This window comes from Erythrobacter sp. GH1-10 (assembly GCF_045363165.1).
GTDB lineage: Bacteria > Pseudomonadota > Alphaproteobacteria > Sphingomonadales > Sphingomonadaceae > Erythrobacter.
The window spans coordinates 1-115,040 of sequence record NZ_JBJFLP010000002.1; the positions used below are offsets into that span (position 1 = coordinate 1).

The 115,040-nt window shown below is 61.9% G+C and carries 97 protein-coding genes and 3 tRNA genes (1 of these 100 running past the window's edge); 64 read left to right on the top strand and 36 right to left on the bottom strand.

The window, feature by feature from the left end; translation table 11 throughout:
• The 4 genes from ACI5KX_RS14060 to ACI5KX_RS14075 all read left to right on the top strand — a co-directional run.
• Window positions 1–731: TrbI/VirB10 family protein (locus tag ACI5KX_RS14060; protein ID WP_406811381.1), on the top strand; the 731-nt coding region annotated here is incomplete at its 5' end.
• Window positions 732–733: 2 nt separating this feature from the next.
• Window positions 734–1,705 (top strand): P-type DNA transfer ATPase VirB11, encoded by a 972-nt coding sequence (gene virB11, locus ACI5KX_RS14065; RefSeq protein ID WP_406811382.1) that lies wholly within the window; start codon window positions 734–736, stop codon window positions 1,703–1,705.
• Between the two features lie 8 nt (window positions 1,706–1,713).
• Window positions 1,714–2,082: a TrbC/VirB2 family protein gene (locus ACI5KX_RS14070; RefSeq protein WP_406811383.1), complete on the top strand. Its 369-nt coding sequence runs from the start codon at window positions 1,714–1,716 to the stop codon at window positions 2,080–2,082.
• Window positions 2,083–2,711: 629 nt separating this feature from the next.
• On the top strand, window positions 2,712–3,077 hold the full coding sequence (locus tag ACI5KX_RS14075) for a TrbC/VirB2 family protein (protein WP_406811384.1): 366 nt from the start codon (window positions 2,712–2,714) through the stop codon (window positions 3,075–3,077).
• Between the two features lie 324 nt (window positions 3,078–3,401).
• On the opposite strand, the gene ACI5KX_RS14080 is transcribed toward ACI5KX_RS14075, so the two are convergent.
• From ACI5KX_RS14080 to ACI5KX_RS14090, 3 genes are all read right to left on the bottom strand, one after another.
• Window positions 3,402–7,535: an RHS repeat-associated core domain-containing protein gene (locus ACI5KX_RS14080; RefSeq protein ID WP_406811385.1), complete on the bottom strand. Its 4,134-nt coding sequence runs from the start codon at window positions 7,533–7,535 to the stop codon at window positions 3,402–3,404.
• A gap of 197 nt (window positions 7,536–7,732) precedes the next feature.
• Window positions 7,733–8,119: a hypothetical protein gene (locus ACI5KX_RS14085; protein ID WP_406811386.1), complete on the bottom strand. Its 387-nt coding sequence runs from the start codon at window positions 8,117–8,119 to the stop codon at window positions 7,733–7,735.
• A gap of 108 nt (window positions 8,120–8,227) precedes the next feature.
• A complete protein-coding gene (locus ACI5KX_RS14090; protein ID WP_406811387.1) occupies window positions 8,228–8,851 on the bottom strand; it encodes an Ig-like domain-containing protein in 624 nt (207 codons plus the stop codon).
• Window positions 8,852–9,176: 325 nt separating this feature from the next.
• Between ACI5KX_RS14090 and ACI5KX_RS14095 the strand changes: the two genes are divergently transcribed.
• Complete coding sequence (locus ACI5KX_RS14095; protein ID WP_406811388.1) at window positions 9,177–9,602, top strand: DUF2924 domain-containing protein; 426 nt, start codon at window positions 9,177–9,179, stop codon at window positions 9,600–9,602.
• Window positions 9,595–11,283: a recombinase family protein gene (locus ACI5KX_RS14100; RefSeq protein WP_406811389.1), complete on the top strand. Its 1,689-nt coding sequence runs from the start codon at window positions 9,595–9,597 to the stop codon at window positions 11,281–11,283. Before ACI5KX_RS14095 ends, ACI5KX_RS14100 begins: the two co-directional genes overlap by 8 nt.
• Before the next feature lie 44 nt (window positions 11,284–11,327).
• On the opposite strand, the gene ACI5KX_RS14105 is transcribed toward ACI5KX_RS14100, so the two are convergent.
• Together ACI5KX_RS14105 and ACI5KX_RS14110 are read right to left on the bottom strand one after the other, a co-directional pair.
• The gene (locus ACI5KX_RS14105) at window positions 11,328–12,020 is read right to left on the bottom strand and encodes a hypothetical protein (RefSeq protein WP_406811390.1); all 693 of its coding nucleotides are present in this window, start codon (window positions 12,018–12,020) and stop codon (window positions 11,328–11,330) included.
• A gap of 348 nt (window positions 12,021–12,368) precedes the next feature.
• Entirely contained in the window at window positions 12,369–12,590 is a 222-nt protein-coding gene (locus ACI5KX_RS14110; RefSeq protein ID WP_406811391.1) for a DUF6961 family protein, read from the bottom strand.
• Window positions 12,591–12,747: 157 nt separating this feature from the next.
• Between ACI5KX_RS14110 and ACI5KX_RS14115 the strand changes: the two genes are divergently transcribed.
• The 8 genes from ACI5KX_RS14115 (at window position 12,748) to ACI5KX_RS14150 (ending at window position 20,533) form a co-directional block, all read left to right on the top strand.
• Complete coding sequence (locus tag ACI5KX_RS14115) at window positions 12,748–13,176, top strand: thermonuclease family protein (RefSeq protein WP_406811392.1); 429 nt, start codon at window positions 12,748–12,750, stop codon at window positions 13,174–13,176.
• Window positions 13,177–13,423: 247 nt separating this feature from the next.
• Window positions 13,424–13,720 (top strand): excalibur calcium-binding domain-containing protein, encoded by a 297-nt coding sequence (locus tag ACI5KX_RS14120; RefSeq protein ID WP_406811393.1) that lies wholly within the window; start codon window positions 13,424–13,426, stop codon window positions 13,718–13,720.
• Between the two features lie 165 nt (window positions 13,721–13,885).
• A complete protein-coding gene (locus ACI5KX_RS14125) occupies window positions 13,886–14,410 on the top strand; it encodes a PEGA domain-containing protein (protein ID WP_406811394.1) in 525 nt (174 codons plus the stop codon).
• Between the two features lie 364 nt (window positions 14,411–14,774).
• Window positions 14,775–15,716: a Gfo/Idh/MocA family protein gene (locus ACI5KX_RS14130; RefSeq protein WP_406811395.1), complete on the top strand. Its 942-nt coding sequence runs from the start codon at window positions 14,775–14,777 to the stop codon at window positions 15,714–15,716.
• A 7-nt stretch (window positions 15,717–15,723) separates the two neighbouring features.
• Window positions 15,724–16,887 (top strand): DegT/DnrJ/EryC1/StrS family aminotransferase, encoded by a 1,164-nt coding sequence (locus ACI5KX_RS14135; protein ID WP_406811396.1) that lies wholly within the window; start codon window positions 15,724–15,726, stop codon window positions 16,885–16,887.
• Entirely contained in the window at window positions 16,877–17,623 is a 747-nt protein-coding gene (locus tag ACI5KX_RS14140) for a phosphoribosyltransferase (protein ID WP_406811397.1), read from the top strand. The genes ACI5KX_RS14135 and ACI5KX_RS14140 overlap by 11 nt, the downstream gene beginning before the upstream one ends.
• Window positions 17,624–18,259: 636 nt before the next feature.
• Complete coding sequence (locus ACI5KX_RS14145) at window positions 18,260–19,054, top strand: hypothetical protein (protein WP_406811398.1); 795 nt, start codon at window positions 18,260–18,262, stop codon at window positions 19,052–19,054.
• A 51-nt stretch (window positions 19,055–19,105) separates the two neighbouring features.
• Window positions 19,106–20,533: a ComEC/Rec2 family competence protein gene (locus ACI5KX_RS14150; protein WP_406811399.1), complete on the top strand. Its 1,428-nt coding sequence runs from the start codon at window positions 19,106–19,108 to the stop codon at window positions 20,531–20,533.
• A 571-nt stretch (window positions 20,534–21,104) separates the two neighbouring features.
• On the opposite strand, the gene ACI5KX_RS14155 is transcribed toward ACI5KX_RS14150, so the two are convergent.
• The 3 genes from ACI5KX_RS14155 to ACI5KX_RS14165 all read right to left on the bottom strand — a co-directional run bounded on the left by ACI5KX_RS14155 (window position 21,105) and on the right by ACI5KX_RS14165 (window position 25,936).
• The gene (locus ACI5KX_RS14155; protein WP_406811400.1) at window positions 21,105–22,061 is read right to left on the bottom strand and encodes a hypothetical protein; all 957 of its coding nucleotides are present in this window, start codon (window positions 22,059–22,061) and stop codon (window positions 21,105–21,107) included.
• A 255-nt stretch (window positions 22,062–22,316) separates the two neighbouring features.
• Window positions 22,317–24,941, bottom strand: coding sequence for a DEAD/DEAH box helicase (locus ACI5KX_RS14160; protein WP_406811401.1), 2,625 nt, complete (start codon window positions 24,939–24,941; stop codon window positions 22,317–22,319).
• Complete coding sequence (locus tag ACI5KX_RS14165; RefSeq protein ID WP_406811402.1) at window positions 24,938–25,936, bottom strand: DUF1837 domain-containing protein; 999 nt, start codon at window positions 25,934–25,936, stop codon at window positions 24,938–24,940. Before ACI5KX_RS14165 ends, ACI5KX_RS14160 begins: the two co-directional genes overlap by 4 nt.
• A gap of 138 nt (window positions 25,937–26,074) precedes the next feature.
• On the opposite strand from ACI5KX_RS14165, the gene ACI5KX_RS14170 reads away from it, so the two are divergent.
• The gene (locus ACI5KX_RS14170; RefSeq protein ID WP_406811403.1) at window positions 26,075–26,731 is read left to right on the top strand and encodes a hypothetical protein; all 657 of its coding nucleotides are present in this window, start codon (window positions 26,075–26,077) and stop codon (window positions 26,729–26,731) included.
• Between the two features lie 300 nt (window positions 26,732–27,031).
• On the opposite strand, the gene ACI5KX_RS14175 is transcribed toward ACI5KX_RS14170, so the two are convergent.
• Window positions 27,032–27,118: transfer RNA gene (locus ACI5KX_RS14175), tRNA-Leu, on the bottom strand.
• 111 nt (window positions 27,119–27,229) lie between these two features.
• Window positions 27,230–28,234 (bottom strand): zinc-ribbon domain-containing protein, encoded by a 1,005-nt coding sequence (locus ACI5KX_RS14180; RefSeq protein ID WP_406811404.1) that lies wholly within the window; start codon window positions 28,232–28,234, stop codon window positions 27,230–27,232.
• 154 nt (window positions 28,235–28,388) lie between these two features.
• Here ACI5KX_RS14180 and ftsE point away from each other — a divergent pair, with 154 nt between their 5' ends.
• The 4 genes from ftsE to ACI5KX_RS14200 are packed head-to-tail and all read left to right on the top strand — an operon-like array spanning window position 28,389 to window position 31,315.
• The gene (gene ftsE / locus ACI5KX_RS14185) at window positions 28,389–29,126 is read left to right on the top strand and encodes a cell division ATP-binding protein FtsE (RefSeq protein WP_406811405.1); all 738 of its coding nucleotides are present in this window, start codon (window positions 28,389–28,391) and stop codon (window positions 29,124–29,126) included.
• Window positions 29,123–30,082 carry a cell division protein FtsX gene (locus ACI5KX_RS14190; RefSeq protein WP_406811406.1) on the top strand — a complete coding sequence of 320 codons (960 nt, stop codon included), beginning with the start codon at window positions 29,123–29,125 and terminating at the stop codon, window positions 30,080–30,082. The genes ftsE and ACI5KX_RS14190 overlap by 4 nt, the downstream gene beginning before the upstream one ends.
• The gene (locus ACI5KX_RS14195; protein WP_406811407.1) at window positions 30,079–30,627 is read left to right on the top strand and encodes a YdcF family protein; all 549 of its coding nucleotides are present in this window, start codon (window positions 30,079–30,081) and stop codon (window positions 30,625–30,627) included. Before ACI5KX_RS14190 ends, ACI5KX_RS14195 begins: the two co-directional genes overlap by 4 nt.
• Window positions 30,628–30,637: 10 nt before the next feature.
• Complete coding sequence (locus tag ACI5KX_RS14200; RefSeq protein WP_406811408.1) at window positions 30,638–31,315, top strand: lysophospholipid acyltransferase family protein; 678 nt, start codon at window positions 30,638–30,640, stop codon at window positions 31,313–31,315.
• Here ACI5KX_RS14200 and ACI5KX_RS14205 read toward each other — a convergent pair.
• The gene (locus ACI5KX_RS14205; protein WP_406811409.1) at window positions 31,312–32,211 is read right to left on the bottom strand and encodes a prephenate/arogenate dehydrogenase family protein; all 900 of its coding nucleotides are present in this window, start codon (window positions 32,209–32,211) and stop codon (window positions 31,312–31,314) included. The two genes, ACI5KX_RS14200 and ACI5KX_RS14205, sit on opposite strands and share 4 nt — an antisense overlap.
• Window positions 32,208–33,323 carry a histidinol-phosphate transaminase gene (hisC, locus tag ACI5KX_RS14210; RefSeq protein WP_406811410.1) on the bottom strand — a complete coding sequence of 372 codons (1,116 nt, stop codon included), beginning with the start codon at window positions 33,321–33,323 and terminating at the stop codon, window positions 32,208–32,210. Before hisC ends, ACI5KX_RS14205 begins: the two co-directional genes overlap by 4 nt.
• Before the next feature lie 82 nt (window positions 33,324–33,405).
• On the opposite strand from hisC, the gene ACI5KX_RS14215 reads away from it, so the two are divergent.
• Together ACI5KX_RS14215 and metW are read left to right on the top strand one after the other, a co-directional pair.
• The gene (locus ACI5KX_RS14215; RefSeq protein ID WP_406811411.1) at window positions 33,406–34,503 is read left to right on the top strand and encodes a homoserine O-acetyltransferase; all 1,098 of its coding nucleotides are present in this window, start codon (window positions 33,406–33,408) and stop codon (window positions 34,501–34,503) included.
• Window positions 34,500–35,102 (top strand): methionine biosynthesis protein MetW, encoded by a 603-nt coding sequence (gene metW, locus ACI5KX_RS14220; protein ID WP_406811412.1) that lies wholly within the window; start codon window positions 34,500–34,502, stop codon window positions 35,100–35,102. The genes ACI5KX_RS14215 and metW overlap by 4 nt, the downstream gene beginning before the upstream one ends.
• On the opposite strand, the gene ACI5KX_RS14225 is transcribed toward metW, so the two are convergent.
• On the bottom strand, window positions 35,103–35,495 hold the full coding sequence (locus ACI5KX_RS14225) for a VOC family protein (protein ID WP_406811413.1): 393 nt from the start codon (window positions 35,493–35,495) through the stop codon (window positions 35,103–35,105). It abuts the gene before it with no gap.
• A gap of 110 nt (window positions 35,496–35,605) precedes the next feature.
• On the opposite strand from ACI5KX_RS14225, the gene ACI5KX_RS14230 reads away from it, so the two are divergent.
• From ACI5KX_RS14230 to ACI5KX_RS14245, 4 genes are all read left to right on the top strand, one after another.
• Window positions 35,606–35,953, top strand: a complete 348-nt coding sequence (locus ACI5KX_RS14230; protein ID WP_406811414.1) for a hypothetical protein — start codon at window positions 35,606–35,608, stop codon at window positions 35,951–35,953.
• Between the two features lie 68 nt (window positions 35,954–36,021).
• The gene (locus ACI5KX_RS14235) at window positions 36,022–36,693 is read left to right on the top strand and encodes a glutathione S-transferase family protein (RefSeq protein WP_406811415.1); all 672 of its coding nucleotides are present in this window, start codon (window positions 36,022–36,024) and stop codon (window positions 36,691–36,693) included.
• A 123-nt stretch (window positions 36,694–36,816) separates the two neighbouring features.
• Complete coding sequence (gene msrB / locus ACI5KX_RS14240; protein WP_406811416.1) at window positions 36,817–37,221, top strand: peptide-methionine (R)-S-oxide reductase MsrB; 405 nt, start codon at window positions 36,817–36,819, stop codon at window positions 37,219–37,221.
• A 146-nt stretch (window positions 37,222–37,367) separates the two neighbouring features.
• Window positions 37,368–39,647 carry a transglycosylase domain-containing protein gene (locus ACI5KX_RS14245; protein ID WP_406811417.1) on the top strand — a complete coding sequence of 760 codons (2,280 nt, stop codon included), beginning with the start codon at window positions 37,368–37,370 and terminating at the stop codon, window positions 39,645–39,647.
• A gap of 90 nt (window positions 39,648–39,737) precedes the next feature.
• Here the strand turns inward: ACI5KX_RS14245 and ACI5KX_RS14250 are convergent, their stop codons facing one another.
• The 3 genes from ACI5KX_RS14250 to hflK form a co-directional block, all read right to left on the bottom strand.
• Complete coding sequence (locus tag ACI5KX_RS14250; RefSeq protein ID WP_406811418.1) at window positions 39,738–41,270, bottom strand: Do family serine endopeptidase; 1,533 nt, start codon at window positions 41,268–41,270, stop codon at window positions 39,738–39,740.
• Window positions 41,271–41,450: 180 nt separating this feature from the next.
• On the bottom strand, window positions 41,451–42,287 hold the full coding sequence (gene hflC, locus ACI5KX_RS14255; protein WP_406811419.1) for a protease modulator HflC: 837 nt from the start codon (window positions 42,285–42,287) through the stop codon (window positions 41,451–41,453).
• A 2-nt stretch (window positions 42,288–42,289) separates the two neighbouring features.
• Window positions 42,290–43,417 (bottom strand): protease modulator HflK, encoded by a 1,128-nt coding sequence (gene hflK / locus ACI5KX_RS14260; protein ID WP_406811420.1) that lies wholly within the window; start codon window positions 43,415–43,417, stop codon window positions 42,290–42,292.
• Window positions 43,418–43,564: 147 nt separating this feature from the next.
• Here hflK and ACI5KX_RS14265 point away from each other — a divergent pair, with 147 nt between their 5' ends.
• From ACI5KX_RS14265 to ACI5KX_RS14280, 4 genes are all read left to right on the top strand, one after another.
• Window positions 43,565–44,554, top strand: coding sequence for an Mrp/NBP35 family ATP-binding protein (locus ACI5KX_RS14265; RefSeq protein ID WP_406811421.1), 990 nt, complete (start codon window positions 43,565–43,567; stop codon window positions 44,552–44,554).
• Between the two features lie 3 nt (window positions 44,555–44,557).
• Complete coding sequence (locus ACI5KX_RS14270; protein ID WP_406811422.1) at window positions 44,558–46,831, top strand: molybdopterin cofactor-binding domain-containing protein; 2,274 nt, start codon at window positions 44,558–44,560, stop codon at window positions 46,829–46,831.
• A gap of 76 nt (window positions 46,832–46,907) precedes the next feature.
• Window positions 46,908–47,942 carry a ferrochelatase gene (gene hemH, locus ACI5KX_RS14275; RefSeq protein WP_406811423.1) on the top strand — a complete coding sequence of 345 codons (1,035 nt, stop codon included), beginning with the start codon at window positions 46,908–46,910 and terminating at the stop codon, window positions 47,940–47,942.
• Window positions 47,943–48,001: 59 nt separating this feature from the next.
• Window positions 48,002–49,396 (top strand): cytochrome P450, encoded by a 1,395-nt coding sequence (locus ACI5KX_RS14280; protein ID WP_406811424.1) that lies wholly within the window; start codon window positions 48,002–48,004, stop codon window positions 49,394–49,396.
• Here ACI5KX_RS14280 and ACI5KX_RS14285 read toward each other — a convergent pair.
• Window positions 49,393–49,563, bottom strand: a complete 171-nt coding sequence (locus ACI5KX_RS14285; RefSeq protein ID WP_406811425.1) for a DUF1674 domain-containing protein — start codon at window positions 49,561–49,563, stop codon at window positions 49,393–49,395. The two genes, ACI5KX_RS14280 and ACI5KX_RS14285, sit on opposite strands and share 4 nt — an antisense overlap.
• 59 nt (window positions 49,564–49,622) lie before the next feature.
• On the opposite strand from ACI5KX_RS14285, the gene ACI5KX_RS14290 reads away from it, so the two are divergent.
• A complete protein-coding gene (locus ACI5KX_RS14290; protein WP_406811426.1) occupies window positions 49,623–50,870 on the top strand; it encodes an RsmB/NOP family class I SAM-dependent RNA methyltransferase in 1,248 nt (415 codons plus the stop codon).
• Window positions 50,871–50,872: 2 nt separating this feature from the next.
• Here the strand turns inward: ACI5KX_RS14290 and ACI5KX_RS14295 are convergent, their stop codons facing one another.
• Window positions 50,873–51,697 carry a hypothetical protein gene (locus ACI5KX_RS14295; protein ID WP_406811427.1) on the bottom strand — a complete coding sequence of 275 codons (825 nt, stop codon included), beginning with the start codon at window positions 51,695–51,697 and terminating at the stop codon, window positions 50,873–50,875.
• Between the two features lie 33 nt (window positions 51,698–51,730).
• Complete coding sequence (gene msrA / locus ACI5KX_RS14300) at window positions 51,731–52,276, bottom strand: peptide-methionine (S)-S-oxide reductase MsrA (RefSeq protein ID WP_406811428.1); 546 nt, start codon at window positions 52,274–52,276, stop codon at window positions 51,731–51,733.
• 143 nt (window positions 52,277–52,419) lie between these two features.
• Here msrA and ACI5KX_RS14305 point away from each other — a divergent pair, with 143 nt between their 5' ends.
• From ACI5KX_RS14305 to ACI5KX_RS14330, 6 genes are all read left to right on the top strand, one after another.
• The gene (locus ACI5KX_RS14305; protein ID WP_406811429.1) at window positions 52,420–53,268 is read left to right on the top strand and encodes a class I SAM-dependent methyltransferase; all 849 of its coding nucleotides are present in this window, start codon (window positions 52,420–52,422) and stop codon (window positions 53,266–53,268) included.
• A 16-nt stretch (window positions 53,269–53,284) separates the two neighbouring features.
• Window positions 53,285–54,145: an N-carbamoylputrescine amidase gene (gene aguB / locus ACI5KX_RS14310; protein ID WP_406811430.1), complete on the top strand. Its 861-nt coding sequence runs from the start codon at window positions 53,285–53,287 to the stop codon at window positions 54,143–54,145.
• Between the two features lie 23 nt (window positions 54,146–54,168).
• Window positions 54,169–54,606 carry a hypothetical protein gene (locus ACI5KX_RS14315; RefSeq protein ID WP_406811431.1) on the top strand — a complete coding sequence of 146 codons (438 nt, stop codon included), beginning with the start codon at window positions 54,169–54,171 and terminating at the stop codon, window positions 54,604–54,606.
• Complete coding sequence (folK, locus tag ACI5KX_RS14320) at window positions 54,603–55,091, top strand: 2-amino-4-hydroxy-6-hydroxymethyldihydropteridine diphosphokinase (RefSeq protein WP_406811542.1); 489 nt, start codon at window positions 54,603–54,605, stop codon at window positions 55,089–55,091. Before ACI5KX_RS14315 ends, folK begins: the two co-directional genes overlap by 4 nt.
• Before the next feature lie 53 nt (window positions 55,092–55,144).
• A tRNA-Lys gene (locus ACI5KX_RS14325) sits at window positions 55,145–55,220 on the top strand.
• A gap of 128 nt (window positions 55,221–55,348) precedes the next feature.
• Entirely contained in the window at window positions 55,349–55,792 is a 444-nt protein-coding gene (locus ACI5KX_RS14330; RefSeq protein WP_406811432.1) for a potassium channel family protein, read from the top strand.
• Window positions 55,793–55,813: 21 nt separating this feature from the next.
• On the opposite strand, the gene ACI5KX_RS14335 is transcribed toward ACI5KX_RS14330, so the two are convergent.
• Window positions 55,814–56,518 carry a queuosine precursor transporter gene (locus ACI5KX_RS14335; RefSeq protein WP_406811433.1) on the bottom strand — a complete coding sequence of 235 codons (705 nt, stop codon included), beginning with the start codon at window positions 56,516–56,518 and terminating at the stop codon, window positions 55,814–55,816.
• Between the two features lie 189 nt (window positions 56,519–56,707).
• On the opposite strand from ACI5KX_RS14335, the gene ACI5KX_RS14340 reads away from it, so the two are divergent.
• The 3 genes from ACI5KX_RS14340 to ACI5KX_RS14350 all read left to right on the top strand — a co-directional run bounded on the left by ACI5KX_RS14340 (window position 56,708) and on the right by ACI5KX_RS14350 (window position 63,023).
• Window positions 56,708–58,183: a NupC/NupG family nucleoside CNT transporter gene (locus ACI5KX_RS14340; protein WP_406811434.1), complete on the top strand. Its 1,476-nt coding sequence runs from the start codon at window positions 56,708–56,710 to the stop codon at window positions 58,181–58,183.
• Window positions 58,184–58,240: 57 nt separating this feature from the next.
• Entirely contained in the window at window positions 58,241–59,206 is a 966-nt protein-coding gene (locus tag ACI5KX_RS14345) for an isopenicillin N synthase family dioxygenase (RefSeq protein WP_406811435.1), read from the top strand.
• 310 nt (window positions 59,207–59,516) lie between these two features.
• Window positions 59,517–63,023 carry a carboxypeptidase regulatory-like domain-containing protein gene (locus ACI5KX_RS14350; RefSeq protein WP_406811436.1) on the top strand — a complete coding sequence of 1,169 codons (3,507 nt, stop codon included), beginning with the start codon at window positions 59,517–59,519 and terminating at the stop codon, window positions 63,021–63,023.
• 97 nt (window positions 63,024–63,120) lie between these two features.
• On the opposite strand, the gene ACI5KX_RS14355 is transcribed toward ACI5KX_RS14350, so the two are convergent.
• A complete protein-coding gene (locus ACI5KX_RS14355) occupies window positions 63,121–65,997 on the bottom strand; it encodes an ATP-binding protein (RefSeq protein ID WP_406811437.1) in 2,877 nt (958 codons plus the stop codon).
• A gap of 75 nt (window positions 65,998–66,072) precedes the next feature.
• On the opposite strand from ACI5KX_RS14355, the gene ACI5KX_RS14360 reads away from it, so the two are divergent.
• From ACI5KX_RS14360 to ACI5KX_RS14370, 3 genes are all read left to right on the top strand, one after another.
• Window positions 66,073–66,798, top strand: a complete 726-nt coding sequence (locus ACI5KX_RS14360; protein ID WP_406811438.1) for an energy transducer TonB — start codon at window positions 66,073–66,075, stop codon at window positions 66,796–66,798.
• A gap of 105 nt (window positions 66,799–66,903) precedes the next feature.
• Window positions 66,904–67,947, top strand: coding sequence for a mannose-1-phosphate guanylyltransferase (locus ACI5KX_RS14365; RefSeq protein WP_406811439.1), 1,044 nt, complete (start codon window positions 66,904–66,906; stop codon window positions 67,945–67,947).
• Window positions 67,944–68,759 (top strand): class I mannose-6-phosphate isomerase, encoded by an 816-nt coding sequence (locus ACI5KX_RS14370; protein WP_406811440.1) that lies wholly within the window; start codon window positions 67,944–67,946, stop codon window positions 68,757–68,759. Before ACI5KX_RS14365 ends, ACI5KX_RS14370 begins: the two co-directional genes overlap by 4 nt.
• Here ACI5KX_RS14370 and ACI5KX_RS14375 read toward each other — a convergent pair.
• The 5 genes from ACI5KX_RS14375 to ACI5KX_RS14395 all read right to left on the bottom strand — a co-directional run bounded on the left by ACI5KX_RS14375 (window position 68,753) and on the right by ACI5KX_RS14395 (window position 74,405).
• Window positions 68,753–71,308 carry an HWE histidine kinase domain-containing protein gene (locus tag ACI5KX_RS14375; protein ID WP_406811441.1) on the bottom strand — a complete coding sequence of 852 codons (2,556 nt, stop codon included), beginning with the start codon at window positions 71,306–71,308 and terminating at the stop codon, window positions 68,753–68,755. The two genes, ACI5KX_RS14370 and ACI5KX_RS14375, sit on opposite strands and share 7 nt — an antisense overlap.
• Complete coding sequence (locus ACI5KX_RS14380) at window positions 71,305–71,868, bottom strand: biliverdin-producing heme oxygenase (RefSeq protein ID WP_406811442.1); 564 nt, start codon at window positions 71,866–71,868, stop codon at window positions 71,305–71,307. Before ACI5KX_RS14380 ends, ACI5KX_RS14375 begins: the two co-directional genes overlap by 4 nt.
• A gap of 188 nt (window positions 71,869–72,056) precedes the next feature.
• Window positions 72,057–72,353: a polyhydroxyalkanoic acid system family protein gene (locus tag ACI5KX_RS14385; protein ID WP_406811443.1), complete on the bottom strand. Its 297-nt coding sequence runs from the start codon at window positions 72,351–72,353 to the stop codon at window positions 72,057–72,059.
• 1 nt (window position 72,354) lies between these two features.
• Window positions 72,355–73,173: a hypothetical protein gene (locus ACI5KX_RS14390; RefSeq protein WP_406811444.1), complete on the bottom strand. Its 819-nt coding sequence runs from the start codon at window positions 73,171–73,173 to the stop codon at window positions 72,355–72,357.
• Window positions 73,173–74,405, bottom strand: coding sequence for a toxic anion resistance protein (locus tag ACI5KX_RS14395; RefSeq protein WP_406811445.1), 1,233 nt, complete (start codon window positions 74,403–74,405; stop codon window positions 73,173–73,175). Before ACI5KX_RS14395 ends, ACI5KX_RS14390 begins: the two co-directional genes overlap by 1 nt.
• Window positions 74,406–74,554: 149 nt before the next feature.
• On the opposite strand from ACI5KX_RS14395, the gene ACI5KX_RS14400 reads away from it, so the two are divergent.
• Complete coding sequence (locus ACI5KX_RS14400; RefSeq protein WP_406811446.1) at window positions 74,555–76,171, top strand: DUF389 domain-containing protein; 1,617 nt, start codon at window positions 74,555–74,557, stop codon at window positions 76,169–76,171.
• A gap of 6 nt (window positions 76,172–76,177) precedes the next feature.
• On the opposite strand, the gene ACI5KX_RS14405 is transcribed toward ACI5KX_RS14400, so the two are convergent.
• The gene (locus ACI5KX_RS14405; RefSeq protein WP_406811447.1) at window positions 76,178–77,911 is read right to left on the bottom strand and encodes a fatty acyl-AMP ligase; all 1,734 of its coding nucleotides are present in this window, start codon (window positions 77,909–77,911) and stop codon (window positions 76,178–76,180) included.
• A 139-nt stretch (window positions 77,912–78,050) separates the two neighbouring features.
• On the opposite strand from ACI5KX_RS14405, the gene ACI5KX_RS14410 reads away from it, so the two are divergent.
• From ACI5KX_RS14410 to ACI5KX_RS14425, 4 genes are read left to right on the top strand one after another with little or no spacing between them, the layout of a single operon-like run.
• On the top strand, window positions 78,051–78,716 hold the full coding sequence (locus ACI5KX_RS14410) for a regulatory protein RecX (RefSeq protein ID WP_406811448.1): 666 nt from the start codon (window positions 78,051–78,053) through the stop codon (window positions 78,714–78,716).
• On the top strand, window positions 78,706–79,251 hold the full coding sequence (locus ACI5KX_RS14415; protein ID WP_406811449.1) for a DUF192 domain-containing protein: 546 nt from the start codon (window positions 78,706–78,708) through the stop codon (window positions 79,249–79,251). Before ACI5KX_RS14410 ends, ACI5KX_RS14415 begins: the two co-directional genes overlap by 11 nt.
• Window positions 79,252–79,289: 38 nt before the next feature.
• On the top strand, window positions 79,290–79,709 hold the full coding sequence (locus ACI5KX_RS14420; RefSeq protein WP_406811543.1) for an NADH:ubiquinone oxidoreductase subunit NDUFA12: 420 nt from the start codon (window positions 79,290–79,292) through the stop codon (window positions 79,707–79,709).
• 2 nt (window positions 79,710–79,711) lie between these two features.
• Entirely contained in the window at window positions 79,712–80,206 is a 495-nt protein-coding gene (locus tag ACI5KX_RS14425; RefSeq protein WP_406811450.1) for a DUF2155 domain-containing protein, read from the top strand.
• Here the strand turns inward: ACI5KX_RS14425 and aat are convergent.
• Window positions 80,155–80,868, bottom strand: coding sequence for a leucyl/phenylalanyl-tRNA--protein transferase (gene aat, locus ACI5KX_RS14430; RefSeq protein ID WP_406811451.1), 714 nt, complete (start codon window positions 80,866–80,868; stop codon window positions 80,155–80,157). The genes ACI5KX_RS14425 and aat overlap by 52 nt on opposite strands.
• A 126-nt stretch (window positions 80,869–80,994) precedes the next feature.
• Between aat and ACI5KX_RS14435 the strand changes: the two genes are divergently transcribed.
• The 3 genes from ACI5KX_RS14435 to ACI5KX_RS14445 all read left to right on the top strand — a co-directional run bounded on the left by ACI5KX_RS14435 (window position 80,995) and on the right by ACI5KX_RS14445 (window position 82,109).
• Window positions 80,995–81,070, top strand: a tRNA-Trp gene (locus ACI5KX_RS14435).
• A 61-nt stretch (window positions 81,071–81,131) separates the two neighbouring features.
• Window positions 81,132–81,830, top strand: coding sequence for a class I SAM-dependent methyltransferase (locus tag ACI5KX_RS14440; protein WP_406811452.1), 699 nt, complete (start codon window positions 81,132–81,134; stop codon window positions 81,828–81,830).
• Between the two features lie 129 nt (window positions 81,831–81,959).
• Window positions 81,960–82,109 carry a hypothetical protein gene (locus ACI5KX_RS14445; protein WP_406811453.1) on the top strand — a complete coding sequence of 50 codons (150 nt, stop codon included), beginning with the start codon at window positions 81,960–81,962 and terminating at the stop codon, window positions 82,107–82,109.
• Between the two features lie 42 nt (window positions 82,110–82,151).
• Here ACI5KX_RS14445 and ACI5KX_RS14450 read toward each other — a convergent pair whose 3' ends face one another.
• On the bottom strand, window positions 82,152–83,669 hold the full coding sequence (locus tag ACI5KX_RS14450; RefSeq protein WP_406811454.1) for an alanine/glycine:cation symporter family protein: 1,518 nt from the start codon (window positions 83,667–83,669) through the stop codon (window positions 82,152–82,154).
• 273 nt (window positions 83,670–83,942) lie between these two features.
• Between ACI5KX_RS14450 and secE the strand changes: the two genes are divergently transcribed.
• From secE to ACI5KX_RS14465, 3 genes are read left to right on the top strand one after another with little or no spacing between them, the layout of a single operon-like run.
• Window positions 83,943–84,152, top strand: coding sequence for a preprotein translocase subunit SecE (secE, locus tag ACI5KX_RS14455; RefSeq protein WP_406811544.1), 210 nt, complete (start codon window positions 83,943–83,945; stop codon window positions 84,150–84,152).
• Window positions 84,153–84,187: 35 nt separating this feature from the next.
• Window positions 84,188–84,724 carry a transcription termination/antitermination protein NusG gene (gene nusG / locus ACI5KX_RS14460; RefSeq protein WP_406811455.1) on the top strand — a complete coding sequence of 179 codons (537 nt, stop codon included), beginning with the start codon at window positions 84,188–84,190 and terminating at the stop codon, window positions 84,722–84,724.
• Window positions 84,725–84,751: 27 nt separating this feature from the next.
• A complete protein-coding gene (locus ACI5KX_RS14465) occupies window positions 84,752–85,876 on the top strand; it encodes a 50S ribosomal protein L11 methyltransferase (RefSeq protein WP_406811456.1) in 1,125 nt (374 codons plus the stop codon).
• A 20-nt stretch (window positions 85,877–85,896) separates the two neighbouring features.
• On the opposite strand, the gene ACI5KX_RS14470 is transcribed toward ACI5KX_RS14465, so the two are convergent.
• Complete coding sequence (locus ACI5KX_RS14470; RefSeq protein WP_406811457.1) at window positions 85,897–86,559, bottom strand: PspA/IM30 family protein; 663 nt, start codon at window positions 86,557–86,559, stop codon at window positions 85,897–85,899.
• Window positions 86,560–86,929: 370 nt separating this feature from the next.
• Between ACI5KX_RS14470 and rplK the strand changes: the two genes are divergently transcribed.
• Both rplK and rplA read left to right on the top strand, forming a co-directional pair.
• Entirely contained in the window at window positions 86,930–87,361 is a 432-nt protein-coding gene (gene rplK, locus ACI5KX_RS14475; protein WP_406811458.1) for a 50S ribosomal protein L11, read from the top strand.
• Between the two features lie 4 nt (window positions 87,362–87,365).
• Window positions 87,366–88,058 (top strand): 50S ribosomal protein L1, encoded by a 693-nt coding sequence (gene rplA / locus ACI5KX_RS14480; protein ID WP_406811459.1) that lies wholly within the window; start codon window positions 87,366–87,368, stop codon window positions 88,056–88,058.
• A 112-nt stretch (window positions 88,059–88,170) separates the two neighbouring features.
• Here rplA and ACI5KX_RS14485 read toward each other — a convergent pair whose 3' ends face one another.
• From ACI5KX_RS14485 to ACI5KX_RS14500, 4 genes are read right to left on the bottom strand one after another with little or no spacing between them, the layout of a single operon-like run.
• Window positions 88,171–89,076 carry a GNAT family N-acetyltransferase gene (locus ACI5KX_RS14485; protein ID WP_406811460.1) on the bottom strand — a complete coding sequence of 302 codons (906 nt, stop codon included), beginning with the start codon at window positions 89,074–89,076 and terminating at the stop codon, window positions 88,171–88,173.
• Window positions 89,073–90,050, bottom strand: coding sequence for a hypothetical protein (locus ACI5KX_RS14490; RefSeq protein ID WP_406811461.1), 978 nt, complete (start codon window positions 90,048–90,050; stop codon window positions 89,073–89,075). The genes ACI5KX_RS14485 and ACI5KX_RS14490 overlap by 4 nt, the downstream gene beginning before the upstream one ends.
• Window positions 90,051–90,095: 45 nt before the next feature.
• Window positions 90,096–90,857, bottom strand: coding sequence for a competence/damage-inducible protein A (locus ACI5KX_RS14495; protein WP_406811462.1), 762 nt, complete (start codon window positions 90,855–90,857; stop codon window positions 90,096–90,098).
• A gap of 49 nt (window positions 90,858–90,906) precedes the next feature.
• Window positions 90,907–92,415, bottom strand: a complete 1,509-nt coding sequence (locus tag ACI5KX_RS14500) for a flavin-containing monooxygenase (RefSeq protein ID WP_406811463.1) — start codon at window positions 92,413–92,415, stop codon at window positions 90,907–90,909.
• Between the two features lie 119 nt (window positions 92,416–92,534).
• Here ACI5KX_RS14500 and ACI5KX_RS14505 point away from each other — a divergent pair, with 119 nt between their 5' ends.
• Together ACI5KX_RS14505 and ACI5KX_RS14510 are read left to right on the top strand one after the other, a co-directional pair.
• On the top strand, window positions 92,535–94,559 hold the full coding sequence (locus ACI5KX_RS14505) for a TonB-dependent receptor (RefSeq protein ID WP_406811464.1): 2,025 nt from the start codon (window positions 92,535–92,537) through the stop codon (window positions 94,557–94,559).
• A 212-nt stretch (window positions 94,560–94,771) separates the two neighbouring features.
• Window positions 94,772–97,333 (top strand): TonB-dependent receptor, encoded by a 2,562-nt coding sequence (locus ACI5KX_RS14510; RefSeq protein WP_406811465.1) that lies wholly within the window; start codon window positions 94,772–94,774, stop codon window positions 97,331–97,333.
• Window positions 97,334–97,627: 294 nt separating this feature from the next.
• Here ACI5KX_RS14510 and ACI5KX_RS14515 read toward each other — a convergent pair whose 3' ends face one another.
• Window positions 97,628–98,791 carry an acyl-CoA dehydrogenase family protein gene (locus ACI5KX_RS14515; RefSeq protein WP_406811466.1) on the bottom strand — a complete coding sequence of 388 codons (1,164 nt, stop codon included), beginning with the start codon at window positions 98,789–98,791 and terminating at the stop codon, window positions 97,628–97,630.
• A gap of 152 nt (window positions 98,792–98,943) precedes the next feature.
• On the bottom strand, window positions 98,944–99,711 hold the full coding sequence (locus ACI5KX_RS14520; RefSeq protein ID WP_406811467.1) for a crotonase/enoyl-CoA hydratase family protein: 768 nt from the start codon (window positions 99,709–99,711) through the stop codon (window positions 98,944–98,946).
• Between the two features lie 115 nt (window positions 99,712–99,826).
• Between ACI5KX_RS14520 and ACI5KX_RS14525 the strand changes: the two genes are divergently transcribed.
• From ACI5KX_RS14525 to ACI5KX_RS14555, 7 genes are all read left to right on the top strand, one after another.
• The gene (locus tag ACI5KX_RS14525; RefSeq protein ID WP_406811468.1) at window positions 99,827–101,095 is read left to right on the top strand and encodes an acetyl-CoA C-acetyltransferase; all 1,269 of its coding nucleotides are present in this window, start codon (window positions 99,827–99,829) and stop codon (window positions 101,093–101,095) included.
• Entirely contained in the window at window positions 101,085–102,632 is a 1,548-nt protein-coding gene (locus ACI5KX_RS14530) for an acetyl-CoA acetyltransferase (protein ID WP_406811469.1), read from the top strand. The genes ACI5KX_RS14525 and ACI5KX_RS14530 overlap by 11 nt, the downstream gene beginning before the upstream one ends.
• A 296-nt stretch (window positions 102,633–102,928) precedes the next feature.
• Entirely contained in the window at window positions 102,929–104,044 is a 1,116-nt protein-coding gene (hppD, locus tag ACI5KX_RS14535) for a 4-hydroxyphenylpyruvate dioxygenase (RefSeq protein ID WP_406811470.1), read from the top strand.
• Complete coding sequence (locus ACI5KX_RS14540) at window positions 104,041–104,610, top strand: VOC family protein (protein WP_406811471.1); 570 nt, start codon at window positions 104,041–104,043, stop codon at window positions 104,608–104,610. Before hppD ends, ACI5KX_RS14540 begins: the two co-directional genes overlap by 4 nt.
• Before the next feature lie 127 nt (window positions 104,611–104,737).
• Window positions 104,738–106,477 (top strand): ShlB/FhaC/HecB family hemolysin secretion/activation protein, encoded by a 1,740-nt coding sequence (locus ACI5KX_RS14545; RefSeq protein ID WP_406811472.1) that lies wholly within the window; start codon window positions 104,738–104,740, stop codon window positions 106,475–106,477.
• A 26-nt stretch (window positions 106,478–106,503) separates the two neighbouring features.
• On the top strand, window positions 106,504–114,921 hold the full coding sequence (locus ACI5KX_RS14550; RefSeq protein ID WP_406811473.1) for a beta strand repeat-containing protein: 8,418 nt from the start codon (window positions 106,504–106,506) through the stop codon (window positions 114,919–114,921).
• A 14-nt stretch (window positions 114,922–114,935) separates the two neighbouring features.
• Window positions 114,936–115,040 carry the 5' portion of a CHAT domain-containing protein gene (locus ACI5KX_RS14555; protein WP_406811474.1) on the top strand. It continues 3,039 nt past the right edge of the window, so the window shows 105 of its 3,144 coding nt (coding positions 1–105); the start codon lies at window positions 114,936–114,938; its stop codon lies off the right edge, out of view.

Below are 115,040 nucleotides of genomic sequence, written 5' to 3' on the forward strand. Positions count from 1 at the left end.
CCCCGATCGCGCAGCCGATCGCTCTTCCCCCTACGCCAGCGCCTCCAATCGCATTGCCCATTCCTATTCGACCAACACCAGTTCCGGCGCAGCCGCAGGTAGTCTTCGAAAGCCGTATTCCGCCAGTTACCCAGCCATCGCTCGCTGAGGGCGGCACAGATCGCGAACGGGTGCAAGCTGGCCGCTTCCTCAATCCCTCACGCACGATCCCACAGGGCACCGTCATCCCTGCAGTTCTGGAGACGGCGCTCGACTCTACGCGAGCGGGAGGCGTGCGCGCGCTGGTGCAGCGTGACGTTTCAAGCTTCGACGGAACCAGGGTGCTGATCCCTCGGGGTAGTCGGCTCTACGGAGAGTACGAAGCCAATCTCCAACGGGGACAAAACAGGGCGATGGTGCAGTGGACCCGCGTCATACGGCCTGACGGCGTTACAGTTGCGCTGGACTCGCCGTCTTCTGACCCTCTAGGCAGGGCTGGAATCAAGGGCAAGGTCGACGGCAAGTTCTGGCAGCGCTTTGGGGGTGCGCTGCTTAACTCGGTTCTCGACATTGGCACCGGGATCGCGGTCAATGAGGCTTCGGACGGAGTGATCGTCGCGCTTCCCGGCAGCACGCAGAATGTCGGGGTCGACAACCAACGCGAAATCCTGCCCACGCTCAAGGTGAGACAGGGCACCAGCGTCTCGGTTTTCGTCGCGCGCGATCTCGATTTTTCGAGTGTAGAGCGCTGAGCGTGGCCGCGACAGGCTACTATCTCGACAGCTTTCTCGCCCCGCTCGCGTCCTATTTCGAGCGCGGCGACCTGACCGATATCTGGATCAACCGTCCGGGCGAAGTCTGGATCGAAACGCTCGGGGGCGGCATCGAGTGCATCGAGGAACCCGGTCTCGACCAAGCCCTGCTTGCGCGGTTGGCGCGCCAGATCGCAGCGCATTCCTCGCAGGGGATCAGCCGATCCCAACCGCTGCTCGCCGCGACGCTGCCCGATGGCTCGCGCGTCCAGATCGCGGCCCCGCCGGCGACCCGGGAAGGCCATTGCTTTGCGTTTCGCCGACATGTCTCGGCCAAGCTTACGCTCAGCGACTGGGAGGATTCGGAGGCTTTCGATGCGGCGGTTACGGGTGCGCCCATCCCACTGGTAGAACGCGAGCTGGTACCGCTCGGAGGGAGGGAAGCCGCAAGCCATTTGCGTTCTGCTGTGCGCGGGCGAAAGAACATCCTGGTGTCGGGCAGTACCTCCTCCGGAAAGACCACATTCCTCAATTCGCTGCTCGGCGAAGTTCCGCGCGAAGAACGGCTGATCCTGATCGAAGACACCCCCGAGCTGTACCTCGAGCACGCAAACTCGGTCGGGCTGATCGCCGCACGCGGAGAGGAGAGCGAAGCGCAAGTGTCCGCCGAAGACCTGCTTATCGCCGCGCTGCGGATGCGCCCGGACCGCATCATCCTGGGTGAATTGCGCGGGAGCGAAGCCTTCACTTTCCTGCGCGCCGTGAACACCGGCCACCCCGGATCGATGACCACCGTCCATGCCGACACGCCCGCGCGTGCGATCGAGCAGCTGGCGTTGCTCATCCTCCAATCGGGTTCGCGCCTCGCTCGCGAGGACGTGCGCCACTATGTCCGCGAGAGCATCGACGTTTTCGTCCAGCTGGAGCGTCGCCAGGGCAGGCGGACCGTCAGCCAGGTCCTCGCCGCGAGGTAGGAACCTGTATGGCAGCTCCCGTGCAATCCAGCCTGCTCGAACCTGCCGGCCCGTCGGAATTAGGCGGCTCACTCGATTGGATCAACGGTCTGTTGCTGGGTGAGCTGGCGCTCACGCTATGTGTCTTGGCCGTGGCGTTCGTGGGCTTTCTGATGTTGTCCGGCCGACTTGCGGTTCGCGAAGGTCTGCGCGTGGCTCTTGGGTGTTTCGTGCTGCTAGGGGCGCCGACTATTGCGGTCGCCATCAGTGGAGCCTTTGAGCGATCCGAAAGCGTAGACCCAACAATCGTTGAAGCGCCGAGTCCATCTCCTCGTGGAGATCTTGAATCGGCGGAGTACAATCCTTACGCGCAGGCATCGGTTCGGGATGATCGGTGATATGAGGTCACGACCTTTTCGGGCTTTAGAGACCTCGGGTTCACATTCTCGGACTGGGTATCGCCGATCAGCAGCTGAGGGACGCGTTCAAGAGCTTGAACAGAAGGGTGTTTTGACTCTTGGCTCATGGGGCGAGGTCAGTTGCCAATGCTCTTGCCTACCATGTTCGCAAGACAGGTTCGTCTCTGGCTTCCAGGCGTGTCAGTGGTCAATCCAGCACTTCGCCCGCAATTCATCCGACCCCGTTCGGGCGCACCTTTACCCTCTTGGGATTTCGCCGGCCTTTTCCAGGCGTGCGATGTGCTGAGGCGAATACAGAACCAGCTCCTTGACCTGACGCTTCGACAAAATCCTCATCACAATGTCTCCTTGAATAGAGAGCATCATGATGCTCGGGCTTACGACAGTCCCCGAGGCATAGATACGCTAGCATTCACTTGTTCCCGCGCAAGTCAAAGCGACGAACTCGATTGCCCGAAGTAAAGCATTTCGCGAACAATACTCTGTCTTGTAATCGGAGCGGCACGTGCAGGAGCACGATGGCTGAAGGACCAAGATTGCTTGGATTCGTATTTCTTTGCTGGCACGATGGGGACGCCGCAGATGGCCTGCTAACGAAGGGCGCTTGAATGTCCGATTATCGGCAAGACCTGTTTGAGCCCGCTTCCGGGTCGGGGATCGGATCCTCGGTGGATTGGCTTGGCGGAGCGCTGTTCGGCGAGGTCGCGGTGGTGCTGTGCGTGCTGGCGGTGGCGTTTGTGGGGTTTTTGCTGCTGACCGGGAGGCTGGCGGTGCGCGAAGGCGCTCGCGTAATGATGGGATGCATCCTGCCGCTCGGCGCGCCGCTGATCGCGATGGCGCTGATCGAGAATTCGGGGCGGGGTGACGTTTACGAGCCTAGAATTACGCAAATTCCGCCGCCCGCTTCGAGGCAAGATATCGAAGCTGTGGAATACAATCCTTACGCACAGGCTTCGGTTCGGGACGATCGATGAGGCTGGCTACACTTAATTTGAATTCCGAATCCGAAGTTCAAGATCTCTTTGTTTATCGCAGAGTGAACCTTTTAATGTAGAATTGAAAACATTATTAAGAGCCATCTTCGTCATCTTGATCAATACCAGTCATCAATAGATTAACAGTCTGGAACTGGAAATATCCTAAAATAAAGAAAGAGCCAAATAACAAGATCTCCCACTTCTCATTACTTTCTATGACGGCAAATATCCTATTAGTTAATATAAGTAAAGATAAAGTTGAAACTAATATTGAGGCCTTTAGATATACCGATTGCTTCCCATAATATTTCATTACTTTTCCTAACTTAGTGCGTTCACGCAAGCATCTGCGAGTTGGCCGTAGAAACTATCGATTTCATCACTGAACGCTAGCTGTAGAGTAAGCACGGTTCCACCTCCGATCACGCCTCCACGACGTGCATTGGCGATCCTGCGTGCGGATGGTGGGATGTACTTATTGTTGACTACCGGTCGAAACTTCTTGTCAACGTGATTTAGAGAGCCGGTCACCCCGTTTCCAAGTACCTCGCCGATTTTGTAGCCAGCGTATGATCCGATTAGTAGCGATGCAAGCTGTGTCAGATCATCTCCCTCAGCAAGGGCTCGGCAGATCTCGGAAGTTATTTGTATCGAGACGAACGAAGTCCCAAGAGGCGCCCGTTTCTTGGATCTTGGCTGGCGACCACTCCCCCCACCCCTCGCAATAATCTCATTCAGATGCCCGTTAGGCCCGTATATCAACGAAAGGAGCGGATCTAACGTCGGATCATACGAGGTGCTAGGAATCCCGGAGTCACTATCCGACCCTCCCGATCCTCTCTTCTTTCTGTCTCGGTCCACGCAAATATGGCCAGGTGGGCAAGAGGTTCCGTTGAGCCCAAGCGGGTCGATGAAGTTCGTCGGATTATTCCCAACATACCCATACATATTCAGCCCATCGCCATACCCAATCGGATCGGTCTGCATGAACCTGCCCAGACCCGGCGAATACGCCCTCGCCTTGTAGTGGTATTGCCCGAGTTCCGGTATCCAGATTTGTCCCGTGTACCGGAAGCGTCCGCTGTTGGCGTTGGTAGAAGGAGCGCCCGGCATCCCGTATTCGTCATAGGCGTTGATGGACTTCAAGGTCCGGTCATGCCCGAAGATCGCGATGATCGAACCGAGCCGATCTATGTAGAGATGCTCCGATGCAGTCGTGGCGGCATTCGATCCGGGGTACCGGATCAGCGGATCGTCGCCGGCCGACAGACCATGAATATAGCGATCGAGCATCGCGCCGCTCGCGTTGTATTCCGCAATCAGGTCGTTTCCTGAATACAGCATACGAGTCACGTTGCTGCTGCCGTCTGTGATTTCGTAGAGCCGTCCCAGCGGATCGTAGCGAAGGGTCGCGTTGTTGCCGCCGGATGCGCTCACCAACCGGTTCTCGGTATCGTAGACGAAGCTGGTGCCGCCATCGGATATCAGGTTGCCGTTGTCGTCGTACGAGAACACGGTCGCATCGACGCTGTCATACTGGTTCAATCCGTCCGGGACATAGGCTGTGTCGAGACTGCCGGAAGGATGAGCGTCCCACACATAGGCCTGGTTTGTCACGTCTTCGCTGATGACTTCGCCAGCGGGGTTGTAGCTGAAGTAGAAGTTCGTGTGATAGGTGCTGCTGTACTGGTTGTAGAACCAGATACGATCGAGGCGTCCGGCATCGTCGTAATAATAGTATTCGCCCATCGGCCCATTGATTCGCGACCTTAGGCCTTTGCGGCCGGCATTGTCATAGTATTGGCCGACAAGGCCTACATTGTTCTCGTCCCTTATCGTTCTGAAGCGGCCGAGATTGTCGTAAGTGTATGTCCAATATTCTCCATCAGGGTGGGTGATGCGAGATTGCCTGCTTGCCACGTCGTATTGATAGCCGATCTGCCGCATGGTGCCGTCCATCGCCTGTGCCTCGGACGTCAATCGGCCCAATGCGTCATAGGCAAATGTGATACCTTCGCCGCTCAGACTGTCGAAGCGCGCATCGGTCGGGTTTCCGAATAGGTCGTACTTGTAGAACACATCGCGCGTATGCGTGCTCGATAGTCCTGGGCGGTCAGGAACAATTTTCCGATAAAGCTCGCCATTTGGGGCGTAGTAGTAGCCGAAAACCTCCCCGCGGCGGGTCCGGCGTGTCGAGACGTTGCCCGCCGCATCGTAATTGAGCTGCTCATAGTCGCTGTTGTTGCTGGTCGAGGATACAGTCTCGGAGGGGTAGTTCGTGCGGCTTAGGCGATCATGGCCGTCATACGTGTAGCTCGTGCGATTGTCGGCAGCGTCTTCGACCCAGGCAAGTGTCCCGTTCGCGTTGTAGGACATAGCGGCGGACTGTTGCTGATAGCTGGTGTCTACCCCGGCCCAGACTTCGGTTACACGGTCGGCCGTGTCGAAGTATCGCTTGGCGATGCGATCCTCTCCGAAGGTTCCTGGGGTCATCTTGACGCAAGCATCTGCTGGCAGCGCGGTGGAAGAGGAAGTGAGGTTCATACGCACCGCGGTGCATTCTAGCCGCCCGGCATTGTCGTAACCGTATTGCGTGATCGAATACCGCGTCGTGCCGTCGGTGGAGATCTGTGATGAAGCGATTGCGCGACCAAAATCATCATACGTGGTCTCGGCGACGGTATCGACTGTAAAATTGTTCCAGTCGGTGTTGCTCGTGCCGGTGACATATCCACTTTCGGAGAGCGTCACCTGGCCATCCGGATTATAGGTGAGGCGAGTCGCCGGGCGCTGGAGGCTCCCGGCGCCGTCCGGGTCGGGCGAAATGACTCCCAGGACCTGCCCGGCATTGTCCCGCCGATATGTGGTGACATCGCCGTTACCCGCAAGAGGACCATTGATCGTCTCGACATCGCCGAGCTCGGTGTAGGAGAAGCTTGTGGTCGAAACGAGCGTGTTGTTGCCTGCTCGGCGCGTCACCGATACGGGGTTCAGGTTCGGGGCGATGTTCGCATCATAGGCGATATCGGTGTTGGCCTCGTCCGCGCTATTGGGGCAGAGTTCCTGCGTCCGACAAGCGCGAACGTTCGATGGCAATGTCAGAGATGTGGTCTGATTGACGAGCGCACCTGAAGAATTCCTGGTCTTGGCCGTGCGGCTCACATAGGAGATGTGAGTAATGGTTCGGTCACCATCGTTGTTCGGCGGGCTCTCGATACGAGTGATTCCGCCATGGGTCGCATCATAAAAATAGTTTGATGTCGCTGAACCTGCGCTCGTCGTGGAAATGGGTTTGTTGCAGGTAACTGGGTTCGCACAGGAGACTGGGAAAGCAGCGGTTGAAACGATGTCCGCCAATCCGGAGCCGGGCTCTGCGATCTGGCGAACCTCGGTGACGTTTCCGCGGGCATCGTATGTGTATTCGGTGCGCTGGCCTTCAGGTTGAACGCTTGCCTCCAATCGGCCATCAGCGTCGTACTCATACGTTCTGGCGTTGTTCTGAGCGTCGAGGATGTAGGTGACAACACTTTGTGTTGAGTCTGTGGCGGTAGCTCGAAACCGTCCGAGAGAATCGTTTGAGTTCGAAGTGAGGCTGGAGCCGAGTACATCCCAGGTGTAGGTGCGAGTGTAGCTGCCTTGGTACTGGATCGAGGAGACCCGGTCGTTTCCATCGTAGCTGATGACAACACCATCGGTCGTTTCACTCGGCCGCTTCACACCGGTAAGGCGATCCGAAGAGTCGCTCCGAAAGCGCGAGGTGCGACCGAGGACGTCGGTCACGGTTTCGAGCGTATCGGAGCCCGAGTATGAGACATCGTAGCTGAGCGATGGCCAGCCATTCGACGGCGTGCAGGCCCCGGTCGGATCGCAATATTCTTCGGCGTTATTAATAGCCGTTACCTTTGTAATCCGATACCAAAGGTTAGTGTTGGATGCGGAGTCTGCTGCGTATTTGAAACGCAATTGATATGATGCGTTGTTTGTGACTGATTGGAGCCTCACTACATAGACATCCACAAAAGTCCCCGGTGAAACTTCAAAAGCGTAAAGATCGTTTACATAGTGCAGTGTAGTTTGCTTGCCGTCCGGGCTTGTGATGGTTTCCGCCAATGCGTCTGCGGTGCCGTAGTAACTCTCACCGTTATTAACGTACGATTCCTTGAAGACGATCTGCGTGCCGTCGCGACTGGTGTATGTGTGGGTGCCGGTCGACCAATTGTGGGCTATCGTCTCGCCAGTACCCTGATCGGCAGCATAAACCGTCCCATTCCATGTGAATGTCTTCCTCGTGCCTCCCCAGTTGATCGCCGCGTTCGGATTTCCTGACTCCATTTCCAGGGAAATCATATAATTGTGCCGCCAGCCATTCCCCACCCGGGTACGGGTATGGGTCAGTCCATTCGCGCCACCAATAGAAACGCTCGAAGAAGGTGTAACAATCTCGCCTGTCGCCAAGTTTACTCCATGCTCGTCCAACGGAAGGCGAATTTCGGGGGGGTCCACAGTTACGGTTTGAGCCAAGGCGGGGGCTGTCACAAGAGTGGTGGGTGCCAGGATGGCAGCGGTCGAAAGAAGAGCGTGTTTAGCCTGCATATTGATCCTCGGATCGAAGGGAATTCTGGGAAGGTGGAAACGAATTCAGCCGACGAGATTCACTCGGTGGAAGACTGCCCGCGCTGCCAGCGCCCGGCGATTACCTGCGCGTTGGCGCATAGCGTGGCAGGTCTTTCGCCAAGTGCCCGCTCAAGTTGGTTCTGGACAGCTTCGTTGCCTTTCGACGCAAGCTCACAAATCGTGTCGCGATAGCGCTTCACCTGCCCTTGCTGCCCGAGCTTGGCCTTGGCGCAGTCGACGATCGAGAAGCCCTTCGCCTCAAGTCCCGCAACCGATCCTTGGACGGCGAGGATATGGAAGGGCTTCCCGCGCTGTTCCGGTCTCACTTGCGCAACGGCATCATGCGGCCGGGCCATGCAGATCGGTGAATTCTGGTCAGAGCCGGGTGCGTCGTTGCCGTCTAGCCCTTGCGCCCGGGCGGGCATCGCGAGCGATACGAGTAGCGCGAATAAGGGAAAGACAATTTCAGAATTATTGCGAGTGGCCATTGGCGGCTCTCCAGTCAGTGGCAGGATTGGAAGCTGTGGCTAGGGTTACTCTGGTGGCAGCCCGCCACCCAAGCACGAAGTCGTCAAAACGGAGAGGTTCGCCGTATCGGTTGCACCCAATGAATCTTGGACTGTGTAGGAAAATGTTGAGGCATCGTGCATCGGGCCAAAACGAAATGAGATCGTCCCTTCGGAAAAGGAGAGTAAAGTCGCGCTGCCGGAGGTTTTCACGACCGATGTAAGTGAAAGCGGATAGTCTCCATCCGGGTCGCTATCATTGACAGTCACGTCGATCAGCCGGAGCGAATTGCATTCGCCGCTAGCCGAATCGTTTACCGCATTGGGAGGATTGTTCGACGGGGGCGGCGTCGGGGTTGGCGTTGGAGTGGGCGTCGGAGTTGGCGTTGGAGTGGGCGTCGGGGTTGGCGCAGCACATGCCGGAACCGAACCATCATTGCGCGTTTTGAACTCGGTGCGATTGCCCATCTCGTCGTAGCAGAGCGTGCGGGTATCATCGTTGTTCGTTCCGCCTGACACTTCAGTCGTAGTAAGGCGCCCAAGAGCGTCGTAGCCGAAATCTTTGGTTTCTTGTTGAGCCTGAACGCTCGTTGCTAAGATCGTTGCCAGCGCGCCAATACTCGCCGAGCAAATCAATTGGAATTTCGCCATCCTGTCCTCATGTGTTCTGACCGAATGCTAAAGGAATGACATTCAGACACCACACAATGGTCGATTGAATTATCTGGACTGGTCAATGACTTATTGTCGACATATTTTGAAATATGGGTGATAATTCGCGGAATTCTGCGACTTTCGAATTCTCAGACTATAGAATTTATTAAGGGGCCTTGGACTGCTCGGTGGGTGGAATAGCGCGGTTCTACTCAAGGAGATTGCCATATTTGGCTGCACCTTTCCGGAATCCTCGCCCTTTCTGAATACTATCTGCAGCAATTACTCGACTTCATCGCAGGACAGAGCAATCCCCTGCATCGTGAGAAGCAGACCTGACCGCATTGCAGACCTGATGGAACTGTCCCAGTCGGACCTTCTCGATCTTTGGTCCGATCTCTTCAGACAGCCTGTGCCCTCGCTTCCGCTGAACATTCTGCGCTTGCTGGCTGCTCACCGCCTGCAGGCGAGCCGCGCTGGCAAGCTCAAGGTCAGTGTGAGACGAGAACTCGAGCGCTTGGCCAAAGACCGAGAAGGCGCGTCAGCGGGCAAGCCCGCCTCGCCGCGGGTTTCGCCGGGCACCCGCCTGGTGCGCGAGTGGAACGGGCAGACGATCCTGGTCGAAGTCCTCGAGCATGGGCTGCGCTATGATGGCAAGGACTGGAACTCGCTTACCGAGATCGCGAGAGCCGTCACCGGAACCCATTGGTCGGGGCCGCGCTTCTTCGGGCTGCACAAGCGTGGCTGAGCCGATCAAGCGCTGCGCGATCTACACCCGCAAATCGACAGAGGACGGTCTCGAGCAGGAGTTCAACAGCCTCGATGCGCAATATGAGGCCTGTGCAGCCTATGCGCTGAGCCAGCGGCATGAGGGCTGGGAGGTGATCGAGGCTCGCTATGATGATGGCGGCTACTCGGGCGGCACTATGGAAAGGCCCGGCCTGAAGCGCCTCCTGGAGGACATTGAGGCGGGCCTCATTGATATCGTGCTGCTCTACAAGATCGACCGGCTTACCCGCAGCCTGTCGGACTTCTCGCGGATCGTCGATGTGCTCGACAAGGCCGAAGCGAGTTTCGTCAGCATTACCCAGGCGTTCAACACCACGACCAGCATGGGCAGGCTGACGCTGAACATGCTGCTCTCTTTTGCGCAGTTCGAACGCGAAGTCACCGGCGAACGGATCCGCGACAAGATCGCGGCTTCGAAGAAGAAGGGACTATGGATGGGCGGGCCGGTGCCATTGGGGTACCGGGTCAAGGACCGCAAGCTCGTCGTGGTGCCCAAGGAGGCCGGAGAGGTGCGCCATATCATGCAGCGCTACCTTGCGCTCGGGACCGTTCCCGCGCTGGCCCAGGAGCTCGAGCGCGAAGGCTATCGCACCAAGGCGCAGAAGCGCGCGAGCGGACCGCACAAGGGCGGGTGCCTTTATCGCCGCGGCACGCTCTATCACTTGCTCGCCAACCCGATCTACCGCGGGAAGCTCAAGCACAAGGGCGAGGTGTTCGAGGGCGAACACGAAGCGATCGTCGATGAGGAGCTGTGGGATAGCGTCCAGTTCAATCTCAAGGAAAACGCCTCGGGCTCATCGCGCCGCAAAGGCACCAAGCAGCCCAGCCTCCTGATAGGGCTGGTCCAAGACGAGCATGGAAGAGCGATGACCCCGAGCCATTCGGGCAAGAGCCGAAAGACGCAGCGCTATCGCTACTATGTCACACGTGCCGACCAGCTAGTCGACCATCCTGCCTGCCGCGTGCCTGCCAGCGATCTGGAGCAGCTGGTCTGCGAGCATCTTGCGGCGCAACTGCGCGATGATGGCTGGCTTATGGATATCGCCGGGCCGCTTGCCGCGGACGCAGCGGCGCTTCGGGCCGTGCGTGAAAAGGCCGGACGAGCCGCGACGGATCTGGAGAGCGGCGATGCCGCGACCCGAGCTGACGTTATATCCACGCTGGTCGCCACGGTGGCGTGTGCGCAAGACGGCGTGACGGTCGAACTCGATGCCCAAGCGATCGCGCAACGCTTCGATCTGGGCGAGAATGCGCCTCGCACCCGTTTCCTGAGACTGCCAATTCCTGCGGTGAAGATGCGCTCGGGGCATCAGTTGCGGCTGGTGGTTCCCGGCCGCGAGGAGGATGAGCCCGCTCCGCCGAGGCACGACAAGAAGCTGATCGCGCTTGTGCACGAGGCGCTGGAAATGCGCGACGTAGTTCTAAGCCAGCCTGAGCGCTCAATGTCGGCGATCGCCAAGGACCTTGGCAAATGCCGTACGCGGTTGACCAAACTCGTAGGCATATCCTGCCTCGCGCCCGATATCATTGAAATCATCGTCGAGGGGCGACAGCCGATTGGCCTGACTAGCAAGACGCTTCTTGCGAGGCCATTACCGTGGTGTTGGGATGAGCAGCGAAAGCAGTTCGCAGCGCCATGAGTTTAAGCGTCCTAGGCAACCTAGTTTGAGACTGGGTTTAAGACTCAATCGCTCCAAACGCTCAGTGAATTTCCCGCGCTCGTCCAATGGCTCTTCTGATTGCGATTGAGTATCTGCGGAATAAACTCTTCGGAATCAAAATCAGCATCGATCCACTCTGCAGAGTACTCGTATTCACATTCCGTGAAGATTGTTTTTTCGCTCATTGACCCGGGGATGGACGAGCCTCCGAGCTCCTCGCACATGAACATGACAACCAGCTCTTTGTTCTTAAACAAATCCGGCGGTTGAATGGTGCACAGCTTCTTCTCATTCAGGAAGTAATCCCAACCGTCGCGTCCTTGCTCGATCCTGTATTTGTAGGCCTTGCCCGGCAATAGTGTTCTCTTGAGGGTTGTGCCTTCTTTCGCCCCTTCAACATAGAGATAGTGTCCGGTTCGGGGCTTGGCCCTATCATCAGGCTGCGCCTGAAGGTATGTATCACTTCCAGGTCGGGATCGATCAAATTTGCGCTGGAGGTCGGCTACCTCCATCTTTCTGTAAACATGGCCGAACTGCAACCACCATGTTGGGGTCCCGGCTACTTCATTGGCGGTGCTTAGCCCTACCCAAGCGACTGACGCCGCTTCAGGTTCTTCGGACAATTCCCCTTTTCGAACAGTAATGGAGGCTGAAACACCAGTGATTAAGCTACTCGGTGAACGCAGTCGCATTCCTTGGTAGGTGCGTGTCGTCATCTTGCCCCCAAAACTTGCCACCAATTTCCCCTGACTACAGTTAATCAGGATCCATTACAATCGATCTCCATTTCCTGCTGCGGAACTATAAATATTGAAGCGTCTATCAATCCCAGCATCAAAGCCGGAAATACACCTCGGGAAACACCCTGTACTTGTCGAAACCATTCTGTTCACCGTTAGCGAGTTCAATATTCATGGTTTGCGCCTAATCGCCCAAACCAGAGTTGAAATCGCACCGATCAGCGCAGCAAGCGCGACGAGTGCGGCAGGATCCAGGACTAGCATTGTGGCCTCCGATTCGAATGGAGGTCCCTATGTTCACACATTGTTCCATGTAGGACAGGGCTAGTTTGGGAGTGTGCCCGGCTGCCCATGGATGGGAATGGGCCCTAACTGTATTTGGGAATAGCGCTCGGCAACCGCGCGCCACAATTTGGCGCCGCCCGGTTCTTCGTCAGCCTCGTAATGCTCGATCCGTTCTTGGATAAACCGATGCCCATCGGCTCCGTGGTGCTTCTCGACCCACAAGGCCATGGCCCACAGCTCCTTATCGCGCGTAAGTGACATGGTGTGATTGTCTCAGCGCAGATCCAATATGGCTAGCTGAATTCTGTCCGCGCAAAGCGGTCACGGCCTTAGCTGGAATACGCGAAGCCCCCTCAAAGACGATTGGAGTTTTGTTTAAACAATTGTGATATAGGCGTTTCTCAATCGAGGGGTCATAATGCTCGCAGGTTTGATATTGCTCATTTCTACCGTGCCGGCCGGCGAAGAATTTGCCTGCACGCCTACCGCTGTATGGGACGGTGATGGTCCGATCTGGTGCGAGGAAGGGCCGCGGGTGAGGCTATCAGGTATCGCGGCCCGCGAAATGGATGGCAGCTGCAGTGTGGGCCACCCATGCCCCGATGCCGGCGCAACCGAGGCACGTGATGCTCTCGTGCGTCTTGTGGGCGTGGCCAGGGGCTACGGAGAATACGGTCATGTCATTGTGAGTGGACCGACGATGCGCTGCGTATCCGATGGATCGGCAGGCGGCAGTCGCACGGCTGCCTGGTGTGTATCGCCTCGCGGAGGAGATCTTTCCTGTGCAATGGTGTCAGGAGGTTGGGCCGCTCGGTGGGATCGCTATTGGAAAGGGCATCGCTGCTGATGAAAGAGTGGGGCAATCAGCATAAGCGAAGAAGCTGGATGATCCAGCTGGAGTTCGCCCTGCTTCTTGGTTGCCTGATTGTGCCATTCGCTGTCGGCTTGCTGGCTTTGGCCGAGAGATCCTCTGCCTCTCACGACTATTCGGGCAAGCCGGTCTTCGGTCCTGATCCAGTCTCAGATGCATCTCCCGCACCATCAGGCGCTGGCGAACATGGAAATGCGCGGACACAGCCACGGAACATCCCAAAATGAAATCTCGAAGCAGCGACAAGCCGTTCGGGTGGGGCGCTCTTGCGGCTGCCGCGCTTGGCGGGTTCCTCTTTGGCAAGATGGGAGATGATCGCGCCTCGGCCGATCAATCATCGATCCAACCCCTCTACCAGGCCGCCCCTCAGTTCGAGAACGCGCAGCCTGACTATTCGCTGCCGGTCTACTTCGCCAATTGCTCGGCAGCTCGCGCTGCAGGTGCCGCACCGGTCAGGCGAGGTGATCCCGGCTACGCACCCCATCTTGATCGCGATCGAGATGGGGTAGGATGCGAATGAGAGCTATCGTGCCTTGCGCTAGAAGGATGCCGGTCGCGAGTGCAGGCTGACCCAAACACCACACCTTCCGAAAAAGCGCTCGATGTCGCTCGCGTACAATTCCGCGGCCACCACGGATTGGTACCGCTAACGTTCGGCAATTCTGCCGAATAACAGGGACGTATCATGAAAAAATTGGGAAGCGTAGCGCTGGCTGCGCTGCTTGCGAGCGCCAGCGGTGGCTGCGCGACTGTGCTCAATGGGACGAATGTCGATTACTCGACCGAGACCCGGCCAGAGGGGGCAACTGCAACTTTTACATCCGGTCAGGAATGCATCACACCTTGCGAACTGGAAATGAAGCGGAAGAATGACCAGCGGGTCGATCTTTACGCGGAAGGCTACAAGCCGACCTATGTACTCATTCAGTCGAAACTGGGAGGCTCTACCTTCGGCAACATTCTGGCCGGCGGCGGGATTGGTGCTGTTGTCGATGGCAGCAACGGGGCAAGCAATCGCCTCTATCCGCGCCCGCTTATCGTCCAGCTAGCCGAGGAAGGAACCGATGAAGAAGCGGTCCTGCTCGACAAGGACGGGAACGTGACCATGACCGTCAAAGAGCACAACGATTCTGTGCGCGTCGATGTCGCAAAGACGATCGGTGCCGAGCTTGCCGGGCTGGAGGCAGCTCCGAACCCCGGCAGCGAATAGGCGGCTCACCCAACGCTCAAATCTGGAAGGGCCCCAGCAGTTTGCGGGGCCCTTCCATAATTCAAAGTCTGCCAATCGGTGACCGTTGCGGAACTGCGTGCAGTGGCGGATTGACATAAACCGTGAGATAAATCTCAAGTCGGATGCGAGGCGGAAGTTGGATAACCTCGAGAATCATTTCCGTTGTCACGCGTTCAACGATGTTTTGCTTGGCCGCATTAACCACAAGAGACGTCCTGACTGCTCAACCAGCTTTCTTTTAAGGCATTGGCGCGTAAGCGTGACCAAGACGGCCCAGCAAAAAACTTGATAGGGCACATGTTTCTCACGTGACAAGTCGGAAGAATTTCTGCCAAGTCGACTGATGGGGCAAAAATCACACCTTGGAATCATCGGAGCCGGGGTTGCGGTCAAAAAGGCTCAGTCGGGCATTGGTCTCTTCGATACTGTCTCGATTACGCACCTTCCTGACTGGCACCTCGAATATCCGGGGTCGTATAACGTCTTTGATGATATCTCCGACTTAATTGCCGACTCCGGGTGCGATGGCTTGTACATTGCGACACCGGTCGCCGCCCACCAGCACCACATCCATGCCGCCCTGACGAGCAAGCTGCCGACATTGGTTGAAAAACCGATGCTGCTAAGCTCATCGCAAGAGGAACTGTTCCGCGATTATGACAAATCGAAAGTAAGGGTAGCGTTCAAGAAAAGGTATTCGCTTCCTGCCAGGCTTATCAAGTCAACAATTTCCGCCAAACCGAGGGGAGGTGCTTCATTGGCGATGCGCTGGTTCGCTCCTTACCCCGGCGACAAACACTGGAAGCTTGACAAGGCAATGGCTGGCGGCGGCATCCTGATGGATGTCGGTACGCATATGCTCGATATGGCGCGCTTTTGTTGCGGGTCTATCAATGTATCCGCGGTGCGAGAAATCAGATTTGACGCAAAGTGCGAGACTGAATCGTACTTTTCGATCACCTGCACTTCGCAATCGGGTGTCTCAATCCTGCTTGAAGGCGGCTGGGAAAGTGAAAATTCATTCCAGGAAATCAGGTTTTGGGACGGTGACTCGGCAATCGACTGGCGAAAGGATGACCAATCTACTGTGCAGAGACTAAGTGTCAGGTCTTCGGCCGGAAGGTCGATGCAGGAAGTGCGTCCCGACGAAGAGTATCGATTGATGTTCCAACAGTTTCTCGGGCTTTGCTGGGGTCAACAAGATGATTTGCCGACTTGGATGGATGGTATCGAGAACTTAAGAGCAATCGAAGAAATTTTCGAACTGGTACGCGTTCAGGGTTAGCTGGAAAATGAAGAATCTGGTGAGCATCCAATGGCCGGCGGAACAGTCCGTTACCGCTTTGGAAATTGAGTACCTGCGCCGCGCTGTGGATAGCTGCACTTGGACCCATGGCCATTTCGCCAGAGAGTTCGAGGCACGGTTCGCTGAGTGGTTGGGCGTAAAGTACGCCTTGTTGGTGCCTAACGGCACTGCTGCGGTTTCCATGTCGATACTTGCCTTAGGGTTGAGGCCGGGGGAGGAGGTGATTGTTCCCGCAATAACTTGGCCTTCGGTGATCTCGGCAATCACGTACGCGGGAGGCGTTCCAGTTTGTGTGGACATTGACCCCAACACCCTGTGCATGGACCCAAAGTACGTCGAATCCGCCATCACGGAAAAAACCCGGCTCGTCGTGGCAACTCACCTCTATGGCAGCCAATGCGCTGTCGAGGAGATTTTGCGGATTGCAGGCGAAAACGGTGTGTCGGTGATCGAGGACGTCGCACAATCTATTGGCTCGATATCTTCAGGTCGAACTTGTGGCTCATTCGGTGAAGCTGGTGCGTTCAGCCTAAACCAGAAGAAGGTCCTTGCTTGTGGCGAGGGTGGAGTAGTCACCACCAACAATGAATTCGTTTGGAGCGAGTTGCAAAGGCAGCATTTGATAGATCCTGAACGAGACTCAAATGGAAAAAGAATGCCCGGGACATACAAGGTCAGTGAGTTTCAGGCAGCCGTAGCGTTGGCCCAACTTGCCGGTCTTGACAAAAAGCTGGACGCGATAGGGCGCGGTGCTCAAGTGCTACGCGCTAAGCTCGACGAACACGGAATTGTTACACCGCAAGCCTTGCCGCCCGAGGTCGGTAGGCAAAGTTACTACAATTTTGCGTTTCATTGCCCGAAAAGAGTTGACCGAGCCGAAATAGAAAGAAAATTTCTCGAGGGCGCGAACCTAAAAATCCGTCCACCCTACAGGCCCCTTCCGCGAGTGGCCGACTTGTTTGCTAACAAGGCCCAAGGATCGCATCATGTCCGGAAGCTCAAGGAGGCAAGAGTGCTCGCAGCAAACGCCGCATATGATTGGCGTTCCTACCGCATCCCTTTCGCTTGCCTTCTGGCTGACGACGAAACGATAGTTCAGCTCGCAGAGTTCATATCGAGGGTATTTGAGGAACAGACACGTGCCGCATAGTGTGCGATTCGTTTATCTCATTTTTGCTTTTGCGTTTGTGCTTGCAGCAATCGCCGGCGTCCTCGTTTTTTTTGAAAGAGGCGGGGAGGCCGAGTTCGATATTCTCGGTCAGGAGTTCTCATCCACGAACGTGGGTCTCGCGTTTTTGGTTCTTGCCAGCCTCGTCTTTGTCTATAATGTTTTCTTTATCAGAAAGATCTTGTCGAGCGAGGCCTCGCCAATTCTTCCTAGTGCGAATGACGAGCTCATCGGTTGGGACGAGATGGTTCGCGGAGTTGACGATCTGGTTAGGCAGTTGACATCCTCAGGTGGCTTCCGACCGGACCTCGTAATTGGCATTTGCGGCGGCGGATTGGTTGTTGCCGATATTCTTGCGAAGCGCTTGGGGCACGTCCCATGCGTATCGCTCTGGGCAAGTCGACATACAAGTAGCCTCGCTTCTGCATTTTCGGGCGAGGCAGAGGCAGTCAATCGGATAGATTGGAAAGCTATCGTTACGTCGAACAAGGTCAGAAGAATTCTTGTCGTCGACGATGTTGTTTATAGCGGCAAGACGCTCCGAGACGGGCAAGAACTCATTGCCAGATCCTTGCGTTTCGTTGATGGTGAAGCGCCTGACATCAGGACAGCATGCTTTTTCCAACTTCGTAGTGCCGGATTCAACGCAGACTTCCATGTCTCGTCTGATGCAAGCAAGCGTAAAATGCTGCCTGTTTCCGATCGCGTAAGGTCATGAGCATTCTCGCGCTACGGCTGAACGATTTATGAGCAGATCGGAATAGATTGATCTTCCAAATGTGCCGACTCTATCCGCTAGACCCAACTGTTTGCTGAAACCTCATATTAGCAAATTTTTGGGCCGAAAGCAGTCACTGCCCAGAACTAGCGGCAACGCCTGGAATTGAGCCGAAAGCGGACTTCCCGTTTCTTCTTTGCGTGACTTAAAATCGAGGTTTGGCACTCGACCAAGTTGCGGATGCTGGTTCACCAGCACGGCAAGCGCCAAGCATCGCTTGGTCTGCAAGAGTGCGGCGAGGTGAAGTTTCAAGTCGCATCAGGGGACTTTGGCAGAATGCTAGCCTCGCTAGCGCGCTTAACATAGCATTGCCAGGATCCGACGACCAATAAGCAACCGAGGGATCTTTTGGCAGTCACAGCGATCATTGCTGATGACTGCACCTTCATGCACAAGGCCATAGCGGACATGTTGGATGACATGCGCGATTTCCATGTGGTAGCTATCGCCAAAGACGGGCCGGACGCCGTTGCGTAAGATCAAGAAATAAAACCCCCGCCCAAAAATCGCCAAGATTTGCCCATAGCAGGCAAGGAATACTGCTTACACTAGGTTCGTTGCCAGCGAGGACTAGCAATGAAATTGGCTTTAGGATGTACAGCGTTACTATTTCTCGGTGGTTGTGCGACCAGCCCCGGCCTGATCTCGGAACCAGTGCCGTACCGGGAACTCATCCGCCACATAAAGCACGACGTCGGGACCTACGTGTTCAAGCACCAGTCCGACCCCGTCGTGATCGTTCCAGAAGACATGCGTGGAATTGGCCCCAATGGACCTATGCCGCTGACCGCGGCAGAGCGAGATAGCGCCCGGCAGGCGGCGCTCGAGATGGCGAGCGGACTGCCAAACGCCAGGGTCGCGAAGAGCGATGAGATTTGCGGCGAGCAGGTGTCCTTCGAAATCGAGTCCGTCCAGATCACGGTGGCCAACCAGGTCGACCGCTCCGGAACCTTCGGCGGAGGGTTCGCGCTCGAGGTAGCCCCGGTGAAAGTCAGCGGCTCGGGCAAGGTAACCAATTCATTGAAGGACACCGTCGCCACCTCGCTCACGGTCTACCCGGCAGAACAAATCATCGACTCACAGCCGCCGCCATCGAAATACTTCGTTGGCACCCCCATCAACGACACGCTCGAGGCGCTTGCAAGCGACCTCGCGGCCACGGCTAACACGAGGCCCTGCTTCGAGTTTCGCCCGGATACCAAAGGCTCGGTGAATACACTCACATGGACCTTCATCGTCTCCAGTAAGGCCGAGACCGGCGGCAAGCTTAGCCTAATCCTCTTCTCGACCGAGGCATCGCGTAGCGAGGCCACGTCGAACAGCAACACGATCAAGATCACGCTACGGCCGAACGGGGCCTTCGGCTCCTGAATGCCAAGCACCCCGGCAATCAATTTCCGAGATCCTCAGGGGCGAACATAAATGAATTGGAAGACGATTTCTCTCACGTGCGGGCTACACCTGGTGTTGACGGGAGGCGCGGTGGCGCAGGAACCGGGCGAAAGCGACCGTGCGCCAACCGAGGGAGAAGAGGTCTACGGCGGCGACTACGTCCCCACGCCCCCTCCGGACCCGGGCATGCCCCTTTTCGCCGGGAAACCAAGAGCGGGAATCTCGATGTCGCCGCTCCTGTCGCAGCTGGACCAAGAGGAATTGCTCAAGATCGTGGAGGCGTCGTCGGCCGAGCCGAGTGTCAAGGCGCTAGAGACCGGCGATGACGTCGCGCGCGGGCTCTCCGCCGTGAGCGCGAGTATCCCCTTACGGAAGGGACTAGAGAGCCAACTCCCGGCGCGCCCAATGGCTCCGGCCGAATTCCAGCCTGAACCTTTGGACGACGAACAAGCGGCTGGAGAGATGACTGTGCATTTCGTCTACACCGGCCAAGGGGACGGTGCGATCCTCGAGTTCTCGTGCGGCGTCGCGGTGATCGACGTGGGCGGCGAATTCGGTAGGCAAGAGGGGGCGACAGACGGGGGGCGGTTGTTTGCCGAGTACTTGGACGGCTTCTTCAATGACCGACCACAATTCGACCGCACGATCGATGTCCTTTTCTTCACCCATCCACATGCCGACCACATTATCGGCGAGCAGGACATCCGCGAATGGGAAGGAGAACCGTTCAAAGTGCGCAACTTCGTCGACAATGGACATACTGCGGAAAGTGGTAGTGCAGGCCGCCAGACGCGTTTCCGTGACTGGGTGGCTGGTCAAGGCGGCGACTATACTGCGGTGAGCCTCGACCGGCAGGTCACTGCAACCGGTGTCACGAACTCGGTCATCGATCCCCTCGAATGCGAGAACGTCGATCCCGTCATCACGGCTTTCTGGGGCAGCCAGGACAGTTTCTCGGGTGACTATCGGAACCCAAATAACCACAGCCTAGTCATCCGCGTGGACTTCGGGGAAGCCTCTTTTCTCTTCACCGGTGACCTCGAGGATGCCGGGGAAGCCGACTTGCGCGAGGAGTTCTCGGGGAACTTGGAAGTGTTCGACGTCGACGTGTACCAAGTTAGCCATCACGGCGCTGACCGAGACACTTCGCAAGAGCTCCTGGAAATCATGACACCACGGATCGCGGTAATCTCGATGGGGCGGCACGAAGCACGGGTTAGAGGAACCGCCTGGGACCACGGGCACCCAAGGAGCCAGGTCGTGGAGTTGCTCGCAGCTAGCGTCACGGATAGCCGGGACCAAAGCGGTCAATTCCATGTTTTCGAAAATCAGGAAACCGAGCCAGTGACGGTAGAAGTCGAGAAGGCCATTTACGCGACGGGTTGGGAAGGAACCCTTAAGATCGCTGCGACCTCGAGTGGCACGTACTCCATCGAGCGTGACGGCTTCGAAGACTAGGCCCTTCTGGGATCCAGTGAACCCCTCCGGCCCACTCGTATGCGATGTCGATGAAGCCGGGTCTGAAAGGGATTCTTAGTGTTCGCGGGCCAAGGTTCGAATGCGTGGGTTGGGCCCAATTTCTGCAACAAGAGCACCCCGAAATGCGACCGGAACGGAGTGATCGCGAGTTCAGCAAGATCAAGAAGCGCGGCATTCGCAACAAGTTTGTCGCGATTTTCGCGGTGATGAGCGCAGCCTTCGTTGCGACCTAGCCAGCTAACGACCGAGACTGGGGCGCTTTGCAGACCAGAAATCTTGGGCCGGAAGCGGTCGGTCCGCTTTCGGCCGGGGTCTCTCAAGAGCCGCCTGATGACGCGCCTTCCAACTTGCCTCCAGCTAGGATTAGAGCTGGCCGGTCAACTTGTACACCTGAGTGATCGAGCATTGGCCCTAAGCCAAGCATTCGCCTTCGTTCTAGCCCCTCAACCAATTGGTGGACCACTGGGGGCGCGGCATACAATCTTGCGAGCAAGTTTTTCGCAAGCCTGACCCATCAGCGTACTCCTCCCATGGATAGGGTTTCCTATAGTCAACTTTCATTTTGCCTAAAATCGAAGGCCTGCCTGCAGTCTCGGAGGAGGCCTAGTCTTTTGAGGCGAGGCTCGATAGCCCGCCAGTCGTTCCCCATGACGCGGTTGACTTGCGCCAGATGTGAGGCGACCGATTTGGTTGCGGTTGTATGCTGTTCTTCCGCCTGACCCGACTGCCATTTCGCGTTCAAGTATCGGACTGCCCGATAGGTGAGCCCGTCAATTCCCATCCGGTCGACTGCCTGCTTATCGGTGTCTTGGGCCAACCGTCGTAAAACAGAATAGCAAAGAATGTTGTCAAAATAGTCCAGCGAAATAGCTTCGTCTTGCTCGAAGGTCTTTAGTTTGAGCGCTCCATGCTCTCCTGTAATCTCAACCCAGGCCTCCAACGTTGCTTCGAGATCTTTTGACCGAGCCTTCCTGCAAAGTGCTTTGCTTGCCAGGCCGTCGCGATGGACGATGCAGTTACGTACTGACTGATAGTAGTCGAAAACTGGTAGACTAAAGGCAATGGCCGAAGTGTCGAACCCTTGCCTTTCGTAGATCATCTCTACTGAAGCCCGGGGGCTATCTAGATCATCATCTATGTTCTCAAGTGGCGGTAGCCGCACATCCGATCGAGAATCAATCAGGCTAGCTGCGCTAAGCAATTCAGCATCGACGTCTACCAAGTACTTATCGAATGAGGAGAAGCTCTTGGCAATCCCCAGACTCGCAATCTCTGCATAGGCATTGTGGGCTATATCCTCTGTAAATTGTGGCTCGGTGCCCCATTTTTCCGATATCGATGCGACCCTATTCCAAAGCACACTCGCTGGCGTCCCGTTCCCGATCTCATCTTTGAGGATCGCGAGACCTACACTTGCAACCTTCGATAGATTTCCAAACGCCTCATGTGATCTGATGAAATGCCGCAATGAGTTCGTATTTGCGAGCGAAAGGTTCAAGTCTGCCACTGAGAGAAACTCCGGAAAATTTTGGGATCCAGCCACGGTGCATGTGCAGCTTCATTTAGGCAGCATTGCTTCTGGTCACAAAACAAAGCCGCAGACCGTCCAAGGTCTAACTAGGAATTGCGTGACAATGCGAGAGTTCTAGTCGATGCCGGTCGCTCTTCGTCGCACCAAATGAGCTGCACGCCGTCCGGCTCTCTGTAGAGCAGCGAATTTTGAGTTAGGCGCCTTCGATAGTGTCGTTAGGAACGCTTCGGCTTATGCGCTCAGCAATCGAGCTCGTCCACGCCGGTCGACTACTTCGCGAATCTCTCTCTTCACAAGCTTGGGCAGGTCGAATGCTTCCCATTCCTCACTCGCTAGGAATTCAAGAGCTTGTTTTTCGTCGAGGTCTTCTCTTGATAAAAACTCATTCACCTCGATTGCGCTTGTTCGGGACAGGCCAAGGCCGAGGAACGATAGCAAGGTGGAGGTGTTGACACCAAACTCGAGGTATAGGTCAAAGGGCAGATCCGACGGGAAGTCGGACACACGCCCGAGCTGATCATAGTGAAACCGCAGAAGGTCCAGGTAGGCCGACAGATATTTGGGAGCCTTAAAGCGCGCAAACTCTTCGACAAAACGCATCGTATTACGAATGATCTTGGCGTAGTTGACGTCTTCGGTCTTTTCTCTTTCCCGCTGGATTGCACCGCTTATCATCATACCGAGCTTCTTGCCCCTGATCCAATCACGCGTTGTATATGCGGCCGCCCATTGTAGCGCCTCGCCTTGGAAGACAGGAGCCAAGGTGCTGTCGATTATGGCAAACACCGATTTGAGACCTTCCACGATGTCCTCATCGCCTGGATAGGGGGGCAGCAGATAATCAAGTGGGCCTTCGTGGCGTTCGAAGGTGTTGAGAAGCGCTTGCATAGAAAGCGCGGTGATCCCGGGATGGGCATTTACTATCGCCTCAGGCACGACAATTTCGCTCAACGATGCGCTGAGAGCTGAATCCAACGCTTCGATTTGGTCATTTGCTGCGCGCAAGACCGAGGGTGCATTGGAAATGGTCTTGTTGCGGGTAAACCACGCCATCAGATAGGCTGAAACAGGTTCGAGGCGCTCGTCGAACTGGGCTCCTTTCGATCTGGAGCGATCAGTTATGTAGGCAGCAAGGTCTTCTGGTTCGCTTAGCACAACGTCTGTTTCTCTGGCGATCGGGTATGCAGTCTTCTCCGGCACACCGTGTGGCCAAGCTTGCTCTACGTGCGGGTCGACGCACACGATGTTGCCATGGAAATCGGCTCCCCAGCGGCCAGCGCGCCCGGCAAGATTCCAAAAATCCTGCGGCGTCATGTGTTTGCCTTTGCCCTTGGTGGGGCCCCGCATAACGATTGTCCGACAAGCGAGATTAACACCCTCGACCAACGTGGAGGTGCAAACCAGAAAACGAATTTTGCCAATCCTGAACAGTCGTTCAATCTCATTGCGCAGGATCGTCGGCATGTTCCCATAGTGGAAGGCGACACCGCCCTTGACCAGTTTCACCAGCAAATATCGGCTATGAATTGCGCTCTGGCAGAAGTCTGAAAGGTCCTGAAGGTCCTCGTCGATCGGATCGTCAGGCAACTCATCCATCGCAAGAAGACCGTCATAGATTTGTTGGGCAACCTTCTCTGCATCGGCAGCACCGTTCGCATAGACCAAGGTGCCATTTTCATGTCGTCCCAATGCTAGTGCCACATATGACAGACGCTTCGCATTGTTAGCCGGTCGCTCATGTAGCCTGATCGTGCCTACCAACTCGTCACTATCGCGATCTTCAAAGAGTGATAGCGTCCATTCTTGGGGTTTTCGATAGACCTGCCTAGCCAGAACAAGGTTCTGGGTGACGGTCGGGGTAGTTCCGGGCACTACTGATTTGGATGCAAATTCTGGCGCGTCATCGAGGAGAATTTCTGGATTCTTGGCATGCGGTGTCAGAAAGACAAATCGGCAGCTCTCATTTGCCCTAACTGTTCGCTCGATCGCATCTTGCAGAATAACCCCTCGACTTCCATCATTCAGCTTCTGTGCTTCATCGACAATTTCGATGTCGATCGCCGGGGGCTCATCGAAAGCATTCAAGAACAGGTGCAGCCGCTCTTGCGTGAAGACCAAAATCGTGGGGACAGTGCGGTCGCCGAGCTGTTTGATGGGCAAGGAGGCTATCCTTAGGTCAGTAAGTGCAAACCCTTGGGCCAACTCCAGAAGTTGCTTTTCGATTTCGCCGACCAGTGACCGGGTCGGTGCGAGGAAGACACCCAAGCGACATCTCTCCTCCTCAACTTCACGAAGAAACCAATTGAGGACAAGATAAGTCTTGCCAGCCGCTGTGGGCGCGGTGGCCGATGTCCATTCTGCATCGTTGAGGTTCGACCAAAAATCGAACTGAAACTCACTGCCATTGATCGCGGTCTTATGATTGACCGCTATGGTCGTCTCCAACTCTCGCCTCGTCTTCAGAAGGAGTTCGGCTACCCCCAGACGAGATTGCAGGCCCTGGTGGATCAGACTTCGATCAACGGCCAAATCGACCGTGCGTCGGTTTGACAACTGCGATAGCACCACCGCACCTGCATCGCGGATCAGAGCTGTTGGCCCGTATACTAAGGCTGCCTGCGCAATCATAAGCGCAATCTCTTGTTCCGACCGCGCATCGCTTTCAGCCAGGATGCTCGAGGCCAGTAGCAGTCTTGCCCAAGCTGGCGAGTACGAGCCTGGCCCGTCTGAGTCCAAAGGCGGGGCGATGACATCGGGACCAAAACAACGTCGGGCGCTCCAGCGCCTAAGTGCAGCGATCTCGTGAACGATACCCTCGTTTGACAAGAGCCATGTGCTTAGCTCGGACGTTTTCATTTTTCGCCCCGCAGCATTTTCAGGAATGTCTCGCGGAACTCTTCAACCGACCGGAGCGGCACACAGATGAAATGGACATCAAAGTTCGACAGACCTTCCTTTTCGATCCGTTTACCGACGTGATTCTGCCACTTTGGGACTTCCTTCAAAAGCGCGGTTTCGATCTCTTCCCATACCCCTGACTTTCCCTCCGCCGGAAATTTGTCGAAATCGAAACCGACCAATGCGAAGCCGCAAAGTCGCAACTTTTTGGCGTCCGAATGGTCCGGATTGAAGAAACGTTTCAGCGCTCTGACCGCGGTTGGATCGGTAAGATCAGCGTATTCGTTGATTAGAAAGATATCGCGTGCGTTGCTGGCATCGTCGCCGAATTCTTCCCTTAAGAATGGGCCGAGCGAACTCAGACAATCGGTAATGGCAGAGGTAGGATTGTCATATAATTTAGACTCTCCCCAATAGACATTCAGAAACCCCTCATCATCCGCGGAAGCATAGACCCCGTCCGCGCCGTGATAGTGCATTGAAGTCGACGTCTTCAGGCTCATCTTGCAGAGTATCTGAGAGAGTCCGAAAACGGCTTCAGCGAGAGCAAAGAGAAGGAACTCACCTCCTTCGCCAGTTTTTTCGAGCTCGGTAAAGGCGTTGCGTGCCTCCGTTTGCAGCTTGACGACAGCAGCAGTTGAGCCGGTCTCGTTCATTTCCTTCTGTGCGGCTTCAATCCGCTTTCTGGGGATTGCATAGTCAATGACACGGTCCATCAGAAACCGAGCCAATGGTTTTGGCTTCATTCGTCCATGCGCATCGAGTGACGGAGCATAGCAGTGGACCTTTGTTTTGGTCCCGTTGATTAGAAGATCCGCATCGAAGACCTGCAGGTGAGCGTCTGTGATTTTTGCCCCGCCGCGAACAGCCTTAAGCAGTCGCTCTTGAAAACCCGGATCAAAGTCCGTGCTTTCACTATCCGCTGGCGGTCTTGTAGATGCGGCAGAATCCATAGTGAAGTTCAATCAAGACTCTCAAAATTTCGCAACGGGTTATTTCGACTTGTTCCCGAAAGAGCCATCCCCGACAGCTCAATTGTTTCAAGTCGATAAACCTTAAGAAGCTCAGCACTAGAAAGATTAGAGGAAGGTATGACCGAAGATGCAGCAGGCCGAGACGAGTATTATGTCATCCCTGAAGAAGCGCTCTCCTATCTTCCTCGCGAGTGGCGCGAGCAGCTTCAGACAATGGCTGACGATGGTCGCGCCATTCTAAAGTCGGTCGATAGTGAGTTATCACAACTTTCACGGCTAACGATCGCATCCGTAAATCTCGTCACGCTGAAGCATATCAAGGAACGGCTGACCGAGTACCGATTTGCACCGACGATGGAGGCGATCTTCGAAAATGAGATGCTGGTTACCGCCTTTGTCGTAACCTACGCCAGATTGCAGCAAGGCGGCGTAGGTAGCGGTTTTGCAAGAGGCGCACTGCCTGAACACCTTCGCAGTTTTCACGACGAGATTTTGGAACTGAGGAACAAACGGTTCGCCCACAACGCAGGACATCACACCATCAAAGAAGCGATGGAGATCAACTTCCGAGATGGACGGTTCGAGGTTCAACTCGGATCTGAAGTCCGGATACAGATAGGCGGCGCTCCCGAATGGCAAGAGCTTGTAGACTTTCTCGACGGTCTAGTTGCCGACCGTATGGACAGAGTCATTGCTAAGCTCACCGAGAAGACCGGCTCTGATTGGTCGCTGCCGAAAGGGCCGGCACCTGAAGAGATTGAACGATCCGAATAGTGTCACATGACAGTATTGAGCGGGCGCCTCACTGCAGCATAGATTAGCGGCAGCTATTGGACGCGTGCTAGTCGATCTCTCGAGCCCGACTTTGGGGCGCAAAGCGGTCATACGGACCAGTTGCAGTCTGGCTTACAGAACACTGAGAATTTGAGGGCGAAATTGTGAGACTCAGTCCACTTGGACGCAGAGTCTCTGACTGCAACTGAAATATCTGGGCCAGCAATAAGGCGCAGAACCGCGCCATTCCGCCGATCGCATCCCGCGAGACTGCATTGCAGTCTGAAGATCGGGACTGTGTGGTGCGGTCGAGAAGACTCGAACTTCCACGGGCGTTAGCCCACAACGACCTCAACGTTGCGCGTCTACCAGTTCCGCCACGACCGCACTCGGGAGATTCGGGCCGCAAACCATGTGCCGCCCTCGGTAGGAGCGCGCCACTAGCAAGGGGCGTGGCGCGGTGCAAGAGCTTTGACGAACCGAGTGCACCCTCGGCGCTTAACTGGGCGACCACCCGATCTCGACCACTCTTGCCGCAGGCGGTATGTCGGCGATGGCTTCGGTGACATTGAGCGCTTCGCCGGGATCCAGTTCGCGCTTTGCCGGGACGATCACCCAATTGGCGACCTGGCGTTCGCGTTCGTCGCGGAAGACGACCAGCAGACTCGGGACCGACACGGTTTCGCGGCCCGAATTCGTGATCGTACCGCGCACCCGGAAAATCTCCTCGCCGGTGTCGAGCGTTTCCGGGCGCTGCTGCCCGGGAGGAAAATCGAGCGTGAGGTCGGGCTTGCCGATGCCGAAGGTCGGACGCTGGAATGGCGCCCAGTCGGGCATGCCGTAATAGTTGACCGCGAATACGGTCCCGGTGGCCAGCAGGGCGAAAGCCGCTGCGGCGAGGGTCCACATCTTGAGCGGATTGCGGCGTGCGCGAAACGGCGGGACGTAATCGAACTGCGAAGGCTCGTCGTCGTAATCCTCGTATTCGCGCTCCTGGATAGCGCCTTCGTCTTCGAAGGGATCGGCTTCGGGATCGAACGACCCCGGTTCGGACTCCGCCTGTTCGGCGGCGACGGGTTCTTCGGCAACGGGTGGCGGTGCAGGAGGAGGCGCAGGAGCGGGTTCTTCGCTTTCCGTCTCCGCTGGGGGCTTGTTCATGCCCTGGCGCAGGGCCCGCGCGGCCAGTCCGCTTGCAGCCGGTGCCTCTTCGCCGACCGCCTCCTGCCTGTCTCCGGTCTGCCAGTGGCTGACCGAGGGCCCGGCAGCGGGATCGGCAGGCTCATCGGTTCGCGGTGCGGGTGCCGGAGCGGGCGCAGGCGGTGCCGCCGGTGTGGAGGCTGGCTGTACCGCGGAATCATCCGCCGTCTGCGTCAGGTCGAGCGGTGGTGGATCCTGAAACCAGCTGTGCTTGCACTTGGCGCAGCGCACCGTACGACCATCGGTGCCGATCGCGGCATCCGGCACGACATAGCGGGTCGAGCAAGCGGGGCAGGATATGATCATCGCTTCTGTGGCATTATAGCAGGTGGTTGGCGGCACAAGGGGAACGGCTTCCGATAGGCGCAAATCGCCGCTTTTTTCCACATTGCATCGCCTCTGTGGGGCTTACTCCCATGATACGCTTCCCCCATTGGAAGGTCGCTGATAAGTCCGCGCGATGAGCGAACGCCCGAGTGAAATCGTCAAATTCGACAATGTCGGGCTGCGCTATGGCACCGATCCGGAGGTGCTGAGCGATCTCAGTTTCACGCTCTACCCCGGCAGCTTCTATTTTCTCACCGGAGCGAGCGGTGCGGGAAAGACCAGCCTGCTGAAGCTGCTCTACCTCGCCCAGCGCCCTTCGCGCGGGGCAATCCGCATGTTCGGCAAGGACATGATCACCCTGCCGCGCGATCGCCTGCCCGGTTTTCGCCGCAGGCTCGGTGTGGTGTTCCAGAATTTCCGGCTGGTCCAGCACCTTTCCGCTTTCGACAATGTCGCGCTGCCGCTGCGGCTTGCGGGCACCGATGAGGCCAAAGTGATCAAGGCGGTTTCGGATATGCTCGACTGGGTGGGCCTGTCGCATCGCGCGCAGGCGATACCGGCGACGATGTCGGGGGGCGAGCAGCAACGCGTTGCGATCGCCCGCGCGGTGATTGCCCGCCCGCAGATGCTGATCGCCGACGAGCCGACCGGTAACGTCGATCCCGATATGGCGCTGAAGCTGCTGCGGCTGTTCGAGGCGCTCAACAATCGCGTCGGCACCACAGTCGTGGTTGCGACCCACGACGTTCACCTGCTCAAGAAAGTCCCGGATTCTCTGATCATGCGGCTCCACAAGGGAAGGCTGTCCGATCCCACCGGAGCGCTCCGCTTCCCTCCGCGCCCGGAACCGGGCCGGAAAGGGTTGCCATGAGCAGCGCGCCTCCGCTTCCCGAACAATCGGCTGACGAAAGTGTCAGGACGCCCGGGCCACCCAAAGAACGCCCCATGCGCGGCGGGCTTGCCGCGCGGTTGCTGCCGCAGACCCGCTTCGGCGGGCCGATCCCGTGGGTGATCGCGATCCTGATCGCCCTCGTCGTGGTCGCTGCAGCGGGCGGTCTCGCGCTCGGCAACCTTGCCGAGAACGCTCGCTCGGACCTCTCCGACGCAGTGACGGTGCAGATCGTCGAAGCCAATGCCGAGCGCCGCGCCGAAATTGCGACCACCGTTGCGAACACGCTGATGACGCAGCCGTCGGTTACCTCGGTCAGGGTGGTGCCCGAAGACGAACTGGTCGCCCTGCTCGAACCTTGGCTGGGCACCGGCGCGACGAGCGACGAGATCCCGATCCCGGCGCTCGTCGATGTCGAACTGGCCCGCAGCGTCTCGTCGGAAGACGTGGCGCAATTGCAGGCCGTGCTCGACGAGACGGTGCCCAATGCAAGAGTGGATGCGCAATCGGACTGGCTGCAGCCGGTCTACGATGCGCTGGCCGCGTTGCAGTATCTTGCGCTCGGCCTGATCGCGCTGGTCGCTTTCGCAACGGCAGCGGCGGTCTGGCTCGCGGCGCGCAATGCCTTCACCAACCATCGTGAGACGGTCGAGGTGATCCACCTGCTCGGCGGCACGGATGCGCAGGTGACGCGGATATTCCAGCGCTCGGTCCTGCGCGAAGCGACCTTCGGCAGCATCATCGGCTTGCTTCTCGGCGTGGCGGCGGTGTGGCTGCTCGGCCAGCAGTTTGCCGCGCTGGGCAGCGGCATGATCGGCGGTGGCGGGCTAGGCTGGAGCGATTGGGCGATCATCGGTCTCATTCCCGCCGCAGGCGTGCTGCTCGCGCTCGTCACCGGGCGGATCACCATCCGTCTCGCGCTGAGGTCGATGCTATGAGCGGCGCCAAGACCTTTCGCCGGGCGATTTCCGCCGTCGTGCTTGTCTGGGCGCTCGGTTTCCTGTGGTTCGCAGTCGCGCTGCCGCAGCCTGCGGACGAGGGCCTACTGACCGAAGCGGTCGTCGTCCCGACCGGAGGCGAGGGGCGTATCTCGCAGGGCCTTGCGGTTCTCGACGAGGGTCTCGCCGAGCGCATGATGGTCAGCGGCGTCGATCGCGAAGTGAAGCCCGCCGAATTCGCGGCGCAGTTCGATGTCGACGAAGCGACGCTCGAGTGCTGCATCACGCTGGGTTTCGCTGCCGTCGATACCCGCAGCAATGCCGCCGAAATCGCCCAGTGGGTCGAAGACAACGGGGTGAAGTCGCTGCGGCTGGTGACGACCGATTGGCACATGCGCCGCGCCGCAAGCGAGTTATCGCGCACTCTTCCGGACGATGTGTCGGTGATCCGCGATGCGGTCCCGTCTTCTCCCAGCTTCCCCGCTCTGTTCCTCGAATACCACAAGCTGCTGGCAAGCTGGACGGCCGGGCTGGTCGGCTTCTAAAGAGCAAGCCGTGGCGATCCTGCGCAGTCTCTTGTTCTATCCCGTCTTTTACGGGTTCTCCGCTTTGCTTGTGGTGGCATCGGTGCTGGCGGTGCCGTTCGGGCGCAAGTGGCTCCGCCACGTGGTGGCGACATGGGGTGTGTGGCACTTGTGGTGCGTCACCCACCTGCTCGGGATTACGGTCGAGCAAGAAGGCGAGATACCCGACGAGCCGGTGCTGATCGCGATCAAGCATGAAAGCTTCTTCGAAGCGATCGACATGTCGCGGCTGTTCTCCTTCCCGACCGTGTTCGCCAAGAAAGAGCTGTTCGCGATCCCGGGCTGGGGCTTTTCGGCGCGGGTCTACGGGCTCATTCCGGTGGCGCGCGATGGCGGCGCGCGGGCGCTGCGGGAGATGCTCCGGATCGCCCGGGAACGGATCTCGGAAGAGCGTCCGCTGATCATTTTCCCCGAAGGAACCCGCGTGCCTCATGGCGAAGAGCCACGGCTGCAATCGGGCTTCGCCGGGATCTACAAGCTGCTCGGCCTGCCGGTTGTGCCGGTCGCGGTCAATTCCGGGCCGCTGTATCACCGGACATGGAAGCGCGCGGGCACGATTACCTACAAGGTCGGCGAGACGATCCCGGCGGGTCTGCCGCGCGAAGAGATCGAGAGCCGCGTGCATGCGGCTATCAACGCGCTGAACTAATGATCCCGCCCGAAGTCGGGTCGCTCGTCGTCCTGACCTTCTTCGATCACCTGGCGGCGGATCGCACGGGTGCGGGTGAAGAGGTCGTGCAGCGTGTCCCCATCGCCCGAGCGGATCGCGCGTTGCAGCGCGGTCAGATCCTCGGTGAAGCGCCCGAGCATTTCGAGCACCGCGGATTTGTTGTTGAGGAACACGTCGCGCCACATCACCGGATCGGAAGCGGCGATGCGGGTGAAATCGCGAAAGCCGCCCGCGGAATACTTGATGACTTCGCTGCGCGTTACGTCTTCGAGATCGCTTGCCGTGCCGACGATGGTGTAGGCGATGAGGTGGGGGATATGGCTCGTCACCGCGAGCACGAGATCGTGGTGCTCGGCATCCATGATCTCGACCCGCGCTCCGAGCGCAGCCCAGAATCCGGAAACGGCTTCAATCGCGTCCTGGTCCGCATCCTTCGGGGGTGTGAGGATGCACCAGCGATTGGTGAAGAGTGATGCGAAGCCGGCTTCCGGCCCGCTCTGTTCGGTCCCGGCGACGGGGTGTGCCGGGATGATCGCACGGCCGGGCAGAGCTTCGGCGAGCATTTCGGACACGCTCTGCTTCGACGAACCGACATCGCTGACGATGGCGCCTTCGGGCAGCGCCTCGGCGATCGCAGCCGCAGCCTCCCCCATCGCTCCGACCGGGACGCACAGGATCACGAGATCGGCCTCGCGCACCGCATCGGCGGGAGTGTCGCACACGGTGCCGACAAGCCCGCGCTCACCGGCGACGTCGCGCACATTGGGATTGGCGTCGAAGCCGGTGGTGGCAATGCCCGGTGCTCGCTCGCGCAGGGCTAGGCCGATCGATCCGCCGAGCAGGCCGAGCCCGATGATGGCAACGTTCCGGATCATGCCGTTTCCCCGCATAGTGTGCGCAGCGTCGCGATCACGCGGTCCATGTCCTCGCTGTGGCCGATGGTGATGCGCAGGCAATGTTCGAGGCCCGGCTCCGGTAAGTGACGCACCGCGTAACCCGCCTCGGCCAGCGCGGAGAGCGCAGCCTCGGCGGTCACTTCACCGTTGAATTCGACCAGCAGGAAATTGGCTTCGCTCGGCACGGCGGAAAGGCCGTGGTTTCCCAGCGCGGTCACCGCCTCGGTCAGGCGAGCGCGCTCGGCGGCGTTGTGCGAGCGGCTGCGCGCGACGAATTCCTGGTCGCTCAACGCACCCAGAGCCGCCATCTGGCCGCTCACGGTGACGTTGAAAGGCCCCCTGATGCGGTTGAGCACGTCGATCAGGCCCGGCGCGCCGGTGGCCCAGCCGACCCGCTCGGCAGCTAAGCCGTAAATCTTCGAGAAGGTGCGGGTGACCAGCACGTTGTCATGCGCGGCGGCAAGTTCGAACCCGATGTCGCTCCCGCCCTTTGGAAGGTATTCGGCATAGGCTTCGTCGATCACCAGCAGGACGTCTGCGGGCAGGCCTGCATGCAGCCGACGCAATTCGGCATCATCGATCCACGTGCCGGTGGGGTTGTTGGGATTTGCGAGATAGACCACCCGCGTCGCGTCGGTCACCGCGCCGAGCAGCGCATCTACGTCGGCGGTGAAATCGGTGTCGGGCGCCTCGACCGGTGTCGCCCCGCATCGCCGGGCGGCGATATCGTAGACCGCGAAGGAATGGCGCGAGAACAGCACTTCGTCCCCGGGCCCGGCAAAGCCCTGCGCGGCGAGGTTGAGCAATTCGTCCGACCCGGTGCCGCAAACGATCCGCTCCGCATCGAGCTCGTGGACCGCCGCGATCTTCGCGCGCAAGGCATGCGCACCCGGATCGGGATAGATCGCGGCCTGCCCGCGGGCCTTTTCGAGCACGCCGAGCGCGGCGGGGCTGGTCCCGAGCGGATTCTCGTTCGCCGACAGCTTGACCAGTGCACGGCCATCGCTCGCGGTCGACTTGCCGGGGGTGTAGGCGTGGATGCCGAGGATCCAGGGCTTTGGCCGGGGAGAGGAATTCGGGGGCGTGGTCATAGCGGCGCGGCGATAACCGCTTCGCGCGCGCAAGAACAGTGCAATTGACACTTGTCGGGCAGTCGCCCAATTCGCTTCGCCAATGAACGCCGCCTCGCCTTCGAAGGTCCACGCCATCCCCGAAGACCTCCCGCTCGACAGCGGGCAGGCGCTTGCAGGTGCGCAGATCGCTTACGAAACCTATGGCGATCTGGCCGCGGACAAGTCGAACGCGATCCTGATCTGTCACGCGCTGACGGGCGACCAGTATGTCGCGAGCGAGCATCCGATCACCGGTAAGCCCGGCTGGTGGGAGAGGATGGTCGGCCCCGGCAAGCCGATCGATACCGATCGCTACCACGTCATCTGCGCCAACGTGATCGGCAGCTGTATGGGCTCGACCGGCCCGGCGAGCGAGGCGGCGGACGGAAAGCCCTATGCCATGCGCTTTCCGGTCATCACCATCCGCGACATGGTGCGCGGGCTTGTGGCACTGCTCGACGGTCTCGGTATCGGCCGGCTGCATGCCGTGGTTGGCGGGAGCATGGGCGGGATGCAGGCGCTGAGCCTTGCCGCCAACTGGCCCGAGCGTGCGGCGCGGGTGCTGGTGATCGCCTCGACCGCCCGGCATTCGGCGCAGAACATCGCATTCCACGAGGTTGGTCGGCAGGCGATCATGGCCGATCCCGCGTGGGCCGATGGCGACTATTACGCCAACGACGCGCGACCCGATAACGGCCTCGCCGTGGCGCGGATGGCGGCGCACATCACCTATCTTTCCGAAGAAGGGCTGACCGAGAAGTTCGGGCGGCGGTTGCAGGATCGCGACGCCAAGAGCTTCGGCTTCGATGCCGATTTCCAGGTCGAAAGCTACCTGCGCTACCAGGGAAGCGGCTTCACCCAGCGGTTCGACGCCAACAGCTACCTCTACATCACCCGCGCGATGGATTATTTCGACCTTGCCGAAGAGCATGGGGGCAAGCTCGCCGATGCCTTCGAAGGTTCCGCCGCACGCTTCTGTCTCGTCAGCTTCGACACCGACTGGCTTTACCCGACGGCTGAGAGCCGCCACATCGTTCATGCGCTCAATGCAGCCGGAGCCAAGGTCAGCTTCGTCGAGCTTTCCGCCCCGGCGGGACACGACAGCTTCCTGCTGCCGCACGAGCAGCTTGACCGGGTGGTGAAGGGATTCATCGAATGAGCCCGACCTCATCGTCCCTTCGCCCGGACCTCGCCGCCATCGCCGCGCATGTCGAACCGGAAACACGGGTCCTCGATATCGGCTGCGGAGACGGCGCTTTGCTGGCCGAGCTTGAAGCCTCGAGCGGGGTCGATGCGCGGGGGATGGAACTCGATGCCGCGCTGGTCGAGAAATGCGTCGCGCGCGGCCTTTCGGTGGTGCAGGGCGATGCCAACGCCGATCTCGCCGACTATCCGGACAAGGCGTTCGACTACGCGATCCTGAGCCAGACGCTCCAGACCGCGACGCGGCCGGACCTGATGCTCGACGAGCTGCTGCGGGTCGGACGCAAGGCGTTCGTGTCATTCCCGAACTTCGCCCACTGGCGCACGCGCGCCGCGCTGATGTTCGGCGGGCGGATGCCGGTGACGCGCGCGCTGCCGGTGACGTGGTACGAGACCGAAAACATCCACCACGTCACGATCGACGATTTCCGCGAACTCGCCGGTGCCAAAGGCGCGACAATCGAGCGCGAGTGGTTCTTCTCGGGCGAAAAGCAAATCGGCGCACCAGGGGCAAACTGGCGCGCCGAATTCGCGGTGTTCGAACTGAGCCGGTGATCAGCCGGGGCGGTGAATGCCGCAGATCTTGTGGCCGTCCGGATCGGTGAAATAGCACAGGTGCATCACGCCCATCGGGCTCTCGCGCGGTCCGGGCGGGTCTTCGATGCTGGTTGCGCCATTGGCGATCGCGACGTCGTGCAGTTCCTTTACCTGCTCGGGCGAATCGCATTTGAAGCCGATGGTCGATCCGTTCGCGGCGGTGGCCGGCTCGTCATTGATCGGCTCGCTCACCGAAAAGGTGTCGCCATTGTGGTTATAGAACAGCCGGGTGTGGCCGCTTGCGCTGACATTGACGAAAGGCTCGCCTGCGCCGAGCACGCCCAGCACCGCATTGTAGAACGCCTTGGACCGCTCGATGTCGTTGCTGCCGATCATTACGTGATTGAGCATGGAATGAAGGTCTCCTCTCTTGAACGCCCGCAGGCCTAAGCCAGTGCCAAGCGCCCCGCAAGCGAATCCGGTAGTGCGTGGTTCACCTCGCGCGTGCTAGGCGGCGCGGCATGATTACGACCCTGTTATCCGCCGCGCTGCTCGCGGTTTCCGCCGAGGCTCCTGCTCCCGCGCTTTCGCAGGAGAGCAAGGCGCTGCTGCGCTGCTCGGCAGCCTTTGCCATCGTTTCGCATGGGCAGTCCGTCGGCAATGAGGCGGCGCTCAAATGGCCCAGGCTGGACACGCGCGGACGCGAGTTCTTCGTGCGCTCGCTGGCGCAGCTCATGGACGAGACAGGGCTCGACCGCGACGGGATTAGCGCGCTTGTCAGCACCGAGGCGCAGGGTCTTTGGGACCGCCAGGAGGTCGACAAGGTCATGCCCTCATGCCTGGTCATGCTCGAAGCATCGGGGGTCTGATAATTCTGCCGGATATGCTGCCAAGGGCATGGATTCACGGCGCGACTTCGGGCAATGGTTAATGCGCAATGTGGCAGCTCTATCAATTCCCTCTTTGTCCCTTCAGCCGGAAAATTCGCCTGCTCATGGGCGAAAAGGGCGTCGCCTATGAGCTCGTGCGCGAGGATCCGTGGGCCGCGTCGGATCATTTCTTCAACCTCAATCCCGCTGGCCGAACGCCGGTGCTGGTCAACGAGGAGAAGAAGGTCGTGCTCGCCGACAGCCGGGCAATCGCGGAATATTTCGAGGAGACGGTCGACAAGGCGCCGATGATCAACGGCACGGCGACGGGCCGCGCCGAGATCCGCCGGCTGGTCGCGCTGTTCGACGAGAATTTCTACAACGATGTCACCGCGCCGCTTCTATCGGAACGCATGAAGAAACGCATCGTGCTGCGCCAGCCGCCCGACAGCCGCGCGTTGCGCGAGGCGATGAAGATGGCGCACGGGCATCTCGATTACATGGACTGGCTGATCGACAACCGTCCGTGGCTCGCAGGCTCGACGATGAGCATGGCCGACCTCGCCGCCGCCGCGCAGATCAGTGTTGCCGATTACCTCGGCGGGATCGACTGGACCGGGCACGAACAGACGCGCGGCTGGTATGCGGTGTTCAAGAGCCGCCCGAGCTTCCGCCCGCTGCTGACCGAGCGGATGGACGTGATCAAGCCGCCCGCGCATTATGCGCTGGTGGATGGGTGAGTCTTTTTCCGCACGCCATCCGGCGTGCGATGTCCTCGCTCCCTTCAGTCGCTGCGGGCGGCCGGTCGGCCTTGCGGATCGCCCCTGGCGATCCGATATCAGCGGCAACCGAGAGGATTCGCGATGACCGATGACCCCAAAGCCCTCACCGATGCCGAATGGCGCGCAAAGCTTTCGCCCGAGCAATATCATGTCTTGCGCGAAGCGGGGACCGAGCGCGCCTTCACCGGCGCGTACGACAAGCATTTCGACGAAGGCGAATATGTCTGCGCCGGGTGCGGCACGGTTCTGTTCGAGAGCGATGCGAAGTACAATAGCGGCTGCGGCTGGCCGGCCTTCACCAAGCCCGCGCAGGACGAAACGGTCGAGGAACGCCGCGATGTTTCGCACGGCATGATCCGCACCGAAGTGCTGTGCGCCAAGTGCGGCGGGCATCTGGGTCACGTCTTCCCCGACGGTCCGCCCGAGGCAGGCGGGATGCGTTATTGCATCAACTCCGCCGCGCTCGATTTCGCCAAGGACGACTGACAGTGCTTGCGGTCGATCGTCCCGCCGTTCGACCGCTTCAGGGAAATCCCGCCGGACAAACCGTCCCTCCGGTGTTCACGCAGGGTTACAACTTGCCTATGCAGGGCAAATACATGGCCAACAATTGCGCGGACGCATAGCCAAACATGTCTAGACGGGGTGACCGATTGCAGAACAAGGGCAAGCGCGGGTCGCGGCGGGCTGCGGCCGAGCGCGCTGCGTCGCGATCGGGTTCGGGCAAGCGCAAGAGCAAGAGCAAGAAAACGTCCAGTGCGACGAGCACCGGAGGAGGTTCGCTGGTCTGGCGCTGGACCAAGCGGCTGGCCCTGTGGGGCGGAGCCGCGGCGCTGCTCGGCGCGATCTTCCTGACATTTGCGGTCGGTTTCGCTGCACGTTCGATACCCAGCTTTTACCAGCTGAAAGCGACGCAGAACGCGCAGACCATCCTCGTGCGCGCGCGCGACGGGACCGAGATCGTCGAACTCGGTCCGAGTTTCGGCGTGTGGCTCGATTACGACGAGATCCCCGAGAACATGAAGAACGCGATGATCGCGGTCGAAGACAAGCGGTTCCGTTCGCATTACGGCGTCGATCCGATCCGCACGACCGGAGCGATCGTCGAAGGGTTCACCGGATCGCGCGAGCGCGTGGGCGGCACCTCCACGATCTCGCAGCAGCTGGCGCGCAACATCTTTCTCAACACCAACCGCACGTTCGACCGCAAGGCGCGCGAGGCGGTGTTGGCGATGGCGCTCGAATGGAAATTCTCCAAGGAGCAGATCCTCGAGCTTTACCTGAACAAGGTCTATTTCGGCGGCGGTGCCTATGGAATCGACAGCGCAAGCCGGAAATTCTTCAGCCATCCGGCCAAGGAACTGAGCGTGGCCGAGGCAGCGATCATCGCCGGTCTGGTGAAGGCGCCGAGCCGCTATTCCCCCACAGCCGACGTCCAGGCCGCGGTCGACCGCGCGCAGGTGGTGCTGCGGCTGATGAAGGAGCAGGGATACATCAGCGCCCAGCAGGCATCGGTCGATGTCGATGCAGTCCAGCTGAAGGAGCAGGCCGGGCAGAATTCGGTGCGCTATTTCACCGACTGGGCGCTGCCGCAGCTCGACCTGCTTCTGCCCGAAACCTTCGCCCCGATCGAAGTCTGGACGACGATCGATGTCGGGATGCAGCGGGCAGCGACGGCGGCGATCGATTCCAACACGCCCGACGGTTCGCAGGGAGCGCTGGTCAGTCTCGATCGTGACGGAGCGATCCTCGCGCTCGTCGGGGGGACCGACTATGTCGAAACCAATTTCAACCGCGCGACCAATGCGATGCGTCAGCCGGGCTCTTCGTGGAAGCTGTTCGTATATCTCGCCGCGCTCGAGGCCGGGTACACGCCCGATGACCGTGTGGTCGATACGCCGGTGACGATCGACGGCTGGAGCCCGCGCAATTCGAACGGACGCAATCTCGGCGAGACCGACCTTCGCACCGCCTTCGCCTATTCGGTCAACACCGTCGCTGCACAGCTCGGCAACGAGGTCGGCTTCGGCACGGTTGCCTCGATGGCGCGGCGGTTTGGAATCACCACGCCGGTGTCGACCTTCCCTTCGATGGTGCTCGGCTCCTCCGAAGTGCGGCTGATAGACATGACGCGAGCCTTCGCCGCGATTTCGGCCAAGGGGGTTGCGGTCGAACCCTATGGCATCACCAAGGTCACCACCGCCGGCGGCGAGCTGCTCTACGAACGGGAAAGGCCGCGCGAGACCTCGCTGGTTCCGGACTATGTCGTCGCCGGGATGACCGACATGCTGCAGACGGCGGTCCAGACCGGCACAGGGCGCGCCGCGCAGATCGGGCGTCCGGTCGCGGGCAAGACCGGCACGACGAGTTCGAACAAGGATGGCTGGTTCGTCGGCTTCTCTTCGGGGATCACCACCGGCGTGTGGATGGGGCGCGACGATGCCAAGGCGGTGCCGGGACTTCAGGGCGGACGCGCGCCGGCACGGGCTTTTGCCGCCTATATGCGCTACGCGGTCAAGGACCGCGCGGTCGAGCAATTCGATACCGAATTGAACCTGCCCGAATGGCAGCTCGAGCCCGACGAGGAATATCTCTACGGCGATCCCGACGATTACTACTTCATCGACGAAGACGGGAACCTGATCGAGCCCGGACGCCGCGATCCGTCCGAAAACCCCTTCGACATCGAGGGCGAACGGCCGCAGGATGGCCGGACTGCTCCACCCGCAGACGAGCCTCCCCCCGCGGCGAGCGAGGACTTCCTCGAACGTGCGACCGGCGGAGAGCTGCCGGGCAATTCGGGCGGCTCGGCACAGGCGCCGCCGCGCACGCCGCAGCCACCATCACCGGTGCGGGTTATCCGACCGGAAAACACACGGTCGCCGAACCAGACGGCACCACCGGGCCAATAGGGAAAGATCACGCTACGAAAAAGGGCGCTGCGATCCGTGTCGCAGCGCCCCTTTTATTGCAGTCAGGCGGCAGCTTGGCCGCTGAATGGTTCAGCGCAGACGCACCGGCAGGAAGCGCGGCGGCTGGCCGTTGCGTAGGACGCGAAGCAGCATCGCTTCGCGATTTTCCTGTTCGGCCTCTGTGATTGCCGCTCTCAATTCTTCGATCGAAGCAATCGGCTCGTAATTCGCCGACAGGATAATGTCGCGGCGGCGAAGACCTTTGCGTCCGGCATCCGAATTCGGATCAACCGCAGTGACGGCCAGGCCGACAGTGCCCTCGTCCGCGCCCAGCTGGCGCGCGATCACCGGAGTGACTTCCACAACTGACAAGCCAAGCTTCTCCTCGATGAAGCCGTCGGTCTCCGGCGGCGTCATCGTGTCTTCTTCGTCATCATCGCCGAAGACCTGCTGTTCGCGCAGCTCTTCTTCGGTGGGCCGCTTGCCCAGCGTTGCCGTGACCGTCAGGCGCTCACCGTCGCGCAGCACTTCGATGGGGACGCGCGCGCCCGGCTCGAGATTGGCCACGAGGTACGAAACCGTCTGCTCCGACGTCACTTCGCGGCCGTTCACGCGGGTCACGATGTCGCCGGCGCGCAGACCGGCGCTGTCGGCGGCGCTGCCGTCCTGCACGTTCTGGATGATTTCGCCGCGATTGCGCGGCAGACCGAGCGAGTCGGCAAAATCGTCGGTCATCGGATTGAGGCCGACGCCGAGGAAGCCGCGCTCGATTTCGAGGCCGTCCTTGAGCTGATCGACGATCGGCGCGGCAATCTCGCTCGGGATTGCAAAGCCGATGCCGACGCTGCCGCCCGAAGGCGAGAAAATCGCATTATTGATGCCGATCACATTGCCCTGCATGTCGAACAGCGGACCACCCGAGTTGCCGCGGTTGATGCTGGCATCGGTCTGGATATAGCGGTCGTAAGCGCCGCCCTGGCCGGTGTTGCGGTAGACCGCCGAAACGATTCCGCTGGTTACCGTGCCGCCGAGGCCGAAGGGGTTGCCGATCGCGACCACCCATTCGCCGACGCGGGTCTTGCTCGAATCGCCGAACTTCACGAACGGGAAGCTGCGGTTGGCATTGATCTTCAGCACCGCGAGGTCGGACTGTGCATCCGCTCCGACCAGTTCGGCTTCGTATTCGGTCCCGTCGGGCATGGTGACGGTGATTTCCTCAAGCGTCGCGCGGTTGTTCGGCGACACGACGTGGTTGTTGGTCACAACGAACCCGTCGGCGGAAATGATGAATCCGCTACCGAGCGACTGCGCTTCGCGGGTTTGCGGCTGCGCGGGCTGGCCGCGGCGGCGGTTGAACAGGTCTGCAAACGGTGTGCCGGCAAACGGATTGCGGTTCACTTCGACCCGCTGGCGGGTGGCGATATTGACCACCGCGGGCTGCAATTGTTCGGTCAGGTCGGCAAAGCTCGCCGGAGCGCCGGCGCGCGGCACGACATTGCTCATCACGCTGTCGTCGTTCTGCGCGACCTGGGCGCCCGCGGGGTGGCCGGTCATCAGCGATACGGCTGCGCCTCCCACCAGAAGCGCGCTCGTCAGTCCATAAACATAACGCACGTTGTTCACGTCCTCTTATTCCTCTTCCAGTGACGGAAACGGGCAAGACAGTCTGCCCGTTCCTCGATCAGGCTTTCATACAAACTACGCCGCCACATTGAGCGCAGACGCACTTAACCGCGATTGAACACGGTTGTAGTCGGTAGCGCCGCATCGACGGTTCGTCGGACAACCCGACGGCGAGCGGCGTCAACGCCGTCCGCGGAACTGGCGCAGATACTCGTTATCGGGCGACAGGATGATCGAGCTCTCGCCGCGTCCCTCGCCGCGGGCAAAGCTTTGTTCGTAGCTCTGCATGGCGCGGTAGAAATCGTAGAAACTCTCGTCCTTGCCGAAAGCTTCTGCAAAAATCCGTGCGGCTTCCGCATCTGCTTCGGCGCGGATGATGCGTGCATCACGTGTACCCTGTGCACGTATCGTACGCGCTTCGCGTTCGCGGTCTGATTCCATCCGCTGGAAAGCGGATTCAAGCGGGCGGCCTTCGGGAAGGTCGGTGCGCTTGATCTGCACGTCGATCACTTCGGCGCCATACTGCCGTGCTTCGCGGTCGAGATTGGCGCGGACATTGGCGAGCGCATTGCCGCGCTCTGCGGTCAGCATCGCTGCGAAAGTCCTGCGACCAAGCTCCTGGCGCAGCGCCGAGTTGAGGATCGGCTCGAGCGCGACGCGCACGCCGTCGGTTGTGCCCGCACGCTCGACCATGCGGATCGGATCGACGATGCGGAAACGCGCGTACGCGTTCACGAGCAGGCGCTGCTGATCGTTCGAAAGCACTTCCTCATCGGTCATTTCGAGATCGAGCACGCGCTTTTCGATCGTTCGCACCGATTCGAAGAGGGGAACGCGAAAATATAGCCCAGCCTCGGTCGAACCATTGGGTGTATTCACGACGCGCACCGGTTCACCGGTGCGGATCACCACGGCCTGCTCTTCCTCGTTCACTACATAGGCGCTCATGAAGAAGGCGATCACTGCGATCGCGACGGCGATGATCGCCCAGCGATAATTGTTCCAGACGTTTTCCATGATTACTGGCCTTGCGTATTCTGTGTCGGCTGCGCGGTGATTGGCGCGGGCTGGGTCGCGCGGCGGCGCAATTCAGGGAGCGGCAGGTAGGGCGTCACATTGTCCGCTTCGACCACGGTCTTGTCGGTCTGCGCAAGCACGCGCTCCATCGTTTCGTAGTAAAGGCGTTGCCGCGTGACTTCGGGCGCGAGGCGGTACTGCTCGTAGACCTTGTCGAAGGCCTCGGCCTCACCTTCGGCTCCGGCGATGGTCTGTTGGGCATAGCCGCGCGACTGGTTGCGCGCCCGGTCGGCGTCCTGTTCGGCCACCGATACGTCGCGGAAGGCATCGACCACACTGCTCGGCGGGTCGGCCTTTTCGATTTCGACACCGACAACCTGGATACCCGAGCGATAGGCGTCGAGCGTTTCCTGCATGCGTTCGCGCACGCGCTGCTGGATTTCGGCACGGCCCGCACCGGTGAAGGTTTCATCGAGCGTCTTTTCGGCGACCGAAGCGCGCATCGCCGCTTCGGCTACCTCGTTGACCGTTTCGATCGGTTCGGCGAGCTGGAAATTGAAATCGGCAAGATCCTTGATCCGCCAGCGGACGATATAGCTGAGATCGACGAGGTTCTGGTCCCCGGTCAGGATCAGCTTGTCTCGCTCGCCGCTGGTGGGAATGTTGACGGCGCGCACACCCTCCACGTCCTCGATATCGACCGTTTCGATCGGATACGGGAAAGTGATGTGCAGGCCCGAATCGAGCGTCCGGTGATAATTGCCGAGCCGCTTTACAACGGCCTGTTCTTTCGGCTGGACCAGGTGCGTGCTCGAAAGGAACACCGCCAGCACCGCAATGCTGACGATAATGACCGGGAGCCAGCTCTTGCCGCCGGGACGTTCCGGCAAGCGGAAACCCGAACCTCCGCCACCACCGCGGCGCGGACCTTCGGGGCCACGGCTCTTGAAAATATCCTCGATGCTGGCCGAGCGGCGCTTGCCGCTGCCCGAGCCACCGCCGGGGAGCCAAGGATTGCGCGGGCCATCCGACTTGTCGTCGCCGTCCCCGGACTTGTCGCCCGAAGGCGAATCGTCGCCGTCATCGCCGCCACTTCCCGGATTGCCCCAGGGGTTTTTCTTTCCAGCCATGGCGAGGCCTTCTCCACCGCGGGAGCTTCCGGCCATTCCCAGGCTCTGTCTGAACCGATCAAAAATCTGCATAACTCCCTTATAGGAACGCATTCCGGCGAAAAACAGGGGTTCCGGATGCGAATTTGATGTTAGAGGCTCCGGGCAATGACCAAGGGTGAAACCCCAGACGCGATCGAAGCCCGTTTGCGCGCCGCCATGCCCGACAGGATCGAGCGGCGTGTACAGTCCGTCAGGCTGGTCGATGGCCGCGCAATCATTGTCGCCAATGCCGGCGATTTGCGTCCCGAAGAGCGGGAAGTGCTTGAAGCCGCATACAAACAGGCGCTCTCGGCTGTTGAGGGCGTCGACGATGTGCGGATCGCGCTCACCGCCGATCGCAAGCGTCGCCAAATCGTCGCGATCGGGTCGGGCAAGGGCGGGGTCGGCAAATCGACCCTGACCACGAATGTCGCGGTCGCGCTGGCGAAGCTGGGCCACAAGGTCGGAGTTATCGACGGCGACATCTACGGGCCTTCCCAGCCCAAGCTGCTGGGGACCGAACAGGGCAAGCCCGAAGCGAAAGGCGAAACGCTGATCCCGCTCGAAAGCCGCTTTGGAGTCAAGGTGCTCTCGATGGGCCATCTCGCGCCCGCCGGGCGTGCGCTTGCGTGGCGCGGCCCCATGGCGGGCAAGGCTCTCACCCAGCTGGTCGAGGCCGATTGGGCCGACACCGACCTGCTGCTGATCGACCTGCCGCCGGGAACGGGTGACGTGCAGCTTTCGATGATGCAACAGCACAAGCCCGATGGCGCGGTGCTGGTTTCCACACCGCAGGACCTCGCGCTGATCGATGCGGCGCGCGCGGGCCAGTTGTTCGAACAGGGCGAAGTGCCGATCATCGGACTGGTCGAGAACATGGCTGGTTATGCCTGTCCGCACTGCGGCGAAATCAGCGACCCGTTCGGGACCGGCGGGGTGGAGAAGTTCGCGGCCGCGCTCGAGATTCCGTTCCTCGGACGCGTGCCGCTGCGTCTCGACATCCGCGAGGCTGGCGATGCAGGCAACCCGCCTGCCGCTTCGGACGGCGAGAGCGCGGCGCCCTTTACCGCTATTGCCGAGCGCATCGCGGAATGGCTCGCGGGCGAGGGCCGCTAGAGCATGCAAGTTACGCGGCGCGGAGTGATTGCGGGAGCAGCGGCCGGGGGCGGCCTGTTGGTCGCGTGGTACCTGATGCCGCGGCGATACCCCAACCCCCTGACCCCGGCGCGCGGCGAGCATGTGTTCGATGCATGGCTCAAGATCGGCGAAGATGGGGTCGTAACCGTCGCGGTCCCGCAGCTGGAGATGGGGCAGGGCGTGACGACCCTGCTCCCGCAGATCGTCGCGGTCGAGCTGGGGGCGGACTGGAGACAGGTGGGGATCGAGCCCGCGCCCGTATCGGGCGCCTATCCCAACATCCCGCTGGCCGAGCGCTGGATGGCATTGTGGGATCCGTTCGCCGCGGGCCTGAGCGATGCGACTGACGAATTGCAGACCGAAAGGTTTGCGCGGGGCGCGCGCTTCATGGCGACCGCCGACGGGACGTCGCTCGCTGCCTACGAGGATTCCTGCCGTGCCGCCGGTGCGGCTGCCCGGGCGATGCTGGCGCAGGAAGCCGCCTCGCGCTGGGATGTGGCGTGGGAAGAATGCGAGGTCTTCGGCGGAATCGTGGCGCACGGCGAAAAGCGTGCGACTTTCGGTGAACTCGCTGCGGGAGCCGCGCAGTGGACACCGCCCGATCCACCCCCGCTGCGCCCCGAGCCGCCATCCGAAGAAGCGCTGGCCAGTATCGCGGGCGCATTGCCCGCTTTCCCCCGCATCGACCTGCCTTCGAAAGTGGACGGTTCGTTCCAGTTCGCTGGCGATGTCCGCCTGCCGGGAATGGTCTATGCCGCGATCCGGCACGGCCCCAATGACGGCGCGGAGCTGACCGGGTTCGACGCCGATGCAGCGCGAGGGATTCGCGGTATCGTCGGCGCGATGAAATCAAAGCGCTGGCTGGCGGTTGCGGCCAATACATGGTGGAGCGCGCACAAGGCGATCGAGGCAATGAAACCGCAGTTTCGCGTCGCCTTCCCGGTGTCCAGCGACGAGATCAACGCCCGGCTCGACACCACCGTCAACGGCGGCGCTTCGTTCCGTATTGCCGAGACGGGCTTTGGCGAGGATGCGATGACACGGGTCGATATGGCTCGGCGCTACGAAATCGAGCCAGCCCCTGCCGCGCCGCTGGAAACCGCAAGCGCAACGGCGCGATACCAGGACGGGCGGCTCGAACTGTGGATCGCGAGCCAGGCGCCCGAGCAGGCGCGCGCCGCTGCGGCGAAGGCGATCGGCCTCGCGGTCGAGGATGTGGTGCTGTACCCGATGCCGGCGGGTGGCAGCTTCGACGCGCGGCTCGAGCACGACCATGCGATCGAACTGGCAGTGATCGCCAAAGAGCTGGGCCGACCGGTGCAGCTGACCTGGCCGCGGCGCGACGAGATCGTGCTCGGGCGACCGCGAACCCCCGCCTATATCCTGATCGGCGCGCAGCTCGACGATAGCGGCAGCGCGGCAGTCGATGCGCTGACGATGCGCATTGCCTGTCCGCCCGCGACGCACGAATTCGGGGAGCGGCTGTTTGCGAACAAGACCAGCTCGGCCGCGATCCGCGAAAGCGCCGGGAAGAAGGACGAACTGGCCTGCGAGGGCGCGGTCCCGCCCTACCGCCTGCCGAGCGTCGTGGTCGAGCACGTCCCGGTGGAAATCGGACTGCCTGTCGGGCGGGTGCGGGGCAATGCCCACAGCTACACCGCCTTTGCGATCGAGAGCTTTATCGACGAGGTCGTGCGCGCGAACAATCGCGAACCTTTATCCTATCGCATGGCGATGCTGGGGGACGACGTCCGGCTCGCGGGGTGTCTTCAGCGTGCCGCTCAAATGGCGGAATGGGGCGGTGGGGGCGATCAGAGCGGCCAGGGGCTGGCCTGCCACCGGATCGGTGATGCTGCGAGCGGCGGGCGGATCGCGTGCGTGGCGACGGCGCGCGCCGGAGAAGGAGGCGTGCGGGTCGTGCGGCTTTCCGCCGCCGTCGATATCGGACGTATCGTCAATCCCGATATCGCCCGGCAGCAGATCGAAGGCGGGCTGGTGTTCGGGATCGGCATCGCTCTGGGCAATGCCCTGCGCTTCCGTTCGGGCCTGCCCGAAAGCTTCGATTACGAGAGCCTCGGCCTGCCTTCGCTCGCCGATTGCCCCGAGATCGAAGTCGAGTTCATTTCCAGCGCTGCCGCCCCCGCCGATCCCGGCGAACTGGGCGTGGCTGTGGCTCCACCGGCAATCGCCAACGCGCTGTTTTCGGCGACGGGCTTGCGCCTGCGCAGACTGCCCCTACTTTCAGGCGGGATCTGATACGCTGCCGCCGGGCATTCCGGGCGGTTTCTGAACGGCAAAGGATACCGATCGCCTTCCGGGCGTTACTCTCACCATGACCTGGCAATCCCAGCGCCTTCCCAACGACCACCCGCCTGTCAGTAGCGGGTCGATCGGCGTCTTGCTGGTCAATCTCGGCACGCCCGATGCGCCCGATCCGGCATCGGTGAAGCGCTATCTCAAGCAATTCCTCTCCGATCCGCGCGTGATCGAAATTCCCAAGATCGCATGGCAGCCGATCCTGCGCGGGATCATCCTCAACACCCGCCCGCAAAAGAGCGCCGAGGCCTATTCGAAAATCTGGACCGAACGCGGCTCGCCGCTCGCTGACATCACCGCGCGCCAGGCCGAGGCGATTGCGGACGATCTCGGCGAGAATATCGTCGTCGATTACGCCATGCGCTACGGTTCGCCTTCGATCGAGCAGCGCCTGACCGAACTGACGGAGAAGGGCTGCGACCGCATCCTGATCGCGCCGATGTATCCGCAATACTGCGCTGCGACGACCGCGACCGTGTTCGACGAAGTCGCGCGGGTGCTGGGCGCGATGCGGTGGCAACCGGCCCTGCGCTTCTTGCCTCCCTATCACGACGATGCGCTCTATCTCGATGCACTCAGCGACGACCTTGCCCGGCAGGTCGCGACGCTTTCGTTCAAGCCCGAAGTGATGCTGCTGTCGTTCCACGGAATGCCGCAGCGTACGCTCGAACAGGGCGATCCCTATCACTGTCATTGTCACAAGACTGCGCGGCTGCTGCGCGAGCGGCTGGCCGAGCGCCCCGAATTCGAAGGGGTGCGTTTCGAAACCACCTTCCAGTCGCGCTTCGGCCCGGCACAATGGCTCGAACCGGCCACCGACGACACGCTGATCGCGGAAGGCGAGAAGGGGACCAAGCGGCTCGTCGTCGCCGCGCCGGGCTTCGCTGCCGATTGCGTCGAGACGCTGGAGGAACTCGCACTCGAAGGCCGCGACGAGTTTCTCGAGGCGGGCGGCGAACAATACGCCGTGCTCGACTGCCTCAATGTCAGCGCCGCAGGTGTGAAGATGCTCGATGCAATCATCCGGCGCGAGCTTTCCGGCTGGATTTGAAGCGGTTCCTTATTTACACTGCGGTTAGTTGTTAATCCGAACCTGATACGGACACCCGCATGGCTACCCTGGCAGAGCAAAGCCCCTCCATTCCAAAGCACTGGTCGGAAGGCGTCCCCGACGTCGCCGACCTGTCGCACATTCCGGGCGAGGGCGGCTGGCCCGTGGTCGGCAACACCTTCAAGATGCTCGCCGATCCGCACGCCTTCACGCGGCGGATGGTCGAGACCTATGGCAAGGTCTACCGCACCAAGGCCTTCGGCGGGTGGAACGTCGCGCTGATCGGCGCCGAGGCGAACGAGCTCGTCCTGTTCAACCGGGACAAGATCTTTTCGAGCGAGCAGGGCTGGGGTCCTATCCTCGACCAGCTGTTTCCGCGCGGGCTCATGCTGATGGATTTCGACCATCACCGGATCGACCGGCGCGCGCTGTCGATCGCGTTCAAGCCCGAGCCGATGCGGCATTATTCGGGCGCTCTCAACCGGGGCATTGCCGATGAGGTCTCGCACTGGGCGGGATCGATGCGGTTCTATCCGGCGATCAAGAAACTCACGCTCGATCTGGCCGCCGACAGCTTCCTCGGAATCCCGTGGGGGCCCGAGGCGGACCGTATCAACGAGGCCTTCGTCGACATGGTGCAGGCTTCGGTCGCGCCGGTGCGCCGTCCGCTGCCCTTCACCAAGATGAAGAAGGGTGTCGACGGACGCGCCTTCATGGTGGAATTTCTCACGCGCGAGACCGAACGCCGGCGGGCAGAGGGCGGCGGGCAGGACATGTTCAGCCAGTTCGCCACCGCGACCCGCGAAGACGGATCGCTGCTGCCGGTCGACGAGGTTGTCGATCACATGAGCTTCCTGATGATGGCCGCGCATGACACCATCACTTCGAGCGCGACCTCGCTGATCTACTACCTCGCGGTCAATCCCGAGTGGCAGGAGAAACTGCGCGAGGAAGTGGTCGCGGTTACCGGAGGACCGGACGGATCGGGCAAGCCGCGCGCACTCGATTACGACGATCTCGGCAAGCTCGAACTCACCGAAATGGCGTTCAAGGAAGCACTGCGGATGGTGCCGCCGGTGCCCTCGATGCCGCGCCGCGCGCTGAAGAGCTTCGAATTCGGCGGATACCATATCCCGGCGGGCACGCATGTCGGGATCAATATCTTCTGGACCCACCATTCGGACGAATATTGGGACGATCCCTTCACTTTCGATCCGATGCGCTTCACGCCCGACAAGGTGAAGGCGCGGCACAAATATGCCTGGGTCCCATTCGGCGGCGGCGCGCATATGTGCCTGGGGCTGCACTTTGCCTACATGCAGGTGAAGATCCTGATGGCGCAGCTGCTCCAGCGTTACCGGATCGAGGCCGAGGAAGGCTACGATCCCGATTGGCAGGACTGGCCGATCCCGCAGCCCAAGGATGGGCTGAAGGTGGAGTTCGTCAAGCTCTAGAAATCCCAGGCGATTCCGTCTTTTTCCCAGTCGCCGTAGCGTGTGGGGGAAAGCTCGCGCGGCTCGTTCTTCAGCGGATCGACTTTCTTTGGCTCCGGAACCGGATCGTTGGTCCAGTGCGCAGGCTTCTTGAAGGCTTTGGCGGCAGGGGATTTTTTCTTGGTCATTGCCTCTATCCAACGCGCATGCTGGCGCTTGGTTTCAATGCGTCTATAGGCGGTCGCCTATGGCTGACACTCCCGGACTTCCTGCGCGCCGCGCCGCGCTCAAACTGCTCGATGCGGTGCTGCGCCGGGGCGAGACGCTCGAGCAGGCGGAAAATGCCGCGATGCAGGGTGTCGGCGGCAATGCCGATCGCGGACTGGCGCGGGCGATCGCAGGCGAAACCATGCGCTGGCTTACCGATCTCGACGCTCTGATCGACAGCGCCACCAAGAAACGCCTGCCCGATGATGCCAAGCCGAGGATGGTGCTGCGATTGATGCTCGCGCAGGCGCTGCGGCTCGGCACGCCGCCGCATGCGGTGATCGGCACATGCCTGCCGCTCTTGAGTGGAGGTCCGCGGCGGTTGGCGCACGGCGTGTTCTCTACACTGATGAAACGCGAGGCCGAACTGCCCGAAGCGCCGACCCTCCCCGATGCGGTCCTGGCACGGTGGGGCGAGCGGGCGGCGGAAATCGCGCCGGGGCTGATCGATCCGCCCGAGGTCGATCTTGCGCTGAAGGACGCGAGCGAAACCGAAACGCGCGCGCTCGATATGGGGGGCGTCAGCCTGGCGAGCGGACATATCCGCCTTCCGCGCGGGACGCCGATCGACCGGTTTCCGAGCTATTCCGAAGGTGCATGGTGGGTGCAGGATCTCGCCGCGCAAATACCTGCTCGCTTGCTTGGAGCCGGGGAAGGCAAGCGCGCGCTCGACCTGTGTGCCGCGCCGGGCGGCAAGACGCTGGCGCTGGCGGCGGCGGGATGGAACGTGACCGCGCTCGATATCAGCGGCAAACGGCTGGCGATGTTGCGCGACAATTTGAAGCGCACCGGACTCGAAGCCGAGATCGTCAAAGCCGATGCGCGGACCTACCAGCCGGGCAAGCCGTTCGACGCGATCCTGCTCGACGCGCCGTGCACCGCAACCGGGACCTGCCGCCGTCACCCGGACGTGCTCCACCGCATCGGACCGCGCCAGATCGGCGAGATGGTCGAGATCCAGCAATCGCTGATCCACCGCGCGATCGAATGGCTGCCGGAAGGCGGGATGCTCGTCTACGCCGTCTGTTCGCTCGAACACGAGGAGGGCGAGGATCAGGCGCGCTGGATCGACGCGAGCTTCGAACTCGAGCCGATGCCCGTTGGCGAGCACGAGTTGCCCTCAGGCATCGAGCCGACGCCCGAAGGCTGGGTCCGCACCCATCCGGGTATGCTCGGCGATGAGGGCGGGCTCGACGGGTTTTTCGTAGCGCGGTGGAAGAGACCCTAGGCTTAGCCAAGGCGCATGACGATGTTGGCGCAGGGCCTGTCCATCTGGTCGAGGCGCAAACGATAGTCGCCCGGCCCATCTGTTTCGAGATACAAACGAAACGGCGTGCCGAGCTCGACATAGCGATTCAGCTCCATCTCGCCTCCGGCAATCGTCATGGCTGGATTGCCTCGAAACAGGCAAAGCGCCTGTCTTGCAGCCTCGATGATATGCACGGAATTGACGTGATCGCCCGAGCCGCTGAGCACTCTGTTGGCAGGTGGCAGGCCGTTTTCCGGCGTGATCAGCGCGTCGACAAAGGGCGTATCGCTCGCCTGAATTGCGCCGATCACGGGATGCTCGCCCGGGCCGATTCCGAGAACCTCCCGCCCGACATATTCGAAGGCCGGGTCGGGGGCATTCGCTCGCGCCGCGCGCTTGGCCTTGCTGCGCCATTTCTCGAAATCCCGATTGCGGAACACGACGCCTCGACCGCGCATGCGAACGATCTCGCGCGATGCCTCATCGAAAAGAGTGATCACGTATCGCTCGGTCTCGCCCGATTCTTCGCGCTTGTAATGTCCCCGCACCCCGTCTCCCACGCCGGGAGCACCGCATATCCAATCGGTCCAGGTGAGCGCGGACCACTGGCCCTCCTCCATTCCGCCAAGCGCGAGGATTGCGCCGACGCTGGTCCAGAAATTCTGCGCCTGCACGGTGATCGGATGATGCGGCCCCAGCGCAAGCCAGGGCCACTCCTTGCGGTCGGTCGAGCATTGGAAATCGACCGTCCCATCGGCATTCACCACGTGATCGTGCGTGTAGGAACGTGTGAATTGCCGCGCCATAGCCCCTCCCTCGGACAGCGAAGGGGCTGTGTATCAGGCCTTCACCTTGTTCTGGAAGCTCTTCCTGAGCTTCATGAGTTTTGGCGGAATTGTCGCAAGGCAATAGGGGTTCCGCTGGCCTTCGCCTTCCCAGTATTCCTGGTGGTAGTCTTCCGCCGGGTACCATTCCTTGACCTGCGCGCCGCCGTCGAGCCCTTCGATGGTGGTGACCGCCATCTTGCCGTTTTCGGCGTTCCAGCGGCCGATTGCCTTCTCCGCCTCTTCGCCCTGTTCGTCCGACAGCGGAAAGATCGCCGAGCGGTACTGCGTGCCCACGTCGTTGCCCTGGCGGTTGAGCTGGGTCGGATCGTGGGTGCCGAGGAACACGTCGTAGATCTCGGGCAGCGAAATCTCGTCGGGGTTAAAGGTCACGCGGATCGCTTCGGCATGGCCGGTATTGCCGGTGCACACTTCCTTGTAGGTCGGATCGGGTTTGTCGCCGCCGATATAGCCGCTTTCGACTTCGCTCACCCCAACCACGTCGCGGAACACCGCCTCGGTGCACCAGAAGCAGCCGCCTGCAATGATTGCCTGTTCCATGCTCGATAATCTCCTTTGGTCAGGCAAGGACATAGGAAGGCAGGCCTGTAATGAAAGGGTGCGGGCGGCTGCTCTTGTCAGGAACGCTTCGCGGGTTCAGGACGTTGGCCGATCAGATCGACAAGAGAGGAAACCGCTGTCTCATGAAACCGCTTTATCTTGCCCCACTCGCTGCGCTCGCAGGCGTAGCGACTTTTGCCGTGTCTGCGCCCGTGACCGCAGACGACCACGCCGCAGCGCCGACGCTTGAAGTGGTGCTGGCGCACGAACGCCGCGATGACGACCGCGCACGCGACCAGTATCGCAATCCCGCCGAAACGCTCGCGTTCTTCCAGGTCGAGCCGACCATGACGGTCGCCGAATATGGCCCCGGCGGCGCCTGGTATACCCGCGTTCTCGCCCCGTGGATCATGCCGCAGGGCACATACATCGCCTTCAACGGCGACAGCAGCGCGCGCACCTATGGCAGCCGCGCGCAGGAAGCGCGCGCCAAGGCGTGGACCGAAACTTTCAAGAGTTCGCTCGCCGAAGGCATGGGCGTTGATGCCGAAGATGTCGTTGCTTTCGAGACCGACGAAATGCCCGAAGAGGTGGCCGGCACGGTCGACCGGGTGCTGATCTTCCGTTCGATGCACGGCCTCGCCAACGGCAACACCGCAGACGATGTGCTCGATGCTGCCTACAAGATGCTGAAAGATGATGGCATGGTCGGCGTGGTCCAGCACCGTGCGCCCGAAGGCGCGAGCTTCGCCGATTATTCGCCGGCCCCCGGCTATATGAAGACCGAGCAGGTCGTCGCGATCTTCGAGGCCAACGGGTTCGAGCTGGTCGATTCGAGCGAGATCAACGCCAACCCGAAGGACCCGGCCAATTGGGAAGGCGGCGTCTGGACGCTCCCTCCGGTGCTTCGCTATGGCGATCAGGATCGCGAGAAGTATCTCGCCATCGGCGAAAGCGACCGGATGACCCTGCTGTTCAAGAAAGCAGACTGAGACTAAAGGGCGGCGCATGAGCACGCTTACTGTCGCCGCCCTCCAGCTTGCCCTCGCGCACGAGGACGAGGCTGAAAATATCGCCGCCGTGTCCGCGCTGGTCGAACGGGCCGCCGAGCGCGGGGCGCAGGTGATCCTGCCGCCCGAACTGTTTTCCGGCCCGTATTTCTGCCGCGTCGAAGACGAGGTTTTGTTCGCGCTCGCCAGGCCCACGCAAGAGCATCCCAGCGTCATCGCGATGCAGGGGCTTGCGGCGAAGCTGCAGGTCGCGATCCCGACCAGCTTTTTCGAACGCGACGGACACCACTATTACAACACGCTTGCGATGATAGGCCCCGATGGCGGCATCATGGGCACCTATCGCAAGAGCCATATTCCCGACGGGCCGGGCTATGAGGAAAAGTTCTACTTCCGCCCGGGCAATGACGGATTCAAGGTGTGGGACGTGTTCGGAACGCGCATCGGCGTCGGGATCTGCTGGGACCAGTGGTATCCCGAATGCGCGCGCGTGATGGCGCTCAAGGGCGCCGAAGTGCTGTTCTATCCCACCGCGATCGGCTCCGAGCCCTATGATGCCGATCTCGACACGAGCCGCATGTGGCGCCGCGCGATGATCGGCCATGCGGTGTCGAACTGCATGCCCGTGGTCGCCTCCAACCGCATTGGCTCCGAAGGCCCCGAAGGCGAGCAGCGCTTCTACGGCCACTCTTTCATCTGCGACGAGTGGGGCGACATGCTCGAGCAATTCGGCGCGGGCGAAGACGGCGTACTCGTGACGACGCTCGACCTCGCGCGCGCAGCCAAGCACCGCGCGGGCATGGGCTTCTTCCGCGACCGCCGTCCGCAGCTATACGGCCGCATCGCCGAGGATATTTGAGAGTCATCGAGAGAGGTGTTGAAATGATCGACCGCGACAAGCTCGACGAGCTTTACGACAGCGTCGTACAAATGGCTTCTTCGCTGCTCGAAAAGAATGGCGAATTCTTTCCGATTGGTGCGACTGTCGGAGTTGACGGCACCGTCACGCACGTAGGCTTCCATAATGGCGACGAGCATCCAGAATCGCAGGCCGTGATCGACGGGCTGACTGCGATTCACAAACAGCAGGCGGCTTCTGGAGAAATTCTCGCTAGCGCTATTGCCTTTGATGTGCGGGTCCGCTCGCCAGAAACAGGAGACGCCGTTGACGCCGTTATGACCCGCATTCGGGCGGCGGATTACGCGCGCGACGTTGTCTTGCCATACACGCTGAGGACCAGCGGATTGTTCAAGAAGTCTCGCTCCCTCGAAGTTGGACAACCTTCCGCGAGCGAAGGCGAGCAGGATGTGTTTTCCTGACCAGCACCTATCTCGTCGCGCTCGGTTCGAACCGGCGGCACCACCTCTATGGTCGGCCGCGCGAGGTTGTTCGCGCGGCGATGGAGGAACTCGCGGCACTCGGGGCGGTGATCGCGCGATCGCCAGTCATCGCGACGGCTCCGATGGGGGCGGCCCAGCGGCGTTTCGCCAACGCTGCGGTTGTGATCGAGAGCGAATACGATCCGCTCGCGCTGCTTGCAGGACTCAAGCGAATGGAGCGCGAATTCGGACGGCGTCCGGGGCGCCGGTGGGGCGACCGGGTGCTCGATTGCGACATCGTGCTGTGGAGCGGCGGCATATGGCGCGGCGGCGAGCTCGCGATTCCGCATCCCGAGTTCCGCCGACGCGATTTCGTGCTGCGCCCTGCCACGGCCATTGCCCCGCATTGGAAAGACCCGATCTCGGGATTGAGTGTGGCCCAGCTCAATGCACGCTTGACCCGTGCGCGGACCCTGCCTAGGTGAGCGCTCCGAAGCGGTGGATGCCAGACTACTCTGGCGCTCGCCGAGACCCTTGGGGGCCCTTAGCTCAGTCGGTAGAGCAACTGACTTTTAATCAGTAGGTCGCAGGTTCGACCCCTGCAGGGCTCACCACCTTCCTCTTTTTCACCCTTCCACCCTCACAACCACCCGGCGCGTCTGCGTAGGCGGTGATGCAGGATTTCCGGTGTTGCGAAACCGGCGTTCCGGAGGCACTGTCTTCTCGGTTTCGGGGGGAATGGATGAACCAGGTTTTTGCAGGCACAGTGATCTCGATCCTGCTCGTGGCAGCCAGCCTTTCCATCCATTCGCGAGTGCTGCGTGCGACGAGCGGTTATGTCGAAAGTCCGCATCCCTTGCTCCCGCGTCCGATGATCACGGTGATGACCGTCATCTTCCTGATCCACATGCTCGAAATCGCGCTGTTTGCGATGGCTTTCTATGCGATGGGCGCGACCGGCCTCGGGGAACTCACGGGCGCTTACAGCTCCACACCGACCGACTATTTCTATTTTTCGATCGCGACCTATTCGACGCTGGGGATCGGCGACATCACTCCGTCGGGCGCGATCCGGATGGTTGCAGGGGTGGAAGCGCTGGCCGGGCTGCTGTTGATCGCGTGGAGCGCGTCCTTCACCTACCTGATGATGGAGCGGCTGTGGGCGAACGACCACGACAAGGGATAGCCCTTTCGCCGGTCTGGCCAATCAGGGCTTCCGGCTATCCAGCCACTGCGCTCCCTTCACTCCGAAAGTGATCAGGAACGGCACCAGCACGATGCTGAGCGTGACTTTGGCGAGCACCTGGCCGATCAGCAGGTTGGTGATGTCGAATTCGCCATAGAAGGCGAGAGTCACGAAGATGATCGAATCGACCGCCTGGCTGAGCGCCGAGGCGATCGCGCCCCGCATCATCAGCCCGATCGTGGTGGCTTCGCCGCTGCCGCGCAGCCGCGAAAAGATCCACACGTTGAGCAGCAGCGAGGTGATGTAGGCCGCCGGGCCGGCCATCAGGATGCGCGGGGTCTGGCCGAGCACGGTCTCGAACGCGGTGAGGTCGGTCTGCCGGAATTCGAGCATTTCGGGCGACGCCGGGAGCGAGAGGACAAGATAGATCAGCGCTGCCGAGAGCGCGAGCGGGATGAACCCGATCCAGATCAATCGGTTGGCGAGTTTCTGGCCGTAGAGCTGCGCGATCGTGCTGGTGATCACGACCAGCAAAAGGAAGGGAAAGATGCCCGCCTCGACCGCGAGGTTGCTGGGCCAAAGCTGCACCTGCTTGAACGCCACCACGCCCGCCAGCACCGTCATCCCGCCATAGAGGATGATGTAGACGAACAGGCCCATCGGCGCGGCAAGCGCGCGCTCCGCGTTGGGGCCGGCAGGTTCGGGAAGGCTCTCGGTCTCGCTCATGCCGATGGCGTAAGGCGGAGATGCGGAAAAGAAAAGCCGCGTCGCGCGCTCTGTCAACGGCGCTGTCAACCGCGCCGTTGCCCGCGCTCTTGCCTTCGCGAAAGCAAAATGCCACGCCAGCGTTCAGAGCGCCGGTTCCGGTGCGACACGGGATTACACGCACAACAATTCGGGGGCACCGCTGCAGCCGTGAACGACAGTCTCACGTCCACCCTTTTCAGCCTGCTTGGCATCGTAGCCATCCTGGCCATCGCGTTCCTGCTGTCTTCGGGCAAGCGCCGGATCAAGCTGCGCGTCGTCGGTGCCGCCTTCGCATTGCAGGCGGCGATGGCGCTGCTGGTGCTGCGCACCGATTTCGGCGTCGCGGCGATCCGGTTCCTGTCCGACGGGGTGATCGCGCTGCTCGACTATTCGAAGGTCGGGATTGCAGCGGTGTTCGGCCCGATGGACGCGAACCCCTTCACCAACACCTTCGTCATCGCGGCGTTGCCGGTGATCGTGTTCTTCGCCGCGATCGTTTCGATCCTGTACCACCTCGGCATCATGCAGCGGCTCGTGCGCTGGGTGGGCGGGGCGATCGGCTGGATCACCGGGATCAGCAAGGTCGAGGCTCTCGGCAGTGCCGCCAACATTTTCGTCGGCCAGTCGGAAAGTCCGCTGGTGGTGCGCCCCTATCTCGCCGCGCTTCCGCCCGCCAAGCTGTTCACTCTGATGAGCGTCGGCATGGCCGGCGTCGCGGGCACGATCCTGGCCGCCTATGCCAGCTTCATCGGTTCGGAAGCCGTGCCGTTCCTGCTCGCCGCAGCGTTCATGTCGGCCCCGGGCGGCATACTCATGGCCAAGATCATCATGCCCGACGAGCCCGAGCCGGAACACGAAACGCTCTCGGTCGCGCAGATGGCGGCGGCGCAGGCGCGGGGCGGATCGACCATGCCCGCCGAAGCGACGCGGGTGACGATGTACGACGAGAACGGCGACGAGATCGAGCTGCCGCAATCGCGCATTTCGGGCGAGGGCCCGGCCGCTATCGTCGAAGGTGGCAAGGCAGCCGAAGTCGAGATGGCCGAAACCTTCGAGGAAGGGCAGCGCCCCGCCAACATTATCGAGGCCGCCGCGCAAGGCACGCAGACCGGCGTGAAGCTTGCCGTGGCGGTCGGAGCGATGGTGATGGTGTTCGTGGCGCTTGTAGCGCTGGCCAACGGAATGCTTGGCGGGCTGGGATCCGGGTTGGTTGCGCTCGCGGCCAATATGGGCACGCCGTTCGACGAGGCGACCGCGACCTGGCTCAGCACGATCAGCTTCCAGAAGCTGCTGGGTTACGTGTTCGCGCCGGTGATGTTCCTGATCGGCATTTCGGATTGGGACCAGGCGCAGATTGCGGGTGGCCTGTTCGGCACCAAGATCGTGCTCAACGAATTCGTCGCCTTCATCGACCTTGGCGCGATGACGGGCGGCGAGCTGACCGAGCGCAGCCGTGCGATCGTGACCTTTGCGCTGTGCGGGTTTGCCAATTTCTCCTCGATCGCGATCCAGATGGCGGTGACCGGCGGGCTTGCGCCCAACCAGCGACCGGTGATCGCGCGGTTGGGGCTGAAGGCGCTCGCCGCCGGGAGTCTCGCCAATCTGATGAGTGCGGCGCTCGCCAGCATCTTCCTGCCGCTGTAGCGCGGACTACGCGCGCCCTCTTGGCAGGATCGCGCAGGCGGGTGTAAGGCCGCGCGCATGACTCATACCCCCACTGATACCGCAGCCCGTACCACCGCGGGCATCGCCAGCGTCTCGCTCGCGAAACCGCTCGAAGATATCGCCGATCAACTGGGCAACAGCTTTGCCGAGTTCGGCTTCGCTATCGTCCGCGATCACGGCATCCCGCAGGAGCTGATCGCCAAGGCTGAAGCGGCGTCGAAAGCGTTCTTTGCGCTGCCCGACGAGGTGAAACGCGCCTATAAGATCGAAGGCGGTGGCGGGGCGCGCGGCTACACGCCGTTCGGGACCGAGAAAGCCAAGGACGCGCAGATCTTCGACCTTAAGGAATTCTGGCACATCGGCCGTTCGCTCGATGCGGGCCACCCGCTCGCCGAATATATGGCGCCCAATGTCTGGCCCGAAGAGGTCGAGGGCTTTCGCGAAACCTTTAGCGAGCTTTACGCCGCGTTCGAACATGCCGGTGGCAGGGTGCTCGAGGCGATCGCGCTGCATTTAGGGCTCGATCGCAATTTCTTCGACCCGACGATCGAGGACGGCAATTCGGTGATGCGGCTGCTGCATTACCCGCCGCTGGGCGAGGATGCGCCCGAAGGCGCGATCCGTGCGGCGGCCCACGGTGATATCAACACCATCACCCTGCTGCTCGGCGCCGAGGAGGCGGGCCTGGAACTGCTCAGCAAATCAGGCGAATGGCTTGCCGTGGACGTGCCGGAGGGCGCGCTGGTGATCAATGTCGGCGACATGCTCGAGCGGCTGACCGGCGGGGCGTTGCGCTCCACCACGCACCGGGTCGTCAACCCGAGCGGCGAGGCGGCACGGCGCTCGCGCTATTCGATGCCGTTCTTCCTCCATTTCCGGCCGGACTATCTGATCGAGCCGCTGCCGTCCTGCGCACCGGCTGGCGATGTCGAGGTCGATCTGGCCCCCATCACCGCGCACGATTTCCTTCAGCAGCGCCTGCGCGAGATCAATCTGGCCTGACGTTTCGGATTCGTTCCCGACCGGCGATTCGCAAGCGCCGGTCCGGAGCGCGCCGTAGATTCGCGCCGAAAATTCAGATCGCTCGTTGCGCGCCTGCAACACTGGGCCAAAAACCCACGGTTTCAGCGAGTTTTCGGGGCGGTTTTGTCCACAGTGGAGGCTTGGCGTCTTGGCGCGCCCCGCGGATTCATTGTTTTGTCACAAAACAGTCTTTTTGCGGACGCGGAACCTGCCTAGTGCGGGCGTGCACGCATCAAGCCGGTGCGATCATCTCTTCGTTCTCTCTCTCCAAGCGATCAGGGGCTAACCAATGAAACTCAAATATTTCCTGGCAGCGAGCGTCGTCAGCCTCACTGCCGCCACCGCGATTGCGACTCCCGCAGCCGCGCAGCAGATCACCTCTGGCATCGAAGGCCAGGTATCCGATGCCGAAGGCAACGCGCTTCCGGGCGCAACCGTCACCATCACCGACGAGCGTACCGGTGCAACCCGCACGACGACCGCTGGCGGCAGCGGCACTTTCCGCGTCGGCTCGCTGCCCCCGGGCGGCCCTTACACCGTTACCGTCACCGCGACCGGCTATGAAGGCCAGACCGTCGAAGATGTGTTCACCAGCATCTCGGGCAACACCGGCTTCGACTTCACGCTGACCGCGACCGCCGCCGGCGCCACCGACAATGTCATCGTCGTCACCGGCGCCCGCGCGCAGGTCACCCAGCTCGCTGTCGGCCCGGGCACCGCGTTCGGCACCGAGACGCTCGAAGCATTCCCCTCGATCACCCGCGACGTTCGCGACATCATCCGTCTCGACCCGCGCGTCAGCCTCGAGCGTTCGAACGACGTCGACCGCATCTCGTGCCTCGGCGGCAACGACCGTGCGAACACTTTCACCGTCGACGGCATCATCCAGTCGGATGTGTTCGGCCTCAACGGCACGCCGTTTGCAGCGCGTAACTCGCTGCCGCTTCCGTTCGACGTGATCGAGCAGACCTCGGTCGAATTCGCACCGTTTGATGTCGAATATTCGGATTTCACCGGCTGTCTCGTCAACGTCGTCACCAAAGCCGGTTCGAACGAATTCCACGGTTCGGCTTTCTACACCTACTTCGACGAAGGCTTCCAGGCCGACAGCGTCGAGTTTGCCGATGGCGACATCCAAAACGTCAATGCCGGTCGGGAAGAGCGCTGGGGCGCCACGCTTTCGGGCCCGATCATCCCCGATCGCCTGTTCTTCTCCTTCGGGTACGAAGAAGTGAAGCTGGCCGATGGCTTCAACCAGGGGCCGTTCGGTTCGGGCGCTGCCGATGAAGTCGACTTCGTCACCATCGAGCAGTTCAACCGCTTCGCGCAGATCGCCAACGACGTATACGGCCAGGACATCGGCGGCCTTCCCGGAGCTCTGCCGGAAGGTAACGTGCGCTACTTCGGTCGCCTCGACGCGATCATCAGCGACGATCACCGTCTCGAAGCGACCTACCAGCGCCTCGAGGAAACCAACGTCGAAGTCGATACCGGCGGGAACACCTTCACCGGTTTCAACTCCTTCGAAGACGAAGGCACGATCTCGGATTACTACTCGGTCCGTCTCTATTCGGACTGGAGCGACACGATTTCGACCGAACTGCGTGTCAGCCGTTCGGAAGTCGGCGACGTTCAGGGTCCGGTCGGCTTCAACGAAGCGCAGACCGACAACCCGACCGTTCGCCTCGTCGTCGGTTTCCCGAACGGCAGCAACGGCCTGATCCCGAACGGTGACGACGGCGGTCTCGCAACGGGTCCGGGCATCTTCCGCTCGGCCAACCAGCTCGACACGAAGATCGACCAGGCCCGTTTCATGATGAACATCGACGCGGGCGACGGACACTTCCTCAAGCTCGGCGCCGAAATCAACGATCTCGAAGTGTTCAACCTGTTCGCCATCAACGCGACTGGTACGCTGTTCTTCAACGGCCTCGACGATTTCGAGCAGGGCCTGCTTGCACCGGGCACCGGCAGCGGCTTCGACACTCCGGACGATATCATCGGCGGTGCCGGTGGTGCTGCGATCGCCACGAGCATCGATGGCGACATCAACAACGCCGCCGCCCGCTTCAGCCGCCGGATCTACTCGGTGTTCGCACAGGACGAGTGGCAGGCCACCGACCAGTTGACCATCAACGCCGGCGTTCGCGTCCAGATGTATGATGGTGACGCACCGCGCGCCAACCCGCTGTTCCTCCAGCGCTACGGCTACACCAACGCCAACTCGTTCGGTAAGATCGAGCCGGTGATCCTGCCGCGTCTCTCGGCCACCTACGAGTTCGACAATGACGGCTTCTTCTCGAACAGCCGTCTGACCGGCGGCGTCGGCATCTTCGCCGGCGGCGATCCGATCGTGTACTTCTCGAACGCGTTCTCGAACGATGGTTTCGCTTCGGCCGAACGCAACAACGGTGCTTGCGATCCTGCCGATCTCCCGATCGACGCCGGCACCGGCCAGATCGACGTGGTGACGGGTGGCCAGTTCAACGGCATCCCGCAGTGCGTAATCGACGCGGCCGCAGCCGCCGCCGGCGCGGGTCGCGGCGAAATCCAGAACACCGATCCGGATTTCGACATCCCGACCGCTGTGCGTGCCAATCTCGGCTTCTCGACCGACTTCGGTACGGAGACCGGGTTCTTCTCGAACTGGCGTCTGAACCTCGACTACATCTACACCCGGTTCAACGACACGCTCGACATCGTCGACCTCACGCAGGTCGTCGATCCGAGCCAGGGTCTGAACGGCTTTACTGTGGATGGCCGTCCGATCTATCGCGCTATCGATCCGCTCGCTGCCGGTTGTGACGCGGTGTTCGTCGGCAACAACCCGCCGACCTACAACAACGTGACCGGCGCGTGCTTCGCAACCGGGATCGATGAATACCTGCAGTTGACCAACGGCCCGAGCTTCGACAGCCACAACGCGTCGCTGATCCTGACCAAGCGTTTCAGCGAGGGTATCCTGACCGAAGGCGGCAGCGTGAATGTCAACTTCGGCTATGCCTTCAGCGACAGCGAACAGACGATCAACTTCCGTTCGTCGACCGCCGGTTCGACCTTCGACGGCACGGCGGTGTTCGATCCGCAGAGCCCGGCGATCTCGCAGTCCGGTTTCGAGACGCGGCACAACTTCGTTCTTTCGCTGAACTTCAAGGAGGAATTCCTCGACGGGTTCGACACCGGCCTCGGCATCTTCTTCCGTGCATCGGAAGGCCGTCCGTACAGCCTCGTGTTCGACGACGAATTCCCGTTCTTCCGCGACTCGGGTTCGGCCGAACAGAACATCCTGGCCTATATCCCGACCGGCTTCGATGATCCGAACATCGCGCCGCCAGTGTTTGATGCGATGGGCGACTGGACCGGGGTTGGCTCGGATCCGGTGGCGCTCCAGCGCTATATCGATGCGCTGAACGGCGAAGGGATCGTGAGCGAACTCAATTGCGAGTTCACTCCGGGTGAGACGATCAAGCGCAACACCTGCCGCAACCCGTGGTTCTTCGATCTCGATCTGCGCTTCAGCCAGGAACTGCCGTTCATCGGCAGCCTGACGGGCATCAAGGAAGACAACATCGAACTGTTCGTCGACTTCGACAACTTCCTGAACCTGATCGACAGCGGCTGGAATGTGCGTCGTGCATTGGGCGGCTTCGACGGCCGTGTCGACCTCGTCGACGCGACCTATGACGACGATGGTCGCTACGTGATCCGCGACTTCAACGCTCGTGCGGGTGAAGCCGACACCTTCATCTCGAACAGCATCTGGCGGATCCAGATCGGTGCACGGTACGAATTCTAATTCGTAAGCTCAGGGTTCGAAACGAACATGCGCGGCGGGGCCTTCGGGTCCCGCCGTTTGCATTTTGGGGAGCAGTGGTTTCGACCCGGCCGGGCGTTCAAGCCTCGCTTTGGTCGGCGACTTCGATCAGTTCGTTGGCCAGTGCCAGTTGATCCGCTGATGCCGCGTTTCCGCGCAGCGCGCGTTCGAGTGTTGCCGCCCTCTCGCCCAATGCCTCCTCGCCGAACATCGCGGCCGTACCAGCGAGCTTGTGCAGCAGTATGGCGAGCTCGTCGCTATCACTCTTCGCGGCGAATGAGCCGTCTTCGCGTGCGGCCCTGACCGCGTCGATCGCTTCGCTGCGCCGCGCCCGCCAACGCCGCATAAGCTCGGGCGAGCGTGCAAATGAACCGGCTCCGGCCTCATCCCGCCAAGCGCCAACTTCCGCGCGTGCGGTCCCGGCCACTCGGGCCGGCAGCCAACGCTTTAGCACACGCACAAAGTCGGAGAATTCGAGCGGCTTTGCGAGGTGCCCCTGCATTCCGGCCTGCTGTGCGGCTGCAATATCCTCGGGAAACGCATTGGCGGTGAGAGCGACGATCGGGAGCGTTTCCGGCCCGATCCCTTCCGCCCGGATCGCCCGCGTCGCTGCATAGCCGTCGCAACCCGGCATCTGGATGTCCATCAGTACGAGATCGTAGGGAGCGCCGCTCCGCTCGGCATCGAGCACCCGCGCAACGGCTTCGTTTCCGTCGCGCGCGACGTCGGCGCGCTGCCCGCACCGCCCAAGCATTTCGGTTGCCAGCATGCGATTGATGTCGTGATCTTCCGCGAGCAGGATCCGCGCCTCGCCCGGAAGGTCGGTGAGGTCCATCGCCGGGCGCTCTTCGATGCGGCTGCGATCCGGCTTGGCAAGTGCGGTCGGGAGCCGAAGGGTAAAGCAGGAGCCCGCCCCGGGTTCGCTATCGACCTCGATGGTGCCTCCGAGCAGTTCGGCGAGCTGGCGGCTGATCGTCAGGCCCAGCCCGGTCCCGCCATACCGCCGCGTCGTGTCGCTTTCGGCCTGGGTGAAGGGCTGAAAAATCGACTCCAGCCGAGCCTTGTCGATTCCGATCCCGGTATCCGAAACGCTGACAGCGACGTGATCCTCCGCAAGCGTGTAGGACAATCGCACACTACCGCTCTGGGTGAATTTCACCGCATTGCCGACCAGGTTGAGCACGATCTGGCGCAGTCTCAGACCGTCGGTCATCACCCAGTCGGCGCGGTCCGGTGCATGCTGTCCTCGCGGCCCCTCGAAACGAAGCTCGATGCCTTTCTCCTCGGCACCGGGGCGATGCAGCGAAATGCAATCCGACAGAGTCGCATGAAGGTCGACGGGAGCATGATGGATCGCAATCTGGCCGGCTTCGATCTTCGACAGGTCGAGAATGTCGTTGAGCAGCAGCATCATCGAACGTCCCGACTGGACGATCATCTCTGTCTGCCGCCGCTGATCCGCGTCGAGATCGCCTTGCAGCATCAATTCGGCAAACCCCAGCACACCGTTCATCGGGGTGCGGATTTCGTGGCTCATGTTGGCGAGGAATTCCGACTTGGCGCGGGCGGCCTCTTCGGCATGGAGGCGTGCGCGGGTCAGCAGCTTTTCGAGTTCGACCCGTTCGGTGACATCGCGCGCGGAGACGACAATTCCTTCGGCCGCACCGCTGCCGGGATGATAGGCGATGGCGCAATTGGCCTCGATGAAGATCGGTGAGCCGTCTTCGGCATCGAGGAACCGGCGGTAGGTGAATCGCTCCCTGGTCGAACTGCCATCGAGCAAGCGTTTTTCCGCGAGCAGGATCCGCTCGCGGGCGTCTTGATGCATCCGGTTCGAGGCTCTCCGACCGACGAACACGTCGGTATCCTCGCCCAGTACGTCGCGAACCGAGGGTGACGCGTAGGTGCAAATTCCGGTCAGGTCGTAACGCAGGATCGCATCGGTGATGTTCGCCGCAAGCAGCTGTAGTTTGTCGCGCCCCTGCTCGAGTTCGTCCATCATCCTTTCGCGGCCCGCGAGCGTCGCGGCGACCGGCAAGCCGATCATGAAGGCAGAGGCGAGAAACGCCTGCAGGACGATCAGCTTCGAGGACAGCGAACCTTCGGCAAGGTTCACGGGCCCCGTTCCAAGCGAGGTGAAGAGGATCGCGATGATGGCGACCTTGTTGATCGAGAACGCCGTTCCAAGCGCTCCGAGACGGAAAGCATGGAGGATGACGATCGGCGCGGCGAAGAACAGGAACGGATATTTGCCCTGCGCGAAAATCGCGATCGTGAGCAACGTGCCGCAAATTGTCAGGACGATCCACTCGCACGCTTCGTGCGCAGTCGGGCGCCGCCGGTTGCGCCAGGCGTCGATCGCGATCATCAGCGAGGGCGCGAGGATCAGCATTCCGAGACTGTCGGTCAAAAACCACGACGTCGCCCCGGACCAGATTGCGCTGCGGTCCGTTCCCATCGCGAGGGCGGCAACCGATGCCGAAACCAGTGGGCCGACGACTCCCCCGGCAAGGGCGAACCGGGCGAGATCGGCGAGATCGGTCATGTCCGGCATCCGGTGGGAGCCGCGCCGCGCCATCCAAACCACCACCGCGACATCGATCACGTTGGCGATCGAGAACACCAGTGAAACGCCGAGCGACGTCCCGGCCAGCATATTGGCCACCGTGCTTGCGGCGAAGATGCCGATGTAAAGCGGGACTTCGGCCTTCATCCGCGTGCGAAGCAGGATCGCGACCGCCGCGGCGTTCGGCAGCCACACGCTGGCGAGGGTGGAATCGAACTTCGAAAGATTGAGGCAGACAAAGGCGAGAAGGAAATACACCGCGCCGCCAAGCGCGGCACCGAGCAGGCTCTCGCGGTCGAAGAACTCTCGTATCGGGGCGAGCGGCTGTGCAATATTCCCGGTCGTTGCCGTGCGGGCGATCATGCGCTCCATCGCAAATTTCTCCCGCATTGCTATAGGGATGGCTGCAAGACCGGGCCGTGTCCGCGCCCGCTATGGAGCATTTTGGCGAGAGGAGGATTGACGGTGGGCTACGCAAAAACCCGGTATTCCGGTTCGCTGCGGCGTCCGCGCTGGTGGCTCGTCGTGCTGATCGTCCTGCTCCATATTGCCGCGCTCTACGGGCTCGCCCGCGCGCTCGCGCCGGACATTACCGCCTCGGTCGAACGGACGGTGGTGGAGGCATTCACGGTAACCATAACCGCCCCGCCCGATCCGCCGCCGCCGGAAAACCAGCCCGAGCCAGACGAGGGCGCACAGGGCGATCCCGGCAGGGAGGCGGTGCCGCAGCCGGTGACCGCCCCGACCTCCCCATTGGAAAGCAACCCCACGCCGCGACCGCAGGCCTCGTCGACCGGGACCGCAAACCGCTCGGGGGCACGCGATGCGGGTGAGGGCACTGGCGCAGCGGGCAGCGGCCTCGGTACGGGGAGCGGCAACCGCGGAGGCGGGCAGGGCGGCGTTGCTGTAAGCAAGCCCGTCCATATCTCGGGCGCTATCAACAACGCTCGCGACTACCCGATCCCGCCTGGCGGTCGCGATGCCCGGCGCGGAACCGAAGTCATCGTCAAGGTTACCGTCGGCGTCGACGGTCGGGCGCGCAATTGCTCGATCTACCGGCCCAGCCCCGACCCTGAGGCCGACAGGATCACATGTCGGCTTGTCGAGGACCGGCTGCGCTTCCGCCCGGCGATGGACGCCAGCGGTAACCCTGTTCCCGCGCCGTTCTATTGGCGGCAGCGATGGTTCTGATGCGGCTTAAATGCTTCGAAACCCGGCTGGTGTAAATGCATTCGGCTGGTATAGGCGGTCGCCGTAAACGCACGCACAGCCTTGTTTGACTGCGAGAGTTCCTTGATGTCGACCCCCATCCATCCGGTAATCCTGTGCGGCGGCAGCGGCACGCGATTGTGGCCGCTCAGCCGCAAGGACAGGCCGAAGCCGTTCCTTCCGCTTGTGGGCGAACAGACGCTGTTCGAACAGGCGGTCGGCCGGGTCGGGGGCGATGACCGCTTCGCCGCGCCGATCATCGTTGCCGGATCGCAGCATATCGATTTGATCGAACAGCAGCTCGGCCCCGCTTCCGGTAATCGACTGGTGGTCGAACCCACGGCGAAGAACACCGCCCCGGCAATCGCTCTCGCGGCAGCGCTGCTCGATCCCGACGCCATCATGCTGGTATGCCCCAGCGACCACCACATCGCAGACGAAGCGGCTTTCCGCGCTGCTGCGCTGGCCGCTGCCGAGCTCGCCCGAGAAGACTGGCTGGTTGCCTTCGGGATCGCCGCGACGCGTCCGGAGACCGGCTATGGCTATCTCCAGCGCGGCGAACCGCTGGCGGGGGGGTATCGGATCGCGCGTTTCGTCGAGAAACCCGACCGGGCGCGCGCAGAGGAATATCTGGCGAGCGGAGAATACAGCTGGAACGGCGGCATCTTCGCGTTCCGCGCGGGCCGCTTGTTGGAGGAAGTGAAGACACATCGCCCCGAGATGGCGCGGCTGGTGGTGCAGGCTGTCGAAACGGGACGCGAAGCCGGCCCGCGGTTCCTGCCCGCAGCCGAGCCGTTCGAGGCGATCCACGGCGACTCGATCGACTATGCGGTGATGGAGAACACCGATCGCGCCGCGATGGTGCCGGCGGCCATGGGATGGTCGGACATCGGCAACTGGGCCGCCTTGCAGGACGCGCTTGCGAGCGTCGCAGACGGATCGGGCAATGTCGCGCGCGGCCAAATCGACTTCGACGGGTGCAGGGGGGTGATGGCTCTCAGCGACGGACCGCGCGTCTCGGCGGTCGGGCTCGAGGATGTATGCATCGTGGTATCGGGCGACGAAGTCCTCGTAACCACCCGCGAAGGTGCACAGCGCGTCGGCAAACTGCCGGGAGCGAGCGGGCAGTGAGCGCATCGGCGCGGAAATTGCCGACCAAGATGGTCGAAAAGGTCTGGGGACGCGAGACGCTTCCCGAACCCTTCCTTGCGCCCGGTGGGGTGCGCATCGGGGAGATCTGGTTCGATCCCCCGGCTGAACTGCCGCAACTGCTCGTCAAATACCTTTTCACCAGCAAAAAGCTCTCGGTGCAGGTGCACCCCGGCGACGCCACTGCGCTTCCCGGCGAGGATGGGAAAGAAGAATGCTGGCTGGTGCTCGATGCCGATCCCGGCGCGAAGCTGGCGATCGGGTTCGACCGCGAGCATCCGCACGAAGTGATCGAGCAAGCCGCGCGCGATGGATCGATCGAGCAGCTGCTGACATGGCACGAGGCTCGCCCCGGCGACGTCTATTACCTCCCCGCGGGAACGGTCCATGCGATCGGTCCCGGCCTTTCGCTGGTCGAAGTGCAGCAGACCAGCGACACGACATTCCGGCTTTACGACTACGGGCGTCCGCGCGAGCTGCACCTCGAACGCGCCATGGCGGTGGCCGATTGCGGTCCCTATCCGGACGAGCATCGAGGCACCGTTTCCTCACGCGGCGAAACCCTGATCGACGCCGCGCATTTCCGAGTCGACCGGATAGAAGGCACGCCCGGAGCCACGGTTTCCTCGGCCTACACCAACGGACTGCTGGCCCTCCCGCTCAAAGGCGAAGTCGGTGTGCGAACGGGCAATGCGCGTGCCGGTGCGGGGGAATGCCTGTATGCGCCGAGCATCGACGCGCTCGATTTCGCGTCGGCCGAATTGACCTTGCTGACGCGGCCGCGCGCCTACTGAGCCGGAGCGCCGCTCAGCAATTCCTCGATCTCGCTGCGGCCATAGGGCTTGCGTAACAACCCGACCGCGCCGAGCCGTTCGACCTCGTCGGCCATTTCCGCGTAGCCGGTGGCGAGCACGAAGCGCACGCCTTTGGCAGCGAGTTCCTGCGCGACCGGTTCGCTTGTCTCGGTCCCGAGGTTGAAATCGACGATCGCGAAATCCGGCGTGCGGCGCTCGATGGCTGCGAGCGCGCCCGAAACGCTGGCTTCGACTGCGACCGACTTGATCCCGAGCCCTTTGAGGCTCTCTTCGGTGTCGAGCGCGATGATCATGCTGTCTTCGACCAGCAGGACATGCTCCGGAAGGATCCGGGAATCTTCGGAACCTCTTGTTTCCGGCTCCTCGACCGGCTTGGTCATCCCGACCGGGGCATTGTCCTTTAATACGAGGTAGCGACGCGGAAGGGTGAAGTCGGCCTCGAGCCCGGACGGCTCAAACCGGAGTTCGGCCTCGCCTTTGAGCTCGTAGGGAATCGAACGTTCGATGATGGTCGACCCGAAGCCGCGCCGGGTCGGCGGCTTGACAGCAGGACCGCCGCTCTCGCGCCAGCGGATATCCAGATCGCCGAAGCGATTGATCCTGAGCGCCACCGAAAGCTTGCCGGTGCGGTCGCACAGGCTGCCGTATTTCGCGGAATTGGTGACCAGTTCGTGCACCACCAGTGCCAGCACGGTGTAGGCTTCGGGCCGCACAAGCACATCCGCGCCGGTGAGCTGGAAACGGTCTTTCTTCTCGTCGAGATAGGCCCCCAGCTCGGTCTCGAAAAGCTTGGCGAGCGATGCCGGTGCCCAGTTGTCGCGGGTGATATTGTCGTGCGCCGAGGCCAGGGCCGAAATCCGCCCGCCGAGGATGCGCGTGAATTCGGACACGCTCATCGCCTCATCCTGCGATTGCGAAACGAGGCTACGGATGAGGTTGAGGATGTTGCGCACGCGGTGGTTGAGTTCGGCGATCAGCAGGTCCTGTTGTTCCTGCGCGCGCTTGCGCTCGCGGGCGATCTCGTCGGTCATCCGCAGGACCACTTCAAGCAGCGTGACCCGCAGGCTCTCGGCGATCTGCAATTCTTCGTCCGACCAGTCTTCGCTGCGGCCTTCGACGGTCTCCTCCCAAGCGGCAAAGCTCCCGCGCGGCTCGAGCCGTTCGCCGGGCGAGGCTTGCGCTTTGGCGGGATCTCCCGCCCATGTCACTGTTTGCACCAGTGGCTTGCGCCACAGCACGAAATACTCTCGCGGGCTGCGCGAGATGGGAAGGACGATCGCACCGGCCACCGTATCGGAGAATTGCTCCGCTTCCGGGATCTGATCGGAAAGCCGTTCGGATGCGATGATCGTGCTTGTCGGAGCGCTTCCGAGTGCCGGTATCATCGCCCTGAACTCGTCCTCGTCCGGAGCAGCGCCCCGTGCCTTGTAGCGACCTTCGATCATCACCGATGCACCGTCATGCAGGATCAAGTCCTGCAAGACCTCTCCGAACATCGGCAGGCTTTCCAGCAGCGTGCTCCCTCCGGCGAAGCGCAGCATCAGCTTGTCGTGCAGCTCGCGCCCCTTGGCGCGCAACTGTTCGGTACGCTCCATCAGGATGCGGTCGAGCATCAGCGAGAACATCTGGCTGAGCATTTCCGCCACCGTCCGCAGCGAATAGGGGGGGAGTTTGGGGGAATCGTGGTGGCACGAAATAAGGCCCCAAAGCCTGCCGTGACGGACGATGGCGATGGTCAGAGTGGCGGTCACGCCCATATTGCGCAAATAATCGAGATGGACCGGCGAGGATGCCCGCAGGACGCTCATCGACAGATCGAGCGGTCGGCTCTTCAGATCGAGAGCGGGTTCGATCGCGACCGGCGGGGTATCGACATCGGCGATCACGCGGAACCGGTTGCGGCGAAACAGGTCGCGAGCCTGCTGGGGGATGTCGGCGCGCGGGTATCGCAGGCCCAGGAACGCCTCCATGTCGTCGCGTCGGGCTTCGGCGACGACTTCCCCGCTGTCGTCGCGGTGAAACTTGTAGATCATCACCCGGTCGTATCCGAGCATGTCGCGCACCAGATGTGCGGCGCGGTCGCAGAGCCTCGGGATTTCGCGGATCGTCTCGAGCTGGCTGAGAACCGGGCCGATCAGCGCGAGGTGATCGGCGTATTCGTGTTCTGCATGGGGCTCGAACTCGACGATGAGGGTCGCCGAGCTGACATGGACCGCGCAATCGAGCAGAGGTCCGCCTTTCACGAGGCGCAGGCCGAAGATACGCTCGACAGCGTCCTCCCCCGACAGGCGGCCGAAGGCGAGCTTGAGCATTTCGATCGCATGCGGTGTAAAGTGATCGGCGAGCCGGTCACCGGGTGCTGGTAGAGCTTCAAGCCCGAGGATATCGGCGCAATTCACCGATCGGTGCGCCACCACCCAATCGCCGTTGAGGGCAATCAAGCCGCCGAAATGCTGGACTGTCCCGATCTGGTGGATCGGCTCGCGATCGCATTCGGTGAGATCATAGGGGCGGTTCTGGAAATTCACGAGACGATCGCCGCGCGACGCTGCGGCTCTCCGGTCGCGGATGCCGCGTGGGCGATGAAGTGATCGAACACCGCGACCGCTGCGCGACTGGCGGACGCGATGGTCGAAGCGTCGGCGGGAACTTCGATGCTTGGGCGCAGGCGCTTCCAGAATGCGAGCATCGCCGGATCGCCGAGAAACGCCTTGGGCCAGTGCCCGCGCCCTTTGCGGGCCAATTCGCTGACGATGGCGCGATTTCCAAGCGAGGATCCGGCCAGCACCCAGGCGACGCCGAGCGCCTGGGCTTCGCGTCCGGATCCGGCTTCTGGTGCGATTCTGAATGCAGCGCCCGGTTCGGGCGCTTCTGCGTCGAGGTTATCGAGATCGCGAGCGATCAGGGCGCATTGCTCCGGCGGTCGAAGCCAGTCTCGCGCATGGGTTGAAAGCCAGCGCTCCACCGGCAAGCGTGCGCCATATTGCAGACCGAGAAAGCGCGCATAGTCGGCGTGGGTCCCCCACCCGCTCGCGCTGCGCATCTCATGGTCGAGCCGTTCATGCGAAGACGCGGTGGCGGTTCTCAAGCCGGTGCGCAGCTTTTCCTGCGGATCACGAAGGTCGCGTGTAGTCCCGATGGTGTATTCCTCCCCTGCACAACCGCAGGATGGCCGAAAGCGGCCACGACACTGTCCAACGATCCCACCACGCAGGAATGACAGCTTGTCTTGTCATTTGCAACGGGAGGCACCGGCGGCAGCGCCCGAGTTCGGCGTCACTCGAGCAGTTTGGCGCCTTCGGTGCGGACGGCATTTTCGAGCGTGCCGCGCAGGAAAGAGAGCATCGCTGGCAGCTGCATGTCGATCACGACTTCGTCATCGTATACTTCGACGGCGCCCTTGATCCGCTGGCCCACCGCGGTGACGAGCAGGTCCATCTGGTCCTCGTCGGGCCAGCTGGTCTCGATGGTTGCCATGCCTGCGGGAAAGTAGCCCGCGATCTCGTGGCTGCGCTCGTGCATGCGCTTGCGGACTTCTTCCTTGCCGAGATCGTGGGGCAGGTGAACGCGCATGTCAGCGGGGCGTCTTCGTGGTTTCGGTTTCGGTCGAGAAATCGGGGAGCGGCACACCCGAATCGCCGTCGTCGCGCTGGAGTTCCTCGAGCAATTCGTCGCCGCCATAGCGGTATTCGAGATAGCGATCCTTGATCGCAAGGTCGTCGAGCGCGCCTTCGGCAAGGCGGCGGGTGACCCGGTCGACCTCGCCCGAAAGCTTGGTCAGGCTGTCGGTCAGGCGCTGATCGGCGGTTTTTCCGGCATGCGCCTCGCCGCGCATTTGCGCCGGCACCTTACGGTAATTCTCGATCGTTTCGGGAATGTATTCGCCCACCAGCTCGCGCACTTCTCGCGCAGCAGGGTGATTGGCATCGACCGTTTCGAGTTGGAGCCCCAGTGCATCGAGCTGAACCCCGAGATCCTCGACGATCTTTGCCGCCGGAGGCGGCAGGGCCGGGCGCTGGGCTTCGAGCCACAGTTCGGTGCGCGCGACCATCTGTTTCGGGTTGCCCTTGCCGAGTTCGGGTCGCTTGGGCACCTTCACTTTCGGGAACTGTGAAAAGAGTACCGCCGCGCACATGATCGCCATTGCGACCGCCATTATGCCGACAAAGCCGATGCCATCGAGGATTACGCCGATGACGGAGGCAGCGACCATGATCGCGAAGACTGCCAGGCCGAAATAGCCAGCGCGCTTCATCCAGTTCTTCATCCGGACGTTGGCCGAGCCCTTGCCGATCGAACTCGCCAAGCGGTGACGACCGCCGGTCTGGTTGTCGTGGACCAGCCGCCTCCCGTCTGCGAGCGCGCGTTCGGTTTCCTGGCTCAGGTTCGTCATCAGCTATCCAGCGAGAGCAGCGAGGGCTCCGAAGCGACCTTGGCCTGCGCCTGCGCCTGTCCTTCGGCACGGGCGATATAGCCTTTCGACTTCTCGACCTCGTCCGACAGCACGTTGACGGTCTGCTTCATGCTTGCAAGCGCGCGCACCTTGAAGTCGTCGACCTCGTCCATCGTGTCGTAGATATTCTGGAACGCGCGCTGGAGCGTTTCGAGCGGTATCGTCGACGAAGCCGCCTGCTCGTGGATCTGCGCGGTCTGTTCGCGCAGCAGCGTGCTGGTCGAATCGATGATGTCGCTGGTGGTCTGGTTTAGCGACGTGATCTGCTGCAGTACCAGCTTCTGGTTGGTCATCGCCTGAGCAACCGTCACCGCCGTGCGCAGCGCGCCCACGGTGGTGGTCGAAGCGCGGTCGACGCCTTTGACGAGTTCGACGTTGTTCTTCTTTACGAGGTCGAGCGCTAGATAACCCTGCACCGAAACCGCCATCTGCGTCAGGAGGTCCTGCGTGCGCTGACGGACATAGAACAGCGCGCTTTCGCGCAGCGCCTTGGCCTTTTCGGGATCGCTGGAATCGAGTTCGATCGCCTTCTGCTCAAGCCGCTCGTCGAGGGTCTTGGCGATATGGATCATCTGCTCCAGCTCGCCCATCGCTTCCCACAGCTTCTGCCTTTCGGTATCGATCGCGGCGTTGTCGAGGTGGAGTTCCTTTTTGCCCGAATCCAGTCGTTCGAGGATCGCCTGGATGTGGCCCTGCGCGCTGGTGTAGCTGTCGAAATAGTTCTTCAGCTTGTTGCCGAAGGGGATGATCCCGAACAGCTTGCGCGGGGCGAGCAGCTTGCCCTTGCGGCCCGGATCGAGGTCTTCGACCGTACGGCGCAGTTCGGCGAGGTCGCTGCCGACGCTGCTGTCGGCATCCATTGCGCGAACCGGCCGATCGAGGAAGCGGTTGGAATGGGCGGCGGCGGCGCGGATCTGTTCCTGCCCCATACGGGTGATCTGGTCGACTTTCTCGCCGAAGGCGGGTGAATTGGCGTCCGCCGAGACGAGATCGTTGACGAAGGCATCGACCTTCGTGTCGAGCTTCGATTTCTGTTCCTCCGTCACGGGGACGAGGCCGGCGGCCTTTTCGGGCGCGACATCGGGCACCGGATCGGGCGCGGTCAGTTCGAAATCGGTCGCGGTCTTGGTCGCGGTTGCGATCTTGGTTTCCGTTTGTGTCTCGGTGCTCATTCTTTCGGTATGCTCCCTCACGCCCAAGCGGCCTGATCCTTTGGCACTGTATTAGTGATCTAAAACACGCGTTTCAAGATTTCTTGAACGGTAGCGTGTTTGGCCCTTGCAATCCAACAAGATTGCGTTTGCGCTTCCGTTCGGTTTGTATGCGCCGTAAACGCGCCGAAACCATCGAGGCTGACAATTCCATGAGTGAGACGACTGCGCCGACCGAACCCACCTCGTCTGCGGAAAGTGGAGGGATAGCCGAATCCGCCAAGGACAAAGCCGCCACAGCCCGCGCCTCGCTCACCAGCGTCAAGTTCAGCCTGCTCAGGTGGTGGATGCAGGAGGTGATCGGCACGGTCAATCAGGCCGAAGTGATCGAGAAGCGGCGCGAAGATTGCGCCATGTCCGAACGCTATCTGTTCATGACTGCCATGAGCGCGGGCATTGCGGTGCTCGGCCTGCTGCTGTCGTCACCGGCGGTTGTGATCGGCGCCATGCTTCTCTCGCCGCTGATGGGACCGATAATGGGGCTGGGCTTCGCGCTCGCGATCGGCGATTATCACTGGCTCAAGCAATCGGCGCGCAGTCTTGCATGGGGCACGGCGATGGCGGTCGGGCTGACCGGCCTGCTGGTCTATCTTTCACCGATCCAGACGATCACCCCCGAGATCGCGGCACGCACACAGCCAAACCTGTTCGACCTGTTCGTCGCGCTGTTCTCGGCGCTGGCCGGTGCTTACGCGATGATCCGCGGGCGCGAGGGGACGATCGTCGGCGTGGCCATCGCCACCGCCTTGATGCCGCCGCTGGCGACCGTGGGTTTCGGGCTCGCAACATGGAACTGGACGGTCTTTTCCGGCGCGCTGATGCTGTATGTCACCAACCTCATCACCATCGCGCTCACCGCGTGGGCGATGGCGCGGCTCTATGGCTTCAAGACGACGCTCAGCGCGCGCAACACGCTGTTCCAGAATGTAGCGGTGGCGGCGGTGTTCGTGGCGCTCGCCATCCCGCTTGCCTACTCGCTCCAGAACATCGCCTGGCAGACCAATGCGCAGCGGATCGTGCGCGCCGAGATCGAGGAGCAGTTCCCCGATCGTTCGTTGATCGATGCGCTCGATATCGAATTCGGGACCGAACCGATGACGGTCAGCGCGACCATGCTTACTCCTACGCTACGGCCCGAGGCGGAGGCCGATATCGAACGCGCGCTTGCAAATCGGCTGGGCGAAGAGGTCGACCTCACGCTGGTGCAATACCAGGTCGGCACGAGCGCCAGCGCCGCCGAACAGGCGCAGCTTGCCGCGGCGCGGGCCAATGAAGAAGCGGCGGCCTCCGAGCGAGCGGAAAACCTGGCCGCGCAGCTCGCGCTTGTCGCGGGGGTCGACGAAAGCGACGTTCTGATTGATCGCAAGCGGCGCCGCGCGCTGGTCCGTGCCGAGCGGCTCGAGGAAGCCAGCCTCGCGACCTATCGCGCGCTCGAACGCCGCATCGCCGCGACCGAGCCCGAATGGACGATCGAGCTCATCCCTCCGGCGGGAGGATTGCCTGCCGCGATACCCTTCGACGAGGACGGCCCCACCGATGAAGGCGTGCGCGCCCTCAGCCTGATCGAGTGGGCTTCGAAGCGGGTCGAGGTCCCGATCGTCCTCGTGGGCGACGAGGAACAGGCGGCAGCCGCTGCCGAGATTCTCGCGACACGCAATGTCGAGGTGCAGGTGAGGGCGGACACGGGTCCGCTGCGCGCCGAATGGGGTCGGCTCAATACCGAATAGACGGCGTCAGGCCGCGAGTTCGAGCGGCACGATCTCGCCCGACAGGTACAGCTTCTTCGCCTTGGCGCGGGAGAGCTTGCCCGAGCTGGTGCGCGGCAGAGTGCGCGGCGGGACCAGTTCGACGACGCAGCTCATGCCGGTGACCGAACGGACCTTGTCGGCGATCTGCTCGCGCAGCTTCACGCGCTCGACCGGATCGGAGACGCGGCAATGCACCAGCACCGCAGGCGCTTCCTCGCCATTGTCGGTTTCGACCGCGAAAGCGGCGATATCGCCGTGGTTGAAGCCGGGCAGTTGCTCCACAGCCCATTCGATATCCTGCGGCCAGTGGTTCTTGCCGTTGATGATGATCATGTCTTTCGCCCGGCCGACGATGAACAGGTAGCCATCGGCGAGGTAGCCCATGTCCCCGGTGTCGAGCCAGCCGTCGACGAGACAGTCGTTGGTCGCGTCCTCGTTGCGGAAATAGGAATGCATGACGCTGGGCCCTTGGCACCAGACCTTGCCGATCTGGTGGTCGCCCTTGGCGTGACCATCCTCGCCGCGGATTTCGACCTTCATGTCGGGCAGCGCCTTGCCGCAATTGACAATCGCGCGGTAGCGGGCCGGGCGCGAGATATCGCGCGGTGTGCCCGAAAGGCGCTCTTCTTCGACCAGCTCGACACGAATGCCTTCCCCCGGCGGCATCACCGTGACCGCGAGCACGGCTTCGGCGAGGCCGTAGGACGGGGTGAAGGCCGAAGCCTTGAACCCGGCATCGGCGAACGCGTTGACGAAATTTTGCATCACGTCGGGGCGGATCATGTCCGCGCCGTTCCCCGCGACGCGCCAGCGCGCGAGGTCGAAGCGTTCGGCGACATGGCTCTGGCTCGAAATGCGGCGCGCGCAGATGTCGTAACCGAAGGTCGGCGAATAGGAGAGCGTGTTGCCGGGATTGCGGCTGATCATGTCGAGCCACGCAAGCGGGCGACGGGCGAAGGCATCGGGCTTGAGATAGTCGGCCGAAACCTGGTTGGCGATCAGCGACAGGAAGCATCCGACAAGGCCCATGTCGTGATACCATGGCAGCCAGCTGACGCAGCGGTCGTTCTCGCCAAGGTTCATCGTCGTCGCGTGGCCGTAGAGATTGTGCAGCAACGCCTCGTGCGTGACCGCAACGCCGGTCGGGAAACGCGTCGAGCCGCTGGAGTATTGCAGATAGCAAATGTCGTCCGGCGTCGCCTCGGGCAGCTCGCACTCGGGCGCTTCGCGCTGCGCGAACGCGTCCCAATCTTCGCTTGCGCAACCCTGGCGATCGGCCGCCGCCTTGGCCATCTCGCCGATTTCGGGCGGATAGATCAGGATCACCGGGTCCGAGCTCTGCAGCTGCACCGCAAGCTGGTCGATGTAATTGTCCTTGCCGCCGAAAGTCGTGGGAAGCGGGAGCGGCACCGGCCAGGCCCCGGCGTAGACGCAGGCGCAGAACAGCGCGGCAAAGTCCGGTCCGGTTTCGGCGATCAGCGCGACACGATCCTGCGGCTTGATGCCCGCCGCGATCAGGCGGCGGGCCGTGACCAGCGCATCGTCGCGCATCTCGGAAAACGGATAGACCCGTTCGAGCTGCCCGCGCATATCGTGAAAATTGAGGCCTTTTTGGCTCTTCGCGGCGTAATCGATGGCCTCGTTGAAGGTCGCGAACTCTGCGCGCTTGCGTGGCAAATCGCAGTCGTTCGGCGTCGGCGTCAAAGCGGCGTCGGTCATTTCTTTAGCGATACCCGTAATTTGCAGCGCAACTCCCTGCGCCCTATCATGTCCCCACCGTCCGAGTTATCATTCTTCGCAACGGTCCAGCTTTCCCATTTGATAAGGACTGTGGCACGAATAAGGCGAAAAAGTTGCGTTGAACAGGATTTCGTCATCGAACGGTAGCGAAACCGAGCGTCCTCGGCGAGGTCGGAAGGGGGCTGCCCGCAAGCGCGCTCGTCCGCTTGACGAGACGAGCCTGCGCGACCTTGCGCTGTCCTATGCCGCGCGTTTCGCCACCACCGGAGCCAAGCTGGAAGCCTATCTTGCGCGCAAGATCCGCGAGCGGGGCGTCGCCGAGGATGGCGACGGCCGCACCCGCGAGCTCGATGTGAAGGCACTCGTCGCCCGGCTGGCCGAACTCGGATATGTCGATGACGAGGCTTATGCGCGGATGAAGACGCGCGACCTCACCGGCAGGGGATACGGGGCGCGGCGGGTCGAACAGGCGCTGTGGGCGGCAGGAGTGGAAGAAGAGGTGCGCGCCGAGCATGCTCCCGGCGAATTGCAGAGCCGCGAGGCGGCTGTCCTCATGGCGAAAAAGCGCCGTTTCGGACCATTCGGTGATCGCTCCGCTAACGACCGTGTTAAGGAGCTTGACCCTGTTGTAGCACGCAAGCTGCGCGAAAAGCAGCTGGCCGCAATGCTGCGGGCGGGTCACGCCATGGATCACGTGCGGTTCATAATAGATGCGCAAAGCGCTGAAAGAGTTGAGGAATGGCTTGCAGAAGCCGAGGGGGAAGACCCCAGAGATGAGTATTGACCGAATCCCGGTGTTCGTCTGGCTGCGCGCTGCGTTGGCCACAGCACTGATCGCCGCTTGCTCTCCGGTCGAAACCAGCCGCGATCAGTCCCCCTCCACCGTGTCCGAGGACGCTGAGGACACCGAGCGGCATCCGATATCGGGTCTGGAGATCATCGACGTCACGGTGGTGACCGCGGACGAGCGCATCACCTTCAAGACCGAACTCGCTGCGAGCAGCGAAGCGCAGACGCGCGGCCTGATGTTCCGGACCAAACTGGCCGATGACGAGGCGATGATCTTCCCCTCGGACATCCCGCAGAACCGCAGCTTCTGGATGCGCAACACTCCGATATCGCTCGACATCATCTTCATCGGGACCGATGGCAGGATCACCAACATTGCCGAGCGCACCGAGCCCTATTCGCTGGAGTCGGTGCCATCGGCCGGGCTCGCGACGGCGGTGCTGGAAATTCGCGGAGGCCTGTCCGATGAACTCGGCATCGCTCCCGGGAATGCGGTGGAATACCGGCTACCCGAAAAGGCCCGTGAATGATCTTGGCGCAAGGCGGCAATTCCGCTATCCGCGCCGCCATGGGAATCTTCGGAAAAATCTTCACCTGGTGGGACGGCGCGACGCTGGGCACGCATTGGTGGGCCATGCGTGCAGGCGGCGAACATGTCGGCACCGACGCGCAGGGTAACAAATATTATCGCAAGCGCGCCAAGGGCGGGACCAATACCGGCTCCTACACCCAGGCGGAAAAGCGCTGGGTGATCTACAACGGCGCCAACGATGCGAGCCGGGTCCCGTCCGAATGGCACGGCTGGCTGCACGGCGCATTCGACGACGTGCCCGAAAGCCATTTGCCGCCAGCGAAGATCTGGGAAGCCGACTACACGCCCAACGCGACCGGTACGCCGCAGGCCTATCTTCCGCAGGGCGCTCTCCAGCGCGGCGGCAAGCGTGCGGCTGCGGACGGCGACTACGAGGCGTGGTCCCCCGAGGGATAGGAATGGCCCGTCGGAGCGTCCTTTCGGTAGTTCTGCCCGTCTTTGCGCTCGCCGCGTGCGGCAGCGAGACGGACGAGCAGGGAACCGTTCGGACGGATATTGCGGAGCCTTCGGGTGAGAGCGCAGCGGCGTCAGAAGCTGCGGTTGCCGAAGCGGCTGAAGGGGCCACCCCGATGTCCGACCGGGTCGCCACGCTCGGCCTGCTCAACAAGCGTAACAATCTATCCGAAGATATCGAGATGAAGCCCGGCGAGGTCCGCGAGATCGGTCCGGTGATTCTGACTCTCGCGGCGTGCGAGCGAACCGCCCCGTGGGAGATGCCCCAAGAAACCGGCGCCTTCGTTCAGGTCGACATCCTCGATCGCGGAATGAGTGAGCACGCGCGGGTCTTTTCCGGCTGGCTATTCAAGGAATCGCCCAGCCTCAACGTGGTCGAGCACCCGATCTACGACGTCTGGGTCAAAGACTGCGCGATGAGTTTTCCGGGCGACGAGTGAGCCGCCCGGGCGCTTTCGATCACATCGCGATAGACTGCGACGAGATCGTGCTCCGGCAGCCCCCGCGCCTTTGACACCAGCTTGAGATAGTCCTTCTGCGGCATTTCGACGGCGCCGAGCGTCGCGAGGTGATCGGTCATGAACTGGCAATCGAGCAGACGGTAGCCGCCGGTCTTGAGCAGCGCGACCAGCCAGCACAGCGCGACCTTGCTAGCGTTGTCGGCGCGGCTGAACATGCTTTCGCCGCAGAACACCTGGTCGAATGACACGCCGTAAAGCCCGCCGACCAGTTCGGCCTTGCCCGTGTCGCCCGTCTGCCAGCATTCGATCGAATGGGCGTGACCGGCGCGGTGCAACTGCTCGTAACTGGCGACGATGCGGTCGCTGATCCAGCTTTCGGGATGGCCCGGACGCGGCGCGGCGCAGGCGCGGATGACTTCGCCGAACGCCTCGTCGATGGTCACCACAAAGCGGTCGGTGCGCAGCACCTTGCGCAGGCTCTTCGACACATGCAATCCATCGAGCGGGATGATCGCCCGGTCGCGCGGTTCGACCCAGAAAACATCCTGGTCGTCGCGCGTATCGGCCATCGGGAAGATGCCGCTGCGATAGGCGAGCAGCAGCGTTTCGACCGGTATCAAGGAGCGCAAGGGCGAATGCATAGCAGGCAGGTGAATAGCAAGACGCCGGCGTGCAAGGCAAAATCGATATGATGCGCACTTTGTCGGGCGGTCCGCGATCGCCTGTTGCCTATCGCGATGGCGGAGGCTAAAGCGCGCCTTCCCTGCAGGGGTGTAGCTCAGCTGGTAGAGCATCGGTCTCCAAAACCGAGGGCCACGGGTTCGAATCCTGTCACCCCTGCCATTTCTTCACAAATCCCCAGAATCGGCTAGGAGCTTGCGTAAGCAAAGGAGCGGACGCTGCGATGGATCTGGTCGAAAAGTTTCGAAAATACAGCGGCAAGTATGGCGTGGTGCATGCGGCGCTAGCCGGTGTGGGGCGTAAGGCTCCGGCGATCTGGCAGGCTACCGGTCCGATTGTATCGCGCAGCTATGTGCTTGAGTATTGTCGCAGGGAGGGACCTCGCGGGCTCAACCTGGGATCGGGATCGCATTGCATCGATGGGATGCTGAACGTCGATATCGATCCGCGCGCCGATGCCTTTGTGGACCTGACAAAGCCGCTCCCGTTGCCCGATGCGTGTTTCGATGTGATCTTCACCGAGGAGGTCATCGAGCATGTCGACGAGGCGGCCGGGGCACGCCTTTTGGATGAATGCTTTCGCGTGCTGAAGCCCGGCGGAGTGATCCATGTGGCGACCCCCTGCCTAGAGTATTTCGGTGCCCGTGTGGCGAACGAAGATTCTCACGGTGCCGAGATCAACCAGATCTTTTACGAGCACGGCCACCGCTTCATCTATTCGCGTCCGCGGTTGACTGCGGCGCTCGAACAGGCCGGGTTCGAGGCGGTGCGATTCTACAAGTACAAGGATCCTGAAGCATTGCTGGGACGATACGACAGCCATGCCGCCCGTTTCGATCATGATCCGGCGATTTCGCACCACGTCGAGGCGAGCAAGCCGGGTTCGGCCGCCAATCTCGGCGCCTTTACAAGCGACGCCTGATCCACAGCGTTCACTTTGAGCGCAAGTTATATGAACGCAAGCTAACGCGCCCGGTCAGGTCTTCGCCAGACGAAGCGTGGCACACCGTCGTCGAACCGAGCGGCAACGCTCGCGATCAGGAGAACGACGATGTGCCAGTTCCGCTACAACAGCTCGCGCCCCGATAGCTGGGTGATGCCGCGCCAGCCGCTCGATCCGAGCGTGCGCGCGTTGGCTTATGGCCGGGTGCGCCCGATGCACGAGCCGAGCTGGCTCGAACGCCTTATGGGTCGGTATTGAGGGGTCGGGCGGGGCGCCCGCCGCCGGGGCGCCCCGTCGACATCAGTATTCCTCGGGCTCTTCGGGTGTTTCGACCGTGTGGGTCGGCCCTGCATCCTTGATGCCTTGTGCGAGTTTGAACACCACACCCGACAGCAAAGCGAGGGCCAACAGGTTGGGCAGCGCCATGGCCGCATTGGAGATGTCGCCGAGGCGCCAGACCAATTCGGAAGGCTGCGCAGCAGCGAGCCAGATCACAACGCACCACAGAACGCGCCAGATGATGTGCAGCGTCTTTTCGCCGCCGCGCGACGAGCCGGGGATCCGGTCGTAGAGGAAGGTGATCGCCCGCTCGCCGTAATACGACCACGTCAGCAGCGTGGTGAAGACGAACAGGATCAGGGCGGTCGAAGCGACAAGCGTTCCCAGCGGAATACCCGCGATCTCGGTCGGGAAGGCGGCCGCAAAGGCGCCGCTGGTCATCTCGAAGCCGACGCGGTCGGATTGCCACGCATGCAACACCGCTTCGCCGCCTGCGGTGAAATCGCCGCGCACGGTAAGGATGACCAGCGCGGTCATGGTGCAGATCACGATCGTATCGATGAAGGTGCCCAGCATCGCCATGCGGCCCTGTGATTGCGGATCGTTGGTCTGAGCGACGGCGTGAGCGATGGCGGTCGAACCTTGGCCTGCCTCGTTCGAGAACAGCCCGCGCGCAACGCCGGCGCGCAGGGCCATGATCATCGCCGCGCCTGCAAATCCGCCCACGGCTGCCGACGGATTGAACGCGCTGTAGAAGATCAGATAGAATGTTTCCGGAATATCGGAGATGTTGATGGCCAGGGCGATGATCGCCATGATGATATAGGCGACCATCATGAACGGGATGACCTTTTCGGCGACGCTGCCGATCGACTTGATCCCGCCGATAATGACCGCGAAGACGAGCACCGCGACGATCGCTCCGCCGATGGCTTCTTCGATCCCGAACAGCTCATTGAGACCGTCTGCCACGGCGTTGGCCTGGATCGAGTTGCCCGTAACGAGTGCGGAAAACAGGGTGCCGAGACAGAAGACCACGGCGAGCCAGGTCCATTTAGGCCCCAGTCCCATCATGATGTAACTCATCGGGCCGCCGCGCTTCACCCCGTCGCTCGTCGTCTCGCGATAGCGGATTGCAAGCGAGCCTTCCGCAAAAGCGAGCGCCATGCCGATCAGGGCGGTGACCCACATCCAGAAAATCGCGCCCGGTCCGCCCAGCGCGATCGCGGTGGCGACACCGGCGAGGTTGCCCGTGCCGACCTGTCCGGAAAGCGCGGTCGAAAGCGCGGCGAAGGGTGAAATTTCTCCGTCGCCTTCGCCCTTGCGACCTGCGAGCAGCCCTTTGAAGGCTGCACCGAGATTGCGGAGCGGATAGAATTTCAGGCCGATCATGATCCACAGCCCGATGCCGAGCAGGATGATCGTCATCGGCGGAAAGGGAATGACAGCCTCCCCGTTCCAGGTGCCACCCCAGATGAAGTCCGAAACATTGGTAATCGGCGCGATCCATGCTTCCGCGCCCGATGCTGCTGCAGCCATGTGTGGCTATCCCCTTTTGCGTCCCCGAAATTCGAACGGCCCGAACGGGCCGGATGTGAAGCGCCGCACGCTAGTGGCGCGACCGCGCCTGCACAAGCCGAAACCCGCGTCCTTGCCCTTGCTTTTGCCGGAGGCCGCGACTATTGGCACACACGTCTTTCCGACATCGCAAAATCTTTTGGCCCCTCCGGCGACCTTGTCCCGGGCGGCGACGAGACCTACCTGAAAGCGATTGCCGGACAGATTCGCAACGTGAAGGACAAGGCTCGAGAAATGGCCGAAGAAAAGAAACGCAAGACATCGCCCGCCGAGTTCGTGAACCAGGTGCGAACGGAAACGAGCAAGGTGGTGTGGCCGACCCGCGAAGAGACGATCCGCACGTCGATCTTCGTGTTCATCTTCATGGTGATCCTGTCGCTGTTCTTCTTCGGTATCGACAGCCTGTTCAACGCAATCGTCAAATTCCTTCTCTCGCTGCTCTGACGCGCGAGACGACCAAGCCCTTTCAAGGATAATCCATGGCCCGCTGGTACATCATCCACGCTTATTCCGGATTCGAAAACAAGGTCCGCGATGCGATCATCGCCGAGGCCGAACGGCTTGGCCTTTCCGAAGGTGTCGAGGAAGTGCAGGTCCCGACTGAGACCGTGACCGAGATCAAGCGCGGCAAGAAGGTGCAGGTCGAGCGCAAGTTCATGCCCGGCTATGTCCTCGCCAAGCTGAACATGACCGACGATATCTACCACCTCGTCAAGAACACGCCGAAGGTGACCGGCTTCCTCGGTTCGGGCAACAAGCCGCAGCCGATCAGCGAGAAAGAGGCCGCGCGCTATTTCGGCGGCGTCGAAGAGGCCAAGGCCGCGCCCAAGAAGGACATCAGCGTCGATTACGAGATCGGCGACCAGGTCAAGGTGCTCGACGGCCCGTTTGCAAGCTTCAACGGGGTGGTCGAGGAACTCGATTTCGACAAGGCCAAGGTCAAGGTTTCGGTCTCGATCTTCGGTCGTGCAACGCCGGTCGAGCTCGATTTCGAACAGGTCGAACTGGTCAAGTAACGGTGTCGGCTGGATCAGGTCGGGCCGATGGCAGAACGGGACGAGGAGGCGGTCGGGGCGAATGGCTTCGCCCAGCTACCGCTCACCGTCGCGCACCCGTTCCCCGGAGAATTCGTCGATAAGCTGCTGGGCCGACCCGATGCCGCGCGCAAGCTCGCGCAGATGGTCGCGAGCATGTCTGAGAAACTTTCGCCCGCCGATGCGCTCGCGATCGCCGCGCATGCCCGCGCGCTGGCTCCCGATGACGGTTACGTCTGGCAGCTGACCGACCCCGCCGTGCGTGCGCACTTCGCCGCGTGGCACTGGGTCATCGTCAATGTCGAATCGCGCAACCGGGTTTATGACCGCGCGGTGCGCGAGAATATCGGGCCGGACAGCGTGGTGCTCGAAATCGGGACCGGCACCGGCATCCTGGCGATGATGGCTGCGCGCGCGGGCGCGAAACACGTCTACACCATCGAAGTGGTGCCCGCGATTGCCGAGGCCGCGCGGCGCAACATCGCCGCCAACGGCTTTGCCGACCGGGTCACGGTGATCGCCAAGGACGCAAACGATGTCGAAATCGGCGAAGACATTCCCGAGCGCTGCAACGTCTTCCTGCACGAGATCGTCGACAACATCCTGCTTGGCGAGGCGATCCTCCCGCTGACCCGCACGGCGCGCGAAAAGCTGCTGACCGAAGGCGCGGTCATGCTGCCCGAGCGCATCTGGGCCAGCGGCATGCTGGTCGATTACGCACGGGCGGATTGCCCCCGCGGGCCGGTGACGCAATGGGACGGTATCGACCTCTCGGCGATCGACCTGTTCGCCCCCAGCACCAAGCCGCTGCGCGCAGATCGCCGGGGCGACACCGCGCTAACCGCGCCGACCCGCCTGATCGAATTCGACCTGCGCGGCGAATACGCGCTGGAGACGGAAGGGATCGAAGCGCCGATGGTGCTGACCGCGGAGGGCGCGCCCAACGGGCTCGTTCAGTGGATCGGCTTCGGCTTTCCCGGCGGGCTCGATTACGAGGTCGACGAAGACGAGAAGCACGCCTGGTCGACGCTGTTCCACCCGCTGGGAGACCAGCCCGTGCGCGCTGCCGGCGACGAGGTCACGCTACGCGTGGATCACAACCACCTGCTGATGGGTTTCAGCCTGCCCCGGTAACCGAAGCGGGCTGCGCCGGCCTACTTCGCCTTCTTGCGCGCGGGCTTCTTCGCTCCGCCCTTGAGCTTTTCCAGTTCGGCATCGACTGTGCTTGCTCGCCGCATCTCGTCGATTTCCTTGTCGACGTTGGCGCTCGTGCGGGCGCCTGCCGAGTCTTCGGTGGCGAACCGGCTGCGTTTTTCGAGCGTCGAAATGCGGCTGAGATAGCTGTCGGCCTTGCTGGTTTTTCCGCTCGTTCCGGTTGACGCACCGTCGGCGGCAGCCTGTGCCCGGGCCTGCTCGCGGGTTTCCTCGCGCTTGGCTTCGAGTTCTTTCACTGCACCGTCGATCTCGGCGAGATCGGCGTCGGCCTGAGCGATCTCGTCTTTCGCCTTGGCGATCGTCTCGCGGCATTCTTCGCGGGCCAGCAGCGCTTGCCGGGCAAGATCCTCGCGGTCGTGATCCATCGCGGTCTTTGCCTTGTCACCCCAGTCGGCCTCGCGCATCTCGGTCTGCGCGATCGAGGCTTCGAGCCGTTTCTTGTGCTGGCGCGTTTTCGTGCGCTCGCCTTCGAGCGAAATGATCGCTTCCTCGATCTCGCGCTGGAGACGATTGAGCATCTTTGCGGGGTTGGAGGCGGCTTCGACCGCGCTTGTGACATTGCTCGAAATCAGGTCCCTGACCTGGATGGCGACCCGCAGCATACCCTAACCCCTTGATGAATTTGCCGTTTCGACCCGGACGGTTGCATCTGAGATATTGCGATATCGTGAACGCGCAGAATCGTATTGGAGCAGAGCGACATTTTCCCGTTGCCTAGGGGCAGCGATTTTGCGGAAAGACGCGGGATCGTTGGTCTTCCGAAGCCCGCGAATCCAGTCCGGCAACGCGCCGGAATCGCTTGCATTGCCGGGCGAAATCGCTATGTGCGCGTCCTCTCGTCACATCGATGGGAAATCCGTGCGGGAGGAGGGCCATGGCTCTCCGCTGGACCGCTTAACATGAGCCGTTCCGTTCACCCCGAGCTTGTCGAAGGGCGAAAGATGGCGGCAACAGTGAGAAAGGAGGCCATTCATGGCCAAGAAAATCGAGGGCTATATCAAGCTCCAGGTGCCCGCCGGCACCGCCAACCCCTCCCCCCCGATCGGCCCGGCGCTGGGTCAGCGCGGCGTCAACATCATGGAATTCTGCAAGGCGTTCAACGCCGCCACGCAGGACATGGAAAAGAACGCCCCGATCCCGACCACGATCACCGTCTATGCGGACCGTTCGTTCACCTTCACCACCAAGACCCCGCCTGCCAGCTACCTGCTGAAGAAGGCCGCCAAGGTGAAGAAGGGTTCGGGCGAACCGAACAAGGACAAGGTCGGCAAGATCACCCGCAGCCAGCTGAAAGAGATCGCCGAAACCAAGATGGCCGATCTCAACGCGAACGATATCGACCAGGCAATCAAGATCATCGAAGGCTCCGCGCATTCGATGGGCCTCGAAGTGGTGGAGGGCTAAGACCATGGCAAAGCTGACTAAGAAGCAGAAGGCCGTCGCCGAGCTGAACCCGGAAAAGCTCTACACCGTCGACGAAGCGATCGCGACGCTGCGCGAGCACAAGGCGAAGTTTGACGAAACCGTCGAAGTCGCGATGAACCTAGGTGTCGATCCGCGCCACGCCGACCAGATGGTCCGCGGCATGGTCTCGCTCCCGAGCGGCACCGGCAAGGACGTCAAAGTCGCGGTGTTCGCCAAGGGCGACAACGCTGAAAAGGCTCTCGCCGCAGGCGCCGACAAGGTGGGTGCCGAAGACCTGATGGAAGACATGCAGAACGGCAATCTCGACTACGACCGCGTGATTGCGACGCCGGACATGATGGGCGTTGTCGGCCGTCTCGGTAAGGTGCTCGGCCCTAAGGGCCTGATGCCGAACCCGAAGCTCGGCACCGTCACCCCGAACGTGGAACAGGCCGTGAAGGACGCCAAGGGCGGCCAGGTCGAATTCCGCGTCGAGAAGATGGGCATCATCCACTCGGGCATCGGCAAGCTTTCGTTCAAAGACGAAGACCTGAAGGCCAATTTCAAGGCCATGACCGACGCGATCGTGAAGGCGAGGCCTTCGGGCGCGAAGGGCAAATACGTCAAGAAGGTCTCGCTGACCTCGACGATGGGCCCGGGCCTGAAGATCGACCTCGCCGAGGTCGAAGGCGCGTAATTCTGAGCGTTTCAAGCGCTGGCGGAGCCATCCGGTCCCTGCGGGGCGGTTGAAGCTTCGCGGCTGATCCGAAGTTACGAAGGGCCGGGGGAAACCTCGGCCCTTTGTCGTTTCAGGTCCGCAAGAGGTTGCGCACCCGCCCGATCGCTCCGCTGCGTTCGGCGAGGCCCTTTGCGGTGGCGACGGTCCGGTCGAATCCGCTCCGCGCTCCGAGCAAAGTGCGGTTGGCCAGCGTCGGTTCGAGCAGCACGAAGCTCGAACATGCCACGCTGCCGGTTCCGAACATCGCCTTGTGCGCGCCTTCGCCCTCGGTGAAATCGAAGTAGGCGAAGCGCTCCTCGGCGAACAGCCGCTCGAGCGCTACCATCTGCAGCACCGTTCCGGGCGACAGCCGCGCCCAGTCGGGATGGTAGCCGAGATGCGCGTAGACGAGAGTCTCGCCGACCACCGGCAGCGACAGGTACGCGATCGGTGTCTCGCCGACCGAGAGGAGGAAGCAGCGTATATCGCCACGCTTCGCCGCGGCGAGCATTTCGTGCCGCGCTTCGGGCGTATCGGGCAGACCGGCATCGAGCAGCCGGGCCTGGTAAGTCTTCGCCGATAGCGGCAGCGCGGCAGCGAGGAAGGCTTTGATCTCCCCGGGGGTGCGGTGTTCGCTGACCGAATAGCCTCCCGTTTCCTTGTCCAGCTTGCGCGCCTTGCGTCTCAGGGTCGAGCGGGTCTTGCCCGAGAAGCCGGCAAGGTAATCCTCGAAGCCCCCCGACATGTCGATGTAGTGCCTTCGGTAGTCCTGCCGCCCGCCGACGAGGTGTCGCGGAAAAAGACGTTCGATCGCAGCCAGCGCGGATTGCGGGGCCGAGAGAACGCGCAGTCCGTCGCATTCGGGGCGGGGCGGGGCAATTGCTTCGCCGTTTGCGAGAACATCTTCCAGGCTGAACGACCACGTCGCCAGCTGCCTCTTGACCGCAAACAGCCGTCTCGATCCGACGGTGAAATCGATGCTCGCAACCGAAGTCATAGCGCGCCGTAAAGCGTGTTCGAGACCACCTGCTCGACCATCCTCGCACCGGTGCGCAGCGGATCGGCGGGCAAGGGTGCGATCGTCTGGCCGGGATCGGCAAGGCGCGGCGGGTCGTCGCGATAGGTTGAAGTCGTCACGCGTTTCATCCGCTGAAGTTCGCGGCAAAGCCCTTCGAACCGGCGGCGTACGATCCGGTTCACCGCGAGCTTGCGGCGGTTGATGAGCTCGAAGGAATGGCTGACGAGGGTGAAAGAATGGCGCCGCTCGTCGCGCGCATGGCGGATTGCGGCGACCATTTCGGCGAGCGAGAGCGCGGTGATTTGCGCATGACGCTGCCCGCCGCCGAGCGTGCCGATGGTGCCGACCGGCACTTCGATCACGCCGCAATGCCTCAGCGGATCGCGGTCATCGCCGCCGAGGCTGATGCGGCTGGCACCTGAAGCCAGTGCCGGGCAATGGCTGCTGTCATAGGCGATGTCCAGGTCCGCCAGCGCGCGCAGCGTATCGTCGTTCGCGCCGTAATTGCCTGCGCGAAAGGCGACCGGCGCGGGCGCTCCGGCGGCGACAAGCGTGTCGCGGGCATATTCGAGGATGGCTGCCTGCTCGTCCAGCGGGAAGTCGAACAGGTTCGTGCCTGTGCGCTTCGAGGCAAGCGGATTGGCATCGCCCGCAATTGCGAGCCATTCGGTGTGGCAATGCAGCTGGACGTCCTGCCCGGCTTCGAGGATCGGCGCGACTACGTCCTCGATCGCCGCGACACCCCAGACCAGCGCAGGCATCGGATCGACGAAGAACACCGCCTTCTGTCCGTAGCGCTCGAGCAGCTCGAGCTTGTGGGTGATCCCTGCGGGTCCATCGGGCGTCAGGCAGGCGATCGAGCGCGCGTAATTCTCCGCCCGGCCGGCAGGGCCGAGGTCGTCGACCAGTCCCGATGAATACTCGGTGTCGATGGTGATGAAGACGCAGGTCATCGCGCCTATTCCGGTAGCGGCAAAGGGTTAAGGCCGCGTTTGGGATCAGATCCCGCCGGGGGTGAAGTCCCAGCCGTTTTCCGCCAAGCCTTCGCACAGCGTGTCGAAGCAGCTTTGCAGCGCTTCGCGATCGGTCGATCGGATCACGAAATTCGATCCGACCTTGCCTTCGCGGAAGAAGGGGTAGGAGCCGATCTGGCAGTTCTCGTGCGCTTCCTCGATTTCGCGCAGCAGCATCGCGACTTCGCTCTCGGGGATGAACCCGCCCACCGTTTCCGAGATCAGCGGCGCGCCGCCTTCGAGCTTGCCGGTGAGCGCATCGAGCATGCCCGCGGTGATATGCGGCACGCCCGCCATCAGGATCACGTTGCCGCGGCGGATTCCGGGCGCGCCCGACATGCGGTTGGGGATCAGTTCGGCGCCCTCGGGCACCCGCGCCATGCGCAGGCGACCCTCGTTGACGCCGCCCTTGTCGGCATAATAGCGCTCGAGCAGCGCGCGCGCTTCGGGATGGATGATGACCGGCACGCCGAGCGCCTTGGCCACCGCATCGACGGTGATGTCGTCATGCGTGGGGCCGATCCCGCCGGTGGTGAAGAGATAATCGTTCTGCGCGCGCAGCGCGTTCACGGCTTCGACGATGCGGTCCTCGTCATCCGCCACGACGCGCACTTCGGAAAGGCGGATGCCCTGCACCTGCAGCCAGCTTGCGATCTGGCCGATGTTCTTGTCGCGGGTGCGACCGGAAAGGATTTCATCGCCGATGATAACGAGCCCGGCGGTCCAGATCTTGTCGGGAGAGGTCATGGACAGCGATGTAAGCGAAGCGGCTCGCGGATGCTAGCCGCCAGAAGAGCTATTCCGCGGCTTCGAGCTGTTCTTCCGCCGACTGTGCATTCGCTCCCGCGCGGCGGAATGTCAGCAAGCCATCGACCACCGGATCCTCCGCCATGCGCTTGCGGTCGATCACATACTCCTGGTTCAGCCGCCATGGATACTCGATCGAATTGCGCGGCATGATGTGTTTGCCACGCTGGATATATCCGCTCGAGAAATCGAACACGTCGTCTTCCACGATCTTGGCTTCGTCCTCGGGTGTGAGCACCGGCACCGCGATATCGCTGCCGGTCGCGCGCATATGGTTCAGCACGCGGCACACGAAGTCCGAATTGATGTCGGCACGCAGCGTCCAGCTGGCGTTCAAGTACCCGAACACCACCGCAAGGTTGGGCAGGTTCGAGAACATGCAGCCCTTGTAATAGAACCGCTCGTTGAACTGCACCGGCTCGCCGTTCACGCTGATCGCGATTTTCCCCGCGACCGCGAGTTTCAGCCCGGTGGCTGTGATGATGATGTCGGCTTCGAGGAACTCGCCCGACTTCAGGCGCACGCCGCCTTTCTCGAACTTCTCGATATGGCCGGTGACGACCTCGGCCTTGCCCGCCTTCATCGCTTCGAACAGGTCGGCATCGGGCACCAGGCACAGCCGTTGCTCCCAGGGGTTGTAGGGAGGCGAGAAGGCGTCCTTGTCGAAACCCTGTCCGAGCGCCTCCTCGATCTTGCTCCAGAGAGTTTCCTTGACCTTTTCCGGCTTGTCGCGCGCCATCTTGTAGGCGTAATCCTGCATCCGGATGTTCTTGAACCGCGTGATCCGGTAGGCGAGCTTCTCGGGCAGCACCTTGCGCAGGAAATTGGCGATCCGGTCCTTCGCCGGGCGCGAGAACATCCAGGTCGGCGTGCGCTGGAGCATGGTGACCTTGGCGGCCTTCTTCGCCATCGAAGGCACGATCGTCACGGCGGTGGCGCCCGAACCGACGACCACAACCTTCTTGCCGGAATAGTCCAGATCGTCGGGCCAGAATTGCGGATGGATCACCTGGCCTTCGTATTCGCCGAAATCGAATCCGGGATCGTAGGGTTCGTCGTAATCGTAATAGCCCGCGCCGAGATAGAGGAAGTTGGCTGTGAGCCGCGTGGTCGACCCGTCATCGAGTTCCATTTCCACATGCCAGCGTGCCTCGTCCTCGCGGAAATCGGCGGATACGACCTTGTGGCCATAGCGGATGTGCTGGCGGATACCGCGTTCGTCGACGATGCGGTTGAGATAATCGAGAATAGCGGGCGCATCGGCGATGCTCTTTTCATGCCGCCACGGTTCGAAGTCGAAGCCGAGCGTGTGCATGTCGCTGTCCGAGCGGATGCCGGGATAGCGGAACAGGTCCCACGTACCGCCGAGGTTTTCGCGTCGCTCGACAATGGCATAGGAGTGGTGCGGCGCCTTCATCTCCATATGCGCGGCCATGCCAATGCCGGAAATGCCGGCACCGACGATGAGTACGTCGAAATCGGGTGGGGTGGCTAACATCGCTTCAGGCTCTCTCTTCCCGTGTTGACATCAATGTAAACACACGCGGGCGGGAAAAGCGAGTCATGATTGCATTTTGAAACTGACTTTCCGGACGCGGTTCGTTAGGCGCTGCGGCCATGAGAAAAATGCTTCGGTTCGCCGCTTCTACCCTCGTCTTGTCGCTTTCAGTTCCCCTCGGTGCTCAGGAACCCGAGGACGACGATCGGCCCGCAAACGAGATCGTCGTCACCGGCGAAGGATTGCGGCAGGCGCCGTCGATCGGGGCCTATTCGGTGACCGAAATCGAGCGCGAGCAAGTGATTGCCAGCGCTTCGGGCCGGATCGAGGACGTGCTGCAGAATGTCGCGGGTTTCCAGCAGTTCCGGCGCTCGGACAGCCGCTCGTCGAACCCCAGTGCGCAGGGCGTGACGCTGCGCGCGCTCGGCGGCAACGCCACGAGCCGCGCGCTGGTGCTGCTCGACGGCGTGCCGATCGCCGATCCGTTTTTCGGCTATATCCCGCTGTCGTCGATCGCGCCCGAGACGCTGTCGCGGGTGCGGGTGACGCGCGGCGGCGGGTCGGGGCCGTTCGGTGCGGGGGCGCTGGCGGGAACGATCGAGCTCGAAAGCGCAGACGCAGCGACGCTCGGCCCGGTTTCGGCCAGTGTGCTGGCCAACGACCGCGGAGAGACCGAGGCGAGCGCGGCCCTGGCAAGCGACCTGGGCGCGGGATTTGGCATCCTCTCCGGGCGATGGGATCGCGGGCAAGGGTTCTTCACGACGCCCGAAGACCAGCGCGTTCCCGCAACCGCGCGGGCGGGCTTCGACAGCTGGCAGCTGGGTGTCCGCGCGGTCGCTCCGCTCACGCCCGACATCGAATTGCAGGCGCGCGGCAGCGTGTTCGAGGACGCCCGCACCCTGCGCTTCGAGGGCGCGGATTCGACCAGCGAAGGACAGGATGCGAGCCTGCGTGTGGTTGGTCGTGGCGAATGGGAGTTCGATGCGCTGGGCTATGTCCAGGCGCGCAATTTCTCGAACGTGGTGATCAGCTCGACCCGCTTCGTGCGCGTGCTCGACCAGCGCAACACGCCATCGACCGGGCTGGGCGGCAAGATCGAGGTCCGTCCGCCGATCAACGAGGCGCACACCGTCCGGATCGGGATCGACTACCGCCAGGCCGATGGCGAATTGCAGGAAGAGGCCTACAGCGCCTTCACCGGCGCGCTGCGCGAACGCCGCAGGGCGGGCGGGACGAACAGCAATCTGGGAATATTCGTCGAGGACGATTGGCAGATCGGGCCGCTGCTGCTGACCGGTGGTCTTCGGGCCGACCGCACCAGTATCGCCGACGGCTTCTATCGCGCGGTCGATGCCGACGGGGCTCTTGTGAGCGAAACGATCGGAGAGAACCGCAGCGATTGGGCGCTGAGCTGGCGCGCGGGCGCGCTCTTCTATGCAACCCGAGAGCTCGACATCCGCGCCGCTGCCTACACCGGTCTCCGGCTTCCCACGCTCAACGAGCTCTACCGCCCGTTCGTGGTGTTCCCGGTGGTGACGCAGGCCAACGCCGAGCTCGAGAATGAGCGGCTCGAGGGTTTCGAGGTCGGCGTGACGTGGCAGCCTGTCAGTGCCGTGGTGCTGGACCTGACCGCGTTCGACAACCGGGTGGAAAACGCGATTGCCAATGTCACGCTCGCGCCGAACCTTCGCCAGCGCCGAAACCTCCCGGCGATCGATGCACAGGGTATCGAAGCCGCACTGGCTGTGAAGCTTGGTGAAGTCGGTTTCGACGCGTCGCTCGCCTACACCGACGCGACCATCGATGGCGAGGGCACGTCGGCGGCACTGGACGACAACCGCCCACCGCAGACGCCCAAATTCGCCGCTTCCGCGACGCTGGCCTGGGAGCCCTCCGACGGCTGGCGCTTCGCGACGACGCTTCGCCATGTCGGCGCGCAATTCGAGGACGATCAGGAAACCGACCGGCTTCCGCCGGCGACCACCGTCGACCTCTTCGCACAAGTCCCCTTAGGCAGGAGGCTTCATCTGCTCGCCCGCGGCGAGAACCTGTTCGACGAGGAAATCGTGACCCGCAATTCGGGCGGCGCGATCGATCTCGGCGTACCGCGCACGGTCTGGCTGGGGCTGCGTCTGGGCTATTAGGCCCCCGGCCGAACGGGCCATTCGGCAAGAATATATCCGCAATCACAGCTGCGACGCATTCATGCTGCGCCGCAGCAAAAGATGTTGCATTTTTGCTACGCTGGCCGGAGGAAGTGCGCCGGACTCTTGGCACAGGGATTCGCGCTGATACTCTCTGTTCCGGAGAGCCCATAAGGCCAACAGGCCATGGGGTTTTGTGGAGAGGACAATCAATGACACGCAAGCTTGCAGCCTACGCTGCCGGCCTTATGGCCTGCAGTTCGTTCACCGCCCCCGCCTTCGCTCAGGACAGCGAGGACCAGGCGACCCCTACCCCGCCGCGTGACGACAATGTGATCATCGTGACGGCGACGCGCCGTGCGCAGGACGTCCAGGATATCCCCATCGCCGTGACCGCGATTTCCCCGCAGGCACTGGAAAATCAGGGGGTCGACAACATCCAGGAAGTCGCGACCCTTGCTCCCAGTTTCACCAGCAGCCAGGCGCAGCTCGCCTCGGGCTCGGTTGTGCTGCGCATTCGCGGCGTGGGCACGACCTCCAACAATATCGGTTTCGAAAGCGCGGTCGGCATCTTCATCGACGGAGCCTACCAGTCGCGGCCAGGCGTCGCGCTCAGCGAATTCGTCGACATCGAGCGGGTCGAGGTGCTTCGCGGTCCGCAGGGCACGCTGTTCGGTCGCAACACCTCGGCCGGTGCGCTCAACATCACCACCAAAAGGGCCGACGTGAACGAATTCGAGGGATTCGTGAACGCAAGCTATGGCAGCTTCGAGGAGATCAGCGTCCAGGGTGCGGTCAACGTGCCGATCGTGCAGGACACGCTGGCGCTGCGGGTCACCGGTGCCTGGCGCCAGCGCGACGGGTTCCTCGATGTTGTCGACCGCACCGGAACGGTGATCGGCGACACCAACGATGTCGATCAATACCTCGTCCGCGCGCAGCTCGGCTGGGACACCGAAAGCGGGGTGCGCGGCCGCCTGATCGCCGATTATTCGAAGAGCAAATCCAGCTGTTGCGGTGCGATCGAGCTCTTCCAGTCGCCGCTGGTAACCGGCGGCGCCTATGCCGCAGTCGGTCTCGGGCTCAATGGCGGTAACGGACAGTCGGTGGTCGCGACCACTCCGTTCGACCAGACCACATTCGAAGAGGCGCTCGACAACCGCACCGTCTCAGCCAATTTCGCACCGGTCGCCGATATCGACAACTGGGGCATAACCGGCGAACTCGAATTTCCGATTTCGGATAGCGCCGACCTGATCTTCATCGGGTCTTACCGCAAATATGAATCATTCGAGAATTACGACTCCGACTTTACCGACCTCGACATCTTCAACGTCGATGCGCTGGAGCTCGAACTCGAAACCTGGACGGCCGAGCTGCGGCTTCAGGGCGAGGGGGCCGAAGGCAGGCTCAACTATGTGCTCGGGGGCTATTTCTCGGACGAGTCGATCGACCAGTCGGTCAGCTTTGCGCTCGGCAGCGAATATGACGAGAATGTCGGCGCATTGCTGTTCGTGCCGACCGGCGGCGCGTTGGGTCCGACCCCGCTCGAGCTGTTTACCGGGATTGACCCCGCCGGGACGAGCAACACCAACCGGTTCCAGCAAAGCGCGCAGAGCTATTCGGTCTTCGGCAACGTCTCCTACGAACTGGTGGAAGGGCTCGAGCTGACACTCGGCGCACGCTATTCGTGGGAAGAAAAGGATGGCGGCTTCACGCAAACCGCCGTCAACAACCAGATCTGCCCTGCGACACTTGGCGCGCTCGGCTTCATCCCGGCGGCGCTCCAGCCCTCGTTCATCGGGCTCGGCTGCTTCGGCTTCACGGCGCCAGCCGATCTGCCGCAATCCGCAGTGCTGCCGCTGGTGCGGACTTTCCAGTCCGAATTCAGCGACGAGGAGCTGATCTATACCGCGCGGATCGGCTACGCATTCGCTGATCCGGTGAACATCTATGCGAGCTTCACTCACGGGTACAAGGCAGGCGGTATCAACCTCGACACCACCGCGGCGGTGGGCGGAGCCGACCCGACCTTCCTTTCCGAAGAGGTCGATGCGTACGAGATCGGTGTGAAGAGCCGGTTCCTCGACGATGCGGTCACGCTCAACCTGGCCGCATTCTACGAAGAGTTCACGAACTTCCAGGTGCTCGAATTCACCGGCACCGCGTTCCAGACCTTCAACGTACCGGTGGCCCGCTCGAGTGGGCTTGAAATCGAAAGCGCTATCCGTCCGACCGACGAATTGACCTTCAATGCTTCGGCGACGATCCTCGATGCCCGCTATCCGGAAGACTGTGCAGGCACATCGACCGCGGTTACCGTTCTTTCGCTATGCGGCAACAAGCTGACGAATGCGGCGGACGTGGTCGCGATATTCGGCGGGCTGTGGGAGAAACCGCTCACGGACTCGGTCGAGTTCTTCCTTTCCGGCCAGATACGGCTCGAAAGCGACCAGCGCACCTCGACCCAGGCGATCGTGCCGCCGGGTGCAGCACAGATCGCCGCCGCGGGCAGCGTCCAGGCTGCGATCGATGCGGCCCCGCTGATCATTGCCGATGTGCAGGACGGCAAGGAGTTCATCAACCTGCGGACCGGTCTGCGGTTCAACGACGGCCAGTTTGCGATCGAGGGGTTCGTCAACAACCTGACCGACAATGTGGTCCGCGGGGTGACCTTCAACACCACCTTGCGCGGTAGCGGAGCGGCGAACTCGCGCTCGGCCTTCTCGCTCCAGCCACGCACTTACGGCGTGACGGTTCGCGCGAAGTTCTGATCCTCAAGGACAGGCGAAAAAGGGCGGCTCGGGAAACCGGGCCGCCTTTTTGTTTTCGCCCTCAAACGCCGGGCGCGGGCCATCCGGCCCGCTTGGCTTCCTGCCGGGGGGCGAGCCCTTCGGGCGCGCGGTCGCGCGCTGTCACGCATCCGGCGTGATTCCATTCACAGGTAGCCACCGTGTTACGGAGAACGGTCGCGCCAGCGACCGCAAGGGCGACTGCAGGCCCGCAGCGTGTGCGTAGCGCAGCTCGTCTAGCGAGGACGTGCCCCCGGATGGGGGCACGCAAACAAGCTACATACTCCTCGCGATCAGCATCTTCATGACCTCGTTTGAGCCGCCGAAGATCCGCGTGATGCGCGAATCGCGATACATTTTCGCGATCGGATATTCGTTGATGTAGCCCGCGCCGCCGTGAAGCTGGAGGCACTTGTCGACGACTTCACCCTGCAATTCGGTGACCCAGTACTTGGCCATCGCGGCAGTTGCGACGTCGAGCTCGCCCTTCAACAGCTTGGCGATGCAGTCGTTGACGAACACGCGCGCCGCGGTGCCGCGCGCCTTGAGGTCGGCGAGCACGAACTGGGTGTTCTGGAAATCCCAGATGGTCTGTCCGAACGCCTTGCGCGATTTCACGTACTCGACCGTCGTCTCGAGCGCCTTCTCGATCCCGGTGGCCGCGCCCATAGCGATCACGAGGCGTTCCTGCGCGAGCTCGCCCATTAGCTGGTAGAAGCCTTTGCCCTCGACCCCGCCGAGGACGTTCTCTGCCGGAACGAACACGTTGTCGAAGAACAGCTCCGAGGTGTCCGCCGCATCGAGCCCGATCTTGTCGAGCTTTTTGCCGCGCTGAAAGCCTTCGGCCCCTTCGGTTTCGAGCAGCATCAGCGAGATGCCCTTGGCGCGCTCGTTCGGGTCGGTCTTGGCGACGACGACGATGAAGTCGGCGGTCTGGCCGTTGGAGATGTAGGTCTTGGCCCCGTTGATGCGGTACCCATTGCCGTCCTTCAAAGCTGTCGTCGTGATCGACTGGAGGTCGGATCCGACACCCGGTTCGGTCATCGCAATCGCGCTGACCAGTTCGCCGCTGACCAGCTTGGGCAGGTATTTCTGCTTCTGCTCTTCGGTCCCGTGGCGCACGAGATAGGGTAGGATGATGGTGTTGTGCAGGCTTGCAGCGAAGCCATCGACGTTGTGTTTTGCCTGCTGGTCGATCACCACGATGTCGTGGCGGAAGTCGCCGCCATGGCCGCCATATTCTTCCGGCACGGAAACGCCGAGCAGTCCGGCGGCTCCCGCTTCGTTCCAGAATTCACGCTCGACCTGGCCGTCCTCACGCCATTTCTGGACGCGCTTTTCAGGGGCGTGCTGCTTGTAGAATTTGCCCACGGCATCGGCGAAGATGGCGATCTCTTCGTCGTCCATGAATTCGGGCTGGGGTACGTCAATAACCGGCATTTCGGATCCTCTCTCACACTCCCTACGACCCGCTCGCCCTGAGCTTGTCGAAGGGCTGTCCTTCCTTCTATGTTTCGCGCTCGCCAGAAGAAGTGCAGTGGTTGGCCTTCGGCCAGCTTCGCTTCCGACAGGCTCAGCGCGAGCGGATTAGGCTATTTCCCCTTCCAGTTCGGTGCGCGCTTCTCGGCGAAGGCAGCCGCGCCCTCGCGCGCGTCTTCGGAAACGAACACGGGCGCGATAAGCTCGGCCTGCTTCTTGTAGCGATCTTCCATCGCCCAGCCGCGCGATTCCTTGATGATCTGTTTCGAGACCTTGACCGCGAGCGGGCCGTTGGCGGCGATCCGGGCGGCGAGCGCCTTGGCACCGTCGAGCGCCGGGCCGTCGACGGACTCGTTGATCAGGCCGATCTGATAGGCGCGCTCGGCCCCGATGAAATCGCCGGTCAGCGCGAGTTCCATCGCGACGCGTTCGGGGATCTGGTCGGGCAGCATCATCACTCCGCCCGCAGCGGCGACGAGGCCGCGCTTGGCTTCGGGGATGCCGAACTTCGCGTCCTTGTGCGCGACGACGAGGTCGCAGGCGATCATCAGCTCGAGCCCGCCGGCAAGCGCATACCCTTCGACCGCGGCGATCAGCGGCTTCTTGGGCGGGGCCTGAACCACGCCGCCGAACCCGCGGCCTTCGACGGTCGGGCTTTCGCCGCGCAGGAAGCCCTTGAGGTCCATACCGGAACAGAAGGTGCCGCCCGCGCCGGTCAGGATCCCGACGCGCAACTCGTCTTCGGCATCGAGCCGGTCCATCGCAGCGGCGATTCCCTCGGCGGCCGCCTTGGTCATGGCGTTCTTGGCTTCGGGCCGATTGATGGTGACGATCAGGACGCCGTCCTCGACCTGCGTGAGGACTTCTTCGGTATCGGACAAGGTTCTCTCCCTAGCTAAAATGCATGTTTCAGTTTGAAACTGAATTCTTGTGCGATTGGTGCAGCGGGCTTACGGTTACGTCAACCGCATTTTGGATAGATCGAGAGAGGAAATCATGGGCGAAGCCTATATCATCGACGCAGTGCGCACCCCGCGCGGGATCGGCAAGCAGGGCAAGGGCGCACTCGCCGCCGAGCATCCGCAGCATCTCGCCGCGACGGTGCTGAAGGCGATCAAGGAGCGCAACAATCTCGACACCAGCACTGTCGACGACGTGATCTGGTCGGTTTCGACGCAGGACGGAATGCAGGCGGGCGACATGGGCCGCATGGCCGCGCTCGATGCGGGCTACGACATCACCTCGTCCGGCACCACGCTCGACCGGTTCTGCGGCGGCGGGATCACGTCGGTGAACCTCGCGGCGGCGCAGGTGATGAGCGGGATGGAAGACTGCATCGTCGCGGGCGGCACCGAGATGATGAGCCTCACCGCCGCAATGTCGAAGGAAAAGATGCAGGCCGGGATCAAGCCGCCGATGATGGGAAGCTATAACGAGCGGCTGCAAGCGGTGCATCCGCAGTCGCACCAGGGCGTTTGCGGCGATGCCATCGCGACCATGGAAGGATTCACTCGCGAGGAACTGGACGAGGTCGGCTACCGCTCGCAGCAGCGCGCCGCCGAGGCGATCGACGATGGCCGGTTCGACAAATCGCTGGTCCCGGTCGTCGCCGACGATGGCACGGTGGTGCTCGACCGCGACGAGTATCCGCGCCCGCAAACGACCAAGGAAGGTTTGGCGCAGCTCGAGCCCGCCTTCACCAAGATCGCCGACGTACCGCTCGACGCGAAGGGCACGACCTTTCGCGGGCTAATCAATCAGAAATACCCCGATCTCGACATCCAGCATTTCCACCACGCCGGGAACAGCTCGGGCGTGGTCGATGGCGCGGCGGCGGTGCTGATCTGCTCGAAGGAATACGCGCAGAAGCACGGGCTCAAACCGCGCGCGCGGATCGTTCAGACTGCCAATATGGGCGACGATCCGACCTTAATGCTCAACGCGCCTGTCCCGGCGGCGAAGAAGGTGCTCGAAAAGGCTGGGATGAGCTTGGACGATATCGACCTGTTCGAAATCAACGAAGCCTTCGCCGTGGTAGCGGCCAAGTTCGTGCGCGATCTCGGGCTCGACTGGGACAAGGTCAATGTCAACGGCGGCTCGATCGCCTTGGGCCACCCGATCGGCGCGACCGGCTCGATCCTGATCGGCACGATCCTCGACGAACTCGAACGCCGCGACCTCAAGACCGGCCTCGTGACGATGTGCGCGGCGGGCGGCATGGCGCCTGCGATCATCATCGAGCGGGTGGACGATTTTGTCGACTGACACGGTGTCTTCGGTTGCTGACAACACGCCCGTCGTCATCGGCGTCGGGCAATATTCGGAGTGGATCGACCGGCCGGGCTACGAGGCGCTGTCCTATATGGACCTCGCGGGACGCGCGCTGGCGGCTGCGATTGCCGATAGCGGGGCGAGCGGGTCGGTCGCCGATGCAATCGACACCCTTGCAGCAATCCGCGCATTCGAGATGTCGCGGCCCGACCGCAAGCCGCCGTTCGGAGCGCCCGACAATGTGCCGGGCGCCATCGCCAAGCGCGTCGGCGCCTCGCCCGAGCGCCTGATCCTCACCACCACCGGCGGGCAGACCAACCAGCAGCTGGTCGGCGAATATGCGAGCGCCGTTGCAGCGGGCGAGAGCCAGTGTGCGGTGATCGTCGGAGCGGAGGCGATCAGCACGGTGCTTGCGCTCTCGGCCAAAGGCGAAAAGCCCGATTGGTCGGAAGAGATTGGCGGCAGGTTCGAGGATCAGGGCTTCGGGGTCGAGGAACTGATGGAGCCGGCGCTTTTCGCGCACGGCGCGACCGGTGCGATCCCGCTTTACGCACTGGCCGAGAATGCGCGGCGGCATCGGCTGGGCAAGAGCCTCGACGAGTATCGTCTCGATATCGGGACGCTGTTCGAACCCTTCACCAAGGTTGCCGCGGCCAACCTGCACGCCGCCGCACCTGTGGAACGCAGCGCGGAGGAATTGGCCACGGTAACCGAACGCAACCGCATCGTTGCCGAGCCCTACACACGGATGACGGTCGCGCGCGACCAGGTGAACCAGGCGGCGGCGATCGTCGTCGCGGGTGCGGGTCTCGCACGGAAGCTTGGCGTGCCCGAGGACAAATGGGTGCACATCCACGCAGTGACGGCGGCGACCGAGCTCAAGCTTTCGCAGCGGCCCGATCTCTCCGCCTGCCCGGCCAGCATCGCCAGCGTCGAAGCCGCGCTCGAGCGGGCGGGAAAAGGCATGGCGGATATGCGCTATCTCGATTTCTATTCGTGCTTCGCGATCCCGGTCTTCAACCAGATCGACCATTTCGGCCTGCCGACCGACGACCCACGCGGGCTGACGCTGACCGGCGGCCTCCCGTTCTTCGGCGGGGCGGGCAACAATTACTCCGCGCACGCGATCTGCGAGGCGGTGCAGGCTGTGCGCGGAGATCGCGGCAGCTTTGCGTTGGTCGGGGCCAATGGCGGCTGGATGAGCAAATATGCAACCGGCGTGTACTCGACCGAACCGGCGGACTGGTCGGATGGGGACCGGTTCGAGAAACTCGCCAAGGCCGATCACGCGGTGGCGCTGGGCCGGGGAGCCTTCGACAGTGCCACCGTCGAAACCTACACGATCAACCACGCCAAAACCGGCAGCGTCGCGGTCTGGATCGGGCGCAACGCAGCGGGCGAGCGGGTGTGCGGCAATGCCGACCTGACCGACGAACCGACCCGCGCTGCATTCGAAAGTGGCGAACCGTTCGGCGTCCGGCTTGCTGTCACGCAGGACGAGCGCGGCCGCACTATCGGACGCCTCGCATAGCGGCCTTTTGGGGGCGCAATCCCCTTTCCTACAGCAGACCGGGCGTGCCAAGGCAGGGCTTCTGCCAGGAGCCAGCGAGTTTTTTACTTTTGCAAAGTGTCAACTTCGAATTCGAGCGAAATTCCACGCGAAAACAGGCGGGTATGGCTCGATTTCCGGGATGACACGGTGTCAATTCTGTCAACTTCGCATCGGCGATGCGCGCGGCTCGCGGCTCCCTTTGACAAAACGCCGCACACAGCGTATTTAGTTACAAACGTAACTATATTGACCTATCCAAGAGAGAGCCCTCGCCCATGACCAAGCACCCCGGAGACCTGTTCGACAATCCCGCCGGACTCGACGGATTCGAATTCGTCGAATTTTGTGCGCCGGAGAAAGGCGTGCTCGAGCCGGTCTTCGAAGCGATGGGCTTCACGCTGGTCGCGAAGCACCGCTCGAAGGATGTGCATCTGTGGCGTCAGGGCGGCATCAACCTTATCGCCAATTACGAGCCGCGCAGCGCGGCATGGTATTTCGCACGCGAGCACGGCCCCTCGGCATGCGGCATGGCTTTCCGCGTGCGCGATGCGGCCAAGGCGTATGACCACCTGATCGAGCAGGGCGCGGAGCCGGTCGTCAACGAGACCGGTCCGATGGAATTGCGCATTCCCGCGATCCGCGGAATCGGCGGTGCAATCCTCTATCTCGTCGATCGCTATGCGGGTGCAGAAGGCAAGAGCCTGACGATCTACGACATCGATTTCGATTACCTGCCGGGCGTCGATCCGTATCCCGAAGGCGCTGGCTTTCACACCATCGATCACCTGACGCACAACGTCTACACCGGCCGCATGAAGTACTGGGCGGACTATTACGAGACGCTCTTCAACTTCCAGGAAATCCGCTTCTTCGACATCAAGGGCGAATATACCGGCCTCACCTCGAAAGCGCTGACCGCGCCCGACGGCAAGATCCGCATCCCGCTCAACGAAGAGGGCGAAGGCGGCAAGGGCCAGATCGAAGAGTTCCTCAAGGCATTCAACGGCGAAGGCATCCAGCACATCGCGCTGATCTGCGACGATCTCGTCGCCTGCTGGGACCGGCTCAAGGAATTCGGCGTGCCATTCATGACCGCGCCGCCGGAAACCTACTACGAAATGCTGGACGAGCGCCTTCCGGGCCACGGCGAAGATGTCGATGCGCTGAAGATGCGCGGCATCCTGCTCGACGGCACCACGGAAGGTGGCCAGCCGCGCCTGCTGCTGCAGATTTTTGCCGAAGCGCAGGTCGGTCCAGTGTTCTTCGAATTCATCCAGCGCAAGGGTGATGACGGGTTCGGCGAAGGCAACTTCAAAGCGCTGTTCGAAAGCATGGAACGCGACCAGATTCGCCGCGGCGTTCTGGAGGTGGAGCAGGAGCCCGCAGAATGAGCGCGGTAAAACCCTCAGGGATCCACCACGCCGCCTATCGCTGCAAGGACGCGAAGGAGACGGTCGAATGGTATGGCCGCGTGCTCGGTATGGAGTACACCACGGCCTTCGCCGAAGACCATGTGCCTTCGACCGGCGAGTATGATCCGTACATGCACGTCTTCCTCGATGCGGGGAACGGCAACATTCTTGCCTTCTTCGAACTGCCCAACCAGCCCGAAATGGGCCGGGACGAGAATACCCCCGCATGGGTCCAGCACCTTGCGTTCCGGGTGGGCAGCGAAGAGGAATTGCTTGCGGCGAAGAAGCACATCGAGGGCGAAGGCATCGACGTGCTCGGACCGACCCATCACGGCATCTTCAAGTCGATCTATTTCTTCGACCCCAACGGCCACCGGGTCGAGCTGGCGGCCGACATCGGGACGAAGGACCAATATGCGGAACTCGCTCGCGTCGCGCCGCTGATGCTCGACGAATGGTCCGAGACCAAGAAAGCCCCGCGTCACGCCGACTGGCTTCACGAGATCGCCCGAGCCGAGCACGCCAAGGCCGCGTCCGACGGCTGAACCGTGTCCCGAACATGGTAAACCCTTGTTGACTCTATTCCGGCGCCTCCATATCCCATTGGCGTCTGGAGAGACGAGGTCGCATTAAGCAAGCCTCCAGGCGGAAATGAGTTTCGGGGGGAACTTGATGAAGTCCGGTGCGACCACAATTCGTTCGTTTGCGTCCTTGTTCGCCGTTTCCGTGGCGATTTCGGCGGCGACCAGCGCCAGCGCCCAATCGACTGGGCAAACCAGAAACGAGCTCGAGCTTCCCGATACCGACGATCCGGATCGCCCATCGGTCGATGTCCGCATCGAACGCGATGCCGGGCTGAGGCCGGCCTGCCCGTTCGAGGACAGCGATCTGACGGTATCGCTCACCGACGTTGAATACAGGGATGCGCGCGGGACCGAGCTGGCCCCTGAACTCTTGGAATCGCTCGCGCGCGTGCAACTGCCGACGGGTACGCAGCCGCTTTCGGTGGTTTGCGACATCCGCGATGCCGGCAACCAGGCGCTTAGAGAAGACGGCTGGATCGCAACGATCCAGGTTCCGCAGCAGCAGCTCGAAAACGTCCTCCAGCTCGATGTCGTATCGGCGAGGATTTCCGAAATCCGCATTTCCGGCGATCCCGGCCCCTACCGCGAGAAGCTGACCAAGATTCTGCAGCCGCTTAGCGAGTTCGATCCTCTCAACGAGCGCGAGGCGGAGCGTATCCTGCTCAACGCCAACGACATTCCCGGCCTTAGCCTGCGGCTTGCGCTCGCGCCGTCGGGGGAATCGCCCGGCGCAGTGATCGGCAACCTGTCGGTGAATTTCGAGCGCTTCAACGCCTACCTGAACGCCCGCAACTACAACGCCGCGGCGATCGGCCGCGAGACCGGCTTTGCGCGCTTCGAGGTCTACGGCATCACCGGGCTCGAAGACGCGACCTATATCGCCGGTCAATCGACAGTCGATTTTAGCGAGCAGTACATCCTCCAAGCCGGTCACGAATTCGGGATCGGGGCGGGCGGTGTCCGCGTCGGCACCGAGGTGGCTTACGCGCTTTCGCGTCCGGATATCGAGAATATCGATCTCGAGACCGACACGCTGATCGCGAGCCTGTGGGCGACCTACCCGCTGATCCGCACGCCGCGGACCATCGCCAATGCCTCGCTCGGTTTCGATTATGTCGAACAGAACACCGATGTGTTCGGCGTCCCGCTCAGCAAGGACGCGATTCGCACGGTCTATGCCCGGAGCGAGATTGCGGGCGAGAAACGCAATCTCGATGGCTCGATAGCGCTCGCCTACGACGGCTTCCTCGAGGTCAGGAAGGGCCTCGGCATCTTTGGCGCGACCGAGATCGGACAATTCGGCACGGCTGTCACCGACGGCATCACGGCATCGAGGCCGTTCGGCAACGCTGACGCCTTCGTCGTTCGCTTCGGCGGAGAGCTCAACTGGTTCCCCGGTCCGATTTTCGATCTGCGGGCGCGGATGGAAGGGCAGTGGACCGACGATCCGCTGCTCAATTACGACGAATATTCGATCGGCAATCTCAGCATCGGGCGCGGTTACGATCCCGGCGCCAACAGCGGCGACCGTGCGATCGGCGGCCTCGCGGAGATCGGTGCTACCGTATTCCGCTCTGCCGACATGCAGGCACGATTGTTCGGCTTCTTCGACATCATCCAGGTGGAGAACCTCGACCGCGGGACCCCCGATCCGCGGCGTACGCTCAAGTCGGTCGGCGGCGGCCTGCGGTTTCTGATCGGCGATGGCCTGCGGGCGGAAGTGACTTACGCCAACCCGCTCGACGAGGCGTTGTTCAACGATGAGGAACCGCCTCCGGCGCGGGTCTTGTTCTCGATCACGACCAAGATCCCCGCATTGTTCCGCTGAAACGGGTAGCGACAGGAGAAGACAAAATGGCAAACGCTGGCAAGGCACTTCGTCGCAAAATGCTCGTTTCGACCGCGGTGGCGGCAGTGGCGATGGTTCCGCACGTTGCGAACGCGCAGCTGGTATCGATCGGTGATCTCAACTCGCAGATCGATCAGGATGGCGAAGACGGCACTGGCGTTCATCAACCGCTGGTGGTCTCGGCACCCAATGCGACCACGCGGAATTTCACGGTCAATTCGAGGGTCGTGATCGCCAACTGGGACCAGTTCAATGTCCCCTCGACCACCACGCTCAACATCGATCCGGGTATCGACGCCGGGGCAGTCGCGCTGACCGAAGCGACGCTGATCAACAGGGTTATCGGTGCGACATCGTCCGATCTCGGCGGGACGATCAACGCGACCGATATCAACCTGTGGGTCATCAACCAAAACGGAATCCTCTTCGGCGCGGACACGTCGATAAATGCAAACAGCTTCTTTGCTTCGACGATCGGTGTCAGCGATTCCGAATTGTTCGATTTCTACAACGGGGTCAGCGACACACTCAGCTTCACCGGATCGAGCAACGGGACGATTACAACCACTGGCGGTGGCGGATCGTTCACCGTCGACGGAACACCTTCTGTAAGCTTGGTCGGCGATGGAACGCTCGCATTCATTGGCGAGGGGTTGAATCTCGACGCATCTTTCAACTCCGACAACGGCAGGGTTGTGTTCGTTACTGCCGAGTCGGTCGACATCCAGTTCAGCGTCGGAAGCCCCCTCGTTTTCACGGCACCTGCCGGCACGACTATCGCCCAGCAGACGATCGCTGGCACGGTAAACGGGCAGACGGTCGAATTCCGCATGTATACGGGGAACAACTTCCTCAGCGACATGCTGATCAACGCCGACGTTACGGCCAATGCCGCGGTTGCGTCGGGTAACGGTATCCGCCTGTTTACCGACAAGACAACCGGTGGCGGGCCGACCGATCCCGATATCGTGGTCGCGGGCAGCCTAGCCTCGAACGACGGTATCTCGTTCAACAGCGGAGGCGATCAGGTCAACATCACTGCTGGTATGATCGATGCCGATGCCGATACCAACAACACGGGCAACCTTGCGATCAACCGGGTCGGTGGCGGCAATATCGGCTTGGACGCGACCTCGATCAATGCGGCTGGCATTACATCCTCGGGCACCGTTTCGATCCAGGTCACGGATGACCTGACAGCCACGTCGATCACGTCGAGCGGCGCGATCAACGTCGACAGCCTGGGTGGCGGGAACCTCTCGGTCGGAGATCTGACAGCGGGGGGCAACGTCCTGCTGGGGACGACCGGCAACATCACGATGGGGTCGCTCAACAACCCCGCCATCGATCTCGTGCTCGGTTTCGCAGCAACGCCGAACGATGTGACCATAACCGGCGATGTCAGCGTCGATGAACTAACTGTGTCGATGACCGGGGATTTCGTCGCGCAGAACATTATCACCGACAACAGCGACATAGTGATCGATGCGAATTCGATCAACGCGCTTGCGCTTAATGCGCAGAACGATGCGATCAATCTGGATGCGGTGGGCGGAATCACAACGACCTCGCTGACGGCGAGCGGCATCATCGATGTCGACAGCTCGGGCGGCGGCAACCTGTCTCTGGGCAATCTGGCTGCCGGTGCAGATGTCACGCTCGACACGGCCGGCAATGTCCAGATCGGGACTTTCATCGACCCGACCGAGGATCTCATCATCGGGGCCGACGAAACCGTGGCAAACGTTACCTTTTCGGGTGACGTTTCGCTCGATGAATTCACGGTGTCGATGACGGGAGATTTCAGTGCCCAGAACCTGACGACCGACAACAGCGACATCGTCATCGATGCGAATTCGATCAACGCGCTCGCGCTTGATGCGCAGAACGACGCGATCAATCTGGATGCGGTGGGCGGCATCACCACGACATCGCTGACGGCCAGCAGCACAATCGACGTCGACAGCTCGGGCGGCGGCGATCTTTCGCTGGGCGCGCTGGCTTCGGGCGGCAACGTCGTGCTCGACACGAGCGGTAACGTCCAGATCTCGACGTTCAACGAACCCACGCACAATCTCACCGTCGGCGATGACGATACGGCAACGAATGTGACCTTCACCGGCGATGTCACGGCCGATCAGCTGGCTGTCCTCATGAGCGGCAATTTCAGCGCTCAGAACGTGACGGTGGACGCGCTCGACCTCGCCGAGCCCGCAGCGCTTGCATTCCTGACGCTGACGGCAAACTCGATAGCCATCGATACGACCGGCGCTCTGGATGTCTCGACCCTGATCTCGTCGATCAGCGGCGACCTCACGCTCGAAGCGCTGACACTCACCGCCGCCGACCTGACTTCGACGGGCGGGAATATTTCCCTGACCGCCACGGGCGATGGCGTCACATCCGGCACGGTCACCGCCGGCAATCTCACCGCGAACCAGATATCGCTCGAAAGCGGCAATGGCGGTGCCTTCTCGCTTGGCAATGTGACTGCGGATGACGGCATCACGTTGAACACCTCGGGCGCGACGACTGCGCTGGTGGTCGATGCCGACAACGATGGTGGAGGCGGCTCGCTGAGCGGGACGTCGCTCGACCTGACGGCCACTTCGGTGAACGCCAGCGGCACGACCACCACGACCGGAGATATGGTCATCGCCAGCTCGGGCGCTGGCAATCTCGTCCTCGGCAATATCAATTCGGCCGGAGCCGTAGACCTCGATACGACCGGGACCGTACTGGCTGGTTCCGCCACGGCCGCCGGCGCGCTGACCGTCGGAAACTCGGCCAATCTTCTGCTCTCGCCCAGTTCGGTCCAGTTCACCAACGACATCTCCGCGGCCAGCGTTGCGATCTACACGCAAGGGGCGTTCCTCGCGGAATCGACCGGCGGTACGGATCGCGACATCACCGCGACATCCGGATCGATCACTATCGATGCGCTCACCATTCTCGCGCAGAACCTCGAGACGACTGGCGGCGGAATAGCGCTTACCGCGCGGCAAACCGGGCTTGGTAACGACCAAGTTGCGATCGATGTCAACGATCTCGAAACCAACGGAACCGGCGACATCAACATCATCAGCCTCGGCGACACCGGGGCGGCCAATGCCGGTGGCGGGAAGATCCTGACCGGCGTGCTCGATACGCGCGCCGGAGGCCCGGGAAGCATGTCGGGTGACATCTTCCTCGACACGACCGGCAATATCGAAACCGGAAACATCCGGACCGGCGGCCTGTTTGTCGGCACCGCCATCATCCCGAACGAATTCGATCCCGGCGCGAGCACTCAGGCCGTAACCTCGGTGATCAACACGTCGGGGATCGTCGATCTCGGCGACTTTACGAGCGACCAGATCATTCTGACGGCGGGACAGATCATCGCCAATAATCTCGTATCGACGAGCGGCGATGTCTCGCTGACCGCGATCGGGATTGATGGACTCACTCCGGACGGCACGATTACCGCGAATTCGATTATTTCGGCGGGCAGCATCACGCTGACGAGCAACGATGGTGGTGCGATTGCCGGCGGCAACCTCGACGCCCAGACGACTATTACCCTTTCGACCACGGGCGCGCTCTCCTTTGGCGATGCGATCGCGACCGGCGTTTTCGATATCGGCAATCCGAGCGCGCTGACGATCAGCGGCAACATCGATGTCGGCACGTTCAATTTCACCACCGGCCTCAATTTCGTCGCCAACGATGTATTCGCCGCCGACGGCCTTTCGATCGATGCCAACCTGATCGAGGCGAATGCGGTCGGCTCTGCCAACGGGAATGTCACTCTGATTTCGCGAGGTCTCGTCGCGCCCGGTACCCCGGCGGCGACAATCCTGCCGGGGACTGTGCAGACTGATTCCATTGCCGCTGGCGGCACCATCGACGTCACCAGCCTGAATGGCGGTTTCCTAAACCTCGGCGATCTGACCGCAGACGGAGACATCAACCTCGATACAAACGGCAATGTTTCGCTCGGGGGCGTCAACAGCAATCCGGCCGACGCCACGATCGGCACGCTTTCGATTAGTGGTGAAACCGTTGCCGATGCGGGCCAGATTACCATTGGCGGCAACGCAAGAGCGACTTCGATTTCCATCGCCGGGTCGGGTCCAGTCACGACGCAAGACATGACCGCGATTGCCGGATCGCTGTTCGTCAATTCCAATAGCGCGGTATCGACAGGCGCATTGTCGGCTGCCGTAAACCTGATTGTGGAAGCCAACGGTGCCGCGAGCGACATCACGACAGGAACGGTGGGTTCCGATGGCGGCCTGATCTACCTGACCGCTGGAAGGAACCTCACAACCGGAGACATCTCCACCGACGCCAACTCGGCAGCGGCAATTGACTCGATCCTGTTGCACGCCGGGCAATTGATCTCGACAGGCTCGTTGCTTGCCGGAGAGGATGTCTTGGCTGTCGCGGGAACGACCTTCACTTCCGGAGGAATCGCGGTCGGCGACGACATCACCGTCGACGCAGGCGGCGTGGCAACTATTGCTGGCGATGTCGCGACCGATGGTACGGGCAACCCGAACAACACATGGGTATTCACCGCCGCCCCTGGTGCTCTCGGTCTCATTATCGATCCCGATAGCGGCGTGCCGACCATCAACATCAGCGGTTCGGCCATCACTATCGGCGGCGCAATCGACGGTCTCGACCCGCTCGACAATCCGGTTGCCGATGTCACCCTGACCACGACCGGCGCGCTCGAGACCGGTCAGGTCGATGCGCTCAGCCTGACCATCTCGAATCCGACTTCGATTACTTTCAACGGTTCGGTAACCGCGCCGACGCTGAGTATTGCGACGACAGGCGGGATCGACTTGGCGATGGGCACCGGCGACCTGACCAGCGACGATGTCTCTCTGAATGCCGACTTCGTCAGGGCCAATGCAATCACTGCCGAAAACGGATCGGTCAGCATAGTGGCGACGGGCGGAAGCGCCAATCCGCTTTCCGGAACCGTTACGACTAACTCGATCACCGCCTCGTCCAGCGTTGCGACCGAAGGTAATATCGAGGTTCAGAGCGACAGCGACGGGCTGTTGAATCTCGGCGTGTTGCAGGCGGACGGCTTCATCCGTCTCGACACTGGCGGCACCTTACAGACCGGACAGGTCGATGCCGATTTCGATGATGCGAATGGCGGCGACCTGATCATCGGCAGCACGGCCGCTCTGGCTCCGGAACTTGTCACGTTTGGTGGGCCCGTGAGCGCTGCTGGCATCTCGATCCTCACCGATACTTCGGTCGATGGCTCGATCGATGCGACCGGCTTCGATATCACCGCCAAGACCGGCGCGTTGACGATTACCGGAGGGGACATCACCGCGGCGATCATTTCCGCTGCAGGTGCAAACAGCCTCACTTCGAATGGCACAATAGCGGCCGATCAAATCAATTCGACCGGCAGCAGCGTCACCGTCAACGCCGGAACCGTTGCCGGTGGCTCGGTGACCGCGAACGGCAATGCGACGCTCACGGCTTCCAATGCGATCACGACCTCCTTCATCACATCGACCACCGGCAATGTGCAGGCCATCGGCAATGGCGGTGGCACGCTCGACTTGGGCAATGTGACCGCGAACAACGGCTCGATCGATATCCAGAGCAACGGCAGCGGCCTGCTCGATCTCGGCGATCTAACGGCAGGCAGCGGGATCGAACTCGACACCGCTGGCACTTTGCAGACCGGCAAGATCGATGCCGATTTGGATAATGCGAATGGTGGCGAGCTAATAATCGGCAGCACCGCCGCGCTCGCCCCCCAAAGCGTAACCTTTACCGATGCCGTGGAAGCTACCGGCATTACGATCTTGACCGATGGTGCCCTCGACGCGAACGGATTGATTGTCGATGCGAGAACGGGCGCGCTCGATATTACAGCCAGCACGATCGACGCCGGTGCCGTCTCGGCAGGAGATGGAGCGAAGCTGACTTCGGACGGGACGATCCTGACCACATCGATCACATCCGACAGTCCTACCGGCTTAATCGATATCGAAAGCACGGGCGGCGGGGACCTGACTCTCGGCAATGTTGTGTCCGGCGGCGGGATCGAGATCGATTCCGATGGGGGAGCTCTGTCGGCAGGCACCGTCGATGCGATGGGCGGCGCGTTGCGGATCGGCACGGCTGCGCAGGATCTCGCCTCGGCTACGCTCACTGGGCCGATTAGCGGCACCAGCGTCAGCATCTATGTCGCGGGGGCGTTGAACGCCAACGGCCAGACGATTGATGCGACAGCCAGTGCGCTGGAGATCATTGCCGGAACGATCACGAGCGGCGCCGTAACCGCCGACGGCAACGCGGCTCTCACGGCTACTGATACGATCACCACCGCGTCGATCACGTCTGACACCGGCAATGTGCAGGTGACCGGCAATGGCGGCGGAACGCTCGACCTGGGCAATGTGACCGCCACCGCCGGGTCGATCGACATCCAGAGCGATGGCGGCGGCCTGCTCGATCTCGGCGATCTGGCGGCGGGAAGCGGGATCGAACTCGACACCGCAGGTGACCTGACGGCTGGCGAGGCCGATGCCGGCACGGGTGCTTTGACGATCGGCAGCACAGCGGCGCTTTCGCCCAACTCGGCGAGCTTCACCGGTCCGCTGAGCGGCGGGACAGTCGCGATCGACGTCGAAAATGCGTTCGACGCGACCGGCCAGAACGTGACGTCCACAGGCACTCTCGACATCGATGCCGGCACGATCACCGCGGCGATCATATCGGGGGCCAGCTCGGCCACGCTCCTTTCCAGCGGGACCGTTACCGCCGACGAGGTCAATTCCTCGGGGGGCACTGTCACGATCGACGCTGCGACCATCGCAGGCGGTTCGGTCAGCGCGAACCAGGATGCGGTGCTGACCGCTTCGGGCGCAATCACCACGACAGCGATCACCGCGACCAACGGCCTGATCGACGTCGAAGGCACCGGGGGCGGCAATCTGGACCTTGGCGATCTCCAGGCCGGCAATGGCATCGAGATAGACGCAACGGGCGCGCTTTCTGCCGGCGCTACCGCCGCGGGCAGTGGTCCGCTGCGCGTCGGGACCGATGCCCAGCGGCTCGCCTCGGCCACTTTCACGGGCGCGCTCAGCGGTCAGAGCATATCGATCTTCACGGTTGGAGCGATCGACACCAGTGGCGAGAATCTGACCGCTACCGGTGGCGATATCGAATTGACGGGCGACACCATTTCCGGCGGGGTTGCAGGTGCCTCGGGCGATGTGATCATCCGCTCGGATGGCGACACAAGCCTCGCCGGGGTCGACTCCGCAAATCTCGACGTCCTCGCGGGCGGCGAATTCGCGGTTTCCGGCAACATCGACGCCAGCGCAGCCGCGCTGATCGAGGCCGCCGATGTCGAGTTCGGCGGAAGCGTTGCGGTCCTTGGCACCGAACTCGTTCTCCGTCCGCTTGCAGGCCTCACCATTGGCCTCGGCGATGCGACGGGCGACTTCAACCTGACCGACGCGGAACTTGCGGGCATCAGCGCCGACCGGTTGGTGATCGATGCGACCGACCAGAACATCGGCATCGCCAACGTGACCTTCGGTGCGAATACGGGTGCATCCGAGGTGGTGATCGCCACGACCGGCGAGATCGCAATCACCGGCGATCTGATCGGCGAGGGCGATGGCAGGACTTTCCGTCTCGGTGGCGACGCCGATGGAACCGGCGGTGTGCTTGCAAGCCGCCTGACGGCAGACATCGACACGTCCGCGATCGACATCGCGGACTCGCTGCTCGATCTGCGCGCCAATGATATCGTGTTCGGCAGGCTTAACCTGATCGATGCGGTGGAAGGGCTTGCGAACGACCTGATAGCCGATCAGTTTGTCGGGAATTCGGTGTCGGATCTCTACAACCCGCTTTTCGCAGGTGCCCTGAGCGCGAAGCTCACGGCAGATCCGACCTACCTGCGCGCGGGCAGCCTGACCGTCACCTACGAGAATTCGGCGCTGTTCCAGAATTCCTCGATTGCGGCCGGCCAGTTCACCGGGGTGTTCCTCGGCGAAATCGGAGCCGACGGCATCCTCACCGTCAATCCGATCGATAATACCAACACCTTTGCCTATTTCGGGCAGCTCAACCTGCTGACCGGTCCGACAGTGGCACTGGCGGGCGGAGCCGTGATCGTGATCAACAACGACACCGATATCGCGGCATCGCGTGTCAACGGCTGCATCATCAGCAGCGGCGCGGATTGCCGCACGACGGTGGTCGGCACGACCACCATCGAAGTGCCGCGCGAGGCCACATCGGTCCTGATCGCCGATGACGGCCTGCTCATCCCCTTCGATCCCCTGGTGGGGACCAACAATGAAGGGCTGTTCTCGGATGTGGTCGCCGATCGAGAGCCTGATTGCATTCCGGGTGAGGGTGTCACGTGTCCGACAGAGTAAGGAGTTCCCACTTTATGCCAGGCTTGAAAACCAGGAGCATGATCTTCGCCGGGGCGGCCATGACGCTGGCTCTGGCGGCCTGTGCTTCGGGACCACGACCGACTTCGGTTCAGCCTGTG

What these genes read in the sequence shown, in the direction of transcription:
- ACI5KX_RS14190 (WP_406811406.1), top strand. Translation starts at nt 29,123, where the DNA reads ATGAGCAGCGCGCCTCCGCTTCCCGAACAATCGGCTGACGAAAGTGTC.
- hflK (WP_406811420.1), bottom strand. Translation starts at nt 43,417, where the DNA reads ATGGCTGGAAAGAAAAACCCCTGGGGCAATCCGGGAAGTGGCGGCGAT.
- ACI5KX_RS14090 (WP_406811387.1), bottom strand. Translation starts at nt 8,851, where the DNA reads ATGGCGAAATTCCAATTGATTTGCTCGGCGAGTATTGGCGCGCTGGCA.
- ACI5KX_RS14545 (WP_406811472.1), top strand. Translation starts at nt 104,738, where the DNA reads ATGAAGTCCGGTGCGACCACAATTCGTTCGTTTGCGTCCTTGTTCGCC.
- ACI5KX_RS14295 (WP_406811427.1), bottom strand. Translation starts at nt 51,697, where the DNA reads ATGGCGCGGCAATTCACACGTTCCTACACGCACGATCACGTGGTGAAT.
- ACI5KX_RS14540 (WP_406811471.1), top strand. Translation starts at nt 104,041, where the DNA reads ATGAGCGCGGTAAAACCCTCAGGGATCCACCACGCCGCCTATCGCTGC.
- ACI5KX_RS14345 (WP_406811435.1), top strand. Translation starts at nt 58,241, where the DNA reads ATGACTCATACCCCCACTGATACCGCAGCCCGTACCACCGCGGGCATC.
- ACI5KX_RS14465 (WP_406811456.1), top strand. Translation starts at nt 84,752, where the DNA reads ATGGCAGAACGGGACGAGGAGGCGGTCGGGGCGAATGGCTTCGCCCAG.
- ACI5KX_RS14230 (WP_406811414.1), top strand. Translation starts at nt 35,606, where the DNA reads ATGATTACGACCCTGTTATCCGCCGCGCTGCTCGCGGTTTCCGCCGAG.
- ACI5KX_RS14215 (WP_406811411.1), top strand. Translation starts at nt 33,406, where the DNA reads ATGAACGCCGCCTCGCCTTCGAAGGTCCACGCCATCCCCGAAGACCTC.
- msrB (WP_406811416.1), top strand. Translation starts at nt 36,817, where the DNA reads ATGACCGATGACCCCAAAGCCCTCACCGATGCCGAATGGCGCGCAAAG.
- ACI5KX_RS14505 (WP_406811464.1), top strand. Translation starts at nt 92,535, where the DNA reads ATGAGAAAAATGCTTCGGTTCGCCGCTTCTACCCTCGTCTTGTCGCTT.
- ACI5KX_RS14280 (WP_406811424.1), top strand. Translation starts at nt 48,002, where the DNA reads ATGGCTACCCTGGCAGAGCAAAGCCCCTCCATTCCAAAGCACTGGTCG.
- ACI5KX_RS14485 (WP_406811460.1), bottom strand. Translation starts at nt 89,076, where the DNA reads ATGACTTCGGTTGCGAGCATCGATTTCACCGTCGGATCGAGACGGCTG.
- ACI5KX_RS14385 (WP_406811443.1), bottom strand. Translation starts at nt 72,353, where the DNA reads ATGCGCGTTCACCTGCCCCACGATCTCGGCAAGGAAGAAGTCCGCAAG.
- hppD (WP_406811470.1), top strand. Translation starts at nt 102,929, where the DNA reads ATGACCAAGCACCCCGGAGACCTGTTCGACAATCCCGCCGGACTCGAC.
- ACI5KX_RS14355 (WP_406811437.1), bottom strand. Translation starts at nt 65,997, where the DNA reads ATGCGGGAGAAATTTGCGATGGAGCGCATGATCGCCCGCACGGCAACG.
- metW (WP_406811412.1), top strand. Translation starts at nt 34,500, where the DNA reads ATGAGCCCGACCTCATCGTCCCTTCGCCCGGACCTCGCCGCCATCGCC.
- ACI5KX_RS14270 (WP_406811422.1), top strand. Translation starts at nt 44,558, where the DNA reads ATGCAAGTTACGCGGCGCGGAGTGATTGCGGGAGCAGCGGCCGGGGGC.
- ACI5KX_RS14400 (WP_406811446.1), top strand. Translation starts at nt 74,555, where the DNA reads ATGCGCCGTAAACGCGCCGAAACCATCGAGGCTGACAATTCCATGAGT.
- ACI5KX_RS14550 (WP_406811473.1), top strand. Translation starts at nt 106,504, where the DNA reads ATGGCAAACGCTGGCAAGGCACTTCGTCGCAAAATGCTCGTTTCGACC.
- ACI5KX_RS14235 (WP_406811415.1), top strand. Translation starts at nt 36,022, where the DNA reads ATGTGGCAGCTCTATCAATTCCCTCTTTGTCCCTTCAGCCGGAAAATT.
- ACI5KX_RS14290 (WP_406811426.1), top strand. Translation starts at nt 49,623, where the DNA reads ATGGCTGACACTCCCGGACTTCCTGCGCGCCGCGCCGCGCTCAAACTG.
- ACI5KX_RS14445 (WP_406811453.1), top strand. Translation starts at nt 81,960, where the DNA reads ATGTGCCAGTTCCGCTACAACAGCTCGCGCCCCGATAGCTGGGTGATG.
- ACI5KX_RS14120 (WP_406811393.1), top strand. Translation starts at nt 13,424, where the DNA reads ATGAAATCTCGAAGCAGCGACAAGCCGTTCGGGTGGGGCGCTCTTGCG.
- hisC (WP_406811410.1), bottom strand. Translation starts at nt 33,323, where the DNA reads ATGACCACGCCCCCGAATTCCTCTCCCCGGCCAAAGCCCTGGATCCTC.
- ACI5KX_RS14425 (WP_406811450.1), top strand. Translation starts at nt 79,712, where the DNA reads ATGGCCCGTCGGAGCGTCCTTTCGGTAGTTCTGCCCGTCTTTGCGCTC.
- hemH (WP_406811423.1), top strand. Translation starts at nt 46,908, where the DNA reads ATGACCTGGCAATCCCAGCGCCTTCCCAACGACCACCCGCCTGTCAGT.
- ACI5KX_RS14135 (WP_406811396.1), top strand. Translation starts at nt 15,724, where the DNA reads ATGAAGAATCTGGTGAGCATCCAATGGCCGGCGGAACAGTCCGTTACC.
- ACI5KX_RS14125 (WP_406811394.1), top strand. Translation starts at nt 13,886, where the DNA reads ATGAAAAAATTGGGAAGCGTAGCGCTGGCTGCGCTGCTTGCGAGCGCC.
- ACI5KX_RS14495 (WP_406811462.1), bottom strand. Translation starts at nt 90,857, where the DNA reads ATGACCTCTCCCGACAAGATCTGGACCGCCGGGCTCGTTATCATCGGC.
- aat (WP_406811451.1), bottom strand. Translation starts at nt 80,868, where the DNA reads ATGCATTCGCCCTTGCGCTCCTTGATACCGGTCGAAACGCTGCTGCTC.
- ACI5KX_RS14145 (WP_406811398.1), top strand. Translation starts at nt 18,260, where the DNA reads ATGAAATTGGCTTTAGGATGTACAGCGTTACTATTTCTCGGTGGTTGT.
- ACI5KX_RS14415 (WP_406811449.1), top strand. Translation starts at nt 78,706, where the DNA reads ATGAGTATTGACCGAATCCCGGTGTTCGTCTGGCTGCGCGCTGCGTTG.
- ACI5KX_RS14405 (WP_406811447.1), bottom strand. Translation starts at nt 77,911, where the DNA reads ATGACCGACGCCGCTTTGACGCCGACGCCGAACGACTGCGATTTGCCA.
- ACI5KX_RS14315 (WP_406811431.1), top strand. Translation starts at nt 54,169, where the DNA reads ATGATCGACCGCGACAAGCTCGACGAGCTTTACGACAGCGTCGTACAA.
- ACI5KX_RS14490 (WP_406811461.1), bottom strand. Translation starts at nt 90,050, where the DNA reads ATGACCTGCGTCTTCATCACCATCGACACCGAGTATTCATCGGGACTG.
- ACI5KX_RS14165 (WP_406811402.1), bottom strand. Translation starts at nt 25,936, where the DNA reads ATGGATTCTGCCGCATCTACAAGACCGCCAGCGGATAGTGAAAGCACG.
- ACI5KX_RS14160 (WP_406811401.1), bottom strand. Translation starts at nt 24,941, where the DNA reads ATGAAAACGTCCGAGCTAAGCACATGGCTCTTGTCAAACGAGGGTATC.
- rplK (WP_406811458.1), top strand. Translation starts at nt 86,930, where the DNA reads ATGGCCAAGAAAATCGAGGGCTATATCAAGCTCCAGGTGCCCGCCGGC.
- ACI5KX_RS14335 (WP_406811433.1), bottom strand. Translation starts at nt 56,518, where the DNA reads ATGAGCGAGACCGAGAGCCTTCCCGAACCTGCCGGCCCCAACGCGGAG.
- ACI5KX_RS14180 (WP_406811404.1), bottom strand. Translation starts at nt 28,234, where the DNA reads ATGATCATATCCTGCCCCGCTTGCTCGACCCGCTATGTCGTGCCGGAT.
- aguB (WP_406811430.1), top strand. Translation starts at nt 53,285, where the DNA reads ATGAGCACGCTTACTGTCGCCGCCCTCCAGCTTGCCCTCGCGCACGAG.
- ACI5KX_RS14440 (WP_406811452.1), top strand. Translation starts at nt 81,132, where the DNA reads ATGGATCTGGTCGAAAAGTTTCGAAAATACAGCGGCAAGTATGGCGTG.
- ACI5KX_RS14525 (WP_406811468.1), top strand. Translation starts at nt 99,827, where the DNA reads ATGGGCGAAGCCTATATCATCGACGCAGTGCGCACCCCGCGCGGGATC.
- ACI5KX_RS14085 (WP_406811386.1), bottom strand. Translation starts at nt 8,119, where the DNA reads ATGCCCGCCCGGGCGCAAGGGCTAGACGGCAACGACGCACCCGGCTCT.
- ACI5KX_RS14350 (WP_406811436.1), top strand. Translation starts at nt 59,517, where the DNA reads ATGAAACTCAAATATTTCCTGGCAGCGAGCGTCGTCAGCCTCACTGCC.
- ACI5KX_RS14450 (WP_406811454.1), bottom strand. Translation starts at nt 83,669, where the DNA reads ATGGCTGCAGCAGCATCGGGCGCGGAAGCATGGATCGCGCCGATTACC.
- ftsE (WP_406811405.1), top strand. Translation starts at nt 28,389, where the DNA reads ATGAGCGAACGCCCGAGTGAAATCGTCAAATTCGACAATGTCGGGCTG.
- ACI5KX_RS14130 (WP_406811395.1), top strand. Translation starts at nt 14,775, where the DNA reads ATGGGGCAAAAATCACACCTTGGAATCATCGGAGCCGGGGTTGCGGTC.
- ACI5KX_RS14265 (WP_406811421.1), top strand. Translation starts at nt 43,565, where the DNA reads ATGACCAAGGGTGAAACCCCAGACGCGATCGAAGCCCGTTTGCGCGCC.
- ACI5KX_RS14105 (WP_406811390.1), bottom strand. Translation starts at nt 12,020, where the DNA reads ATGACGACACGCACCTACCAAGGAATGCGACTGCGTTCACCGAGTAGC.
- ACI5KX_RS14075 (WP_406811384.1), top strand. Translation starts at nt 2,712, where the DNA reads ATGTCCGATTATCGGCAAGACCTGTTTGAGCCCGCTTCCGGGTCGGGG.
- ACI5KX_RS14330 (WP_406811432.1), top strand. Translation starts at nt 55,349, where the DNA reads ATGAACCAGGTTTTTGCAGGCACAGTGATCTCGATCCTGCTCGTGGCA.
- ACI5KX_RS14500 (WP_406811463.1), bottom strand. Translation starts at nt 92,415, where the DNA reads ATGTTAGCCACCCCACCCGATTTCGACGTACTCATCGTCGGTGCCGGC.
- ACI5KX_RS14510 (WP_406811465.1), top strand. Translation starts at nt 94,772, where the DNA reads ATGACACGCAAGCTTGCAGCCTACGCTGCCGGCCTTATGGCCTGCAGT.
- nusG (WP_406811455.1), top strand. Translation starts at nt 84,188, where the DNA reads ATGGCCCGCTGGTACATCATCCACGCTTATTCCGGATTCGAAAACAAG.
- ACI5KX_RS14195 (WP_406811407.1), top strand. Translation starts at nt 30,079, where the DNA reads ATGAGCGGCGCCAAGACCTTTCGCCGGGCGATTTCCGCCGTCGTGCTT.
- rplA (WP_406811459.1), top strand. Translation starts at nt 87,366, where the DNA reads ATGGCAAAGCTGACTAAGAAGCAGAAGGCCGTCGCCGAGCTGAACCCG.
- hflC (WP_406811419.1), bottom strand. Translation starts at nt 42,287, where the DNA reads ATGGAAAACGTCTGGAACAATTATCGCTGGGCGATCATCGCCGTCGCG.
- ACI5KX_RS14170 (WP_406811403.1), top strand. Translation starts at nt 26,075, where the DNA reads ATGACCGAAGATGCAGCAGGCCGAGACGAGTATTATGTCATCCCTGAA.
- ACI5KX_RS14285 (WP_406811425.1), bottom strand. Translation starts at nt 49,563, where the DNA reads ATGACCAAGAAAAAATCCCCTGCCGCCAAAGCCTTCAAGAAGCCTGCG.
- ACI5KX_RS14420 (WP_406811543.1), top strand. Translation starts at nt 79,290, where the DNA reads ATGGGAATCTTCGGAAAAATCTTCACCTGGTGGGACGGCGCGACGCTG.
- ACI5KX_RS14305 (WP_406811429.1), top strand. Translation starts at nt 52,420, where the DNA reads ATGAAACCGCTTTATCTTGCCCCACTCGCTGCGCTCGCAGGCGTAGCG.
- ACI5KX_RS14070 (WP_406811383.1), top strand. Translation starts at nt 1,714, where the DNA reads ATGGCAGCTCCCGTGCAATCCAGCCTGCTCGAACCTGCCGGCCCGTCG.
- ACI5KX_RS14515 (WP_406811466.1), bottom strand. Translation starts at nt 98,791, where the DNA reads ATGCCGGTTATTGACGTACCCCAGCCCGAATTCATGGACGACGAAGAG.
- ACI5KX_RS14245 (WP_406811417.1), top strand. Translation starts at nt 37,368, where the DNA reads ATGTCTAGACGGGGTGACCGATTGCAGAACAAGGGCAAGCGCGGGTCG.
- secE (WP_406811544.1), top strand. Translation starts at nt 83,943, where the DNA reads ATGGCCGAAGAAAAGAAACGCAAGACATCGCCCGCCGAGTTCGTGAAC.
- ACI5KX_RS14395 (WP_406811445.1), bottom strand. Translation starts at nt 74,405, where the DNA reads ATGAGCACCGAGACACAAACGGAAACCAAGATCGCAACCGCGACCAAG.
- ACI5KX_RS14205 (WP_406811409.1), bottom strand. Translation starts at nt 32,211, where the DNA reads ATGATCCGGAACGTTGCCATCATCGGGCTCGGCCTGCTCGGCGGATCG.
- ACI5KX_RS14115 (WP_406811392.1), top strand. Translation starts at nt 12,748, where the DNA reads ATGCTCGCAGGTTTGATATTGCTCATTTCTACCGTGCCGGCCGGCGAA.
- ACI5KX_RS14390 (WP_406811444.1), bottom strand. Translation starts at nt 73,173, where the DNA reads ATGACGAACCTGAGCCAGGAAACCGAACGCGCGCTCGCAGACGGGAGG.
- ACI5KX_RS14365 (WP_406811439.1), top strand. Translation starts at nt 66,904, where the DNA reads ATGTCGACCCCCATCCATCCGGTAATCCTGTGCGGCGGCAGCGGCACG.
- ACI5KX_RS14470 (WP_406811457.1), bottom strand. Translation starts at nt 86,559, where the DNA reads ATGCTGCGGGTCGCCATCCAGGTCAGGGACCTGATTTCGAGCAATGTC.
- msrA (WP_406811428.1), bottom strand. Translation starts at nt 52,276, where the DNA reads ATGGAACAGGCAATCATTGCAGGCGGCTGCTTCTGGTGCACCGAGGCG.
- ACI5KX_RS14225 (WP_406811413.1), bottom strand. Translation starts at nt 35,495, where the DNA reads ATGCTCAATCACGTAATGATCGGCAGCAACGACATCGAGCGGTCCAAG.
- ACI5KX_RS14150 (WP_406811399.1), top strand. Translation starts at nt 19,106, where the DNA reads ATGAATTGGAAGACGATTTCTCTCACGTGCGGGCTACACCTGGTGTTG.
- ACI5KX_RS14110 (WP_406811391.1), bottom strand. Translation starts at nt 12,590, where the DNA reads ATGTCACTTACGCGCGATAAGGAGCTGTGGGCCATGGCCTTGTGGGTC.